The organism is Pantoea sp. C1E2, assembly GCF_056491465.1.
Genome location: NZ_JBSZHT010000002.1, coordinates 2,175,437 through 2,290,779, shown reverse-complemented (window position 1 = coordinate 2,290,779; position 115,343 = coordinate 2,175,437). Strand labels below are relative to the sequence as shown.

Below are 115,343 nucleotides of genomic sequence, written 5' to 3'. Positions count from 1 at the left end.
GCTGCCAGCGGCAGCGATCCCTGGATTCAAACTGCGGTTCATCTGGTTCTCCATTCTTTATTAACATCATGAGCTTACAAATCCTGTGGTGAATGCGCGGGCAAGCGATAAACCGGAAATATCGTTGGCTGCCGCCCAGGAATTGTTGCTTGTTGTTGAGGAGCGACTTCAGTGAGTCATCTCTAACCATCCGCCAGGAGTGAACCACAGATGCTTAAGCTGGTCGCCCGTCAGATGCCGCAATTGTGATCTGGTTAACCAAAATGGCTTGTGAGGTTGACATGAGCCGTCAAAGAGCCGAATTTTAGGCCCTGATAGCGCAATCTTAACCATGAGCGATGCGCTAACCGATAAATAGGTCAACCAATATAAGAATAGTCTTGAGTTGCATCTTCAGGACCCAAATGAGGTAACAACATGAAGCAGACCTGGCGCTGGTATGGCCCGAATGACCCCGTTTCCCTTGCTGATGCACGACAGGCTGGCGCGACCGGCATCGTCACTGCCCTGCACCACATTCCGAATGGTGAAGTGTGGTCGGTAGACGAAATTATGCAGCGCAAAGCCATCGTGGAAGCGGCGGGTCTGGTGTGGTCAGTGGTTGAAAGCGTGCCGATTCACGAAGAGATCAAAACCGGCAGCGGTGAGTGTGAGAAGTGGATCCGTCATTACCAGCAGTCGCTGCGAAATCTGGCGCAATGCGGTATTAAAACCGTCTGCTACAACTTTATGCCGATCCTCGACTGGACCCGCACTGACCTCGAATATCTGTTACCTGATGGCGCAAAAGCGCTGCGTTTCGATCAGATTGAATTTGCCGTATTTGAACTGCACCTCCTGCAGCGTCCGGGGGCAGAAAACGATTACACCGCCACGGAAATTGCTCAGGCGGCTGACCGTTTCGCCACCATGAGTGAAGAGCACAAAACCCGCCTGACGCGCAATATCATCGCTGGCTTACCGGGTGCCGAAGAGGGTTACACGCTGGATCAGTTCCGTGCGCAATTGGCCCGTTATGACGGTATCGGCAAAGCTGAGTTACGTGAAAACTTCGCCACCTTCTTGCGCGCGATTATTCCGGTGGCAGAAGAGGCCGGCATTCGTATGGCGGTGCATCCGGATGATCCACCGCGTCCAATTCTGGGTCTGCCGCGCATCGTTTCCAACGCGGAAGACTTGCAGTGGATGATCGATACCGTACCGAGCACGGCAAATGGCTTCACCATGTGTACAGGGTCTTATGGCGTATTAGCTGAAAACGACCTCGCCGGCATGGTGAAACGTTTCGGTCCACGTATTTACTTTGCCCACCTGCGGTCAACCAAACGCGAAGAGAATCCAAATACTTTCCACGAAGCGGCGCATTTGGGTGGCGATGTCGACATGTTCGCGGTGATTAAGGCGATTGCTGAAGAAGAACATCGCCGTAAAACGGCCGGTCAGGAAGATTTGATTCCGATGCGCCCGGATCATGGTCACCAGATGCTCGATGATTTAAGAAAGAAAACCAACCCCGGCTATTCGGCGATTGGTCGCCTAAAAGGGTTGGCAGAGATTCGCGGCGTGGAGTTAGCAATTCACCGCGCTTATTTCTAAAAATTTAGCGCCGTTGTGGTCGCCATCAATGGCGACCCTACAATCCATCGGCACGCTGTGTGGGGCATCCACCCCAAAATCCATCGGTGGGTGTATGGGGCCTCTCCCCAAAATGCAACGGTCCGATGTAGGGTGCGCATTTATGCGCATCGGGTCGAATGGAGTTTACATGGAACATAACCTTGCCAGTGGCGAACTAAAAGTGAACCGCCCCGCCTGGAATCACCAACGTCTGGTACCGCGTATCGTACATATTGGCTGTGGCGCATTTCATCGCGCGCATCAGGCGCTCTATCTGCATCATCTGCTTGAAATCAGCGACAGTGACTGGGGTATCTGTGAGGTCAACCTGATGTCGGCAAGCGGTAAACTGTTGGTGGAGCAACTGCGCCAGCAAGATCTGCTCTACAGCGTGACGGAAAAAGGCGCCCTACAGAACCAAGTTCATATCGTGGCCGCCATCAAAGAGGCGTTACATCCGGCACTGGATGGGCATGATAGCATCATCGACGCGCTGGCTCGCCCGGAAACCGCTATCGTCTCATTAACGGTGACTGAGAAAGGTTACTGCACCCAAGGTGCCAACGGAGAGTTGGATGCTGACAACCCGCTGATTCAGCATGATCTTGCGCATCCCGCCACACCAAAGTCCGCGATTGGTTTTATCGTAGAAGCGTTGCGTGTGCGTCGTGAACGCGGCGTAGGACCGTTTACCGTGCTGTCCTGTGACAACCTGCGCGATAACGGCCATGTTGCCCGCGCTGCTGTGGTGGGCTTTGCTAAGTTGCGCGATGCGGAGCTGGCGAAGTGGATTGGTGAGAACGTTACCTTTCCCAGCAGTATGGTTGACCGCATCGTGCCGGCGGTGACCGACGAAACGCAGCAGGAAATTCGCGCGCTACTGGGCGTTGACGATCCCTGCGGCGTAGCGTGCGAGCCGTTTCGTCAGTGGGTGATCGAAGATGATTTCGTCAACGGTCGTCCTGACTGGGATCGCGTTGGCGCACAGTTTGTGGCGGACGTTGCGCCCTTCGAAATGATGAAACTGCGCATGCTCAACGGCAGCCACTCGTTTCTCGCCTACCTCGGTTATCTGGGCAACTGCGAGACCATTGCCGACACCATGCAACTTCCGGCCTATCGTCAGGCGGCATTAGCATTAATGCTGCAGGAGCAGGTGCCCACGCTATCGATGCCAGACGGAATTGATCTGCAAGCCTATGCCCATCAGCTGATCGAACGCTTTAGCAACCCTTCACTGCGCCACCGGACGCAACAGATTGCGATGGATGGCAGTCAGAAGCTGCCGCAGCGCTGGCTGGATTCTGTGCGCTATCACCTGCAGCATGGCAGTGACTATCGCCACCTGGCCCTGGGAATTGCCGGATGGATGCGTTACGTGCTTGGGCAGGATGAGCGTGGTGAGCCATTTGATGTGGTTGACCCATTACATGCCACCTTGCATGACATTAACCAGCACACGCCAGAAGGCGATGCGCGCGTTAGCGCCCTGCTCGCCTTGAAAACCATTTTTGGTGACGACCTGCCCGCCAATGCAGGATTCGTCAGTACCCTACAACAGGTGTACGCACAACTTTGCCAGTATGGTGCCCGCGCCACCGTTACATCCCTGAATCAGGAGCCGAAATGAAGCACTTTATGGATGACGATTTCCTGCTGCAAAGCGATGTTGCTCGTCGTTTGTACCATGACTTTGCCGCAGATATGCCGATCTACGATTATCACTGCCATCTTAATCCGCAGGAGATCGCCGAAGATCGTCAATTCGCCAACCTCGGACAGATTTGGCTGGAAGGCGATCACTACAAATGGCGTGCGCTGCGTGCGGCGGGCGTGGATGAATCGCTGATCACCGGTAAAACCATCAGCGACTACGACAAATATCTCGCCTGGGCACACACCGTGCCAAAGACTCTCGGTAACCCGCTGTATCATTGGACCCATCTGGAACTGCGCCGCCCGTTTGGCATCACCGATACGCTGTTTGGACCCGACACCGCGCAACGCGTGTGGGATGAGTGTGCCGAGAAGCTGGCAACGCCTGCGTTTTCCGCGCGCGGCATTATGCGCCAGATGAAGGTGCGCATGGTGGGTACCACAGATGATCCGATTGACTCCCTGCTGTATCACCGTCAGATTGCTGAAGATAGCAGCATTGACATCGATGTTGCGCCGAGCTGGCGTCCGGACAAGGTATTTAAGATTGAGCTGGATGGCTTTGTTGACTATTTGAGTTGCCTGGAATCGGCTGCGGATGTCGCAATCAATAGCTTTGATGCACTACGCACCGCCCTGCTGCGCCGCTTAGATCACTTCTCCGCCCACGGCTGCCGGGCATCAGATCACGGTATTGAAGTGCTGCGCTTCGCCCCGGTTCCGGATGACAACGTGCTGGACGCCATTCTGTCTAAGCGCCGCAACGGCGACACGCTCAGCGAGCTGGAGATCGCCCAGTTTAGCAGCGCAGTGCTGGTGTGGCTCGGCGCTGAATATGCGAAACGTGATTGGGTGATGCAGCTACATATCGGCGCCATCCGCAACAACAGCACTCGGCTGTTCCGCTTGCTGGGTGCTGACAGCGGTTTTGATTCGATTGGTGATAACAATATTGCTTTGCCGCTCTCGCGCCTGCTTGATGCGATGGATATCAACGATCAACTGCCTAAAACCATTCTCTATTGTCTCAATCCACGCGACAACGAAGTGCTGGCCACGATGGCAGGTAACTTCCAGGGCACAGGGATTGCGGGCAAAGTGCAATTTGGGTCTGGCTGGTGGTTCAACGATCAACGCGATGGCATGTTGCGTCAGCTGGAGCAACTCTCACAGATCGGCCTGCTCAGCCAGTTCGTCGGCATGTTGACGGATTCACGCAGCTTCCTCTCCTATACGCGCCATGAATACTTCCGTCGTATTCTGTGCAATCTGCTTGCCCAATGGGTGCAGGAAGGGATTGTGCCGCACGATGAAGCGGTGCTCGGCAGCATGCTGCAAGATATTTGCTTCAATAACGCACAGCGCTACTTCACCCTCAATCCGAAGTGAAAATCACGCCCTGTGCTATAGTGCAGGGCGCAAATGATGGCAGCGTCGGTGGTCGTAAACTTCTTAATCAGCAGAAAAGAGCTCATGAAAACACAAGCATCAGCACAGCGCCCTTATCAGGAAGTAGGGGAAATGTTGCGTAACATGATTACGCAAAAGCAGTACGCCGTGGGTGAACGGTTGCCACCTGAGCGTGAACTGGCTGCCTTGCTGGATGTGACCCGCACGCTGGTGCGTGAAGCACTGATCATGTTGGAGCTGGAGGGTTTGATCGAGGTACGTCGTGGCGCCGGGATCTACGTGGTAAACGACAGCCCCGCACCGCGCGCGACGGCTCAAGCCGCCTGTAATGATGCCGGCCCGTTTGAGATGCTGCAGGCGCGTCAGCTTCTGGAGAGTAACATCGCGGAGTTTGCCGCCCTTCAGGCCACGCGTGAAGACATCATCAAGATGCGTCAGGCGCTGGAACTGGAAGAGAAAGAGCTGGCTTCTGGTGCGGTCAACGAAAGCGAGAATGGCGACCGTAATTTCCATTTAGCGATTGCGGAAGCGACCCATAACAGCATGTTGGTCGAGCTGTTTAAACAATCCTGGCAGTGGCGTGAAGATAACGTGATGTGGAGTCAGCTACATCGACATCTGGTGAATAACGATTACCGCAAACAATGGCTCGACGATCACAAGAAGATCCTCGCCACGCTGATCAAGAAAGACGCGCGCGCCGCCAAGCAAGCCATGTGGCAGCATCTGGAGAATGTGAAGCAGCGACTGCTGGAGTTTTCAGATGTCGATGACATCGATTTTGATGGTTATCTGTTTGAATCCTGGCCGCTGGACAGTGCCAACGGCTAGGATGAGCCCTTTCAGCAAAGGGCTCTTTCAGAACGCTTACTGCGGTAATGAGGCTTTCAAACGCTGTGCTGCTACGGCCAGATTGGTTTCTGATACCGAGGCATACGAAATACGCAGCGTTGAAGTATTCGGATTATCACAGTAGAAGAACTCACCCGGCACATAGACCACGCCGTTGCTCAGGGTGGTTTTCAGCCATTCTGTGGTGTTGAACGCTTCTTTGAAGGTTGCCCACAGGAACATCCCGCCCAGCGGACGATAGAAGTGCAGTCGGTCGCCCAGCTCTGTCTCCAGGGCCGTACACAGCGCATCACACTTCTGTTTGTAGGCCGCACGGATCAATTTAATCTGCTCCGGTAAACGCCCCGTTTCCAGATAATGACGCGTCATAGACTGCGACAATGAACTGGTGTGCAGATCCGTTGCCTGCTTCAGGTTCACCACCGATGACTTCAACCAGCCCGGCATGGTGATCCAACCAACGCGTGCGCCCGGTGCCAGGATTTTAGAGAAGGTCGAGGTATAAATGACATTCTCGCTGGCACCCATGGCTTGCGCGTGGGATTTCAGCGGGCGGAAAGTCTGGTTGGTGAAGTTAATTTCGCTGTAGGGATCGTCTTCAAAAATCAGGAAGTCATACTGTTTCGACAGCGCGACTAACTGCTGACGACGCGCATCAGATAAGGTGACGCCGCTTGGGTTGCCAAAGGTCGGTACAATATAGACGGCTTTAATGGGCGTCTGTTTAACCAACTCTTCCAGCTCATCGACAATCATGCCTTCGCCGTCAGTACCTACAGATTTGAACTGCGCTTCAGCCAGCTGGAAAACCTGCAATGCGGCGAGATAAGTTGGACGCTCAACGACCACAATGTCGCCTGGGTTGATCAAGGCACGGGCGAGAATATCCAGTGATTGCTGTGAGCCAGAGGTGATTACAACGTCGTCCGGCGTGCAATCAATACCGCGGTCGGCTGAAATGCGGCAGATCGCTTCACGTAACAGCGGATCCCCTTCACTCAAGCCATACTGAAACGCGTTGTGGCCATCCTGCGATAACGCACGATCCATCGCAATCTGCAGGCCTTCGGTATCAAACAGATCCGGATTAGGGATGCCGCCACCGAGTGAGATCACCCCTTCCATTTTGCTGTGTTTCAATAAATCACGAATGGCAGATGAATGAATGCGTTGAACGCTGTTGGACAATTTTTGCGACGACATAAAACCTTTACCTGATTATATTTTTCTAAGACTAAATTCATAACATAAGTTAGCTAAGCTGATAATCACATTTTCACTGAATGGCAAAGAGAATTTAGTGCCGGAAGGTAACTACAGGCATTGAGAAAAAATCACCTGGTGAAACTAACGAAAAAAGGCGGAGGGGTAAGCTCCGCCTTGTTTCAAGTTCCGGTCAGTGCGCCTGACCGGTCAGTTGCAAAAGGGCAACGATGATTTGCAGGACGACCCGGACCAGGTCCAGGAGCAATCGAACAAGTTCCATCACTTTCCTTCTCCTCTGACAGGAGCGCGTCTTTCGGCTACCGGGGCTTTGACTCCACCCGCCGATGGCCTAAGCACAATTGTGAGGAGTGCTGAGCGCCACTCATTGTGGAAGCCACAGGCCAGCACCACCTGAAACCTGCCGGGATTTGACAATCCGCGCCCCTGGGAGTCATCAGAAAACAATGAGACTGCGCTCGCCACTCAACACCTGTATAACCATACAGTACTTTTGCGAAACTTGAAATATTCCCCCGCACATTTTATGATTTGCTTTGTGAGGAGTGCTGAGCACCCCGTTCGCAGCGCGGTTACCAGCCGGTTAGCGAACATAAAAAAAGGATTTGGCTATCAAGCCAAATCCTTTTTTATTGCCTGCAGAAATCAGTTGGCAGAGCTGATACGCCAAATAGCATTACCGGCATCATCCGCGATCAGCACACCGCCCTGCTGATCTGATGCCAGTCCCACCGGTAAGCCCCGTACCTTTTTCTGGTCATCGGTCAGGAATCCCGTGACCACCGGCTGTGGCTGCCCAACCGGTTTGCCGTTTTCGAATTTCACCCACACCACCTGATAGCCATTCAACGGCGTGCGGTTCCAGCTGCCGTGCTCACTAATAAACGCCCCACCACGATACTGCGGCATGTTGTCAGCGCCATAGAACAGCAGGCCGAGCGGTGCCACGTGTGAACTGAGCGCGTAATCTGGCTTGATGGCTTTTTCTACTAAGTCAGGCCGCTGTGGCTGCGCCCGCACATCGACATGTTGGCCATAATAGCTGTACGGCCAGCCGTAGAAGCCTTTGTCCTGCACCGAGGTCATATAATCCGGCACCAGATCCGAGCCAATCTCGTCACGTTCATTGACGATCGCCCACAGCTTGCCCGTTTGCGGCTCCCATTGCAGACCGGTGGGGTTGCGCAGCCCACTGGCATAGATACGGCTGGCACCGCTCGCCGCATCGACTTCGAGTACCGCCGCTCGACGATATTCGGCACCAATGCCATTTTCCGTAATGTTACTGTTCGATCCTACCCCGACATACAACTTGCTGCCGTCGGGGCTGGCCAACAGTGACTTAGTCCAGTGATGGTTAATCGGCCCGCCGGGCAGTTCAGTCACCACCACGGGCGGCGTACGAATCTCAGTTTGTCCGGTTTCATACGGGAATTTCACCAGGCTATCGGCGTTGGCAACATACAACGTATTACCCACCAGCTGCATGCCAAACGGCGCGGTCAGGTTATCGATAAATCGATGTTGCTCCCACTTGCCGTTCACATTACGCAACAGCGTGATGCGATTGCCACCGGCCCCGCCTTTGCCCGAAGCATTTTTCACGAGGCCGGTAATGAGATCTTTCGGCGCGGTAGTGGGTTTCGGTGTGCCGTTGGATTCGGCCACCAGCACATCATTGTTCGGCAGCACGAGCACCTGACGTGGATGCTGTAAGTTATCCGCGATCTTTTCAATCTTCAGCCCGTCCGCCACTTTTGGCATTTCACCGGCTTTCCATGGGATACCCTCCGGCACCTGCATCGGCGGTACGAAGAAGTTTTGCGCCTGGGGGAGTTCAGGATTGGGGCCAATCTGTTTTTGCGGATCGATCAGTGCGCCATCATCACAGGCGCTGAGAAGCATAGCGAGGGTCACTGCACTCAGAATCTGTTTCATGCGCGACCTCCTGCTGTGGTGCGTCCACGCAGCGCTAACTGCACGTTGGCGAGCAACAGCAGTGCCACCACCAGAGTCGATAGCGTTACCCCTAGCGGTACCACGGCATACGCATCACGACTGTGAATGAAGGCATTTGCGATAGCCACGACGATGGCCAGGAGTGACAGCCAGAAATGGGTCTTCTCACTGGGATAAGGGCCGCGAAATAAGTAAACAAGACTGATTAATCTTGGCAGGATGGCGAGCACCAGACCGATAGCAATCAACCAACTGGCTGATTTGGTCCACATGATGACGAAGGTTTGCAGATAGATGATATCGAACAGCCAGGCTGCAACAAAAAAGCCCAGCGGTAGCGGTTCCAGCAGAGCGTAAAGCCCCACCGCAAACGCTGAACGTCCCGAGGTATACAACATTTCACTCTCCCTATTACGTTTATTATTCAGGCGATGGCTGCGTTTCGCTTCCCCGAATTCGCAGCCAACCGCCTGTAAAATATTAGTAAAGATGAAGAGTAATGCGCGCTATTAGCGCAAAAAGCCTAAAGGTTATGACTTATCCGCAGGCAATGTCACCCAGTAACCCGGCTGATAAGGCAATGGCAGAAACTTCTCATGGAACTCGCGGAAAGTGGCGTCGGGATCGAGATCTTTGAACAGATCCGGATGCAGCCACTTGGCCAATGCCTGAATCGCGACGAACTGATACGGGCTATCGTAGAACTGGTGCCAGATGGCGTGTGCATTGCCGTTGTGGGCAACCGGCAGGGTTTTAAACGCATCGCGCATCATCAGCAACTTCAGACGTGCCGTGGCTTCTTTGGTGTCTGCGCCAGGGCCAACGCCCACCCATTTGCCCACGGTGTTGTAGTTCTTCCAGTTGGCACCGGTCACCACCACCACATCCGGGCGGCTGGCAATGATTTGCTCTGGGTTTAGCGTACCGAAGGTGCCAGGGATGAGATCTTTAGCGATATTGCTCCCGCCGGAGATTTCGACCATCTGACCAAAGTTTTCATCACCAAAGGACATGCAGCATTCGTCGGTGTAGCCGCCTGCACGGTCAATCATCACTTTTGGACGTGTGCCGGTGAAGTTTTTCAGGCGATCGGTCACCTTTTCAATCTCTGCACGACGGAAGGCCACAATCTCTTCAGCACGCTGCGGATTATTCACCAGTTCGCCCATGATGCGGATGCTTTTCTCGGCGTGCTCCATCGGCTTCTCGCGGAAGTCGATAAACACCACCGGCACGCCCACCGCCTGCAACTTCTCAATCAGCTTGCCTTCATCCGTGGCGGCTTTTGACTCGAGGTTCATCAGCACCAGATCGGGCTTTAACGTCAGCGCCTGCTCAACGTTGAAGGTGCCATCTTTCGCCCCACCAAAGGTCGGCAGCTTTTTGATCTCAGGATATTTTTTCTCGTACGCCATATAGCCGTCGTAGTCGGCTTTATGGAAATCATCACGCCAGCCCACTACGCGATGGAAAGGCGCGGCGGTATCGAATGCCGCCAGCAGATACATCTGACGCCCTTCACCCAGAATGATGCGTTTTGATTCTTCTTTGACTTCAACCTGACGCCCGGCGATGTCAGTGATGATTTTTGCCGAAGCAGAACCTGTTACAGCCAGTAACCCCAGTGCTAACAGCCATTGTTTCATTTTGTCTACCCATACAAATGATAATGATTATTATTAAAATTTCGCGGCGTCACTATTACCTGGCTGAAAAGAAATGAAAAGCCCCAGCGACACATTTTTTTACATCCCCTTGCCGTTTTTCTTACTGTGTAGCCGCTCACAAAACGACCTCCTTTCGTGAAAGTGCTCACAGCAGCCCATGCAACTGCCCAGGTAATTGCCCTCTCTTCCCGCACTTCAGCTAATGCGTAAACAAATTGTGAACGCTAAATTACGAATTGAAACGCTGTTTTATTTTTAATTTAACGCTCGCCCTGAGCATGGAAATCCTGTCTGGAGGTTTTACCGTGAAGATCAGCGCTATTGATGTCACTCTCTTTACCTACCCTACGCGCCGCGTATCAGATAGCGCGGGCCACTCGCACCCCGGTGCAGAAACCGATGCGCAAATGGCGCTGCTCACGCTGACCAGCGAAGACGGCGATTGTGGATACGCCTTTGCGCCAGCAGAAGTCATACGACCGCATGTGGTCAACGCCTTCTTCCGCAAGGTATTGATCGGGCAAAACGGTTTTGATCGTGAACGCCTGTGGCAGGATTTGGTGCACTGGCAGCGTGGCAGCGCGCACCAACTTACCGAGCGCGCCCTCTCCGCTGTCGAACAGGCGATGTGGGATCTGATTGGCCGCAAACTCAAGCAACCGGTGCACAAACTGCTGGGCGGCTATCGCGAAAAAATTCCCGCCTACGGCAGCACCATGTGTGGCGACGAACTGGAAGGCGGCCTCTCAACGCCGGATGAGTATGCGCAGTTTGCTGAAAAGCTGGTGGCGCGAGGTTATCAGGCGATCAAGTTACATACCTGGATGCCGCCGGTCTCCTTTGCACCCAGCACCACGATGGACATCAAGGCCTGCGCGGCGGTGCGTGAAGCGGTGGGCCCGGATATCGCCCTGATGCTTGATGGCTACCACTGGTACAGCCGCAGCGAGGCGCTCACCATCGGGAAGGCGCTGGAAAAGCTCAACTTCGCCTGGTTTGAAGAGCCGATGGAAGAAGAGAGTATGGCTTCTTACGCCTGGCTGGCGAGGAACCTCAGTATCGATGTACTCGGCCCGGAAAGCCTCGGCGGCAAACACCACAGTCGTGCCGACTGGGTACGTGCAGGTGCCTGTGACATCCTGCGTGCCGGAGCCAACGGCGTCGGCGGCATTTCTGCCACCATGAAAGTGGCCAGCCTGGCAGAAGCCTTCGGCATGGATTGTGAAGTGCACGGCAACGGCGCGGCCAGCATCGCGGTAGTGGGCGCGATTCGTAACTGCCGCTGGTACGAACGGGGGTTGTTGCACCCTTTCCTCGATTATGAACAGCCACCTGCCTATCTCAACAGTCTGGTCGATCCGATGGACGATCAGGGCTTTGTTCACCTGCCTACCCGGCCTGGACTTGGGGAGGACATTAATTTCAGCTGGATTGAAACGCATACGCTCAATCGCTGGTAAGCGTCGAACACAAGCAGTACGGCAAACAACTATAAACCTCTGACCTGCTGGACTTTGCTTATGAACATCTCTCGTTATTGCAGAGCGTGGTGCGCCGCGCTGCTGCTGCTCACGGGTAGCCCGTCGCTGCTGGCCGCCACGCCAGACGACCAGCTGATCGTGGGCATGAACATGAACAACCTGTTGACGCTGGACCCCGCCGCGATGACCGGCAATGAAGTGGTGGGCATTGTAGTCAATCTCTATGATGGGCTCGTCGAGTTGGATCCGCGCCAGCTCACCCACGTGCGCCCTGCACTGGCGGAACGCTGGGAGATCAGCGCCGATCATCGCCGACTCACTTTCCATCTGCGCGACGGCGTGCATTTCCATTCCGGTAACCCGCTCACCAGCGAAGACGTGATTTGGTCGATGCGCCGGGTGTTGCACCTTAATCTGGCGCAAGCCTCCGTGTGGAAATCCTACGGCTTCAGTAAAGACAACGTGGATCAGATGATCACTGCCCCCGATGCCCGAACGGTGGTGATCCAGCTGCCTAAGCCTAACGATCCGCAACTGGTGATCTATTCCCTGGCCGCACTTGGCAGCATGGTGGTGCTGGACAGCAAAACGGTGCAGGCCAACGCGGTGAACAATGACTGGGGCAACCGCTGGCTGACCACGCACGAAGCCGGTTCCGGCCCGTTCCGTCTTGATGTCTGGCAGGCCAAAGATGTATTGCGCATGAGCAGGGATGAAAATTACTGGCGTGGCGCTCCCAGATTAACCCGCGTGGTGTTCCGCCATTTGCAAGAGTCACAAACCCTGCGCTTGATGATGGAGAAAGGCGATATCGACATTGCCAGTAACATGGCGATCCCCGATGTGCAGGCGCTGCGCCACGATCCGGATCTCACCATTGATGCGGTGCAGAAAGGCACGATCTATTACCTGGCGATGAGCATGAAGGATGACCATTTCGCCAATCCGCAGGTGCGCGAAGCCGTGCGCTATTTAGTCGATTATCAGGGCATCAATAAAACGCTGATGGCCGGTTATGGCACCTTGCATCAGCGTCCGATTCAATCCGGTATGCCTGAGACACTGCCCGATCCCGGCTATCGACTCGATGTGCCACGCGCCAAAGCGTTGCTGGCCGCAGCGGGCTACCCTAATGGCTTCGACACCACCTTGCGCGTGCTGGCGGATCAGCCGTTCCTCAATATCGCCATTGCCATTCAATCCACGCTGATGCAGGCAGGGATTCGCGCCAAAATCATCACCGGCACCGGCAACCAGATTTACGGTGCGATGCGTGAACGTCAGTTCAATCTGCTGGTGGGCCGCGGCGGCAGCGGTGTGGAGCCACATCCGCACTCCAGCCTGCGCTCGCTGGTGTATAACCCCAACAATGCTGACAGCGCCCGACTCACCAACTTCCAGGGTTGGCGCACTGGCTTCTACGATGCTCAGCTTAATCAGATGATCGATCAGGCGCTGCTGGAGCGAGACACCACCAAACAGCAGCAGGATTACGTCGCGATTCAACAGCGTTACGACCAGTTGATCCCCGCACTGATGCCGATTTCGCAGATGACCGATTCGGTGGTGGTGAATAATCGCGTGCAAGATTATGTGCCGCATCCTTCTGCCACCACCTTCCTGCGTGATGTGTGGAAAACGCCAGACAGCCTGGCCGGAGGTGTCCAATGACCTTAACCAAACGTCACTGGCGGCGGGTGCGTAGCCGCGCATTGCAGGTCGCCATCACGCTGTTCGGCCTGTTGCTGCTGACCTTCTTTATTGGCCGCGTCATGCCGCTCGACCCGGTACTGGCGATTGTCGGGCCAGATGCCGACCACGCCACTTACCAGCAGGTTTATCACCAGTTAGGCTTTGATAAACCGCTTTGGATGCAGTTCTGGATCTACCTGCAAGGCTTGCTGCACGGCAATCTGGGCCTGGCGCTGCTCACCGGGCAGCCGGTGGTCAACGATATCCTGCGCGTATTCCCTGCCACCCTGGAACTCGCCACGCTGGCGATTGTGCTCGGCACCGGACTCGGTGTACCGCTGGGCGTCTGGGCTGCGGCACGCCGCAACAGCCTGGTGGATTATCTGGTGCGCATTATCAGTCTGGCCGGTTACTCCACGCCAATCTTCTGGGTCGGCATGATCGGTTTACTGCTGTTTTACGCGCATTTGGGTTGGGTCGGCGGTGCCGGTCGGGTTGATTTCAGTCTGGATGGCATTGTGCCGCGCCGCACTGGTCTGCTGCTGGTGGATGCGCTGCTGGCGGGCAATATCACGGTGTTTAACAACGCGCTCAATCATCTGATCCTGCCCGCTTCGCTGCTGGGTTTCCATTCACTCGCCTATATCAGCCGTATGACGCGCAGCTTTATGCTGGCGCAGTTGTCGCAGGAGTTCATTTTGACTGCGCGAGTGAAAGGCCTGACCGAGTGGCAGGTGATCTGGCAGCACGCCTTCCGCAACATTCTGGTGCAGCTGCTGACGGTGGTGGCGCTGGCATATGGATCGCTGCTTGAAGGCGCGGTGCTGATTGAAACCGTGTTCTCCTGGCCTGGCTTTGGCTCTTATCTCACGGGCAGTTTGATGCTCGGCGATATGAATGCGGTGATGGGCTGCGTATTGGTGGTCGGCCTGATTTTCGTGCTGCTTAACCTGCTCTCTGACCTGCTTTATCAGGTATTCGATCCGAGGACCAAAGTATGACTGCCTCTCTCGACCTGCTTCATGCCAGCACCACCCGCGAACGCGTGGCACGCTGTCGTCGTACCCTCTCGCGTATCGGCCATTTCCTGTGGCAAATGGCCTGCAATCCCCTCACGGCCATCGGCGGAGGCATCATTTTACTGCTGCTGATCGTGGCGCTGTTTGCGCCGTGGATCGCCCCTTACCATCCCTTGATTCAGGATTTGAATAACGCACTCACGCCACCAAACGCACAGCACTGGTTTGGCACCGATGAGTTTGGACGCGATATCTTCAGTCGTTTGGTGTGGGGGGCGCGCATTACCTTGTATATCGTCATGCTGGTGTCGATTACCGTCGGGCCATTAGGCCTGCTGTTGGGCGTCACCGCCGGCTACTTTGGCGGCAAAGTGGACAGCGTATTAATGCGTGTCACCGATATCTTCATCTCATTCCCGAGTCTGGTGCTGGCACTGGCGTTTGTTGCGGCTCTTGGCCCCGGCCTGGAACATGTGGTGATGGCGATTACCCTCACCGCCTGGCCGCCGATTGCTCGCCTGGCACGCGCAGAAGCGCTGTCACTGCGGCAGGCAGACTTTGTTTCTGCCGTGCGCTTACAGGGCGCGTCTCCCCTGCGCATTCTGTGGAAACACATTATGCCGCTGTGCCTGCCCTCGGTGATCATCCGTATCACCATGAACATGGCGGGCATCATTTTGACCGCGGCAGGTCTGGGTTTCCTCGGTTTAGGCGCACAGCCGCCCGATCCGGAATGGGGCGCGATGATCGCCAGTGGCCGCACTTATATGCTGGAGTGCTGGTGGGTGGTCACCGTGCCGGGGTTAGCGATTCTGATTAACAGCCTGGCGTTTAACTTCTTAGGAGATGGCTTACGTGACATCCTCGATCCCCGCAGCGAATAGCGCTGCCCCCCTGCTCGACGTGCAGGATCTTCAGGTTAATTTCGTCAATGGCCGCCAGATCACCCCAGCGGTGCGCGGCATCTCATTTCAGTTGGGTAAGGAGAAGCTGGCGATTGTTGGTGAATCGGGCTCGGGCAAATCCACGGTGGGCCGCGCGCTGTTGCAGCTGCATCCGCGCAGCGCGCAAGTGACCGCCCAGCGCATGCAGTTTGCTGATGTCGATCTGCTGCGGGCTTCCCCTGCACAGATGCGTGCCGTACGCGGCAAGCGTATTTCAATGATCATGCAGGACCCCAAGTACTCGCTGAACCCGGTGGTACGCGTAGGCGAACAAATTGCCGAAGCCTGGCGCAGCCACCATCCCGGACAACGTGAGGAGGCACGCCAGCGGGCGCTAGAGATGCTTGAGGTGGTGCAGATCCGCGACCCAAAGCGCGTGTATCAGTGCTACCCACATGAGATCTCCGGCGGACAAGGTCAGCGCGTGATGATCGCCATGATGCTGATTACCGACCCGGAACTGCTGATTGCCGATGAGCCGACCTCGGCGCTGGATGTTTCCGTTCGCTTGCAGGTGCTGACGCTGCTGGATGAACTGGTGCAGCAGCGCGGGCTGGGTCTGATCTTTATCAGTCACGACCTCAATCTGGTGCGACGTTTTTGCGATCGCGTGTTGGTGATGTATGCCGGCCGCGTGGTCGAATCGCTGGCCGCCGATCAACTCGATCACGCTCAGCATCCTTATACCCAGGGATTACTGGCCGCGCTGCCGGATATGGACGCACGCCGCTCGCGATTGCCGGTGCTACAACGTCAGGCCAGCTGGTTACAACCTTAAGGAGAGAGCATGAACGAGATGATCCGTGTGAGTCACCTTAACCTCAGCTTCGGCGAGGATGAGCAGCGCAATCAGGTGCTGTATGACGTCAATTTGTCGGTGCGTGAAGGGGAAATTTTTGGCCTGGTCGGCGAGTCCGGATCGGGGAAAACCACGGTGCTTAAGTGTCTTGCAGGGCTGTTTACCCATTGGGATGGTGAACTTGCGATTGCCGGGCAAAAACTGGAGCATCGTATTGCTCGCGCCCGCTGTCGCGAGGTGCAGATGGTATTTCAGGATCCCTACGGCTCGTTGCATCCACGCCACACCATTGGCGATATTCTGGAAGAGCCGCTGCATATTCACGGTATCGGACAACGTACGCAGCGCGTCATTGCGATGCTGGAAAAGGTTGGATTGAACCGGGCATGGCAGACCCGCTATCCGCATCAGCTGTCTGGCGGTCAGCGCCAGCGTGTGGCCATTGCGCGTGCGTTGATCCTCGAACCGCGCGTGTTATTACTGGATGAGCCAACCTCAGCGCTGGACGTGTCGGTACAGGCGGAGATCCTGAACCTGTTGAGTGATTTGCAGCAGCAGGAAAATCTCACCTATTTGATGGTGACGCACGATCTCGGCGTGGTGGCGCATTTGTGTCATCGGGTTGCGGTGATGCAGCACGGGAAAGTGCTGGAGACACTGGATATCGATGCATTGGTGGGGAATCGGGCGCAAGTGGGTTATACGCAGATGCTGGTGGAGTCGAGTCGAACCTAAACGTTTAAGGTGGCTTTAACGACAACGCAAAATGTTTAATCAGGTGCGCATCGATGCGCACCTGATTTGACGCTTAGCTGTGCTGCTTTACAACAATTCACGCACGTATCGCACAATATCCTGATTCTGTCCGTGCTCGAACAGGCACTCCTGCAGACGCGCCCCGCTCACGGCAGTTTTCACCAACTCAGGGTCCAGCGCGCGCAGTGAATCCAGGTAATTGTCTTTTAGCAACGCGGCTTTGACTTCATTGAGAATGCCCGCATTGCGCACCTGCGGCTCTTTGCGCTCTGGCGGGTAACCCAGACCTTTTTCGCCGGTGAAGGCTTTCTCAAAGATAAAGCGCAGATTCAGTTCTGCACCCCAGCCAAAACCTTTGGCGAACGGCAGCGAAAGCGCGTTGCCATTGTTGATCTGAGCAAACAGATAGGCATCAGCAGGATCGATACAGTAGCCACACACCACGCCAGGATGCAGGTTGAGCGACACCAATGCACCTTGTCCGGTACCGCAACCGGCGACCACAAAGTCCACCGCTTTGCTGTTCAGCAACACGCTGGCCATGATACCGAGGTGAATGTAGGTCAGATGATGATCTTGCTCGTCGCTCATGCCGACGTTAAACACCTCATGGCCGAGCGGTTGCGCGACAGTTTGCAGTTCTTTCCATACGGTTGCGTTCTTTGCGGCCTGGCTATTTTCCATCATCAAAGCAATTTTCATGATCCGTCCTCAGATTAATTTGAAACACCGTTTCATTTTAATCAAGGTGCGCTAAAATGCAGCCTGAAATGTCTCTTTCGATGTGAGGCATGTCACACATTGATGAAGTCACTGGAGAGGATAACCCATGTTTATTTATAAAAGTGCAACCACTCAGGAAGACCTCGGCAACGGCGTGACGCGACGAGTCATGGCCCACGGTGGGCGAATGATGGCGGTCGAAGTGACCTTTGAAGAGGATGCTATTGGACCGTTGCATCATCATCCACATGAACAACTGACCTATGTGCTGTCGGGACGTTTCGCTTTCACGATTGATGGGGTTACTCAGGAGGTCGGAGCCGGAGACACGTTATATAAAGCGCCCAATGTGGTGCACGGTTGCGTCTGTCTGCAAGCGGGTACGCTGCTGGATACCTTTACGCCGCAGCGCGAGGATTTTCTCGGAGCGCGGTAGATAACGGATACACATTCAGGTGCATCCCTGGATAGAGCATGAGTGCCTGCTGGATTGCCGCTTGTCTGTTAATCGATCAGCATTAACGCAGTCTGGGGCCGCTTTGGGGCTGGCGGTCCTCGCGCCGCTAACGCGGTGCCTGCTCATTAACTTCTGTGCGTGTTGTCAAAAGGATACAAAAACGGCGGGTAGCTCAGAGGTGACTGGATAGCATTCGCCTTAATGCGCAAAAAAAAAGCTGCCACTTCGGAAAGTAACAGCTTAACTAATAAATCGCCTAAACTGACAGCCAACGTATTGGTTTTGCCGATCTGGCGTGCACACTTGTGTTAGCTAAATTTTTCCGCCCACCAGAGCCGCAATTTCAATCCCCAACTGCTGCTCCAGCCGGTGGTGGTGCTGACCACTTTGCCCTGCTGCAATACGATAAAGGTCGGTGTCACGCTGATGTCCCAGCGTTGATTCACTGCACCGTTTTCATCGTTAACCGCCGGACCACGCAGACCTTTCTTCTCCAGCCAGGTGGCGACACGCGAGTCATCACCAGAACGCAAGGCCACACTCACCACCTGCGTACCGTTCTGGCTCAGCGCCGCGACCGTTGGCGTGGTCAGTTTGCACACTCCACACCAGGTGGCCCACACATACACCAGCACCGGCTTATCCTGGCTTAATGTGGCCAGATTGACTTCGCCTTGCAGCGTCGTTAGCGGCTGTTGCGCCAGATCGGCAGGCAACTGCGGAGATCGCAGCCAATCCATACCCCAAATGACAGCAGCGGCGATCAGCACCAGCCAGAACGCTTCACGCAGCCAGCGCTTAATGCGCGTCATGGCTTCGCCTGCAGCGCGCCCTTCACCGCCGCTTCCAGTTGCGCATAAGGCACCGCGCCGCTGATCAACTCAGTGCCCACCAGCGTGGCGGGTGTGCCCTGAACGCCTAACTGCTGCGCCAGCGTCAGATTTTCGTTGATGGTGTCGAGGCTGGCTTTGCTGGGTTCTTTCAGCTTAATACCGGTTTTATCCAGCGCCGCTGCAATGCTCGCTTCGTCGTGGTTACCCTTTTTCGCCATTAAGCGCTCATGCAATTTCAGGAAGTTTTTAGGTTGCTGCTCCCAGACAGTCAACGCCAGCCGCGCGGAGGTCAGCGATGTTTCGGCGCGATACGGCAGTGGTTTCAACACCACCCCCACCTGCGGATAGGTTTTCAGCAATTTCTCGATGTCCGCATCGAATTTCTTGCAGAACACGCAGTTGTAGTCGGTGAAGTACACCAGCGTCAGCGCCGGTTTTTCTGCACCGATGCGCGGCGAGCCAGCGTCGTTAAACAAGGCATCGTGGTTTTTCTTCACCATCTGCGCGACAACGCTCTGCTGCTGTTTCGCTGCTTCTTTATCAAAGGCATCCGCCGCTTCGGCCAGAATTGCCGGGTTCTGCACCAACGTTTCACGAATCAGCTCTTTAATACGCGCCTCCTGCTCTGGGGTAAAAGGTGCAGCCGCCAGTGCAGGCAGCGTCAGGAACATCAGTGGCAGTAACAGGGATTTTTTCATCATTTTTTGGCCTCAGAGAGAGTTGAAATCACCGCTTCACGACTCAGCAGCGGTGACAAAATGTGGCCATGCGGCAGTGCCGGGCCATAAATTTGGTTAAAAGGAATGGCGACACGATCGCGCTTGCGCAGGAATTCGCCAATGGCTGGATCGGGTTGGGTCCAGTCACCGCGTAGCAGCACCACATCGTCGGCTTTCAGTGCGGCGCGTACGTCAGGTTGATTCAGCACGCGGGATTTATTCACCTTGCAGGTGATACACCAGTCGGCGGTAACATCGACAAACACACGTTTATCTTGCTCCAGCGCCTGATTGATCGCCGCTTCGGTCAGTGGCTGCCAGTACAGCGTTTCTTCCTCTGGCGCGATACGCGTCATCAGGAACACGGCACCTGCCAGCGGCAGGGTGATAAACACCACGCCAGCCTGTTGCAAAGCGCGACGCTGCACCAGCCAGGCACACATCACCAATAGCAAGACTCCGCCAAGTGCCATGGCAAAAGTCTCCCCCCAATGCGGGATCAACAGTGAGACCAGCCAGAAGGTGGCGATCAGCATCAATAAGCCGAGCATTGTGCGCAGATGCACCATCCAGCGACCCGGACGCGGCAGACAACGCGCTAAACCTGGCAATGCCGCAACCAATAGCCATGGCAGGCTCATGCCAATACCCAATGCGGCAAACAGCAGCCACAGCTGCGGTAAAGGTGCAGTGAGCGCATAGGCCACGGCGGTACCCAGGAACGGCGCGCTGCACGGCGTCGCTAATAAGGTGGCAAACGCCCCCTGGCCAAAATGACCCAGCAGCCCGTTACTGCCCTGCGTTGCCAGTTTGGTGTTGAAGCTGGAGGGCAAACGGAAGTGCAGCAAATCGAACAAACTGGCGGTGAACAGGAACATCACCAGTACCATCAAAAGCAGGAACCCACTGCTCTGGAACTGGATGCCCCACCCCAGCGCCTGGCCGCTGAGCCGCAGACCGGTCATTAAGGCGGCCAGCAGCAGGAACGAGAACAGAATTCCAGCGCTGGACGCGAGGAACTGCTGGCGGGTCTGACGGCGTGATTGCCCCTGTTGCTGCACGAGGCTACTGAGTTTGATCGCCAGCACCGGCAGCACGCAAGGCATCAGATTGAGGATCAAGCCACCCAGCAGCGCCAGCAACATCACCGACCAGAGGGTTTGCGTTCCGCTGCCAGATACCAGCGGCTCAGAACCTATCATGACTGAACTCTGCTGAGCGATGCCCGCGTCTGCCACCACCAGCGACAAGGTTTTACCGCGCAAATCGGGCGCTGTTTCGCCCCACTCATCGGTGACCGCCACGCGCGCCGTTAAGGTATCGCCTTCGGCATTGATCTGCGGTGCAGCTAGCATGCTGCCTTGCGGATAATCGAAGAACAGTTCTGGCTTATCCCAACCCTCCTGCCGTTGCGCACGAATCTGCAATTCACCCTGGCCATAGCTTGCCTGCAGTTGATCGGTCAGCCCGCTTTCAGGCGGTATTTGGCCTAATGCCTGCGCATAGTCACGGACAAAATCGCCATCAGCGGCTTGCGAAAGATCGAGGCTGAACGGAAAGTCGGTCAGGATACAGACGTCACTGCAGGTGGAGAGCGTCAGCGTGCCTGATAAGGTTTGACTCGGCACGTTTTCCAGCGCAATCGGCAGCGTGATGTTGCCTTTATAACCTTGCGTCGTTAGCCCACTGACGTCGAAACGTGCGGGTGCGGGCCAATGCCACTGCGCGTTGACGTCGGGGGTTTGCCAACGGATTGCAGGGGCCACGCCACCTTCGCCCGGCGATCGCCAGTAGGTTTTCCAGCCTTTCTCCAGGCGGATATCCAGCAACAATTGTGCGTTATCGCCCTGGCTGGCGCTACGCAAACGCACTTCGGCGTGGCTATTTTGCGCATTGCGCAGCCAGCCACTGTCAGCGGCCTGCGCCACGCTGGCGTAGCACGTCAACAGGAGCAACAGGCCCCTGATAAGGATGTTCATATTTTTTCTCCGGTGAATAACAAGGTTTACGCGATGGAGTGCGTAATGTTATTCCCGGAAGACGCAGAAGGTCAGATGCCGCCGCTGTACGGGCGGAAAGAGAGGCTCACGACGATAGCCTGTTGTTGGCTTAGATGAGAACAGCGTGGTGAGTAATGCGATTACCATCAACAGAAATGGCATGGTGCTGTCGATAACTGGCGCAGCCGCGTGCAGTGATTTAGCGCTGATTGAGCAGAGTTTTTCACCACCGACAGAATCGACATCACTGATGGATGACGCGCTGATGGTGGTCTGCGATGCAGTGGGCAAGTTAAAGCTACGCTGGGCGAGACAAAACGCCAGCACCAGACAGAGCAGTGCCAGAATCCATTTTGCGCGTTGTGATGATTTGGTCATGCCATCGCCCCAGAGTAAAGTGCGGGCATTTTATGCACATGCAGCAGAAACACCAAGCATTGCAGTGTAAACTTTTGTCTTAGTGTTCTTGCCTGTGCTTAACGTAGCGGCACAATGCGTTGTCCTCTGGCAGCTTGATTGCTGTTAGAGGGCGAGATAAATCTCGCCGCTACGGTTTTGTCGGTGTTATTGATCGTTAAACAATATCGTCCACCACACCGCCATCGACACGCAATGCCGCGCCGGAGGTGGCTGAAGCTTGTTGCGAACAGACATACACCACCATATTCGCCACCTCTTCCACTGTGGCAGCGCGCTGGATTACCGAACTCGGACGCTGGGCCATCACGAACTCTTTTGCCAAAACCTCCAGTGATTTTCCGGTGCGTTTCACTTCCTCTTCCATCATTGCAGCAAAGCCATCGGAGAGCGTTGGTCCTGGCAACACGCTGTTCACCGTCACGCCGCTGCCCGCCGCCACTTTCGCCAAACCGCGCGCCAGGGACAGTTGCGCAGTTTTGGTCACGCCGTAATGCACCATATCGGCGGGGATATTGCGCGCCGATTCAGAAGAGATAAACACCACGCGACCCCAACCGCGTTTCACCATCTCCGGCAGCAAGGCGCGAGACAGTCGCACACCCGACATCACGTTGGTTTGCCAGTAGGCCTCCCAGGTTTCATCATCGGTGGCGTAAAAATCCTGTGGTCCGTAAATACCCGCGTTGTTGACCAGAATATCGATGGGCGGTAATCCGTTTAGCAACTGCTTCACACCCTCTGCGCTGCCGAGATCGGCAATAAAAGTATGAATTTTGGCTCCCGCCACCAATCCATTCAGCTTCTCACGCGCCCGGCTCACTGAGGCTTCACTGCGCCCGTTAAGCACCACTTCGGCACCACTCTCAGCCAATCCCTGAGCAATCGCAAAACCAATGCCGCCTGTTGATGCAGTGACTAATGCGGTTTTACCGTGCAAATCGATTTTCATAAAGGTCTCCTTGATGGATGCGGAACATCCATCAAGCCTGGTTGAGACTGCAAAATATGCCTTATCAAATCATGCGGTTATTATTACGCCCCGGGATTAGCATACGCGCGAACGGCACGCTTTCTACCTCGCCAAATCGCCCACAGCGCCATTGCCATCAGCAATAAAAGCGCAGGGGCAAAACTACTGACGCCGACGCTTTTCAATAACGCACCACCGATGATTCCGCCACCGGCAATCGCCAGATTCCATATCGTGACCAGCATCGACTGTGCAACATCCACCGCTTTACCGGCATGCTCCACCATCGCGGTTTGAAACAGTGTGGCCACTCCGCCAAACGCCAATCCCCACAGCATCACGGCTAACCAGATCGCCATTGTCGTGGCGGGAAACAGTTGCAGCAACAGTGCGGCAACCATAAACAACAGAGTGCTGATCAACAGCATCGGCTGTAAGTAGCGATCCACCCACCAGCCAGTGATAAAAATGCTGATCAGCGAACTGACGCCAAACAGCAGCAATACCGCGTCGGCGCGGGCTGCCAGTCCGGCAGGTTGTAAAAACGGCACGATATAGGTGTAGAGAATGTTGTGCGCCAGTACGACACAGAGCACCAGCATGAGCACTCTTGCCACACCGGGAAGCATTAACACCTGGCGCAAAGGCAAACGCTGCTGCGCCAGCTGCCCTGGCCGCTCAGGCGCAGTCAGCCGCAATATCAGCATCAGCAGAAGCGATAAACCACTCAGTGCGGCAAAACTCAGGCGCCAACCGATGACATTGCCCACCAGGGTTCCCAGCGGCACGCCGAACGCCAGCGCCAGTGGCGTACCGGCCATTGCTATCGCGATAGCTTTGCCCTTCTGCTCAGGCGGCACCATGGCGGCGGCATAACCCGCCAATAGCGCCCACAGCAGACCCGCTGCAATCCCGGCCAGTACCCGAGACACCAGCATTAACGGATAACTGCTCGCCAGCGCGGTTGCCGCGTTGGCAAGGGTAAATCCCACTAGCGCCAATAGCAGCAGGCGACGTCGCGGCACGCCCTGCAACATAGCCATCAACGGTATGGCCGCCAGGAAAGAACCTATCGCATAGGTCGATACACTCTGGCCCGCAGCAGCCACTGAAACCCGTAAGTCTTGCGCCATGGGCGCCAGTAGTCCGGCGGGCAAGGCTTCGGTAACGATGGTGACAAACGCCGCCAGACTGAGTGTTAATAGAGGCACTAGGGGTAGACGTGCGCTCATTGGGCCCCCTGTATCGCCAGGTAAACGGCATCGCGCAGGTCATTAACAAATTGTCCGGACATGCCTTCGTAAAGCGTGTTGGTAAAGGCCACCACACTCAGTGCCTGTTGCGGATCGACAAACCACGCATGACCGTAAGCGCCACCCCATCGCCAGGTGCCAACGGATTCAGGTGAGCCCGCCAGCAGCGGATCGCGCAATACCGAGAAGCCCAGCCCAAAACCGACCCCGGGCATATCCGGCAATACGTGCTGGCTGACTTGATCACGCGCCATCTCTGCTACCCATTCAGCTGGCAATAAAGTGCTGCCTCCGTGGCGCAGCATTTCCAACAGCGTCATGAGATCGCTGACCGTTCCGACCATGCCTGCACCGCCGGATGGAAGCGCCTGAGGATCGTATACGCGTGCAGGGCTGTACGGGATACCTACCGTCCCTTCAAACGGTGCCACCACTTCTCCCTCACGCAAGATATGTGGACGCGGCTGGTCGCTGACGTAAGCGGTTGCCACAGATTGATCGGCTGGCAGTGAGAAGCCCGTCTTTTTCATCCCGAGTGGCCCGGTGACCAGATGATGTATGGCTTCAGGCAATGGCTGTTGCTGGACTTGTTCAATAATCGCCCCCACAACATCAGTCGCCAGTGAATAGCACCACGCAGTTCCTGGTGCGAATAGCAAGGGGACAGTGCCAAGCCGCTGAAGATTCTCCTGCAGGGATAATGGGGTTGCATCCATTCCATCTGAGACACCCGCCCGCGCATAGGGTCCATTTGGTGTGGCTTCAAGGAAACGATAGCTGAGACCGGCGCTGTGGCTCAGCAGTTGACGCAACGTGATCAGCGCCCTGCTGCCATCAGGCTGCAGCGGTTTAAACGTTGGCAGCCAGCGCGTGATATCGCTATCCAGTGACAGCCTTCCTGCTGCGACCAGCACCATCGCCGCAGTACTGACTATCGGCTTGCTGACGGAGGCGAGGCGAAAACGCTCGCCCACAGTCATCGGTCGTTGGTTTTCGCGATCGGCATAGCCTGCTGCCTGATGGAACAGGGTTACGCCATCGCGCTTCACCATCACCTCCATCCCTACCAGACGCTGTTCATCCAGCGCCGTTTGCATCACCTGCTGAAGTATCTTTTGCATTATTTTCGCTCCTGATTCATGAGTTCGATTAAGGTAGCCACTTCCCGATTGCGGAAAAAGTAGGGTACATTTCATGACTCACCGGACATTTTTGTCCTGAATAAGGGGTCGAGATGGACAGCCTCAATGGATTTATGGTGTTCGTTCAGGTGGCGGAAACACGCAGCTTTGTAGCCGCGGGACGACATCTGGGGATTACGGCGTCGGCGGTTGGGAAAAGTATCGCCCGTCTGGAGGACCGGTTAGGAGTGAGGCTGTTTCATCGCAGTACGCGTAGCATCACCCTCACCGCTGAAGGCACGCTGTTTCTGGAGCGCAGCAGGCGCATTCTTGCTGAGATTGAAGCAGCTGAAAGCGAGTTGTCTCAGGCTGCACAACGTCCGACCGGGAGATTAAAACTTAGCCTGCCTATCGTCAGCTCACTGATTCTGCCCGCGCTGGGTGATTTTATGGCGGCTTATCCTGATATTCAGCTGGATCTCGATTTTAGCGATCGTCTGGTGGATGTGATTGCCGAAGGCTATGACGCGGTGATGCGGGGTGGACCGCCAACGGATTCGCGCCTTTCGGCGCGCAAGTTAGGTTACGCCTATTCTGTTGCCGTTGCGTCACCCGAGTATCTGGCGCGTCACGGTACGCCACAGACGCCCGAAGCGTTACAGCAACATGCCTGTCTGCATTATCGCTTCAACACCACCGGCAAGCTGGAACGCTGGGTGCTGCGCGGTTATGAAGATGAACATGAGCTGGCCTTACCCCAGAGCATGGTGTGTAACAACATTGAGACGCGCGTCTGCTTTGCGATGCGAGGTTTAGGGATCGCCATGCTGCCGGATTTCTCAGTGCGGGAAGCCCTCGCGCAAGGCACGTTAGTTGAAGTCCTCAGCGATTATGCCTGTCACCGCAATGTGTTTCATCTGCTGTGGCCGGCCAGTAAGCACCCTTCACCTAAGGTTCGCGCGTTAATCGATTTTCTCAGTACGCGAATCTTTTCGCCGGGTTAACGGTTGTATTTGCTTGCACTTCCCTGCGCACGATCCTTTTCGCACGTTCCATACTGAGAACATGAAGCCTAAAGGAGTTATCGTGATGACAACCATTGCTATCGCCGCACCCGGCGCGATGGGCGCGGCCATCGGGGGTGTACTTGCCCAACACGGGGCGCGGGTGATTGCCCCGTTGAGCCAACGCTCCGCCCAATCTCAACAGCGTGCACATCAGGCCAATATTGCCAACTGCAGCGCAGAGGCGATTTGCGAGGCCGATATTATCCTTTCAATCCTGCCGCCCGAATCGGCACTCAGCTGGGCACAGCAGATGGCCCCGCTTCTGCAAGCTGCCGCACATAAGCCGCTGTATGTAGATTGCAACGCCATCAGTCCGGAAACGCTAAAGCAGGTGGCGCAGGTGATCGAAAGCACCGGCACACCCTTTGCTGACGCGGCGATTATTGGCTTGCCCCCGGGCGAGCAGAATCCTTCCGGGCCACGTTTTTGGTTTGCAGGGCCCCATGCCGACAAACTGTCGCAGTTAAGTGATTATGGATTGCGCGTACGGGTGATGAACGCTGAAAACGGTGCCGCTTCGGCATTGAAGATGGCTTACGCCGGTATCAACAAAGGTATCACTCTGCTGACCTCGGCAATGTTGATTAACGCCAGCCGCGTGGGTGCTGCGGATGCGTTACGTGAAGAGATGCAGGAGAGCCAGCAGGCTCTGCTGCAAAGAATGGCGAAAGCCACGCCGGATATGTTGCCGAAGGCCTGGCGCTGGGCGGCGGAGATGGATGAGATTGCCACGCTGAATCAGGGCGAACTGGCCACCGATCAACTCTATCGAGCACTTGGTGAAATCTGCCGCCAGCTGGCTGATGATCAACAACACGATCAACAGTTCAGCGCCCTGCTGGCGGCCTTCTTTCAGCCTGAAGCGGATAAAGCGGGTTGAGCATTCACTGGTAAACGCAGTTGCCGTTGCAGCCAGGCCGTCGCAGCGCCCTCGTCAGGATCGCAGGCATCGAGTTGCAACACCGGCCCGAGCGCCATCGGCTGCGCCGTTTCCGCCAGCTTACGCAGTTCAGGCAGGTACTCGGCACCCGGATGCCCCGGCATACGATCGGTGAGTCGTAACTGATAACGCGCCACCGCTTCATCTGGTGTGATTGAAAGCCACAGCTCCAGTACCCGGGTAACACCCGCCTGCTGCAACCCTTGCTGCAACACGTCTTTGGGCTGGAAGCCAAACCAGGCGTCAATCAGGTAAACGCAGCAGCTGGGCGCTTGTCCAACGACCTTCCAAATCGCCTGATACGCGGCACAGCCCAATTGACGGTTGCGCAGACGATCCACTGGCGCAAAGCTTGCCATAAACGGTTCTTTAAGGCTGTCCAGCGTCAGCACTGGAAAACCAAACTGTTGCGCCATGGCCCGTGTTAGCGTGCTTTTACCCGATGCAGGAATGCCGTTGACCAGCACCACGACCTTTTCTTCAGTGTGAGAAGTCATAGGATTTCTATCACCTCCGCGACGCTGCTGGCCCGGCGTAACCGCACCAGCGTTTCTTCATCCTCCAGCAGTGAAACAATCGCGCGAATGCCTTCTTCAATGTGAGCATTGCTGTCACGCGCACCGAACATAATCACGATGTCGGCTTTGTCACTGCCCTCGAACGATATCGGCTCATCCAGCAGAATCATGCTGAAGCAATCCTTGAGCACGCCGGTCTCTGGGCGCGCATGCGGAATCGCGATCCCTTCCTCAAATACATAATAAGCACCGTGCGTTAGCGTATTGGCAATCACCGCCTCTGGATACGAATCTTTCACATATCCACCGCTAACCAACGGTTGCGCGGCCAGCGCGATCACTTCACGCCAGTCCGTGGCGCTGATCCCCACCTGAATCGCATTCGCTTCTTGCAGCAGTCGTTTAATACTCATACTGCCTCCTTAAATTGACTTGCGGATGGTGTTGCGCAGTTCATCAATTTTAACGAACAGCGGATCAATTTCCTGACGAAAACGGCGGCTTTTCGCAAAGATATTTAATGCGCGATTATATTCCAGCATTAATTGTTTCTGCGTATCGACCGCCTGCGGATTAACAGCGAGCTGTTGTTCCAGCTCGCTAATTTTTCCACTGATGGTTTCTGCCTGAAGATCTATTTCTTGTGAATCCTGGCTCTTATTCTCCGAGCCCTTTTTCAAGAATCCAAACATAGCGTCTCCTGCCCCGAATGGCGCCAGGGCACCTCAGGTTTATTACATCATGAGTGAGTCGAGATTAACGGAACAGTGAAATCTTTTCTACCAGCACATTGGTTACGGCATCATTAGCGGGCACCAGGAAATTACGCACGCTGTCGTTCACCCGGCCTTTTTCAAACGTCTGCTTGCAGTTTGCCACCCACTGCACGTTCATTTCCGTGCCGACGTTCACCTTTTCGATACCGCTGCGCACGGCCAGACGCATATCTTCATCGCTCACGCCGGTGCCGCCATGCAGTACCAGAGGCGTTTTGGTGGCATCCGTGATATCCGCCAGACGCTGATGCTGAATGTGTGCCTTACCGGTATACAACCCGTGTACGGTGCCGATGGAGATGGCCAGCATATCCACGCCGGTTTCTTCGACGAAGCGTTTGGCATCATCTACGGTGGTGAAGGAAGCATCGTTCATTTCCACTTCTTTACCGTCTTCTGAGCCGCCAATCGCACCCAGTTCCGCTTCTACTGAGACGTGCAGTGGACGCGCCATATCAATTACGCGACGGGTATTGGCAATATTCTCTTCAATCGATAAATGCGAGCCGTCATACATAATTGAACTGAATCCGGCGTCCAGTGCCGTTTGAATGGCATCGAGATCTGAACAGTGATCCAAATGCAGGCACGTTGGCACATTACGACTTTCTGATAACGAGCAAATCGCATCGACTAATAATTTATGTCCGAGATATTTCGCCGTACCGGTTGAGATCTGAATCATTAATGGACTGTTGGTTTTCTCTGCTGCTTTAAAAAAGGCCGGTAACATTTCCAGGCAGTGCAAATTAAAGGAACCGAGCGCTTTAAATTCACGTTCTTTAGCCACCTGTAACAGATCGGTAAAGTTATAAAGTTTCATGAAGCTTTTCCTCGTGGGATTTAGGGGATTTTCCGTTAACAAACCAGGCGATCAGAGTGATGAAGAGAACAAACAGCGCGACGAACAACCAGTTGCCCTGGAACGCATGTCCCAATACCAGGCCGGTACTGATGACGTCAGAGTCACTGAAGGTCACACCGGTGAAACCGTAGCTTTCGAGCATCGGCACCAGAATGGCCGGCAGGAAAGTGATGAACAGGCCGTGCACAAAACCGCCGATCATTGCGCCGCGACGTCCGCCCAGCGCGTTACCAAACACGCCTGCAGTGCCACCGGCAAAGAAGTTGGTCAGCAGCCCTGGCAAAATCATCGCCAGACCAAACATTGGGAACACCAGCATGCCGACCACAGAACCCAGCGTTGTCGCCAGGAAGCCGACGATCACGGCATTCGGCGCGTAAGGGAACATCACCGGGCAGTCGAGTGCGGGCTTAGCATCCGGGACCAGGCGCATGGCGATACCGCGGAAGGCTGGCACCAGTTCGTTCAGCAGTAAACGCACGCCGCTGTACAACACGAACACGCCGGCAACAAACTGAATCGATTGCATGAAGGCATACATCAGGTAGTTCATGCCGTTGCTGTACTGACCAATAAATTCCGGACCTGCTGCCACGGCTGGGATCAGGTACATCGGCACCATTACCACTGCCATCGACAGATAGGTGTCCTGCAGGAACTTAAAGTTGTCCGGCAGTTTAAGGTCTTCCGTCGAGCGAGAACCTTTGCCCACCACTTTCGCCACTGCCGCCGTCAGCAGATAGCCGATGGTGCAGAAGTGTCCAAGTGCCACGTCGTCAGAATCCGTGATACGACGTACCACAGGTTGTGCCAGCGCAGGCATCACTACCGCCATAATGCCGCCGAAAATGCCACCGGTAAGGATCAAAGGTAAACCTGTCAGCCCCGCTTTATAGCCAATCACCGCACCGATGGTCGCCATCCACAGCAGCGCTTGCCCGGTGAGGAAGATGTATTTGAACGGCGTCAGACGCGCGATGATGATGTTGACGATAAAGATCACCAACAATGTCAGCGCCACTTCTGAGCCCAGCTCGCGGCTCGCTAACCCGGCAATGGCGGCAACGTCGGTGATATAACCCTTCATGCCAAAACCGTGGGTGAAGATGGTGTTCAGGAAGGTCAGCGTACCCACAATAATGTTGATACCCGCCATCATGATTAAGAAGCCCAACAGAGTTTTAAAGGTGCCTTCCACCACCTTACCTGCGGATTTTTTCTGCAGTAGCAGACCAATCAGGGCAATAAAGGCGATCAGAATCGATGCCTGCCCTAATAAGTCTTTTACCAGGAAGTCGATCACACTATTCATGGTTAGAAACCTTCAGATTACGTTCTTTCATAAACGCCACGATTTTTTCTTCAATTTCTGCCTTGTCGGTCAGCTTATTTAGAATAATCACCCGTTTGATTTGCTCGGGGCTGGCATCGGCATTCAGGACATCCGCAAAGGCTTTTTGGGTTAGAATCATGTCGGACTTAAAAGCATTGGCTTCTGAAATCGTGGTGTGATCAATATCCGCTTCAATTTCGAGTTTCTTTAATACGGATTTGGCGCTCATTTCAATAGCGAAACTTGAACCCAGACCACATCCACAGACACATAATATTTTCAGCATGGTGTTTTCCTCACAGAATATGCAGTTGTTTAGCGAGTTTGTAATGATGCCCTTCGGTATCAACCAGGCGTTTTTTCATGCTTATAAGATCAATCGGTATCGGTCGATTACTGCCATTAATAATCACCGCTTTGTTGCGCATCCCCGATTGAATGCAGCGCGCAACTTCACTGGCCATAATGGTGCCTTGATAAATCTCTTCACAGGTCGGGTCACCACTACGCAAGCCGTAACCGATGATAGTTTTACGAATACGTACACCAATCAGCGGTTCAATCTGTTTAATTAAGGTATCTATTGCTCCCTGAAAGCCCGGTGAATATTCACGCGTGTAACCTTCAGAGCAGAGAATCACTACGCTGTTCTGCGCGGCAAGGCGCTGTTTGATGCGGTCTGCCAGCTCCTGCGGCGGAATCTGACACTCTGGAATCAGTGCGAAGTCAGCATTCGATTTAATCGCCGATTGCAGCGTCAACTCGCCACAATAGCCACCGAGTAGTTCCACCATAAATACGCGACCGGTTAACGCGCGGCCGGTATTTCTTAATTTCGAGACTTCTTTTAATACCTGCTCACAGGCGGTGGAAAAACCAATGGTGTAGTCACTGCCGAAAACGTCATTATCAATGGTCATGCCCACGCCAAAGCAATTCACGCCAAATTCACTCAACGTATGCAGGAATTGTAATGAGCCATCACCCCCGGCCATGATTAATACATCGATACGCAGCACTTTGAGGTGTTTAGTGATAATTTCATATTCCGGACGAATTAATTTCCTTGTAGTTCTCCCTGACTGCATAACCGGAATAGAAGTGATGGCGTAATCCACCAAATCACGCTGCGATATTTCCTGATGACGATTTTCCAGTAATCCCGGAATGCCGCCATTAAATAACACCATATTCGCCTGCGTCATGCGTGATAATTGAAACACGAAGTTATTGATTCCGGTTACATCGCCACCGCTGATCACTATGCCAATTCTCATTGTCATCCATCCGTATGCTGTGCGTCTGACATCCATTCTTCCGGTGAACGACTTTTCTATTTGCAATGAAGATCACATTTTCACTATGAATTTATCTGCCCGGATCATTGACACCGTCCCTGAAACTTAATTTTATGTGATATATATCACATTGGATATTTAGAGCACTAATCTATAAAGTCATTAAAATCATTTAGTTAAATTTATTTTGCACTGTAAAATGCACAGGCCGTTTAATCGCTTCGCCAGCTTCATTTCTTTCGATCCGAATTGTGATTGCCCACGCATTTTTATAGGAACGCAGACGTTTCCCCACGAAAGATAAAGGGATAATGATTCAGTGCGTTATTTCTTGATCAGTGCCGATGAATGATTGACGTCACGTTTATCTGGCTGTCCAATATCGCAGCAAATAAATGACGAAGAAGAGAAATTATGACCAACTCGCAGGAGATGTTGCGTCAGCTCGCTGGCATAGTGGGCGACAAACAGGTATTGACCCACGCCGATGACAAAGCCAGGTACACCAAAGGATTTCGTGTGGGCCGAGGCGAAGCGTTGGCGGTGGTGCTGCCGCTAAGCGTGCAGCATCTGTGGCAAACACTAGAAGTCTGCGTGGCACAGGGTGCCATTATTTTGATGCAAGCCTCGAATACCGGCGTGACCGGCGGGTCAACCCCGGATGGCAATGATTACGATCGCGACGTGGTCATCATCAGCACTCGCCTGCTTAAGGGTGTACAGGTGATCGATCAGGCGCGCCAGGTGATCGCCTTCCCCGGCACTACACTGACCGAACTGGAACAGACGCTGCAACCGTTGGGACGCGAACCGCACTCGGTGATTGGTTCCAGCTGCATTGGCGCGTCAGTGGTTGGCGGTATCTGCAATAACTCTGGCGGTTCACTGATTCGCCGGGGCCCTGCATTTACCGAGAAATCACTGTTTGCCCGCATTCATGACGATGGTCGCCTGGAAATGGTGAATCATCTGGGTATCGATTTGGGTGAAACACCCGAAGCGATGCTTAAGAATTTGGTTGAGCAACAGTATCAGACCGGCGATCAACCCGACTGGCAGGGCAAAATCTGGGCCGAAGATTACGCCGATCGCCTGCGGGATGTCACCGCCGACTCCCCTTCACGCTTCAACGGCGATCTGCGTTACCTGCACGACAGTTCCGGCAGCGCAGGCAAGGTGGTGGTATTTGCGGTGCGTTTGCCCACTTTTGAAGCCAGCGCGGGCAGCGATACCTTCTATATTGGCACTCACGATGAAAGAGAGTTGGTAGCACTGCGCCGATTTCTCCTCACCGAAATGTCCGAACTGCCGTTGCAGGCCGAATACATTCATCGCAACGCGTTCGATTTAACCGTGCGCTACGCCAAACATATGTATCTGGCGATTCGTAAACTCGGCCCGCAGGCTATTCCTAAGATGATGGGAAATAAAGCGAAATGGGATGTGCGTGTCAGTCATCTCCCTTTCCTGCCGCGTAATTTTGTTGATCGGGCACTGCAATGTTTTAACCAGTTGACGCCGAGCTTTATCGCCCCGCGCATCATGGCCTACCGCGATGAGTATCAACACCATCTGATGATCAAGGTCGATGCGCAGCAGACCCGCGAGTTGCAGACGTTGTTGCAACGATTCTTTGCTGAGAAGAACGGCGGCTTTTTCCATTGCAACGCACGCGAAGCCGCGGATGCCTTCCTGGTGCGTTTTGGCGTGGGCGGGTGCACCATCTCTTATTGTGATGCGCTAGGTTACAACCCGAATGAGCGTCTGGTGGCGTTTGACGTGGCGTTGCGTCGCAATGACGATGACTGGCGAATCACCCTTCCGGAGCATCTGGCGGCACAGGTACAAGTCGACTCCTGCTGCGGACACTTTTTCTGTTATGTGAATCATCAGGATTATGTGCTGAAGGAAGGGGTGGATGCGAAGGCGTTTAAAGAGGCGGTGAAAGTCTATCTTGAACAGCGCGGTGCGAAATATCCGGCTGAGCATAATGTCGGACATCTCTATCAGGCGTCGTGTGAGCACGTGGCCCACTGGAAGCAGTTGGATCCGACCAATAGCTGCAATCCCGGCGTAGGAAAGACCAGCAAGAAGAAGTATTGGGCGTAAAGGCATAACCTAAAACCGTCTCATCTTCTCAGTGGTTACGCATCCTGCCCCCTTTCCAGAAACAGGATGCGCAACCTTACTTGTCTGGCATGCAGAACGAATTACTTTGCGTACGCCTCGGTGGAAAGGGTCAGCGTCACATCATCGCTTACGGCTGGTACATACTTATCCAGTTTGAAGTCCGAACGTTTGATCACGCCTGTAGCATCAAAACCAATCGCCTGCTTCTTCACCATCGGGTGCATGCCCTGCTGATTCAGTGTGGCGTGCAGCGTGATCGGTTTAGTAATGCCTTTCAGTGTCAGATTGCCTTCCACATCAAACTTGTTATCGCCCTTCGCCACCACTTTGGTGCTGTGGAAAACGGCTGAGGGATATTTGGCGGTATTAAAATATTCCGCGCCGAGAAACTCTTTGGTCAGCGCGGGCACATGTGAATCAATCTGTGAAACCGGCAATGTAACATCCACGCGCGACTGCTCTGGATGATCCTTATCAAATACCAGCGTACCTTTGCTGTTGGGGATGTCAGCCGTTGGATGGGAGAAACCGAAGTGCGTCCAGGTCACAATAACCGAGGTGTGCGCGGGATCGAGGTCATAATGCATAGCCGCAGCCTGTGAAACGGGTGCATACAAAGCAGCGGTTGCCAGCAACGGCAGGACCAGGCGTGTAACGTTTTTCACTCAGAGTTCCTTTTAGATCGGGAGAATCTATTGAGTGTCTCGGAATCCCGGGCCGAGGAATAGTGAAGAGATTTGCCCGTGACCTTCAAATATATTCAAAAATATCAGTGGGTAATAATTTACAGTGGTGAAAGTTTTACGGCTTTTCTACCGCGATGAGAATTCGCCAGCGGCGGCGTTCGCGCATTAATCGGGTATGAAGCTGCTGGATTAGGGGCAACGTCAGGGATGCAACCGCATCACGCGTGAGGTTCGGCAATCCTTGCTGTTGCCGCAGCCCCTGCAGTGCGGCTTCCGCATTATCGCTGGCATCGCACTGCTCGCGCAGCGTGGCTTGCCAGGCCGCTAGAGTTTGCGGCGAGATGGCGCCTAACTCTGCCAAGGTCTCATGTAAGAAGCGTTTGCAGTGTCCCAGCAGCGTTTGCCATGGAATCTGTGGCGACTGGAGTGCCAGCATCAGCCCATCGACATCCGCCACGCGCTGGTAGCGCGCCGACACCACATAGCCAATCTGCTGATCGACCCGCAGTCGCTGGAAAAAGCGTGGTTCCAGCAGCAACGACAGCGCGCGCAATGCGGCTAAATGCCTGTCATCAGCCAGCGGCAGCGGAATAAACAGCAGCAGTGCCTGATCGCCTCCGGTACAAGGAATCGGCTTAATACCTCGTTGCAAGCGCGGCGGCTGAACACAGTTTGCCAAATCGAGTGCGAAGTCGCTGAGTAAATGCGACACACGCTGATGTAAATGCGTGTGTTTGCCACACCATGCTGCCAGCCATTGAGCGTCAATGGTCGGGGCAATCAATTGATTCGGTAAGGCAGCGAGAAGCTGACGAATCACGATCGTTTGGGCAGGCGGCAGCGGTTTTGGCTGGGGTGTCAGGTTCAATGCCTCAAGTGCGTGATGCACGGCCAGCAAAGCTTGTGACTCACATGCAGGCAGATTCAGCACCAACTGCCAGATGCCCTGTCTTTGCTGCCAACTGCCACTGCCTCCTGCATGACGCAACTCCGCCAGCACTGGACGCAGTCGGGTTTGCCGTGCCTGCGCTTCGGCATCACTCAGCGTGTGGTAAAAGGCGGGTCGCAACAGCAAGGTTTCAACCTGCTGTCGGGGCGCGAAACGCGGCAGCGGCATCGCTATCGGCGATAACGGGGGCCATACGGCCGGTTGCGCAGTGGGATAGAAAAAGAGTGCAGGCGTTGGGAATGTGCTCGGGCTTTGCGGCAGCCCTTTTTTGCGCAGCAGCGTGAAACCTTGCGTCTGGACGCTTTCTGGCGAGTCCAGCTGCTGCTGTGTGAGCAAGCGTGAGCAAGGCACCTGCGCCAATGCGGCTATGAAAGCACTGAAACCCTGCGGCACATAATCGGCAGGCGCAAAGCCCAGCGCCCGGCCTCGCAACTGCTCCAGTGGCGATAAACAGGCAAAATCGTGCCGCGCCAGCTGCGCATAATGCTGCTGTTGCTCAGAGGAGCAAAGTTTGATGGCCTCTAAATGCTGCCAGAAGCAGTGTTCAATGTGATGAGCCTGCTCCGCACTGATTTTAGGCCCGCTGAAGCGCAGCGCTAACCAACCGTGCTGCGCATCCTGCCACAGCCATTGCCCCTGTAGCGTATCGCACAATCCAGCTTCTCTAAGCGCGTTCAGCAGGCTGCCCGGCGCTTCATCTTGCCAGAATACGCTGAGCAAGGTGACGTTGTCACGTAGCGTGTGTTCATCACCCGATAACATCAGCGTTAGCCAGAAGCTTTCATCACCTGATAGCTGCAACATCGCGTCGTCTGGAGGCAGTGTGGGTGTTGGGTTTGCGTGTTTGCTTTTAGCTGAACTGAGCGAAGAAAAACGCTGCGCGAGTTGCGCCAGCTCATCCAACGATTGCGGGCCCTGTAACCACAACTCCATGGCACTCGCGTGATAAAAGCGCTGATGGAAGTCGCGCAACGCAACCTGCAATAACGTGACGTTGTCACCAAAAGCCTGCTGATTACCAACGCGAAAACGTTGAAATGCCCCACCCAACACATCCACCAGGGCCGTTTCACAAAGCGTGTCGGCATGATGTTGCAGAAGTTGACATTCCGCATCGATCACCGCCACTTCCTGCTCAATAGACTGCTGGCTTAACAGCGGCGCGGCGATAACATCGCTCAACCGCTGCACACCTTCAGACAGGTTCGCCGCAGGGAGCTGGAAAAAAAAGGCGCTGTGGCTAAGTTGCGTGGTGGCGTTGACCTGCCCACCGCGCTGTTGCACCCACGGCATCAGGCGCTCGCTCTCTTTAAAACGCTCGCTACCGCAGAACAACAGATGTTCCAGCAAGTGCGCTAAACCCGGCCAGCGGTCGGGTTCGTCCAGACTGCCTGCCTGCACGCGGATCAACGCGGCAGCGTCGCGCGCCCCAGCTTGATGATGCAGGTGGCAACGCAGGCCATTGGCTAACACCAGCTGGCGCGAGGTCATCAGGTCACGCGCTGCTTGAAGATCAGCTCGGAGTTGGAGCGATTGCGGAACTGAAGCTGGGCGATTTTGATGTCGCTGCAGGTGGCTTCGCGCCGCGCTTCCAGGATTTTGCCGTGATGCGGTGACTTACTGCACACCGGGTCGGTATTATCCGCATTGCCGGTCAGCATATAGGCCTGGCAACGGCAGCCACCGAAGTCCTTCTCTTTCTCATCACAGGAGCGGCATGGCTCCGGCATCCAGTCATAACCACGATAGCGATTGAAACCAAACGAGTTATACCAGATGTCTTCCAGGCTGTGCTCAAGCACCGACGGGAATTCCACCGGCAACTGACGCGCACTGTGGCACGGTAACGCTGTGCCTTCCGGTGTCACACTCAGGAAGATCGAACCCCAACCGCCCATACAAGGCTTTGGCCGCTCTTCGTAATAATCCGGCGTGACGAACAGCAGATTAGTGAGATTGCCGGTTTCGCTCATGCGCTCACGGTACTCCGCCACCACCGCTTCCGCATGGGCAATCTGCTCACGCGTTGGCAATAAGCCCTGACGGTTAAGATGCGCCCAGCCATAGAACTGACAGGTCGCCAGCTCCACGTCGTCGGCTTCCAGCTCAATGCACAGGTCAATGATCTTGTCGATTTGATCGATATTGTGGCGATGCAACACGAAGTTCAGCACCATCGGATAACCGTGCGCTTTAACCGCTTTTGCCATCTCCAGTTTCTGCTGGAAGGCTTTTTTCGAACCGGCCAGCGCAGCGTTGAGCGTTTCATCGCTCGCCTGGAAGCTAATCTGGATGTGATCCAGTCCCGCATCGGCGAAGGCGTCGAGTTTTTTCGCCGTCAGGCCAATACCAGAGGTGATCAGGTTGGTGTAGAAGCCAAGATCACGCGCTGCCTTGATCAACTCAGGCAGATCTTTACGCGTCAGCGGTTCGCCGCCCAAGAAGCCCATCTGCACGCTGCCCATGGCGCGTGCCTGACGGAACACGTCGATCCACTGCTCAGTGGTCAGCTCTTTCTCCTGTTGCGAGAAGTCGAGCGGGTTTGAACAGTAAGGGCACTGCAGCGGACAGCGATAAGTCAGCTCAGCCAGCAGCCACAGCGGCGGCGTGGCGGTTTTATTCAGGTTCACGACACTGGATCCATTTCTGTTCAACGGCGGATTGCAGGAATTCCTTCACGTCATCATCTACGCCGCCTGCTTCCGGAAAGCGGCTGTTCAAAATAGCGATAATCGCCGCAACATCCTGCTTGCCGGTGACCAGTTCAAGAATAGCCGTGGCGGTTTCATTCAGTTTGGCCATGCCTTCTGGGTACAGCACCACATGACTATCTTGTGCCGCTTCCCACTGCATGCGATAACCACGACGAAAAGCCGGAATCAAATTATCGTTCATCATCTTATACCAGTCTTGTACTGTGCCATGACACCTGATCGGTGACGGTGTGGTAAGGCGGACGTTGAAGCGCATACGCCATGGTCATCGCATCCAGCAGCGTCCAGAGAATGTCGAGCTTGAACTGCAGGATTTCCAGCATACGGTTCTGCTGCTCGGCTGTGGTAAACACCTCCAGCGCCAGTGCCAGGCCGTGTTCCACATCGCGATTCGCCTGGCTCAGACGGCTGCGGAAGTAGAAGTACCCTTCTTCTTTGATCCACGGATAGTGCTGCGGCCAGCTGTCGAGACGCGACTGGTGGATTTGCGGCGCGAACAGCTCGGTTAGCGAGCTACAGGCCGCTTCCTGCCAGTTGGCACGACGGGCAAAGTTAACGTAGGCATCCACGGCAAAACGCACACCTGGCAGCACCAGTTTTTCTGACAGCAGGACTTCACGATCCAATCCCACCGCTTCACCCAATTGTAGCCAGGCTTCGATACCGCCTTCCTGTCCGTTGCTGCCATCATGGTCGAGAATGCGTTGCACCCATTTGCGACGCGTCGCCGGATCCGGGCAGTTAGACATGATCGCCGCATCTTTCAGCGGGATATTGGTCTGATAGTAAAAACGGTTCGCGACCCAGCCCTGAATCTGTTCACGGGTCGCGTCGCCATTGTGCATCGCGATATGGTACGGATGATGAATATGGTAAAACGCGCCTTTGGCACGCAGCGCCTGCTCGAACTCTTGCGGCGATAAGGCTTCGGTAATGATCACGATGCACTCTCCTGCAGATGAATCGCCATGCCGTCCCAGCTCACTTCAATGCCCTGCTGCGCCAGATACTGACGCTGCGGCGACTGCTCGTTGAGAATCGGATTGGTGTTGTTAATGTGAATCAAAATTTTTCGTTGCGCGGATAGCGCAGCCAGCAGCGCCATCAGGCCGTGCTCTTCTGCCAGCGCCAGATGGCCCATGGCTTTGCCGGTGTTTTTACCGACGCCGGTGGCGAGCAGCTCATCGTCTTGCCAGACGGTGCCGTCAATCAACAGGCAATCGGCTTTTTCCAGCCACGGCATGATCACGGCATCGGGTTCACCCAGACCTGGCGCATACAGCAGCGTCTGGCCATTGGCGGTATTTTCAATAAACAGCGCCACGTTATGACCCGGCAACGGGCGATCGCGATACGGCGAATACGGTGGCGCATTGCTGAGAATCGGGATCGCGGTGAACTGCAGGTTACGGCACACATCGACGCGGAACGGTTCGAGTGGCGTAAGACCATGATGCTGTAGCCCGCCATTCCAGTGCTGTAACATGGTGAAAATCGGGAAACCGCTGGTGAGATCGGCATGGACCTCGGGCGTACACCACACCTGATGTGGGCAGCCTTCACGCAGACTGAGCAAACCGGTGGTGTGATCGATCTGACTGTCGGTGAGAATGATGCTGCCAATCGCCGTGCCGCGCAGCACCCCTTTTTTATTCAATTCGGGCGTGTGGGCGATCTGCTGGCTGATATCCGGCGATGCGTTACACAGCACCCAATCTTCGCCGTTGTCACTGACAATGATCGAGGATTGCGTCCGCGCCTGAGCCTGAATCGTACCGTTGCGCAGGCCGCTGCAATTGGCGCAGTTACAGTTCCACTGCGGAAAGCCGCCGCCTGCCGCTGAACCGAGCACTTTAATAAACATGAGAGATGACCAGAAAGAAAAATAAAATGCCCGCACGAACGGCGGGCAGAAAGTCTTAGCGGTTGGAGATGTACAGAGTCACTTCCAGGCCCAGACGCAGGTCAACAAATTCAGGTTTTTTCCACATAACTTTCATCCTCAAATCAAATAACGCAGAGCAGGCTCTGCTGGAAATGCTTGCACCAGTAAACGAATTTTCTGGTAACAAGGCACGACGCGGGCTGATGTTGCGCCAATGTAACGGTCAGATCAACCCCGATTAGGTAAGGGAATTGTGCTAATCCTGCCAAATCTGTTGCAGGACACGCTGCCAGTTACCCCAGGCAAACTGCTCAATCACGGTATGATCATAGTCGAGCGAGTTGAGCAGTGCATACAGACGCGGCAGCCCAGACACATCTTTCAATTCATCTGGCACACTGATGCCGTCAAAATCCGAACCAAATGCTACGTTTTCTGGCCCCATTATTTCAACTAAATGATCCAGATGTTTAACAATTTCGATCAATGGCGTATCAGTATCGCGTTTGCCATCTGGCCGTAAGAAAGCGTTACCAAAATTAATACCCACCACACCGCCGCTATCGCGAATGGCACGCAGTTGATCGTCAGTGAGGTTACGCGGCTGGGCGCAGAGCGCGTGCGCGTTAGAGTGGCTGGCCACTAGTGGTGCGTTTGAGAGCCGAGCGGTATCCCAAAACGCTTTCTCATTCATGTGTGACACGTCGATCATCATGCGATGCCGATTGGCAGCAGCGATAAGCTGCTCTCCTGCAGCAGTCAGGCCTGACCCGGTATCGGGTGAATGCGGGAAAGCACCGTTCACCCCCTCACCGAAGCGGTTAGGCAGGTTCCAGAAGGGACCGATGCTGCGCACGCCGGCCTGATAAAAGGCATGCAGGTCTTCGCCATCAGCATCGAATCCATCGGCCCCTTCGATATGCGCCACCATCGCAAGCACACCTTCCTGGCGGCAGGCAGCGATATCCGCGGCGGTCAGACACAAACGCGCGCGCCCGGCGGACTGTGCCACCAGCGTTTTCAGGATATCGAGTTGCTGCCTGAGAATTTCCAGCGGCTGCCACGGCTCATTTGCACGTTGAGGTGCCACTTCGTTGATGTAACGCTGCGGCGGGACAAAGAGCGCAAATAGCCCGCCAGCAAATCCGCCTTGCTGCATACGCGGAAAATCCAGATGCCCTTTCTCAATACCGGAAAAAAAGACGTCAGCGGGATCGTCACGATGATGCAGCCACAGGTTGAGCAGCAGGTCGTTATGGCCATCGAAGGTTTTAAATAACATAGGGAGTCACACAGCGAGACAACATGGGCGCTATGCTACGCGCGCCCTGCTGATTCGCCAAACAAAGGGGCACAAAGCGTTAGTTCTGTGCAACCTTTAAGCCATGATAGAAAGTGGGTTTAACGTCGAGATGCTGCTTGATCAACCCATATTTTTGATAAAAATCGGCGGTGTCCTGCTGTTGTGCGATGGTGGCGTCATCAATGGCTTGCCAGTGCGACTGGCGTCGTGCAAAGGACTTTGCCGCCGCTTCTTTGGGAAAACCGATGATTTTCGCCAGCGTGGTGGAGTATTCATCAACGTGGCTATTGGCCCAGCGATCCGCTGCCGCAAGACGGTTGACGTAATCCTGCAGCGCCGCGCGTTTGGCCTCGTCGTTGAGGGCCGCATCGGTCGCCGCCAGGAAACTGTTACCGCTAGAAAGACCCACGCCGTTGATTAATACGCGGCCTGTATGGGTGACTTCCGCCAGCGCGGTATAAGGATCCCAGGTTGACCAGGCATCTACCGATCCGTTGGCTAATGCGATGCGTGCATCGGCGGGCGTCAGGAAACGGAAGTTGACGTCTTTATCGGTTAAACTGGCCTTTTCCAGTGCTTTCAGCGCTTCAAAATGACCGATGGAGCCGCGCCCGGTGGCAATATTTTTGCCTTTCAGCTCGGCCACGGTTTTGATCGCTGAATCCGGGCTCACCAATACCGCTAAGCCTGCGGGTACGGATTTACTCACCGCCACCGCTTTCACCTGCGAACCGGCCGCCAGCGAAAATAGCAGCGGCGCATCACCGATGATACCCGCATCGACGGCGCCCGCATTCAGCGCTTCCGCCAGCGGTGCCGCTGCCGGGAACTCCGCCCATTCGATTTTGTAATTGAGATGATTAAGTTGCTGCGCCGCTTCCATCTCGGCGTGCATATTGCCCTTCTGGTCGGCAATACGTAGCGTGACGGTTTCCGCCGCGGCGGTTCCGCTGGCAAGCATCACAAACAGGGCTAAAGCTGTTCTTTTCATTCTGTTTTCTCTTCTGGCGTAAAACCCCAGACTACCCTGCTGTGCTAAAAGCCCAGATGCCGATTTCGTCTGAGGAATATCATCCTGCGCATAAGCAGTACAACGCTTTTGGTGGTCGATTCTCATCACCCTCCACACTTCGTCGCGTGGATTCTGAACGGTCGGGATAGAGAGGGTTCACACAATTGGGGGCCCGGCTGTTGCGGCAACTTCACAACGATATGTCAGTTATGCAACGCGAGTTGTCAGTTATGCGTGAGCAGCACGCGGCGATGTGGTCCAGACTGAGTACAGACCCATAAGGAGAACCTCATGCTGAAGCACCCTGCAGAAAAATACCGTCCCTACCCGGTGATTGATTTACCCGATCGTCAGTGGCCTTCGCGCCAGCTCACCCAGGCTCCACGGTGGCTATCCACCGATCTGCGTGACGGTAACCAGGCGCTGGCTACGCCCATGGACAGCGCACGCAAGCTGGAATTCTGGCAGCTGTTACTGCGCTGCGGTTTCAAAGAGATTGAAGTGGCGTTTCCTGCCGCCTCGCAAACCGATTTCGACTTTGTACGCCTGCTGATTGAGCAGCATCATATTCCGCAGGGTGTGGCGATTCAGGTGCTGACGCAGGCGCGCAGCGATCTGATTGAGCGCACCTTTGAAGCGTTGCGTGGTGCACCGCAGGCGATTATTCACATGTACAACGCCACTGCACCGTTGTTCCGCGAGCGCGTATTCCGCCAGAGCAAAGCGGAGATCATTGAGCTGGCCTGCGCCGGGGCACGGCAAATCCGCGCACAGTGTGAAGCACAAAGCGATACCGCCTGGACCTTCCAGTATTCGCCAGAAACGTTCTGCTTTACTGAACCAGAATTTGCGCTGGAGATCTGTGAAGCGGTGGCGGCGATCTGGCAACCGGGTCCAGAGCGCCCGATGATCATCAACTTGCCCGCCACGGTGGAAGTGAATACCCCGAACGTCTATGCAGACCAAATCGAGTATTTCTGCCGCCACTTTAGCCAGCGTGCCCAGGTGGCGATTTGCGTACATCCGCATAACGATCGCGGTACTGGCGTGGCCTGCGCCGAGTTGGCGATACTGGCCGGAGCCGATCGCGTTGAAGGCTGCTTGTTTGGTAATGGGGAGCGCACCGGCAATGTCGATATCGTGACGCTGGCGCTGAATTTGTATACCCAGGGCGTGGCCCCGGAACTCGATTTCAGCGATATCCAGCAGGTGCTGGAAGTGGTAACCCGCTGTAACCAGTTGCCGGTTCATCCGCGCCATCCGTATGCCGGAGAACTGGTGTTTACCGCGTTTTCAGGTTCGCATCAGGATGCGATCCGCAAAGGCTTTGCCGAACGTAATGAACGTCAGGAAGCCGTCTGGCAAATGCCGTATCTGCCGCTCGACCCTATCGACATCGGTTGCAGCTATGAAGCGGTGATTCGCGTCAACAGTCAGTCGGGTAAAGGCGGTGCCGCCTGGCTGCTGGAACAGAACCATGGCCTGCAGTTGCCGCGCGGATTGCAGCAGGATTTCAGCCGCATTGTGCAGCAGCAAACGGATGGTCACGGTCAGGAGATGACACATCACGCGTTGTGGCAGCTGTTCTGCCAGCATTACGGTTTAACGCAACCTGCACGTCGCTTACTTGAAGCGGAAAGCCACAGCGATGAGAAAGGTGAAACGCGTTTTAAAGCGCGAGTGCAGGATGGTGAGAAACCGTTGACGCTGGAGGGCAAAGGGAATGGATTGCTGTCGGCGGCAGTCGCGGCACTGCGACAGCGCTATGATCTGGCCATTAGCATTGAGGATTACCACGAGCACACGCTGGGTAAACGCAGTGACAGCCGCTCCGTCACTTATATCAGCTGCATCAATGCGCGCGGCGAACGTGCGTGGGGCGTGGGCATCGATAATGATGTAGCACGTGCCTCGTTACAGGCATTGCTCAACGCTGCCCACGCTTTTCTGCCGCAGGAAAGTAATTCGCCGGCGTAACACCGAGCACACGGCGAAACATTGCACTGAAGGCGCTCGGGCTGTCATAGCCCAGTTCGAGCGCCACTGTTAACACCGTTTCACCCTGTGCCAGCCGCGCCAACGCCACGCTGAGGCGCGCGCGGCGCACCCAGTCGCTGAACTGCAAGCCGGTTTCGCGGTTGAAATGACGCGCCAGCGTGCGTTCGGCGACACAGAGTTCGCTGGCCGCTCTCGCGAGTGTCCAGCTTTCTCCCGGCTGCTGGTGGATTTGCTGGCACAGTGCGCGCAGCCGTTCACTCTCCGGCCACGGCAGGCCAAACGGCAGTACATCCATCACACGGATTTCATCGAGGATCAATTCGTAGATGCGTTCCGCACGACTGCCAGAGGCGTATTGATCCGGCAATGCCAGCGCACTGACGATCAGCTCCCGCAGCAGCGGGGAAATCTGCACTACCTGACAGCTGGCAGGCAGATCGGCTCGCGCCAGCGGATCGACAAACAGTGTGCGTGCCGCCACCGATCCCACAATATGCAGCGCGTGCCCGGTACCCGCCGGTAACCAGACGCCACGACTTGGCGGCACAATCCAGCTTCCCTGCCGGGTCTCGACTTTCACCACGCCGCTTAAGGTATGGATCAACTGCGCGCAATCGTGGTGATGCCACGACTCCGCCTCGCCATGCGCATAATCGTGGGCATATGGCACCAGCGGGCGATGGGTAAAATCGAAGTTGAGCCGTGAACTCATTTAACGTTTCAGGTACTGATAGACCGCCGCCAGGTCTTGCTCGCCGTAACCGGCATCCACCGCCTTCTGCCAGACATCGACGATATTCTCCAGTGCGGGCAGTTTGGTGTCTCCAGCTGCATCCAGCGCCAGCCTGGCGTCTTTGAGCGCCCAAATCAGATGCATCTGCGGGGTGTAATCGCCACTGGCCATCATGCCGAGCTTCATTTTGGCATAAGGTGCCGCCAGCGGTCCGCCCTCCAGCACTTTCCACAGATCGTCGGTACTGAATCCAAACTGCTCCGCCAGGCGTGTACTCTCCGCCAGACTTTGCATCAAGCCAATCAGCCAGCTGTTTACCACCAGCTTCATGCGCGAACTGGCGCCCGCTTCACCCAGCCACTGTGTGCCTTTACCAATCGCAGCAAACACCTGCTCTGCTGCCTGCGCTTTGCTTTGATCGCCGCTGGCCATCACCAGGATTTGAGCGTTTTCGGCAGGCGCTTTGGTGCCGGATACCGGGGCATCAATAAAGAGCACATCCGGACGTGAGTGCTGTAATTCGGCAATCAGTGCATCAGTCGCCTCCACGCCAATGGTGCCCATCTGGCAGACGGTCGCGCCCTGCTTTAATACATCGCTCGCGTCAGCCAATGTCTGGCGCGTAGTGTCGCCGTCAGAGAGCATGGCGATCACCACGTCTGCGCCTTCAACGGCCTGCGCTGCGCTGTCAGCCAGTTGCAAACCGGCATCCAGCAGATCTTCACCCTTCGCACGTGTGCGGTTCCAGCCACGCACCACGAATCCTTTTTTCAGTAAGTTGGCGGCAAATGCATGCCCCATTGCGCCTAAACCTAATACCGTGACAACCGGTTGCTGACTCATCTTCACTCCCTTATGTGCTTGCAGACAAAACCGCCAGACTGACAGAAATTCCTGCTGACAGCCAGGCGAGAGGTGCGGGGAAAAATATGTTTCACGTCTCCAGGACGCTCACAAACGCCATTCGATTATTTTTAGGCGTTCACTTATAATCAATTGGAAATATTCACACTATAAATCATTACTTATGGCATCAGATATTCAAACCACAAAAGTGACACGCGAGCGTGGCAGGCCAAGAGTCTTTGTTATGGATGAAGTCCTGGATAAGGCAATGATTGTCTTCCGGAAAAAAGGATATCACGCATCATCCATCGCTGACCTTGGCGAAGCCATGGGCCTGACAGCGGGAAGCATATACAAGGCTTTTATCGATAAACGTACGCTGTTTCTGCGCGTTTTTGAACGCTACATTGCCATACGCAATGCGGACTTGCGTCAACGCCTGCAGCATTTTCCGAATGGCAGAGCGCGCATCGAAGAGTTGCTCCAGTTCTATCTGGATTCCGCTGTTGAGATTGAAGGCCGCAGAGGATGCCTGGTGGTCGGAAGCACCGTTGAACTTCAGACGCTCGATGAAGAGTTGTCCGAGCTTGTTCGGCAGGCCGTGATGCGCAACCAAAATTTTCTGATTTCGCTTGTCGCGGATGGCCAAAAAGATGGCTCTATTTCATCTCATGTTGATGCTGAAACAGCAGCAGGTCTACTATTGTGCGTGGCATTTGGCATGCGCGTGGTGGGTAAAGTACAAGATGTGACTAACGGAAAAAAAACCATTAGTATGGTCATGAAGGTTTTGGATTAATTCATTTGCCCTATTAGGAAATATGCATTTCCTAATTAAGCCGGGTTATTCACCCTGATGGATTGTTGTCGAACAGGCTTAAGCGAGCCGTAAATGGCAAGACATGCGCAGCCCGATGTTTTTAACTTTTGCGATTAGCCTTAGGGAAATTAATATGTGCACCAATGATGCAGCAGATCCACAAAAGCCTTTTACCGAGGATGAAGCAGAAAATCGTTCAGAAATTTCTGAAGAGGAAGCGCTGGGAAAACTCGTGGCCGAAATTTTAAGCTCAGGTAAAACGTTGAGCAGAAAAACGCTTTGCTTTGAGTTATTGAAGCAACTTGACGTCTGCGAAGAGGCATCTGCAAAACAACACTATGCAAATATATTCAAGAAATTACTCTCCTGTTAAGGACAGCACGAATAAGCCAACCGCTGGATGACTGTTTTTCATTTGCCCAGAAAATAGACATTTTCTGCACGCTGGTTTCCGGTGTTTTCACAGGGAACATAACAATGCGATTTTACGCTTCGGTTATATTGCCGCGTAGATGCCAGGTTATTAGCAAACTGAATGATTTCACCTAAACACCCAGACATTGAAGTCACACTGACTCTCATCGGCGTTGAGGGTAATCCACTGTTATGCCACTACCCTCTCTATTTAAAATGCGATGCTCGCTTTGATATTCAACCTGTCACCTGATACGGCCCCCGACCAGAGAGCCAGAATGCTGGCAAACGCATAGGGCAATAAACCCGCTACGCTTTGGGATTAAATCGCCCTCTTCCATGAATCAAAGTACTACGCCTGCTTTTTATACGGAACCGGGCATGATTAATAACGGTTCTCCAAAGCGGATCTGCGGTACTGCTTTGGAAACTTTCGAGTTTATTGAGAAGCTCCGTCCACTTAACCACCTGATAATCCTTATCTTTACCTAATGAATCTTTCATGTCTTGTATGATCTTATCGACACCTTCTTTTGCGTGCTTCAGGCTAACGCCTGACTGGTGCTCAGCTGCGTGCTTTTTTATCAGGCGTGCAAAAACATCAACATCAATTTCATATGCGTCCAAGCGCACCTCTACATTGTAAGAAACTGCATATATCAATAGTGGGTTCCAGTGATTAAGAAAGCGAAGCGGAATAACCAAACTTAAGATGCATATTAAATATATTTATTAGCCTTACTGCAATTTACTCTCAGTCAGATGAAAACGCATGGGTGACTTTGAATAAAATTGTACGGAATTTGACTAATTTTTGCTTTGTTTTATTAATCTTAGATTCATACACTATTTTTGAACGACTTCACAGGAAAAACTTACGATCAGCACTCCAGGTATTCATAACTGTGAGTTTTATTTCATTTATTTTGAATGAATGAAAAGATATAAATAATATACATGTCAGACCACACGAATTGATCATTCGTTTATTGTACAACTTTTTAATATTTGTATAACTTTGATTGTCTGAGCAAGCCTTGTTGTGGATACCGAGTCGTGATGGCTAGAAAGATCGCTTCTCCTTTCAATATTGTGGTTTTAAAAGATAACCCAATCTTGCTGGATCCTGCAATAACGCTAACGGATACACATAACGTCTACCCATACTTTAAATGAGGCTTTTATGCAAGAATCGACTACCGCTGAGTCTCGACTACTCGACTATTTCCAGACGACTGGCGAGCAATATTTAAGCGAACGCGTGATTATTTCTGAAATCCGCCTGGAACTGCTGGCTAAAAAACACCGCATTACCAATAAGGATATCATTCTTGCACTGATATTAAGGCTTGAGTGCGAAAGTGACATTATTAAGCAGGATATTTACCGAAACGCACTGGAAATAGTTGTCCAGCGCACCCCGGATGACATTTCATAAACAAACATTTGAGTGGAACCCGCGTTGTGATGAGCAAGGATGCCTAATCAATGTATACAATGCACACCCCGCGGTTTAACTGCTTACATTCACCCTGCATATTTTCAGCCCAAAGATGCCCCAGATTCGTCCCCTCTCTCTGTCGATGCCATCAAATACGTTGTCTTATCCCCATTAAAAACAGGCCCAATGGCCGCATTTATTGAATAAATTCGCTGAAAATGTAATACCCTGTATCGCCAAAAAAGAATTATTCTATGCGCGATTAATGTTCCGCTTGGTTCATTCCACGTCTTTTATACGGTCTTTCATAATGAAAATTGCTTTACTGCGACAGGCACCGTTGCTGATGCTGCCTGCGTTATTCCCCCTGCAGCTGATGGCAGCGGATAATGCCAGCAATACCATGGTGGTCAGTGCCGCGCCTGCAGGCTCCGGTTTGTCTGAGCTGGATACCCCTGCGGCGGTGAGTGTGGTGTCCGGTGACGATATGCGTCATGCAGCACCACGCGTTAACCTCTCGGAAAACCTCGCCAGCGTGCCAGGCATGCAGATTCAGAATCGTCAGAACTATGCGCAGGATTTGCAAATTTCCGTGCGTGGATTTGGTTCGCGATCAACTTTCGGCCTGCGCGGTATCCGCATGTATGTTGACGGTATTCCCGCCACGATGCCGGATGGCCAGGGACAAACCTCAAATATCGACATTGGTTCGATTGACCACGTTGAAGTGCTGCGCGGCCCGTTTTCCGCGCTGTACGGTAACTCTTCAGGCGGCGTGATTAACGTTGAAACCCAAACCGGCCAGCAGCCTACCACGCTGGAAGCCAGCACCTGGTACGGCAGTTACGGCAGTTGGCGCAACAGCGTCAAAGCCAGCGGCGCCACCGGTGATGGCACCCAGGCGGGCGATGTGAATTACACCGTTTCGGCCTCGCGCTTTACCACGCATGGCTACCGCGACCACAGCTCGGCACAGAAAAATCTCGGGAACGCCAAACTCGGCGTGCGTATTGACGATGTCAGCACCCTGACGCTGCTGTTTAACAGTGTTCACGTGGATGCACAGGATCCCGGTGGTTTAACCGAAGCGCAGTGGAAAGAGAACCCGCGTCAGGTCGCCAGCAACGTGACGCTGTATAACGCGCGTAAAACCGTCGACCAAACCCAGGCTGGCCTGCATTATCAGCGCCAGATGAGTGAAAACGACGATCTTAGCGTGATGATGTACGCCGGTGAGCGTGAAACCACGCAGTATCAATCGATTCCGATGGCTACTCAGCAGAAAGCGGGCTATCCCGGCGGTGTGATCTCGCTGGCGCGTCACTATCAGGGAATTGATACCCGCTGGACGCATCGCGATACCATGTTCACCCTTCCCGTGACGCTGACCGCCGGTCTCGACTATGAAACCATGACCGAAAAGCGTAAAGGCTATCAGAACTTCACCACCAGCAACGGCGCGACGGACTACGGCGTACAGGGCGATATGCGTCGCAATGAGCGCAACCTGATGTGGAACCTCGATCCTTACCTGCAAACGGCGTGGCAGTTCACGGATAAGTGGTCACTGGATGCCGGTGTGCGTTTAAGCACGGTGAATTTCGACTCCAACGATTTTTACGTCACCTCAAGCGACCCGGACGACAGCGGCAATCGCCGTTATCACCGCTGGCTGCCTGCCGCATCGTTGAAGTATGCGATTGATAATAGCTGGAACGCTTATGTGTCAGCCGGCCGCGGCTTTGAAACGCCAACGCTGAATGAACTCTCATACCGTTCAGCCGATCAAGCTGGCCTTAACCTCAATCTCAAGCCGGCGACCAGCGATACGGTTGAACTGGGCACCAAAAAGCGTATCGGTAACGGTTTAATTACCGCCGCCGTGTTCCAGACCGATACTAAAAACGAGATCGTCTCTGACAGCAGCTATGAAGGCCGCACCAGCTATAAAAATGCCGGTGAAACGCGTCGTCGCGGGCTGGAACTGGGGCTGGATCAAGAGTTTGGCTATAACTGGCGTCTGAAAGCCGCGTGGACCCTGCTGGATGCGCGCTATCGCTCCAACACCTGCGGTACTGACAGCTGTGACGGCAACCGTATTCCGGGTATTGCACGCAATATGGCCTATGCCGGATTAACCTATGCACCGGATCAGGGCTGGTATGCGGGCGGAGATGTGCGCTACATGAGCGACATTGCCGCTGACGATGAAAATGATGTCAAAGCACCGTCCTATACCGTTTTCGGCCTGAATTCTGGCTATAAGTGGCTGGTGCAGAACTGGACGCTGGATCTGTTTGGTCGCGTGGATAACCTGTTCGACCGTACCTATGTGGGATCGGTGATCGTCAATGAAAGCAACGGTCGTTATTACGAACCGGCGCCAGGACGGAACTACAGCGTAGGTCTGACGGTAAGCTATGCGTTTCAGTAACTGACATCGCGCCTCATAAAAAGCCCTGCAACCTTATTCGGATTGCAGGGCTTTTTTTTCGATGCCATTTTGCCACTGCGAGCACGACTAGTGCGCGCGCGTGGCAGTGAAGATTATTTCAGCAGTGCCAGCACATCAGCGGTTGAGCCGGTTTCGCCCAGACGCGGGAAGATGCGCTCGACGCTGTTTTGGTGAGTATCAGCATTCAGGCAGGTCATTGCATCCGTCGCCAGCGTGACGTTGTAACCTAACTCATAGGCCTGACGTGCAGTAGATTCCACGCCAATGCTGGTGGCGATACCACAGACAACCACCTGAGTAATGCCACGCTGCTGCAGCTGCTCATGCAAATCCGTGTTGTGGAAACCACCCCAGGTTTTTTTGGTCACGGCAATTTCACCGGCCTTCAACGCCATTTCTGGCACCAGTACGGCCCAGTCGGCTGGCAGTTCGCCACTGTGGCGCGCCTGCTCGTTACGACCTGGTGCACCACCCGCCACATTCACTTTCACTACCGGCAGGTTTTTGCCATGAAACGCCTCAACCAGCTGTGCACAACGCTCAATCACAACATTAGCTGACAGGGGCGCAACAGGGAGACGGACAATGCCGTGCTGCAGATCAATCACAATCAGGGCGGTTTTTGCGTCTAAGGTTGTTAAAGCCATGGGAATTCCTCTCAGGATTATTGGTCGGCAATACGTTGCAGTAAGGGAATAGCGGCCAGTAACGTTTTCTGTTCATCACGATTAAGTGTGGTTGCTATGCTCTGTAGCAGCCAGTCATCACGCTGTGCACGATTGGCGGCGATCAGCGTCAGGCAACTTTCGGTCGGCAGATAACGGGTTTTACGACCGTCCAGCGGATCGGCTTCACCTTTAACTAACCCCTGCGCCTGTAAGCTGGCAACGGTGGCGCCCATTGACTGGCTGCGCACGCCTTCCAACCCGGCCAGTTCCGTCACTGTCATCGCGCCATCCCGCACCAGATAACCCAACACGGAAACCTGAGGCCAGGTAAGATCGCCCGGTGGGGCCGATTCGCGTAGCCGCCGCGCCAGTTTGCCATTCACGCTGCGTAAGGTCGCAGCCGCGCTATTCAGGTCACTCATGGCACCTTCTCCTTACTGATGAAGCGCGAGTATATAAATACGAAGGCAAACTGTGTAGTTTACCTTCGTATCAATTTGTAATTGGCGCTCACGGTCGCTTGATGTAATGAATCAGACTGTGAAAACGCAGAGGCGTGCTGAGAGGATTGCGGTAACTGTGCGCGACGTCCGCCGCAAATTGATGTGCTTCGCCGTTTAGCAGGCGACGCCAGGTTCCTTCCACGCACAGCAGCAGTTCACCTTCCAGCACCACCACTTGCTCAATCACCCCATTTTCGTGTGCAGAAGAGTCGCTTTGTGCGCCCCCGGCCAGAGTGACCTCCAGCAGATCAAAGCGCAGTGCGGCGTCATAAGGCAGCAGCGGCTTCACCTGCATTTGCGCATTGGGTTGGCTAAAGGTTGCGGCGATACCCGGCGGTTGATCGCTACCCTGAACAAAGAACGAAAAAGGCACATTGAAACCGGTGGCGATTTTCCACAATGTCGCCACCGTCGGGCTCGATTCACCGCGTTCGATTTGGCCCAACATCGCTTTACTGACGCCGGTGCGATCCGCTGCCAGTGTCAGGCTCCAGCCGTTCGCCTGGCGCAATTGTTTTAACGCCTGACTCAAATGTTGATGCAGATTTTCCATGATATCTCCAGGCAAATTCGCGCGCAGTGTAGCACTTGTGCGTTATAACACACTCGTGCAATAGTGTGCGTTATAACGCACAGCAGGATGCATTCCGATGATCACCGCCACTTCGCGCAGCGCTTTCTCTTTCCCTATGCTGGTTTCCGGCTTTATCGCAGTGCTGGTGGGATACAGCAGCACTGCCGCATTGATTTTCCAGGCCGCTCAGGCCGCAGGCGCCTCGCCAGAACAGATCGGCGGCTGGCTGTCGATGCTCGGCATCGGCATGGGGCTCGCCTCTTTCGGCCTTTCGGTGTGGACGCGCATGCCCATTCTGGCCGCCTGGTCGACGCCGGGCGCGGCACTGTTGGCCACCAGCGTGCAGGGTCTGACCTTAAATGAAGTGGTCGGCGTTTTTGTGGCGACCAATGCGCTGATCGTATTGAGTGGCGTGACCGGACTGTTTGCCCGGTTGATGAACCACATTCCGCAATCTCTGGCAGCGGCGATGCTGGCGGGGATTTTACTGCGCTTCGGAATCGGCACCTTCACCGGTTTGCAGGGCAACTTCGCGCTGTGCGGCAGTATGTGTCTGGTGTGGTTGTTAAGCCGACGCTGGCTGCCACGTTATGCCATCATTCTGGCCCTGATCGCTGGCGTGCTGGTGGCGGTGGGTCAGCAGGCGATTCATTTCCCGCCGCATGCCCTGACGCTGAGCGTGCCGGAATTTATCATGCCGCAGTTCACGCTGGCATCGTTGATTGGCGTGGGATTGCCCTATTTCCTGGTCACCATGGCATCACAAAATGCGCCTGGCATTGCGACCTTACAGGCGCATGGTTACCAGCCTCCTGTCTCCGCCCTCACCGGCTGGACCGGTTTTATTGCGCTGATATTGTCTCCTTTCGGCGGCTTTTCGGTGTGCATAGCGGCCATTACCGCTGCCATTTGCATGGGAGATGACGTGGATGCCGATCCGAAACGACGCTGGATGGCCTCTGCGATTGCCGGCATTTTCTACCTGCTAACCGGCTTTACCGGCGCGCTGATTGCCATTCTGTTAAGTGCTTTGCCGCAGATACTGATCGCCACGCTGGCCGGGCTGGCGCTGCTGGCCACCCTTTCCGGCAGCCTGCAACGCGCACTCGTTGAACCCGAACACCGTGACAGCGCCATCATCGCTTTTCTGATCACCGCCAGTGGCATATCCCTGCTCGGCATTGGTTCTGCCTTCTGGGGATTGATCGGCGGCATGATCACCCATCTGGTGCTTAGCCGCCGCTCACGCGCTTAAAATTTCAGCAACCTACCCTTGCACGCGGGAAAAACACCCTGTTTTTCCCCCTTTATCAGCCGTTTGATTCCCCTGCATTTGGCTTAAGATCACCAGCATCGCCAAATACACACACTGTTTAGCTTCAGGCAACCACCGATAAGGGCCCTACGAGTGGCAAAAACTTTTCTGCGCAGCGGCAATCTGGATTCGGTACTGGCACTGGGTGAAAACGGCCAGCCGGTCTGGGCCTCCGCCCTGCAAATCCGTGAAACACTGCGTTTGCGCCGTCAGACGGCGCTGGCAAACTGCCTCGCCATTCCCCAGGCCAACGAGCGTGGTGACCGCCTCGACTGGTATGCGCCCTTTAACGGCAAAGTGAAATCCTGGCGCGGCGCCAGCGACCACGAACGGCAAAAAGCGCTGGAATTACTGACGCTCAATCAGCAGGATTTACTGGCTGCAAGTTTACGCGCGCGCGACGCTGAGAACCCGGCGATGCGCCTTTTTGGCGCCTTACTGAGCAAGACGCTGCAGTTCCCGGATCAGCAATATGTTTATCTGGTTGATGGCAAACCTGTCATCACCTTCTGGGGCTTTGTCGATCCACAGGCGCGCTCACGCGATGACGCGCTGGCCTGCCTGCGCGACAGCCTGGAAGAAGATTTACCGCCGTTGCTGCCAGAACCACCGGCTGCGGTTGTCGTAGCACCGATTATCGCGCCATTGATTGAAGTGCCTGCCGCTGCGGCTGCACCCGTGGTGGAAGAGCCCGTCGAGATCGTCCAGCCTGAACCCGAAGCGCCACAACCCGCGCCTGAACCTGAACCTCAAGTCGAGCAACCGCCTGTTCGCCGCCCTTCCGCATTGCGTCCATTGGCATTGCTGCTGCCGGTCGCCGCCGTAGCTGCGGCTGGCGTGGCGTTCTGGCTGCACAGTTCAGCGCCTGAAGCCACACCGGCAGCCCAGGTTGCCGATGCACCGGCTCCCGTTTTCACGCCACCGGCTGTGGTTGCGAAAGCTGAAAAACTGGCCGCGACGCTGCCGCAGAAAACCGCCACGGTCACCGCTGCGCCTGTGCCTGCCGCACCACCTGCGCCGCCAGAGGTGATTGCTGAACATACCGAACCGGCCAAAGCCGATGATCTGGTGATGACCACCGAAGATGCGCGTATTGGTTCCGTGAAGTTCATCAACGGCACCTGGCGCGTGGTATTGCGTCAGACTAATCTGCCAACCGGTAAGCCGCCGAGCCTCCGTTATCAGCTGCGCAACGGCAAAGGCATCGCCACCATTACCCAGGGCGATAACATTCGCTGTAAAGCCGATGTCACTGCCGCGATGACGGTGGATGGCACCATGGTGGTACGCAGCCGCTATACTGCGACCTGCAGCGACAAATCGCGCTACCGCATGCCGGAACTAGTGTGTAAAGCCGGTGATGGCATTGCCAGTTGCACTGCGCAGTACGGCGCAGATCAGGTCTTCCCGTTGACGATTAAGCGTGAGAGTAAGTAAACATGTTGGCTCCCCTCATCGATGACAAACAAAAAATCACGCTGATTGAAGATAGCGGTGTGCAGTTTCTCGATTTTGGCTTACGCCTGCCTGCCTTGCAGGCGCGCCGCCAGTTCGTTCGTCAAACCGCTAACGGCCCGCTGTTGCGGCTGAACGTTGACGGCAACAGCGGCAAATTCTTGCTCTATCCCGAAGACGGTGGCGCAGCGGAAGTGGTGCGTCCCGAGTCGGATATTGCGCTGGCAGATTCGTTGACGCTGCTGGCACATCAGTGGCTGCCACTGCCGGTGTTGCGCTGCACAAGCGGTCGCCGTTTTATCGGCGGGCCGGATAACTGGGCACGTCTGCATCTGGCACCGCTGGATCAGCCGGATGCCGCAGGTAATACCCATCGCATTACGCTGGCGTTTGATACCCGCATCGTGCCGGAACAGGACGGCGGCGAGCAGCACGGTCTGAGCAAAGCCGATGCGCAAAACGGCGTGAGCTTTGCTCTCGCGTGGCACAATTATGAACTGGGTGAGTTTCTTGACCACACCTGGGTGGATGGCTGGCTGCGCGAAACCTTCGCTCAGCAGGTTAATGCGCTGGAGTCACGCCGTGAGCAGGAGCTGAATCAGGCGCTGCGCGAATTTGAATACCAGGCGCATTATCTCAACCTGCTGGAGCTGTTGGGCGAGCAGTTGGATCTGGCTGAAATCTACATTCAGGCCACCTCGCTGCAAACCCCGGCGGTGAATGTCGATATCATCCTCGACGTTGGCAACTCGCACACCTGCGGCATTCTGGTAGAAGACCACGCTGAAGAGAGCAACGGTCTGCGCCAGACTTACGAACTGCAACTGCGCGACCTCTCCGAACCGCATCAGGTGTATAACGAGCTGTTTGACAGCCGTCTCGAATTCGCAGAAACCCGTTTTGGTAAAGCTAACTTCTCACTGGAGAGCGGCCGCGAAAACGCCTTTATGTGGCCTTCGCTGACGCGCGTCGGTCGTGAAGCCAGCCGCCTGGCGCTGCTGCGCGCGGGCACCGAAGGCAGCACCGGGCTCTCCAGTCCGCGCCGCTATCTGTGGGATGAAGCGCGTTATCAGCCAGGCTGGCGCTTCAATGCCAACGGCAGCAGTGATGAACCGCAGGCGACCGCGCTGCCCTTCACTTTACTGCTGAATGATGAAGGCCAGCCGCTGCATGCGCTGGCAGAAGACGATCGCCTGCCGGTGTTTTCGGCCAGCTACAGCCGCAGTTCGCTAATGACCTTTATGCTGTGTGAGCTGCTGGCTCAGGCGATGATGCAGATGAACAGCGTGGCACAGCGTCAGCGCATGCCGCAAAGCCAGGCACCGCGTCAGCTGCGCCACGTGATCCTGACGTTACCTTCCGCCATGCCGAAGCCGGAGCGCGAGATTTTCCGTCGTCGCATGCAGGAAGCCATCGCGCTGGTGTGGAAAGCTGAGGGCTGGCATCCCGCCGAAGACGATTTCAGCACCCAGAGCCAGGCAAAAAGCCTGCGGCCGGTGCCGGATGTACAGATGGAGTGGGATGAAGCCACCTGCGGCCAGATGGTGTGGCTGTTTAATGAAACTCAGGTGAACTTTGCCGGGCGTGCGGAAGATTTCTTCAGCAGCATGGCGCGCCCGGATCGTCCGCGCGAAGCTGACGAAGTGCCGGGCAAGAGCCTGCGCATCGCTTCTATTGATATCGGCGGCGGCACCACCGATCTGGCCATCACCCAATATCGCCTGGACGATGGCCAGGGCAACAACGTTAAAATCACCCCGCGCCTGCTGTTCCGTGAAGGCTTCAAAGTGGCGGGCGACGATATTCTGCTGGATGTGATTCAGCTGTGGATTCTGCCTGCGCTGCAACAGAGCCTGCAGAAGGCTGGTCTGACGCTGGCCGAACCGCTGATGAACAAACTGTTCGGTCACGACAGCCGCATGGATGGGCAAGCCACGCTGCGTCAGCAAGTCACCTTGCAGCTGTTTATCCCGCTGGCGCAGGCGGTGCTGGAACGTTATGAAAACTGGGATCCGCTCGACAGCCACAGCGAAATCAATGCGCTGTTCGGTGAGCTGGTGCCACAAAAACCGGCCAGCAGCGTGCTGGCGTTTGTCAACGGCGAGATTCAGCGCACGCTGGGCGGCGACAACCGCTTCGATCTGCTTGATGTGCCTTTGGTGGTCAGCATGGCGCAGCTGCACGGTGAATTCCTGCAGCATCGGATGGCCATCATCCCGGCCCTGCGCGCCATGTGCGAAGTGGTGTCACTCTATCAGTGTGATGTGTTGTTGCTGACGGGCCGTCCTTCGCGCTTCCCTGGCATTCAGGCATTGGTACGCCATCTGCAGCCGCTGCCGGGCAGTCGTATTCTGTCGCTGGAAGGCTATCACACCAGCGACTGGTATCCGTTTAACAAACAGGGTCGCATTGATAACCCGAAATCCACGGCCGCCGTGGGCGCGATGCTGTGTCTGCTGGCGCTCGATCTGCGTCTCAGCAGCTTCTGGTTCCGCGCCGGTGATTTCGAGCCTTACTCCACCATTCGCTATCTCGGCGTGCTGGATGAAACGGCCACACTGAGCGATGACAACCTGTGCTATAGCGAGATCGATCTCGATAAAGGGGATTTCGCGCTGGATCGTAAAAGCAGCTTCCGGATTCGCGGCAATGTCTGCCTCGGTTTCCGTCAGCTGGATAATGACCGCTGGCCAGCTTCACCGCTGTACAGTCTGAGCATCACCGATCCGAATCTGGCGCGTAAAGTCGCCGGCGAAAGCATCCTGCGTATTAAGCTGGCGGTGCAGCCGGGGCCGGACAACTTTGGTCCGGAGCGTCTGGTGCTGAGCGATGCCCGTATGGATGACGGCACCCGCGTGCCACTGGAGCAACTGAGTCTGAAACTGAATACGCTGTCTGCGACCGGCAATGCCAACGCGCAGTATTGGATTGACAGCGGGAGCGTCTGCAAACGATGAGAACTGCCAAAAGAGCCACCTCTGTTACGCCCGCCAAACGTCTGAGCCTGATGCAGGAGACGCTGGACGGCGCACTGAACTGGATTGAAACCCATCAGGCGCAGGCACCGCGTCTGGCACTGGAAGCCGACACCCTGCGGCTGCAACTGCGCCGCGCGCGCGTGGAAAGTCATGCGCTGGCGCGTCAACTGGCACGTCCGGTGACGCTGGCGATGTTTGGCCAGTCACAAGCGGGCAAAGCCTGGCTGTTGAGTGAAATGGTGGGTGATGCGCAGGGCCAGCTCATGGCGCGTCTGGGCGATAGAATCGTGAACCATTTCCAGAATATCAATCCCGGCAATCTCGATTTTGCCATTGCCACCCGCTTCAGCCATCAGCGTGAAACGCAGTCCAGCGCCTGGCCACTGGAGATGACGCTGCTCAATGACGTGGAGTTGATTCGCCTGGTGCTGGCCTGTGCCAAAACCGAATTGCAGCCAGACAGTGCTGTGATCGATGCCGCGCTACAGCGTTTACAGCGCCATCGTCAGGACGAGCCACAGCCGGGCCTCGACAGCGATGCGCTGATCACGTTATGGGCGTGGAGCCGCCGCCAGCATCGTCACGCAGAGGTGCTCGATCGCCACTTCTGGCCGCAGGCGGTGGAACTAGCCCCGTGGTTAAACGTCGATGACCGCATCCAGCTGTTTTCGCTGCTGTGGCCTAATCAGGTGGCGCTTAACGAACAGCTGCGTAATCTGATGCACCTACGCCATCAACTGCGTCAGGCGCCGCGCCTGCTTGCGCCGCTGAGCCTGTTAACCGATGACGCCTCGCTGCCTGCGGAAAAACTGATTAGCAACGATGCTGACTGGCAGGAAATGATTGAAGTCTGCCCGATTGTCGCCAATCGTGTCGGCAAACCGCAGCCTGTGCCGCTGGGCCTGCTGGCGTTGCTAACGCTGGAAATCACCGTTCCGCTGAATTCAACACCGCGTCAGGCGCTGTATGACGAAGCCGATATGCTGGAGCTGCCAGCGCCCGGCCAGCCTGCCGACGTGGGTCAGCAAGAAGATTTAGCCCAGCTGCGCAAACGTGATCCTCTGCGGGCAGCGCTGCTGGAGCAAAAACGTGCGCTGTTGCCGGGACTGTATGCCGCGCGTCAGGGCATCGATCTCATGCTGATCTGTACCGCCGCCAGCCAGCGTCAGGATACCGACATTGCGGTCAATGCACTGCGCGAATGGCACATCCATCAAACCGTAGCGGCCAGCGGCGAGAAGCCACGCCTGATTTGGGCAATCACGCCGCACGATGCGCGCTATCAGCAGCAGCAGATCAATGTTGATGAAGCCGTGCAGCGTCAGATTGGGCAGCCAGGACAAAGCTGGGGCTCGATGCTGGCGCTGGATCGCGCTGGCGTCGATCGCATGGGCAGCTGGTTGCAGGATGAAATGCAGCCGGAAGCACGTCGTGATCGTCTGGCCCAGCAGTTGAGCACCTTGCAGCAGAAGCTGGTCGAACGTTTGCAGCCGTGGACCGAATCCACTGCCACGCCAGAACAGGCGGCACGCAAGCAGGCGATTTCCGACACCTTGCTGAAGTGCTTGCAGCATCGCACCGGCCTGCACGGCGAACTGCTGGAGCGTTTACAGCCTTCGCGCGAAGCGGTGCGCCAGCTGTGGCTGAGCCAGAGCAGCGGCACTGTCGCGCAGCACAGTGCGAAGACCGCAGCCGCGGAGCAGAGCTATTTTGGCATTGGCTTTGAATTTGACCTGTTCAAAGATGAGCCGGTTGCGCCAGCTGAACCGCGTAACAGTGGTCAGCGCGATCAGCAGTTCCCGCAGCAGGTGTTTGCGCTGTGGCTTGAGCACCTGCGCCAGTTGCCGGAAAGCCGCAGTTTGCTGGCACTGCTGAACGTCGATAAACCCACCATGGAAATGCTGGTGGAAGAGCTGATTACCGCCAGCTTCCGTCTGAAGGTATTAAATAAGCTGCAAAGCGCACTTAACGAACCGGATGCTCAGGCCAGCGCACATGAAGCGCGGACCGATCGTCAGGTCTCGCGCGCGATGACGGTGTTGGGTGATTTTGTCGCCTGGCTCGGCTTCCTGCAGCGCCCGGAGAGCGAGCGCCCGGAGAGTCGTGTTAATCGCGGACAAACCATCTTTGCGCGTCCGCCTGCGCCCAGCGTCAGTTTCTCGCCGGGACAACGCTTAACCCGCTTGTCAGCCGCACCCGCCAATCATACTGCGTATTACATCTATGACTGGCTGGTGGGATTAAATTCGGTGATCGTGGAGAACAACGGTTATACCGGTGGCGGCGACCTGCCCGCCAATGCACGCCAGATGCTGGCTATTTTGCTGCTGCCGTTGCACGCGTAATCAGTCCTGAATCAGGCGCAGCTCGCCTCGAAGCTGCTGCGCCGCTTCTTCCATCAGCGCCAGCACCGGGGCAAATTCCGCCTCACTCGCCAGTGCGACATGATGTAAATGCAGCTCTGCGGGCAGTTGAATCCCGCCTGTCAGCCAATCCCACAGCGCATCCAGATTGCAGCCAAACGCCCCGCTGCAGCCGCTTTGTGCTACAAACTCACGGTAGAACGCCTGGCGATCGGCTAACTGCTGGAAATCAAAAGAGAGCGTCAACATGGTTAGTTCACCTGTTTGAAGCTGCGATAGTGATCGGTGGTCAGAAAGATCAACCCATCTGAAGAGTAAAGCAGACGATCGGCATCGCGGTGACCGCAGTCGTAATTCACATCGGCTTCATACCACTGCCGCCCTTGTTGCATCGGCAGGCGCTGTTCACGATTGCTAAAACGATCGCCACCAATCGCCCGGCCAGGCAATACGTTGCACAAGTCGCCTTTGCTCGGGTTCCAGCCCTGACGACGCGCTTCACCTTTGGTGAGATATAAATCGGGCAGTTTATGGTGCTGCTGCAACCAGCGAGCGACGGTATTGGCCTCGGTGAGTTGTGCAATATCAGCGCTGTGGGCAGCCGTTTTACCGCCTAAATGCGGTTTCAGTCCGGCCCATGTAGCGGCCAGCGCGAGGAGTAATCCAATCCAGAGTTTCTTTGACATAGTGACATCCTGAGGGGCAGGACGCCGATAATAGCAGTTTTAACGCGGAGAAAAACGCGGGCCAGCATGGCTGGCCCTGGCGGAGGTGTTACTGCATCGCGCTGGCGGCAGGAACGGCATGTCGACGCCATGCACCTGGCGCAACACCGAACTGGCGTTTAAAGCTGCGATTGAACGACTGCTGCGAATCAAATCCCAGTGAGATCGCCACATTGAGGATCGGTTCGTTGGTGGTCGTCAGACGATCCGCCGATTTTTTCAGTTTCTTATTACGGATGTACTCACCCAGCGGGTAGCCGGTGTGCTCTTTGAACATACGCTGCAGGTGCCATTTCGAGTAACCGGCGCGCCCTGCTACGGTGTCCAGATCCAGACGTGCTTCAATGTTGTTATCAATCCAGTCGATCAGATCGTGAATAAATGCGTCGCTCATCATCCCATTTTCTCCCGTCGCCTTAACGAACAGTATCAGTATCAGTTGCAATTACACTTTAAGGGTGACTGACTATGACACTTAATGCAAGTTTTATTATTGCATTAAATGCCGCACTCGCCGTAGGGGCTTTCCCCCTCTGAAACGAATTGATCAAAACAGCACATAAAGTGTATCAGATATTCTTGCAGATGCGGTTTGCAGAAGCCTACACTCATCGCGTTTTAATGCAATCTTAAAAGTTGCAGATTTTTCGTACATGTCCTTTTTTATTACACCAACGCGGAATAACAACAATGCATCTGCAAACATATGGGGTTCGTCGGGCGGTAAGCCTGTCAGGAGTGATGTTGCTGGGAAGCCTGCTGGCCGGTTGCGATCGTGGTGTGGCGCAAAACGCCCCGCCACCCCCGCCCGAAGTGAGTGTCGCGCAGGTGGTAGAGCAAAACGTTAGCCAATGGGATAGCTTCAATGGTCGCTTTGAAGCGGTGCAGAGCGTGCAGCTGCGTCCCCGCGTTTCTGGCTATATCGATCAGGTTAACTATCGCGAAGGCGACGACGTGAAAAAAGGTCAGGTGTTGTTCACCATCGATGACCGCACCTACCGCGCCACGTTAGAACAAGCACAGGCTGAACTGGCCACGGCGCGCAGTCAGGCATCGCTGGCACGCAGTGAATCGGCGCGTACCGATAAACTGATTGGCACCAATGTGGTATCCCGTGAAGAGTGGGAACAGCGTCGTTCTGCAGCCAGCCAGGCGCAGGCCAATGTGCTTTCTGCGCAGGCAGCGGTCGACATGGCGCAGTTGAACCTCGACTTTACCCGCGTGACAGCCCCGATTGATGGCCGCGCCAGCCGCGCGATGATCACCACCGGCAACCTGGTGACCGCCGGTGACAGTGCCAGCGTGCTCACCACGCTGGTGTCGCAGGATCGCATGTATGTCTATTTCGATGTGGATGAAGCCACCTACCTGCAATATCAGGCGATGGCGCGTAAGGGACAAAACCGCGGCTCGCTGCCGGTGGAAATCGCGCTGACCGGTGAACAAGGTTATCCACATCACGGCACCGTCGATTTCCTCGATAACCAGCTGACTGCCAGCACCGGCACCATTCGCATGCGCGCCTCGCTGGATAATCACGAACGTCAATTTACGCCCGGTCTGTTTGCCCGCGTGCGTCTGCCCGGCAGTGCCGCGTTTAACGCGCTGTTGATCGACGATAAAGCGGTGCTGACCGATCAGGATCGTAAATACGTTTATGTGGTCGATGCGCAGGGTAAAGCCGAGCGTCGCGATATTCAGGCTGGCGAGTTGGCTGATGGCCTGCGCATTGTGCAATCCGGTCTGAAACCGGGTGACAAGGTGATCGTCAATGGCCTGCAGAAAGTCTTCATGCCTGGCATGCCGGTGAAAGCTCAACCGGTGGCAATGCGCTCCGCTCAATAATAATCGAGACTGCCTGTTATGGATTTCTCCCGCTTTTTTATCGACCGACCGATTTTCGCGGCGGTGCTGTCGATCTTGATATTTACCACCGGTCTGATCGCCATACCGCTGCTGCCGATCAGTGAATATCCCAACGTGGTGCCACCCAGCGTGCAGGTGCGCGCAGAGTACCCAGGTGCCAACCCCAAAGTAATTGCTGATTCGGTGGCGACGCCGCTGGAAGAGGCGATCAACGGGGTCGAAAACATGATGTACATGAAGTCAGTCGCCGGTTCTGATGGCGTGCTGGTCACCACCGTGACCTTCCGTCCGGGTACCGATCCCGATCAGGCGCAGGTTCAGGTGCAAAACCGTGTGGCCCAGGCGGAAGCGCGTCTGCCGGAAGAGGTGCGTCAACTCGGTCTGACCACGCAGAAGATGTCGCCGACGCTGACGCTGGTGGTGCACATGTTCTCGCCGAAGGGCAAGTATGACTCACTCTATCTGCGTAACTACGCCACCCTGAAGGTCAAAGATGAGCTGGCACGCCTGCCGGGTGTCGGTCAGATTCAGATCTTCGGAGCGGGCGAATATGCGATGCGCGTATGGCTCGATCCAAACAAGGTGGCCGCACGTGGCATGACCGCTTCCGATGTGGTCAGCGCCATGCAGGAGCAAAACGTGCAGGTCTCTGCCGGTCAGTTGGGCGCAGAGCCGACCAAAAAGGCCAGTGACTTCCTGCTGTCGATTAACACTCAGGGCCGTCTGGAAAGCGAAGAACAGTTCGGCAATATCATCCTGAAAACTGCCGATGACGGCTCGCTGGTGCGCCTGCGTGACGTGGCGCGCATTGAGATGGGTTCCGGTAGCTACGCCCTGCGCTCTCAGCTGAACAACAAGGACGCGGTGGGTATCGGTATCTTCCAGGCGCCGGGTGCCAATGCCATCGATCTGTCCAATGCCGTGCGTGACAAGATGGCCGAACTGGCCACCCGCTTCCCGGATGATGTGCAGTGGGCCGCGCCGTACGATCCAACGGTATTCGTGCGTGACTCGATCCGCGCCGTGGTGCAAACGCTGTTTGAAGCGATTGTGCTGGTGGTGTTGGTGGTGATCCTGTTCCTGCAGACCTGGCGCGCGTCCATCATCCCGTTACTGGCGGTGCCGGTGTCGGTGGTGGGAACCTTTAGCGTGCTCTACCTGCTGGGCTTCTCGCTTAACACCCTCAGTTTGTTTGGCCTGGTGTTGGCGATAGGCATCGTGGTGGATGACGCTATTGTGGTGGTGGAGAACGTCGAACGTAATATCGCGATGGGACTCTCACCGACGGCGGCCGCGCATCAGGCGATGCGTGAAGTGTCGGGACCAATTATCGCTATCGCGCTGGTACTGTGTGCGGTGTTCGTGCCAATGGCGTTCCTGTCGGGCGTAACCGGCCAGTTCTATAAACAGTTTGCGGTGACGATTGCCATCTCCACGGTGATCTCTGCCATCAACTCACTGACCCTCTCTCCGGCGCTGGCGGCCAAACTACTGAAGGCGCATGACGCACCGAAAGATATGCCGACGCGTCTGATTGATCGTTTGCTCGGCTGGATTTTCCGTCCGTTCAACCGCTTCTTCCAGCGCAGCTCCGATGGCTACGAGTCAATGGTCGGCAAAACCCTGCGTCGTCGTGGTGCGGTGTTTGGCGTGTATGTGCTGTTACTGGTGGGTGCGGGCTTTATGTTCCACACCGTACCGGGCGGCTTTATTCCGACGCAGGATAAGCTGTATCTGATTGGCGGCGTGAAAATGCCGGAAGGCTCGTCACTGGCGCGTACCGATGAAGTGATTCGTAAGATGAGCGAGATCGGCATGAACACCGAAGGCGTGGCCTATTCGGTTGCTTTCCCTGGCCTGAATGCGTTGCAGTTCACCAATACGCCCAATACTGGCACCGTCTTCTTCGGTCTGAAGCCGTTTAGTGAGCGCACGCGCAGCGCGGCGGAAATTAACGCCGAGATCAACGCGAAAATCTCCAAAATCCAGCAGGGCTTCGGCTTCTCGATTATGCCACCGCCGATTCTGGGTCTGGGGCAAGGATCGGGTTACTCGCTGTATGTGCAGGATCGTGCGGGATTAGGTTACGGGGCGTTGCAAACCGCCATCAATACTTTATCCGGTGCGGTAATGCAGACGCCAGGCATGATGTTCCCGATCTCCTCTTATCAAGCCAACGTGCCACAGTTGGATGTACAGGTGGATCGTGACAAAGCCAAAGCGCAAGGCGTTTCGCTCACCGATCTGTTCAGCACCCTGCAGGTGTATCTGGGTTCCTCTTACGTCAACGACTTCAATAAGTTTGGTCGTACATGGCGTGTGATGGCGCAGGCGGACGGGGATTTCCGTAACAGCGTGCAGGATATTGCCAATCTGCGTACCCGTAATAATCAAGGCGAGATGGTGCCGATTGGTAGCATGGTGAACATCACTACCACCTACGGCCCCGATCCGGTGATTCGCTATAACGGCTATCCGGCGGCGGACTTGATTGGTGATGCCGATCCACGCGTACTCTCTTCGGCGCAGGCAATGGAGAAGCTGGAAGCGATGTCGGGCCAGGTGCTGCCGAACGGCATGAACATTGAATGGACCGATCTGAGCTATCAGCAGGCAACGCAAGGGAATACCGCGTTTATCGTCTTCCCGGTCGCCGTGCTGTTGGCGTTCCTTGTGCTGGCGGCGCTGTATGAGAGCTGGACGCTGCCGCTGGCGGTGATCCTTATTGTGCCGGTCACCATGCTGTCCGCGCTGGTTGGCGTGTGGCTCACCGGCGGCGATAACAACGTGTTTGTGCAGGTGGGTCTTGTGGTGCTGATGGGGCTGGCGTGTAAGAACGCCATTCTGATCGTTGAGTTCGCTCGTGAACTGGAGATGCAAGGCAAAGGGATTGTCGAGTCGGCGCTGGAAGCCTGTCGCCTGCGTCTGCGCCCTATCGTGATGACCTCGATTGCCTTTATCGCCGGGACCATTCCGCTGATTCTGGGTGAGGGTGCGGGTGCCGAAGTGCGTGGTGTCACCGGGATTACCGTGTTCTCGGGCATGTTGGGCGTGACGCTGTTTGGCCTGTTCCTGACGCCGGTGTTCTATGTGACGCTGCGTAAACTGGTCACGCGTAAGCAGCCGGATGCGGAAGTGCAAACGGTGTAAGGTTTTACCGTGTTAAACAGGGGCGGTCTTGACGGACCGCCCTTTTTTTATTGGGGAACGAAGAGCTGGAAGCAGGCACCCGGCGCTTTTTTCAGTACGATATCGCCACGATGCAGTTGCAACATGCGTCTGACAATCACCAGGCCTAAACCGCCATTATCGCGACGGTTGGTATCGATGATCGAGGGCCGTTCAAACAGCGTCTGACTTAACTCGTAAGAGATGCCAGGACCGCTGTCTTCCAGCTCCAGCATCACTTTTTGATCCTGACTCCAGATACGCAGGGTAATGTTGCCGCCGAGTGGCGTATGACGGATGGCGTTGTCGATCAGATTGGTCAGCACCCGTTCAATCATCGACATATCAGCATCAATCATCGGTAAACTGGGTTGAATGTCTACATGAAACTGAAGCTGTGCGTTATCGAAAGGCAACTCGAATTTCTGTAATACATCCTGCACCAAATCGGGCAGAGAGAACCGCTCACACTGCGGTGTCACCACGCCGTGCTCCAGACGCGCAAGCTCGAACAGCTGTTGCGCCAGCATGCCCACCTTCTCACTTTGCGTCAGCGCGATCTGCAGATAGCGACTGCGCTCTGCGTCAGTCAGACTGTTGGCTTTCACCGACAAAGTTTCAAGATAACCCTGAATCGACATCAACGGGGTACGCAGATCGTGAGAGATGTTGGCGACAAACTCACGGCGCTGCTGGTCTTTCAACTCTAACGCCTGAACCTGCATCGCAATACGCTTCGCCATATCAATAAAGGCATTGTGCAACTGCGCGACTTCATCCTGTGATGTTGAATAAGGCAGCGCTGCAAAGTGCTCCAGCGCGTCCTCGCGTGAGACCACTTGTTGCGTCAGTTTTCTGACCGGTCGCGTGACCCAGTAATAGGCGCATCCGCCCGCAATCAGCCCGCATAAGATGATCACCACCACTGACCACAACATCGAACTGCGCAATACCGAGGTCAGCACACCCTGCTGTAACTGTTGATAATTCTCACCCTGCAAAATCACATACAAATAACCAAGGGTGCGATTTCCTTCCTGTATGGGCGCGGCACTGAACACTTTTTTGTCGGCCAGAGAACGAGGATCGTCGCCGTAAACAGGCAAAGCAGCACCCTGCAGTAACTTTTGTACCGAACGGACATCAATTTGTTGTCGATGCAGGTGCCCAACCGGCGCGTCGTTGGCCAAAATGCGGCCTTGCGTATCCAGCAGATAGACTTCCACGCTCGGGTTATACGACATCATCTGACCAAACAGCTGTTTCAACGCCGGACGCGCGGTACCTTCGGCATTCATCAGTACGCTGCTTTTGGCGATAGAACTGGCTAAATTGCGCGACAGGTTCTGCATCATCGCATCGCTGTACTGCTTACGGTTTTGATCCTGAATAACCAAAATAAGTGCACTGCTGACAACCAGCATCAAAGCAAACACCAGCGTCAGTCGTTGGGTAAGAGAGAGGCGCTTCATCTGGCATGCTCTCCCTCTTCGGGCACCACGAACTTATATCCCTGCCCCCATACGGTGAGGATCCAGCGCGGCTCGGCCGGTGTCGCTTCGATCTTCAAACGAAGGCGATTGATGTGGGTATTCACCGTGTGCTCATACCCTTCGTGCTGGTAGCCCCAGACCAAATTGAGCAGGCTCAACCGCGAGAAGACTTTGCCGGGATGACGGGCGAAGTGGTACAGCAGCTCGAATTCGCGCGGCGTCAGCTCAATCGGTAGCTGATTGAGGTGAACTTCACGGGCGACGGGATCGATACTCAGCGTGCCGAGACGCAGGTTTCCCGCGTCCTGACGCATATTCTGGCTCATCGCTTCTTGTCGACGAAATAACGCCTTCACGCGAGCGACCAGTTCCAGCATGGAAAAGGGTTTGGTCAGGTAATCATCCGCGCCCAGTTCAAGCCCCAGTACACGATGCACTTCACTGGCGCGGGCGCTGATCATCACAATCGGCGTGTAATGCGGCATATTGCGCGCGCGGCGACATAACTCCAGTCCATCGACGCCGGGCAGCATAATGTCGAAGATCAGCGCATCCCAGCGTTGGCTCTCAAGCAATTGACTGCCCGTATCGCCATCCGCGGCATGCGTAATGTCAAAGCCTTCATCGCGCAGGTGAATGTTTAACAGCTCCGCAATATTGCCATCGTCTTCAACGATTAAGATCTTCTTCGCCATGTTTACCGCCTCAATGAACCTCTTTTTAATCTTATACAGAATCGCCCGTTGGAGTTATCACATTTTGTTTAACTCTGCGTGAGGATTCCGTGATCAATAAACGGGCACTCTGTCATCATTCCGAACAGCATAGCGATATGCAGAGGTAAAGAATGAAAACAGCACCGGGTCGACCTGTTCATCCTCTGTGGTTAAGAGTGTGTCACTGGATAAATGCCGCCGCCATTATCATGATGATTCTAAGTGGATGGCGCATTTATAACGCGTCACCCTTATTCCCCTTCTCTTTTCCTAATCCTTATACGTTAGGAGGATGGCTGGGTGGCGCGTTGCAGTGGCATTTTGCCGTAATGTGGATATTCGGCCTGAATGGTGTGTTTTATCTGGTCATGAATATCGTCAGTGGCCGCTTCAGGCAACGTTTCTTGCCGCTGAGTATCACGCAACTTTTTAAAGACGCTTTCGCTGCATTAAGGGGCCGACTCGATCACCACGACCTGCGTCATTATAATATGGTGCAAAAATTTGCGTATTTATTGGTGACTGTTGACGGCATTTTATTAGTAGTCTCTGGACTCGTGCTGTGGAAATCAGTTCAGTTTTCGCTGCTGCGTGAATTATTAGGCGGATATGACACTGCTCGCTTAATACATTTCGGCGCAATGTCCTTTTTATGCATGTTCTTTGTCATTCATTTGGTGATGGTAGCACTGGTTCCCAAAACGCTATTACTGATCACTCGTGGGCGCTGAGGATGAAAATGGAAAAGAAACCCATTGCGCTCTCTGCCAGCGATGCTTCACACCTGGTTAAAGACGCGCAAACCTTACTGGCAAAAAAGTTGTCGGGGCACTCCCGCCGTCATTTCCTTCGACTGGGGTTAACCCTTGGTGGCGTGGCGATGCTTAGCGGTTGCGATCTGGATGACAATCCGGATGTTGAAAACGTATTGAATCGCATGTCCCGTTTTAACGATCGCGTTCAGGGATGGTTATTCAGCGGACATCAGATGGCGCCGGAATATACTTTGCAAGATATTACCCGTCCGTTTCCGTTTAATGCCTTTTACGGCGAAGAAGATATTCCGCAGGTAAATGGGGATGATTACCAGTTGCAGATTATCGGGCTGGTACGTGATAAACGCAGCTGGCGACTTCCTGAGTTATATAAGTTATCGCAGCATGAACAAATCACCCGTCATATATGTGTTGAAGGATGGAGTGCAATTGGCCGCTGGGGCGGTGTGCGATTCAGTGATTTCCTGCAACTTATTGGGGCTGATACCAAAGCGAAATATGTCAGCTTCCGCTGTGCGGATGATTATTACACCAGTATTGATATGGCGACCGCATTGCATCCGCAAACGTTATTGGCACTGAGTTGGGATGGGCGCATATTACCGCCGAAATACGGTTATCCAATGAAACTGCGCATTCCGACAAAACTTGGCTATAAAAACCCGAAGCATATTGTTTCGATTGAAATCACCAACCGCTTTACCGGTGGCTACTGGGAAGATCAGGGCTACAACTGGTTCGGCGGCAGTTAATACCCTCAACCTGAAAGGAAGTTAAGATGAAAAACGTTATTGCAACTGTATTGGCTGGCGCAATGTTAATGGCTTTCTCTGGCGCTTATGCAGCCGATAACATGGCAAAAGATGGCATGCAAAATGAAAGCGGTATGTCGCACGATGGCATGAAGAAAGAGCACATGAAAAAACCGATGAAGAAACATAACAGCATGAAGAAAGACGGCATGTCTAAAGATGGTATGTCTAAAGATGGCATGGCGAAAGATGAGATGTCTAAAGACGGAATGTCTAAGTAAAAATGCGGGTTACCGGGCTGATGTCCGGTAACCGTTTTACTGATTTCAGCGGGATTTTTTGCAGAGGTCTTCAATTTCGAGATCGGGCAGTTCATCGCAGCTGCTGGTATCGTGTTTCTTCAACTCAGCCAGCGCGTCGGCCACGTTGCGCGTCTCAAGCACTTTCAGCGAGGCTTCTTCCGCCTCTTCAGCAATCGATTTGAAGTACCAGCACAGGTTGGCACTCACCAGACAGCGCGGTGCCACATCCGGACGCGAAGCCCAGAGTTTTTTATCTTCGATCACAGAAGTATAAATATCGCGCAGCGTAATCTCCGCGGCTGTACGACCGAGATGAATCGAACCGGTACGGCCAAGCGTAGAGACAATGATGCCATCGCGCGTTAACGGAACCATCAGTTTTCGAATGAAACTGGGGTTCGCTTCAAGACCATACGCCAAAATAGCACTGGTCGAGCGTTTGCCCAGTTGCTCCGCCATCGCTACGCTCAAAACCATCTGCAAAGCTGTCGGGAAGCGGTAATCAAGCATTTCTGTATCCTGAGTTGCGGTTTATCTTATTGTTTTTATGCCGCGGCAGTGAGTAATCAATGAGCAATAAATATAACAAACACTGTTGCTTTTTAGAAGCCAGCGACTGTGATCAAGGCACGTATTCATCATTTGATCAGACAGAAGCGCACAGGCTGCTTAGTTTACTGCTCCCTTTTACGTTTGCGGCTTGAGCGCAGGCAATTTTTGCTTCAGCACCCCCACCAGCAACACGTTCACTAACGCCAACAAGCACAGCAGCCATAATGTGGCATTCGCCCCGAGCTGCTGAAAAACATATCCCCCTACCAGCGGCGTTAATGCCTGGCCAATCAGTGCAGGACGCGCCATGCGCCCTACCACAATGGCGTAGGCCTCTGGTTTGACCATCACCAGCGGTAAAGTTCCCCGTACAATCGCACGCAGTCCATTTCCTGCACCATAGAGCACCATGCTGACCAGTGCGAACTGCGGATAGAGGGTCAGCAGCAGCAGCCCTAACGCCACTAATCCTACCGAGAAAAATGTCGTCCAAATCGGATGTCCCCGTTTAAACGCGATATCCACGATCCGCGAGCCAACCTGACAAGGGCCCAGAATCGCGCTGATGGCTAAGGCGGCAGTCAATGAGTGACCGCTGGCTTGTAACAAACTGATTAACTGCACCGAAATAGCGGTCATAATCACCGAAGCGAGGGTAAAAATGCTGCATAACAACCAAAACAGCGACGGTGCCAAATCACCACTCGCGTTACGCTGTTTTGTCGCAGCATTAACAATGGGCTTAACCGGCGCAGGCAACGCATACCAATACGCAGGCAGCACGGTCAGGCATAACAGTGCGGCAATGGCGAAACAGGCGCCGCGCCAGTCAAGCCAATGGATGAGCAGCGCGGTGCCCGGCCATACCAGCGTGGTGCAAAAGCCGGAGATGAGGGTAATACCGGTAATTGCCCCGCGAGCCTGCCCACCGTAAAGCGTTCCGAGGGTGGCAAACAGGGAGTCGTATAAACCCATCGCCATTCCAATGCCGATAATCAGCCAGGCAAAGAGGAACAGCAGCAGATGGTGGCTTAATCCCATGATGACCAGGCCCAGCGCCATCACCGCCCCGCTCGACGCCAGCAGCACGCGGCCATAACTGCCCGCAATCAGGCGGCCACTTAAGGGTGCTAACAGGCCAGAAACCAAAATGCCCAAAGACAATGCGCCATATACCCACTGCTGCGACCAGCCGGTTTCCGCCACAATTGGATTCGCCATCACGGCCATGAGATAAAACGAGCCGCCCCACGACAGGATTTGAACCCATCCGAGTGTCACGATGGCAGGAACCGCAGGTTTAGGGTGATGCTCCACGACAAGTTTCCGTTAGCAGGCAAAGCATTGTTATAACATGTTCATCCTGCTGGAAAAATGCTTGTGTGCCCTGCTTCGCGAATTCACGCTATCAGGGTGGAAGATTGACTCCGAATGGGATAAGTTAAATGGTATGTTGTAACTATGGAGCGTAACATGTCCCGCTATGATTTGGTGGCCGATTTGCACGAGTGCGTTAACGCGCTGGAGCTGGGTCTTAGCACCCTGCGTCAACAGGTGGAACAGCAGCCGTTGCTGATTGCGCGCGCCTTTAGTTTGCCCGAAATTGAAAAAGGTCATGAGAATGATGAGATTGAGCGCATCGCCGTCACTCAACATCTCGGCCAAAAAGCGCGCGATATGGCGCTGACCCATTACTGTCGTCTGTTTATGCAGCACCAGTCAGAAAAACTGAGCACCAAGGCTGCGGTGCGCTTGCCTGGCGCTATCTGTATTGAAGCGGATGATGCCGTCAGCGAGCACATCAGCCAGCAAGTGTCCGATATCAATGCGCTCAAGCTGCGCCTTGAACACCTGATTACCGTCGAGTCGGGCTTGCCGAGTGAAGCGCGTTTTGAGTTTGTCCACCAGCATCTGCGCGGTTTGATCACCCTGAATGCTTATCGCAGTGTGACCTTACTGCATGCGCCGGACAGCCTGCGCTTTGGCTGGGCCAACAAGAACATTATTAAAAACCTCACGCGTGAAGCCGTGGTCGAGCAGTTGGAACGCAGCCTGAAGGCAAACCGTGCGCAAGCACCCTGGACGCGCGAACAGTGGGCGGAAAAAGTCCAGCAGGAGCTGGATATGATTTTGTCACTGCCCGCCGATGCCAAACTGAAAATCAAACGTCCGGTTAAGGTGCAGCCGATTGCCCGCGTCTGGCGCGCCAGTAACAAAAAACAGGTGCAACTCGCCTGCCCTTCACCGCTTCTGGTGCTGTGTCGGGATAAGACTCAGGTGCCGATTTTAGGGGAATTGCTGGATTACGACGCCGATAACGTCACGCATCGTCATAAGCCGTTGGCGCAGCCGCTGCATTTGGTGATCCCACGGCTGCACTTGTGGAGTGACAAGCTTTAATGAAGAAGCGGCCATCAGGCCGCCTCTGTCATTGCACATCATCGCTGAACCGAGCGGCATTACCCCTCAGTTTGCCGCGATAATTATTGCTTCATGCTGCCAACCATCTCCTCAGGACGCACCCACTCGTCAAACTGCTCTTCAGTCAGATAGCCGAGTTTCAGCGCTGAGCCTTTTAGCGTCAGCCCTTCTTTATGGGCTTTCTTGGCGATTTCCGCCGCTTTGTCATAACCGATATGGGTATTCAGCGCCGTCACCAGCATCAGCGATTCATTCAACAACTGATCGATACGCTCGCGCACCGGTTCAATCCCTACCGCACAGTGATGGTTGAAGCTGTCCATCCCGTCTGCCAGCAGGCGAATTGACTGCAGGAAGTTGTGGATCACCATTGGACGGAACACGTTCAACTCAAAGTTGCCCGAAGCACCACCAATATTCACCGCGACATCGTTACCCATCACCTGGCAGCACAGCATGGTTAGCGCTTCGCACTGAGTTGGGTTCACTTTACCTGGCATGATTGAGCTGCCCGGTTCGTTTTCTGGAATGGCGAGCTCGCCAATACCACAACGCGGACCCGATGCCAGCCAGCGCACGTCGTTGGCGATTTTCATCAGTGACGCTGCCAGACCTTTCAGCGCGCCATGCGCATGCACCAGCGCATCGCAGGTTGCCAGTGCTTCAAATTTATTCGGCGCCGTCACAAAGGGTTGTTGCGTCAGATCGGCCAGCGCTTTCGCCACGCGAACCGCATACTCGGGATGGGTATTTAAACCGGTGCCGACAGCGGTGCCACCCAGCGCCAGCTCGGCCACGTGAGGAATGCTGTGTTCGATGTGCTTCAGGTTATGCTCCAGCATTGCCACCCAGCCGGAAATTTCCTGGCCCAGTGTCAATGGCGTCGCATCTTGCAGGTGCGTACGACCAATCTTCACGATGTCTTTAAAGGCTTCAGACTTCTCGCTCAGGGTCTTTTTCAGAACATGAATCTGCGGAATCAGCTGCTCCCGCACGGCGATGACCGCGGCCACGTGCATGGCGGTGGGGAACACGTCGTTGGAGCTCTGGCTCTTGTTGACGTCATCGTTTGGGTGCACCAAACGCGACATGCCACGCTCGCCGCCGAGAATTTCACTGGCGCGGTTGGCCAGCACTTCGTTCATGTTCATGTTGGTCTGGGTACCGGAACCGGTCTGCCAGATCGCCAGCGGAAACTCTTCACTGTGTTTATCAGCCAGCACTTCGTCAGCCGCTTTCAGAATCGCTTCTGCTCGTTCAGCCGGAAGCAGGCCGAGATCGCGGTTCACCTGTGCTGCTGCGCGTTTAGTCAACGCCAAAGCATGCACTAATGCGACGGGCATCTTCTCGGTTGAGATACGGAAATGCTCCAGCGAACGCTGGGTTTGTGCCCCCCACAACTTATCTGCCGGTACTTCGATCGGTCCCATTGAATCTTTTTCAATGCGATTCGCTGCCATGACTACGTCTCCTTAGCTCAGATTAGAGGTTTCCGCTCAGGTCGTCTTCCCGCGACGCCGTTGAGCGAGCAAGATTGTCACATACAAGAAATTAACATTATGCGAGCCCATCGCGTTTATTGCACTTGTTGATGTATTTTGTATGGCACTTTCTGCTTTAATAAGCCTATTTACTTACGGTTATTAAGGGTAAACGATGCAAAAAATGAACAATTCGCTGCAAAATTACGCTTGGGGCAGCAAAACTGCACTGACCGAACTTTACGGCATTGATAACCCACAGGGATTACCGATGGCGGAGCTGTGGATGGGCGCCCATCCGAAGAGTCCGTCAACTGTTGAGATCAAGGGTGAAACGCGTTCCCTGCGCGATGTCATCAATGATGACCAAACCGCAGCATTAGGCGCGGCCGTCGCACAGCGTTTTGGCGAGTTGCCTTTCTTGTTTAAGGTGTTGTGTGCCGATCAGGCCTTATCGATTCAGGTGCACCCAAGCAAAGCCGCAGCCGAAGAGGGATTTGCGCGCGAGAATGCTGCCGGGATTCCGATTGGCGCTGCTGAGCGCAACTACAAAGACGCGAATCACAAGCCGGAACTGGTTTATGCCCTGACTCCATTTCAGGCGATGAACGGCTTCCGCGAGATGCACGAAATTGTATCGCTGCTTGAGCCAGTGGCCGGCGCCCATCCGCAGATCGCCCACTTCCTCGAAAAACCCGATGAGGCCAGCCTTGCCAAACTGTTCTCTACCCTGCTGTCGTTAAAAGACGAGCCTAAATCACTGGCGTTGGCGGTGCTGAAATCTGCACTCAACTCACGCGGTGGCGAACCCTGGCAGACCATCAAAAGCATTGCGGCAGATTATCCGGACGATACCGGCTTGTTCTCGCCGTTGTTGCTGAATGTCATCACCCTGCAGCCTGGCGACGCCATGTTCCTGTTTGCCGAGACGCCGCACGCCTATTTAAAAGGGGTGGCACTCGAAGTCATGGCGAATTCCGATAACGTTCTGCGCGCGGGACTGACCCCAAAATTCATCGATATCCCAGAGTTGATGGCGAATCTGAAGTTTGAGGCCAAACCGGCTGCCACGCTGTTGACTCAGCCTGTGCAAGCAGGCGATACGCTGAACTTCCCGATTCCGGTGGAGGATTTTGCCTTTGCCATCCACGCCCTCTCCGCCACGCCACAGCCGTTAGCGCAACAGAGTGCGGCGCTGCTGTTTTGCATTGAAGGTCAGGCGGTGATTGAGAAGTCAGGTGAGCAACAGGTGTTGAAGCCCGGTGAGTCGTGCTTCGTTGCCGCCAGTGAATCCCCGGTTAACGCTGCGGGCACAGGACGCCTGGCGCGGGTCTACAACGCGCTCAGTTGATCCGGCTGACGATGCCAGCATTAACTGCTATTCTTTCAGACTATTACTTTAAAACGCCTGCGGGCGTTTTTCTTCACCGTCGCACCCCATGTAGCGGCGTGCGGACCCAAGGATAAGGACGACTCAGCGATGAAAAAGACCAAGGTTGCCGTAGGTGTAATTGTAGCGCTCGGCGTGATTTGGACAGGCGCATCCTGGTTTACCGGCAAGCAGCTGGAAAGCCATATGGATCAGATGTTGCAGAACGCCAACACTCAGCTTAATGCCTATGCGCCGAATGCTCGCCTGACGCTCAGCTATCAGGATTACCAGCGCGGCATCTTCAGCAGCAAAACTAAATTGGTGATTCAGGCCAGTTCACAGACTGAAGACAATCCGCTGCTGAAGCCAGGTCAAAGCATCGTGCTGAACGAAACCATCGACCATGGTCCCTTCCCATTTGCGCAGTTGAAACGCGGCAGCCTGATCCCAAGCATGGCATCGGTGCATACCGAGCTGGAAAATACCGATGCGGTGAAGAAACTGTTTGAGCTCACCAACGGTAAATCGCTGGTGACCGCTGACACTCGCGTCGGCTACAGCGGGGCCACCGACACCGTGCTGGATCTGCTGGCAGTGGATTATAACAACGCACAGACCGGCGATCGTCTTGCCACCAACGGCGGCACCCTCGAAATCAGCGCGGACAGCAAAGGCGATAAAGTCAGCCTGAATGGCGACTTTTCCAGCATTGCCGTTACCAGCAAAAACCAGGTTGAGCAGCCGGTGCTGTTCACGATTAATGGCCTGAAGCTGAAGGGTGATACTCATCTCAGCCCGGAAGGTGTGCGCGTGGGCGATCAGTCCATCAGCCTGGATAAACTCGACGCCAGCATTAACGGTCAGGAAGGTTTGTCATTGCAGAAGTTGGACACCAAATCCTCCTTCGATAATAAAGACGGCAAAATTGGCGGCGATCTGAACATGAACGTCGGCAATATCACCCTGCAGAAGCAACCGTTCGGCGAAGCTAAGCTGGCGTTGAAGTTTGCACAGTTTGATGCGCAGGCGGTGAAAACCTTCTCAGACAGCTACAACGCGCAAATGCAGGCACTATTGAACCAGCCTGGTCTGGTTGAAGATCCAGTGCGTTATCAGGCCAGTGTGCAAACCATCCTGAAAAATAACCTGCCGACTCTGTTAAAAGGGTCTCCAACCGTCAGCATCGCGCCGCTGAGCTGGAAAAACGATAAAGGTGAAAGCACCTTCAACCTCAGCGTTGGCTTTAACGATCCTGCTACCGTAACGGGCGAAGCGCAGAATCTTGGTGCCGCAGTGGATCGCGTGCTGAAAACGCTCGATGGCAAGCTGAACATCAATATGCCGATGGCCACCGAAGCCATGCGTCATGTGGGTCTGGCTGAAGGGTATCAGAGCGACGATGCGCAGAAGCTGGCGGATCAGCAGGTGAAAGGTCTGGCCGCCATGGGTCAGATGTTCCGTCTGACACAGCAGCAGGATGACAACATCACCACCAGCCTGCAGTACGGCAACGGTCAGGTGACGATGAATGGCGACAAGATGTCACTGGAGCAGTTCCTGTCACGCTATATGCTGGGCGCGCAGACCAGCGAAGGGATGCCGGAGTAATCAGCTTGCGGGTGCACCTCGGTGTGCCCGCCAATTTTATCCTCCCCGCACCAACTGCGGCGGCACAATCAAGGTTTGCACTTCCGCATCCGGCTTCGCCAGTCGTTGCAACATCCTTTCCCCCGCTCGCCTTCCGACATCACGCGCTTCACTGCTGACAAACGTCAGTGAGGAATCATACGACTCACGCTGCGGATCATCATTAAAACCGACCAGCGCCAGCTTTTGCGTAAAGTAGCTGTCCACTGCATCTTCGCCCAGCGAGCGTCCACTGTGAATGGCACCAAAATAACAGCCCAGCGCAGTACTGGCGTTATGGGCAATGATGGCGGTGATGCGCGGATGATGATGCAGCAAGTCCTGAGTTAACGCTGCAACACTCTGCTGGCGATCGTCGCACTCAATGATCCAGTCGGGTCGAAACGGTAGTCCGTATTGCAGCAGCGTCGCACAATAGCCGCCAATACGTTCCGCACGCGTCAGTGAAGAACCCAATCCGCCGACCCACGCGATACGCTGATGCCCCTGACGGATCAGGTACTCTGTCGCGATACGCGCGGCCTGGCTGTTGTCCGGACGCAAGGAGTCGACCTTGTCGAGGCTACTGGCACGCGCGGCGCAAATGAGCGCAATATGTTGTTCATGCGCCTGCGCGACCAGCGTTTCCGCCTGCGCAACGGCACCCCCCAACACAATGCCATCGGCGCCCTGAGCGGCCAGAGAATCGAAGCAGCGTTGCAGGTGCTGCCCGTGTTGTCCGCTTTGCGTCAGAACCAGCACTTTTCCCTGCTGCTCCAGCACTTCACTCAGCCCCGCCGTCATCGCCGCATAAAACGGCTGGCTGAGATCGCGCACGATCAAGCCAATAACGCCGCTCTCACCGCCACGCAGAATCGATGCCGAACGGTTGCGTACGTAACCCAACTGCTCAATTGCCTGATTAACTCTCTCGGCGGTGGCAGTAGAGATACGTCCTTTACCAGACAGCACCAAAGAGACCGTCGAGACAGAAACGCCAGCCGCTTGTGCGACATCATGAATAGTGGTTTTAGGCTGAGACATCCGGTTCCGTTTCCAACAACTGATGAAGAAACAAAGAGGTAAAACGTTACACTGATTAGCGCAAAAATAAAGCCTGGGATTAGTCACGCTTTGTGACTATAGCCACAAAATTGCTTGGTAAAACGTTTTATCATTCTTTACCATTTTGATAAATTGCCGCTTTTTAACCAGGAGAGACTATGTCCGCCAGCCGACCCAAAATGTCACTTTGGGAATTTTTCCAGAGTCTGGGTAAAACCTTTATGTTGCCCGTTGCTTTGCTGTCGTTTTGCGGCATTTTGCTCGGCATCGGGAGTTCACTGAGCAGTCACGATGTGTTGACGCTGATTCCGATGCTCGATCAGCCCTTCCTGCAATACCTGTTTATCTGGATGGCTAAGCTTGGCTCTTTTGCCTTCAGCTATCTGCCGGTGATGTTCGCCATTGCGATTCCCCTGGGCATGGCGCGGGAGAACAAAGGCGTCGCTGCCTTTGCCGGTTTTGTCGGCTACGCAGTGCTGAACCTGAGCGTGAACTTCTGGCTCAATATCAACGGCATTCTGCCAACCACTGATGCGGCGGTGCTGAAAGCCAACAACGTACAAAACATCCTGGGCATTCAGTCCATCGACACCGGTATCCTGGGAGCGGTGATCGTTGGCGTGGTGGTGTTCTGGCTGCATGAGCGCTTCCACAACATTCGCCTGCCGGACGCACTCGCCTTCTTTGGTGGTACGCGCTTTGTGCCGATTGTCACCACCGTGGTGATGGGTTTGCTCGGCTTAGTGGTACCGCTGATTTGGCCATTCTTTGCCCGTGCGATTACCGGCTTAGGCTGGATGATCAACAGTGCCGGTGAATTTGGCCCGATGATCTTCGGCACCGGCGAACGCCTGCTGCTGCCGTTTGGTCTGCAGCATATTCTGGTGGCGATTATTCGCTTCACCGATGCGGGCGGTACGCTCGACGTCTGCGGCAAAAGCGTCAGCGGCGCCCTTACCATCTTCCAGGCGCAGCTGGCTTGCCCGGAGACTCACGGCTTTGCGGAGAGCGCCACGCGTTTCCTGTCGCAAGGCAAGATGCCGGCGTTCCTCGGTGGTTTGCCAGGTGCCGCACTGGCGATTTACCACTGTGCGCGTCCTGAAAATCGTCACAAAATTAAAGGGCTGCTGATTTCGGGTGTGGTGGCTTGCGTGGTCGGCGGTACTACTGAACCGATCGAATTCCTGTTCCTGTTCGTGGCACCGGTGCTGTATCTGATCCACGCCCTGTTGACGGGGCTGGGCTTTACCGTGATGGCGATTCTCGGCGTGACCATTGGTAATACTGACGGTAACGTCATCGACTTCTTCGTGTTCGGCGTGCTGCACGGCCTCTCCACCAAATGGTATTGGGTGCCGGTGATTGCGGCGGTGTGGTTCGTGGGTTACTACGCCATCTTCCGTTTTGCTATCACGCGCTTCAATATCAAAACACCGGGTCGCGAAGCAGAAACCAGCAGCGTGGAACAGCAGGTTAGCCGCGCGGGCGTGGGTAAATCAGGCTACAACACCCCGGCGATTCTGGCGGCTCTGGGCGGCGTGGAAAACATCACCTCGCTGGACAACTGCCTGACGCGTTTACGCCTCACCATTGCGGACATGAGCAAGGTGAACGATGCCGCGCTGAAAGCCAATGGCGCAATTGGTGTGGTGCATCTCAACCAAACCAGCCTGCAAGTGGTGATCGGTCCGCAGGTGCAGTCGGTGAAAGATGAAATGGCACACCTGATGAGCGCGACGGTGTAATGATGCATAAGTTTGATTTCGACCAGAGCGTGGATCGTCACGGCAGCTGGTGCACGCAGTGGGATTTTGTGGCGGACCGCTTTGGTGTGGAGGGCTTATTGCCCTTCACCATCTCCGATATGGATTTCGCGACGGCGCCCTGCATCATTGAAGCGCTGCAACAGCGGTTAAACCATGGCGTATTTGGCTACAGCCGCTGGCAGCACAAGGACTTTACCTCCGCAATTCAACACTGGATGAAGCGCCGTTTTGCCACAGAGGTTGAGGCGCAATCGCTGGTTTACGGCCCGTCGGTGATCTACATGGTGGCGCAATTGCTGCGCCACTGGACAAAACCCGGCGATGAAGTGCTGATTCATACGCCTGCCTACGATGCGTTTTATAACACTATCAACGGTAATCAGCGCCGCGTGCTGGAACTGCCGCTACAGCGCCAGGGTAATGACTGGCAGTGTGATATGGCGCAACTGGAGCAGCTACTGGCGCGACCCGATTGCAAAGTGATGCTGCTGTGCAGCCCGCACAATCCTACCGGTAAAGTGTGGCAGCGTGAGGAGTTGCAGCAAATGGCCGCGCTCTGTGCGCGCCACGATGTGAAGGTGATCAGCGATGAGATCCACATGGATATGGTGTTGGGCGATGCACACCACATCCCGTGGAGCCAGGTGGCGCAATCTCCCTGGGCATTATTTACCTCGGCTTCGAAGAGTTTCAACATTCCGGCACTGACGGGCGCGTGGGGCATCATTCCGCATCAAGCCGATCGCCAGGCCTGGTACCACGCACTCAAACAGCAGGATGGCTTATCGTCACCGGCGGTGATGGCCGTCGCGGCGACCATCGCCGCGTATCGCGAGGGTGAAGCCTGGCTGGATGCACTGCGCGACTATCTGCAGGCGAATATGCAGCATATCGCGCAGCGGCTTAATACCGCTTTTCCTGCGCTCAGCTGGCAGCCCCCTGCCGCCACCTATCTGGCATGGATTGATCTCACCCCGCTGGGTATTGATGAGCAGGCACTGCAACAGCAGCTGATTCATCAGTACAAAGTGGCGATCATGCCGGGTTCGACTTACGGTGATGCCAGCCGGGGTTATTTGCGCCTCAACGCGGGTTGCCCACGCAGTAAGCTGGATGACGGGCTGGATCGCCTGATTGCTGCTTTAAAATCGTATTAAATGCGCTCGGATGCTGATTAATTCAGCATCCATTTCACGTCTTGCGCAAATCGCTGGCGCTGTTGCGCAAGATGTTTTTATAATGCTCTGCACTTTATGAAACTTTAGCGAGTGCGACATGATTGACCTGAAACTCCCCCTGACCGACATCCACCGCCACCTTGATGGCAACATCCGCGCACAAACCATTCTTGATTTAGGTCGCCAGTTTAATCTCGCGCTGCCTGCCAACTCGCTCGACGATCTGCGTCCGCATGTGCAAGTCACGGCCAATGAACCCGATCTGGTGAGCTTCCTGCAGAAGCTGGACTGGGGCGTAAAAGTGCTGGGCGATTTAGACGCCTGCCGCCGTATTGCGCTGGAAAACGTCGAAGATGCTGCGCGTGCAGGGATCCACTACGCGGAACTGCGCTTTTCGCCGGGCTATATGGCGATGACCCATAACCTGCCGATTGCCGGTGTGGTAGAAGCCGTGATTGATGGCGTGCGCGCGGGCGTGAAACAGTACGGCGTGGATGTGAATCTGATCGGCATTATGAGCCGTACCTTCGGTGATGAAGCCTGCCTGCGCGAACTGGAAGGCTTGCTGGCACACCGCGATGGCATTACTGCCGTTGATCTGGCCGGTGATGAGCTTGGCTTCCCGGGCAGTGAGTTCCTCAGCCACTTCAATCGCGCGCGTGATGCCGGTTTCCGCATTACCGTGCACGCCGGTGAAGCCGCGGGTCCGGAAAGCATCTGGCAGGCGATTCGTGAACTCGGCGCGGAGCGTATTGGCCATGGCGTGAAAGCGATTGAAGACCGTGCGCTGATGGACTTCCTGGCTGAGCAGCGTATTGGTATCGAATCCTGCATGACCTCGAATATTCAGACCAGCACCGTGGCTTCGCTGGCCACTCATCCGCTGAAAGCCTTCCTGCAGCACGGCATCCTCGCCACCATCAACACCGATGATCCGGCAGTTCAGGGTATTGAGCTGGCGCATGAGTATGAGCACGCTGCGCCGCAGGCCGGACTCACCGCCGAAGAGATGCGCCAGGCGCAGGAAAATGGTGTGACGATTGCCTTCCTCAGCGATGCAGAGAAAGCTGCGCTGCGTCAGCGCGTGGCGGGATAACGCGCTTTAAAAGCAAAAAAGGTGCGCATCGCTGCGTACCTTTTTAATGAAGCCGCCCTGCAGAGTAACCTTGCCTGTTTGCTGGCACGGATTCTCTCAAAGCGCACTTTCATTGTGTCACTTCAGCGACATCGTCTGGCGTTTTTCAGCGGACTGTAAACCAAGTTCAATCAGCTCCATCACCTGAATCGCCTCTTCAGCCTGGACGGGATTCTCACCGGTGCCGGCAATCGCATCGCGAATCGCCGCGTAGTAGGCCGGATAGTTACCCGGCAGCGTCAGCAGCTCTTTTTCCACCATCACGTCGCCTTCTGCCAGCGTCAAAGTGCCGTTGCGCATGTCATAACCCCAATCCTCCTGCGGTGGACGTTCACCCGCTTTCAGACGATCTTCCTGCGGATCGAGGCCATATTTGACGTAGCTGCCACGCGTACCGTGCACCACGAAGCGTGCCGACTCCGCTGCCGCCAGCATGCTGGCGTGCAAAACCACACGACGGGTTGGATAGGTCAGCACCGCATGGAAATAATCGGTGGTTTGCGCACCTGGGCGCAGTTCTGCCATATCCACATTGATGGCGACCGGCGGACCAAACAGTTGCAATGCCTGATCCAGCACATGCGGCCCCAGATCAAACCAGATACCGCTGCCAGGGCCTTTCATTTCACGCCAGCGCTGACGAACCTCGGGACGGAAACGATCAAAATGCGATTCGAGATAGCGCACATCACCCAAGGCGCCATCAGCCAGCAACGTTTTCAGCGTCAGAAAATCACTGTCCCAGCGGCGGTTGTGGAATACCGAGAGCAGCAAACCTTTGGCCTTGGCCAACGCATCCAGCTCACGCGCTTGTGACAGTGTCACGGTGAAAGGTTTATCCACGACGACATGCTTACCAGCATTCAACGCCGCTTTGGCTAATGGGAAGTGAGTGTCATTCGGGGTGGGTATGACAATCAGTTGCAGTGTCGGATCATCCAACAGCGCCTGTGGATCCGAAACTACCTGCACTGAGGGCCAGTCGGCATGCACCTTACTGGCATCACTGCTGGAGACGGCTGCCAATTCAACGCCAGGCGCGCCGACGATCAAAGGAGCATGAAAGGTTTTGCTGGCAAAACCATAGCCAATCAGGCCGACACGTAATTTATCGCTCATTCTCATTCCTCTTGTTCGTTACCAGACTGATTTAAGACGAATCAGCCAGTAACAACAAGGCGGAATCACCTGAAAACTCAGGAGATAGCACTCCGTGCCGGTTGCCAGCTTTCCTGAGCGACTAAGGCATCGTGCGCATCCTGACTACGACGCCGGAAATCACTGGGACTGACGCCGACCCGTTTGCGGAAAACGCGAGAGAAATAGAGCTGATCGTCATAACCCACTTCTCGCCCAACCGAGGCAATCGGCTCCTGCGTGGTCTGCAGCAGCAATTTGGCGCGGATCACCCGCTGATCTTCACGCCAGCGCAGCAAATTAATCCCCATCTGTTCGCGAAACAGATGCGCCAGTCGCGACGGGGAAAGACACACATGGCGCGCCACTTCCTCGATTTTCACCTCGCTTGCCAGATGGTTGGTGACGTATTGACAGGCTTCAATCACGCGCGGATCGCGAATTTGCTGATGGCTGCGCGGATCTTCCTCTACCGCACGCAACAGCAGGCGCTCCAGCAGGTTCATAGCCAGTTCTTCGGCAAAGCGACGACCCGAATTGTGCGTTTGTTCAATGCTGGCGAACAGACGATCAAACTCGGCACGCTGCGCTTCTGGCAACCGCAACCGCCCCACGCCCTGACTCTCATCCTGCCACTGCAACCAGTCTGTCCAGTAAGCACGCGGACGGAAATAGACCCAGCGGTGGAACCAGCATGGGCTGTCAGGTGAACGGCCATAGTAGTGCGGGGTTTTAGGCTGGAACAACAGCAGGTCACCGGGTTCGCAGTCAAACGCCGATTCGCCATCAAAAATGCGACCCTGACCTTTGATTGTCAGATTAAGGATGTAACCCTTCATACCGAGCGGTCGGTCGATAAAAAAATCCAGCTGATCGTTAGCATTGATCGGCGTTAAGCCCGCCACCAGCCAGGCATTAAAGGGATAGCCGGGTAACAGGGGGTTCTGCTGCTCACTGGGGGGTTCACGATGGTACATAGTGCCCTCACGGTAACCTGTAAATGCGCAGTGCCGCGCGCCAGAAGGGCGACCCTTTGGCCGCCCTGCCTCATCTTTTACGGCTGGAATCAGGCCGCTTTGTTTTTCTGTTTATAGCGGTCAAAAATCACCGCCGCTAACAGTATCAAACCGCGCACCACATACTGTGAGAACGGCGAGATATTCAATAAATTCATCGCATTCTCAACCGTACCCAATATCAGCACGCCCGCCACTACATACGAAATCTTACCGATGCCGCCTTTCAATGAAACGCCGCCCAGCACACAGGCTGAAATCACGATCAATTCATAACCGAGTGAGGTCATCGGCTGACCACTGGTCATGCGCGAGGCCAGAATAATGCCCGCCGCCGCCGAGACCAGCCCCGACAAAATGAAGATGATAATGCGGGTGCGCACCACCGGCGCCCCAGCCAGACGTGCCGCTTCTTCATTACCGCCAATCGCCAGCGTGTTGCGGCCAAAGGTGGTTTTATTTAGCACGAAACCAAACACAATCATGGTGGCGATGGTCAGCCAGATCGGCGCTGGCAAACCCAGCCAGTTGGCATAACCGAGGGTGAAGAAGCGCTCATCCTCGATGCCGACCGCTTTACCGTCAGAGAAGATATACGCCAGACCACGCACAATCTGCATGGTCGCCAGCGTGGTGATCAGCGCATTGATTTTTAACCGGGCAATCACAAAACCGTTGATGAATCCGGTGGCCATACCGAGCACTAAACCGGCAGCGACGCCCAGCCACAGGCTTTCCGTCATGTTAATTACCACGGCGGTTACCACACCGGCACAGGCAATCACCGAGGCGACGGAAAGATCAAAATCGCCAGACGCGAGGCAAAACAGCATGCCGCACGCCACCATGCCGGACATCGACATCGCCAGTCCCAGCCCTTTCATATTGATGAAAGTGCCGAAGTTGGGCACGAAGATGGTGCAAACGATAAATAGCAGCGCAAAGACCACCAGCATGCCGAAATTATCCCAGATACGCCCTAACTGCAGTCCGCTGCGCTGTGCCGGTGGCGTGTTGGAAGTGGTAGATGAAGCCATTGTTGCTCTCCTTTACATCAGGCCACGGCGGCCGCTTGAGGTGTTTTCGGCATCGCCAGGCTCAGCGTCAGCTGCTCCGTGGCCGCGTCGTGTGGCAGTTCTCCGGCAATTTCACCTTCGCGCATCACCACGATGCGGTCAGCCAGCCCCATGACTTCGGGCAGATCGCTGGAAGCAAACAGCACCGCGATCCCTTTATTTGCCAGTTGGTAAATCAGGTTATAAATCTCATGTTTGGCACCGACATCAATACCGCGCGTCGGCTCATCCAGTAGAATCACGTTCATCTCTTCGGACAGCCAGCGGCCCAGAATTGCCTTCTGCTGATTGCCCCCTGACAGGTTCATGATCAGCTGCTGCGGCCCTGGTGTTTTGATATTCAGTGAGCGGATGTGGAGATCGGCGTTTTTCGCCTCCCAGCCGGGTTTAATCAGACAACCCGCCGTGAGGTTATGGCGACGTGCGCTGATATTGATGTTGTCGCGCACCGAGTGCACCGGAATAATGCCTTCAGATTTACGATCCTCCGGGCACAGCATGATCCCCGCGCGAATCGCATCGATCGGCTGGCGGATGTTGAGTTTTTTGCCATCCAGCGACACGCTGCCGCCGCGCAGTTTGGTGGCACCGAATAGCCCTTTCATCAACTCGCTGCGCCCTGCGCCCACCAGACCAAACAGGCCAACGATTTCACCGGCTCGTACCGTCAGCGAAATTGGCATGCGCACGCCTTTGGCCTCGACCTGATCAAGCTGCAAACGCACTTCACCCAAGGCGCGCGGCGCATAGCCGTAGATATCGCCAAGGTTGCGGCCGACCATCGCCTGCACCAGATCGTCATGATGGGTGTTGGCCATGTCAGTGAAGGTGCGCACATAGCGACCATCTTTGAACACGGTGATCGCATCACTCAGGGCAAAAATTTCCTCCATGCGATGCGACACATACAGCACGGTACGGCCCTGATCGCGCAGCTGACGGATGACGCGGAACAGATGCTCGATTTCACGCGCCGAAAGTGAACTGGTCGGCTCATCAAAGGCGATAATGCGCGCATTGCGCGCCAGCGCTTTGGCAATCTCCACCATTTGCCACTGGCCGAGCGACAGATATTTCAGCGGCATATCAGGATCGATATCCATGCCGAGATTTTTAAGCTGCAAATCCGCTTCGTAGCGCAGCAGTTTGCGATTCACCAACCCGCGTTTGTGGGGCAGCTGGCCAAGATAGATGTTCTCCGCCACGCTCATCTCAGGCACCAGATGCAGTTCCTGATAGATGATCGCCACACCCGCATCCAGCGCGTCCACGGTGTTGTTGAAGCTTTTGGTATCGCCTTTGATGCGAATTTCACCTTCAGTCGGCTGATAACTGCCGCTGAGAATCTTTAACAGCGTGGATTTCCCTGCGCCGTTTTCGCCCATCAGCGCGTGCACTTCCCCGGCGCGGCACTGGAACGAGATATCCTGCAGCGCTTTTACGCCCGGAAAGGTTTTACTGATGCCATGAAAGGACAGAAAGGCTTGATCAGTTTCCATGGAAACTCCTGGATAGTGCCTGTTAGATCTCAGGCGCGCATAAATGCGCGCCCTACAAATACCGTGCTCATCATTTGTAGAGGTCACCGTTGACTGCACACCCTACAAATGTCGTGCTCATCATTTGTAGGGTCACCATTAATGGTGACCGTTGACCGTTACATCAGCCCTTTCTTCGCCAGCTCGGTTTTGAAGTTGTCGCGGGTAATCAGCACCACATCGGTAACTTCGGTGAATTTCGCTGGCTCTTCGCCTTTGGTCACCCAGTTGTAGAGCATCTGGCTGCTCTTATAACCGTGCACATCCGGGCTTGGCAGCAGCGAACCGTAGAAGCCGGTTGCTGCACCTTTTGACAGCTCGCTCACCGCGTCCACACCGTTGATGCCAATGCCAATCACGTCGGGCGCTTTGAAGCCCTGGCCTTCGGTCGCGCGCACGCCACCCAGCACGGTGTTGTCATTCATGCCGACGATCAGCCAGTGTTTCACTTCTGGATGCTGCACCAGCAGCGAGTTACCAGCGTCAAACGCGCCGGGAATATCGTTGGATTTGGTCGGCACCTGATAGATCTGTTTTTCCGGGAATCCGGCTGCTTTCAGCGCGTCCATCGAACCGCCGGTGCGACGACGTGCGGTATCCAGCTCATTAGCGGTAATCGCCATTACGCCGGTCTCTTTCGCATCCCAGCCGCGCTTCTGCATCTCTTTGTAGAGTTCCTGGCCCTGACGCTCACCAATTTTGGTTGCGGCCATCATCACCAGCGGCACCGTGTCCATTGGCTTGCCTTTGGCGGTGACGAACTGGTCGTCAACTGCAATCACTTTCAGGCCATAGCTGCGCGCCTTCGCCACGATGGCTGAACCCAGTTTCGGATCCGGGGTGCAAATCACAAAACCTTTGGCTCCGCTCGCCGCCAGGCTATCGATGGCATTCAGCGTTTTCTCGCCGTCGGGCACGGCAATTTTGATCACTTCAAAGCCAAGATCTTTACCGGCCTTATCAGCGAACTTCCATTCGGTCTGGAACCAGGGTTCCTCCGGTTGTTTGACGAGGAAACCGAGTTTCATGGTCTCGGCGATAGCGGATTGTGACATAACCGCGGCGAGACCTACCGCCGCCAGCGCTTTAGTGAATTTATGCATGATGCTCTCCGGCACAATGGCGTTTTTCGCTGTTAATAACGAATCGGTGTAAACGCTACCAATTGGATTTCACGTTTGGGTACAGCGCAAAATCAGCGCGTTAGCTCAAAGGTTGTACAAAGGCTGTGCAAACGCTGGGCTAGTTGTAGCGGTAATGGAGAAGAAAAATGTAGAGCGGTATCACATCCCAAAACGATGACCAATTCCTCCATATATTCAGCGAAATTAACCAGTCATTAACTTTTGCTATCGATCACATAACGGTTTCGATGACAGAAAAGTGCATATTCTCAGCCAGCGATGACTAACCGCTTACGCACCCGCATTCCAGGATAGAGCCAGATAACTCACACAGGAGAATCCCAATGGGTGCTGGCGCCATAACAATTGGGCTGGATTTTGGCAGTGACTCGGTGCGTGCCCTCGCCGTGGACTGCCACAGTGGTAAAGAGCTGGAAAAGGCAGTGGTGAACTATCCGCGCTGGGCGAAGGGGGAATTCTGTGACGCGCACGCCAACCGTTTCCGCCATCATCCACAAGACTATATTGACGCGCTGGAGCAGGCGGTGGTCGCGGTGGTGCAAGCGTTAACCCCCGAACAGCGCGCCGCCGTAGTGGGGATAGGTGTGGATTCAACGGGTTCAACCCCTGCGCCGATTGACCGTGACGGCAACGTTTTAGCGTTGCGCCCGGAGTTCGCCACCAACCCCAACGCCATGTTTGTGTTGTGGAAAGATCACACCGCAATTGAAGAAGCGGAAAAGATTAATCAGCTGTGCCGCAACGGTCATTTCACCGATTACACCCGCTATATCGGCGGCGTGTATTCGTCGGAGTGGTTCTGGGCCAAGATTCTGCACGTGTCACGCGAGGATGCAGCGGTGCGTGATGCGGCAGTGTCTTGGGTGGAACTCTGTGATTGGGTGCCAGCCCTGTTGAGCGGGCGCACCGCCCCGGCGCAGCTGCGGCGTGGACGCTGCGCCGCTGGACACAAATCGCTGTGGCATCCTGAATGGCAGGGTTTACCGCCCGCAGATTTTTTCCGTGCACTCGATCCGCTGTTGGTAGAGCAGCTGGATTCTCCATTGTTTACCGACACCTTCACTGCTGATGTACCGGTGGGCACCCTCTCCACCGAATGGGCGCAGCGTTTGGGGTTGTCGGAACAGGTCATTCTCTCCGGTGGCGCCTTCGACTGTCATATGGGCGCAGTCGGTGCGGGCGCGCAGCCTTATACGCTGGTGAAAGTGATTGGCACCTCAACCTGCGACATTCTGATTGCCGACAGTGAGAAAGTCGGTGACCGCGCCATCAAAGGCATTTGCGGCCAGGTCGATGGCAGCGTCGTGCCGGGCGCCATTGGCTGCGAAGCGGGTCAATCTGCGTTTGGTGATATCTACGCCTGGTTCAGTCGCTTGCTGGGCTGGCCGCTGCAGCAGGCCGTGGCGCGTCATCCTGAGCTGCAGCCACAACTCGCCGAAATGCAGCAGGATTTGATCCGCTCCCTCACCGAAGCCTGGGCCGCCAATCCCCAGCTTGATCATCTGCCCGTGGTGCTGGATTGGTTCAACGGGCGTCGCACGCCGGATGCCAATCAGCGTCTGAAAGGCGTGATCACCGATTTGAATCTTGGCACCGACGCGCCCGCCTTGTTTGGTGGTCTGGTCGCTGCCACGGCATTTGGTGCGCGCGCCATTATGGAGTGTTTCGAGAAGCAGCAGATTCCGGTGGAGAGCATTCTGACGCTCGGCGGCATTGCGCGGAAGTCTCCCGCCATTATGCAAGCCTGTTGCGACGTGATGAATCGTCCGCTGGATATCGTGGCTTCTGACGAGTGTTGCGCGCTGGGTGCTGCCATTTTTGCCGCCGTCGCCGCGAACGTGTATGCCGATGTGCCTGCCGCACAGCAGGTGATGGCAAGTCCGATTGCCGTGACCTTGCAGCCCAACAGTCTGCGCGTGGCGGGCTATCAACAGCTTTATCAACGCTATCAAAACTGGTGCCAGGCCGCTGAACCTCAGTATGCCGCCCGCGCCACATCCGCTAAGTAAAGGAGCGAGAAATGGAACAGAACGTTTGGTTTGTGATTGGAACTCAGCATCTCTACGGAGCGGAAACCTTGCGCCAGGTCGAACATCACGCACGCCAGGTGATGGACGGATTGAATCAGGCGGGCACGCTGCCGGTGCCGCTGGTGTTGAAGCCGCTGGTGAAATCACCGGATGAAGCGCTGGCGCTGTGCCGCGAAGCCAATCACGACAATAATTGTGTCGGTATCATTACCTGGTTACACACCTTTTCACCGGCCAAGATGTGGATTGGTGGGCTGAGTATCCTGAATAAGCCCCTGTTGCAATTCCATACCCAGTTCAACGCCGAGATTCCGTGGGACAGTATGGATATGGACTTTATGAACCTGAATCAGACCGCGCACGGCGGCCGCGAGTTCGGTTTTATCGGCGCGCGCATGGGCTTACAGCACAGCGTGGTGACCGGCCACTGGCAGGATAAGACCAGCCAGCAACGCATCGGACGCTGGATCAATGCGGCACTAGCGAAGCAGGCCAGCCAGCAGCTGAAAGTGGCGCGCTTTGGCGACAATATGCGCGAAGTGGCGGTGACTGAAGGCGATAAAGTGGCCGCGCAGATTCAGTTTGGTTATTCGGTTAACGGTTGGGGCGTCGGCGATCTGGTTGAGGTGGTAAATAGCGTCAGCGATGGCGATGTGCATGCGCTGGTCGATGAATATGAGAGCCAGTATTTGTTCAGCGAGGCTGCCGCCGTCAATGGCGAGAAGCGTCAGAACGTGCTGGATGCAGCGCGCATTGAACTTGGTTTGAAGCGTTTCCTTGATGATGAAGGCTGTAAAGCCTTTACCACTAATTTCCAGACCCTGCATGGCATGACGCAGTTGCCGGGGTTAGCGGTGCAGCGTCTGATGGGCCAGGGTTATGGTTTCGCCGGTGAAGGTGACTGGAAGACCGCCGCGCTGCTGCATATTTTGAAAGTGCAAGCCGGGAACCGTGCGGGTGGCACCTCATTTATGGAGGATTACACCTATCACTTCTCACCGGGCAACGATTTGGTGCTCGGCTCACATATGCTGGAAGTGTGTCCATCGATAGCCAAAGAGGCGAAGCCGTTAATTGATGTGCAGTTCCTTGGCATAGGTGGCAAAGCCGATCCGGCGCGTATGATTTTCTCCACGCCAGCCGGTCGCGCGGTGAATGCCAGCGTGATTGATATGGGCGATCGTTTCCGTTTGCTGGTGAATGTGGTGGATGCGATTGAGCAGCCAAAACCGCTGCCGAAGTTGCCGGTTGCGCGTGCCTTGTGGCGTGCCCAGCCCTCACTGGCTACCGCCTCTGAAGCCTGGATCCTGGCCGGCGGTGCGCACCATACGGTGTTTAGTCAGGCACTGGATTTGGATGATATGTATCTGTACGGCGAGCTGAACGGCATTGAGGTGCTGGTGATTGATGAGGATACGCGTTTGCCGGCGTTCAAAGACGCGTTGCGCTGGAATGAGGCGTATTACCGGTTAGCACGTTGATCGTTTGATTACCGGTTAAAGCCGCGTTAACTCGCGGCTTTTTTGTGGCTAAAACCCGCGTTCCAGTGGGCAAAAGTGGATTGTGGGTAAAACCGTGCGGTTCAGTCGACAAAAGTGGACGCTGTGACTAAAAACGTGCGGTTCAGTCGACAAAGGTGGGCGTTACGTAAAGTCGGCGTGAATACATCCCTGTAGCCTCGGACGCCGCATCCATGCGGCGTACGCTTTACTCCACTGCCCACCTTTGTCTCCTTTATGCAGGTTCGTTGCGGTTTTTTTGGCGCTGAATTTGAATCGAATATTCAAGTTCGCACTGACTACAGCAATAAAAGTCCTAACCACCGTTCTCTCTTTACGGAGGAGTCCGGGACTGAGCAGAACTTTCAAGTTTGCACAGACCACAGCGATGAACCTCCTAACTGCCCCGTAGAGGCCAGCCCGAAGAGCAAAGCGTTCGCGCCAGGGATGGCGCGGTCGATCTGCATGGATGCGGGGTTCCTTTGCGATCGGGCTGGCCTTTGTGGGGCTTCGCACCGAACCATCAGCAACTCCACCTAACTTACAAAGATGGGTGCTGTGGCTAAAAACGCGCGGTCCAGTCAACAAAGGTGGACGTTACGTAAAGTCGGCGTGAATACATCCCTGTAGCCTTGGACGCCGCATCCATGCGGCGTACGCTTTACTCCACTGCCCACCTTTGTCTCCTTTATGCAGGTTCGTTGCATTCAAAATATGAGCGCCAACCCTTGTAATCCCCACCCAACATCCACAATTCTGAGCACCAAGCCTCCAACACCCTCGAATCGGAGCCTCAAAACAAAAAAGGTGCGCAAATTGCGCACCTCCTAAAACAAGCCACTGACAACTACGAAGTTAAACGCTTAACCGGCGCATTCTTTTGACGATCCCACATCACGGTCAGCAGGCGTTGCAGGGCAATGAATGCGAATAACAGAATACCGATGGCGATCTTCGTCCACCACGAACTCAGCGTGCCGTCAAAGTTAATCCATGTTTGAATTAGGCCTTGAATCAATACACCAAACAACGTGCCGAGTACCGTGCCGACACCACCGGACAACAAGGTGCCGCCAATCACCACCGAGGCAATCGCGTCCAGTTCCACGCCCAAGCCTGCCAGGGCATAGCCTGCCGAGGTATAAATCGAGAACACAATCCCCGCAAGTGTCGCCAGGGTAGTGGACAGCATATAAATCTTGATGGTGGTGGCGCGAGTTGAAACGCCCATCAACTGCGCCGACGTCAGGCTGCCGCCGATGGCGTACACCTGATTACCAAAACGCGTGCGATGCGCGAGTATAATGCCGCCAATCACTACAACAAGCATAATCACCGCCAGCAGGCTGAGACGACCGCCACCGGGAATCTTCCACGCGAGGCTCGACAGCGTGGAATACAGCGGGTGGTCGATGGGAATCGAGTTTTCCGACACCAGATAACTACAACCGCGCAGGAAGAACATCCCCGCCAGGGTAATGATAAAGGCCGGGATCTTCAGCGCATCGATTAGCCAGCCCATCATGGCGCCAAACAGTGCCCCCATCGCCAGTACAATCGCGAAGGCAAGGATTGGATCGACGTGATAATCGCCGATGATCTTCGCCAGAAACACACCGCTAAAGGCGATAACGGCTCCCACCGACAGATCGATACCGCCTGACAAAATCACAAACGTCATGCCGACGGCGATGATGCCGAGAAACGCGTTATCGGTCAGGATATTGCAGATCACGCGTGTCGAGGCAAAGCCAGGGAACTGACTCAGGCAGAACAGATAACCGGCGACAAACACCAGCAGCGTAATCATCAATGGCAGATGGCGCTTAATCATTTTGGTCGTCTCCCTTTCAGCATGGCGATAAAGCGCGGCGATTGCAGTAACAGCACACACATCACCACTACCGCTTTCACGACCTGATTCAACTCCGGCGGGAAGCCAGAGAGCAAAATACCGGTATTCATCGACTGGATAATCAGCGCGCCGATTAACGACAGCACCAGATTAAAACGCCCGCCCATCAGCGATGCGCCGCCAATCACCACGGCGAGAATGGCATCCAACTCCAGCCATAAGCCCGCGTTGTTGGCATCGGCGCCACGAATATCCGCGGCCACGATCAGGCCCGCAACAGCCGCGCACACACCGCTGATGGCATAGGTGGACATCACCACTAACCAACCGTTGACACCGGCATTACGGGCAGCTCGCAGGTTAATGCCCACCGCTTCGATAAACAGTCCTAGCGCGGTTTTACGCGTCAGCAGCCACACCAACAGCGCCACCAGCAAGGTTATCCACACCGGGACCGGCAGCATCCACAACGAGCCACTGCCGAACCAGCCGAGGCTGTCGCTGTTGAAGGTCACAATCTGACCCTGGGTAATCAGCTGCGCGATACCGCGCCCGGCCACCATCAAAATCAACGTGGCCACAAACGGCTGAATCTTCAGGAGGGCAACCAGCACGCCGTTCCACAAGCCACAGGCCAGTCCGGTACCCAATGTGGCAAGGATGATAAAGGTCAGACTGTGGCCAGCAACCGTCAGCGTGGCTGCTGTTGCGCCCGCAATTGCCATTACCGCGCCTACCGACAAATCAATCCCGCCGGTGGCAATCACCAGCGTCATACCGATGGCCAGCAGCGCAACCGGCGCAGCGCGGTTGAGGATATCAATCGGGCTGCCGAACAGGCGGCCATCCTGGATATGCACGGCAAAAAAATTGTTCGCGACCAGGCTATCCACCAGCAGCACCAAGATGAGCGCGACGATTTGTGGCATGCCAGGCGGCAACTTCGGCTTACGCCGTTCAGGTTTTGGATGTGTCATAGGGGATTCAAGCATGTTGTGCTCCTCCATCGGCGATGGCATTCACGATTGATGCCACCGACAGCTGCTCCAGCGGGATTTCAGCCACCTGCTTCAGATCGCGCATGATCAACACGCGATCGGCATAGCCCACCAGCTCTTCGAGTTCAGAGGAGATAACCAGTAACGCCAGTCCATCGGCGCACAGTGTTTCAATCAAACGAATAATCTCGGCATGTGCACCAACGTCAATGCCACGCGTCGGTTCGTCGAGGATTAAGAATTGCGGTTTAGTCACCAGCCAGCGTGACAGCAGCACCTTTTGCTGATTACCGCCGGAGAGTAGCTCAACCGGCTGATCGGCATGAGGCGTGCGAATCCCCAGGCTTTTGATAAAGCGCTCGGCGATGGCCTGCTGCTCACGACGTTTGATCGGCCTTAGCCAGCCGCGTTGGGCCTGCAGTGCCAGAATAATATTCTCGCGCACCGATGCCGCGCCGATAATACCGTCGGTTTTACGATCTTCCGGGCAGAACCCCATGCCCAAATGGGAAGCTTTGGCCGGTGTCCGAATGTGCTGCACTTTGCCTTTAATGGTGGCGGTACCGCGATCCGCACGACGGATGCCAAACAGGACTTCGGCGGTTTCGGTGCGGCCCGATCCCAGTAATCCGGCTAAGCCCACCACTTCTCCCGGGCGCACCTCCAGGTCGAACGGTTCGATGGTGCCCTTCTTGCCGTAATCTTTGAATGACACCACTGGTTGATTGCTCTTCAACGTACTGCCCTGACGCTGCAGGGCGGTCTCCAACAGCTCGCGCCCCAGCATCAGTTTGATCAATTCGATTTGCGGCAGCGATGCCGTATCACGTGTGGCAATAAACTGCCCATTGCGCAATACGGTGATGCGATCGGTAATGCGATACACCTGGTCTAAAAAATGTGTGACAAAAATCAGGCTCATCCCTTTGGCTTTCAGTTGCGCCATCAGGGTAAACAGCATTTCGACTTCACTGGCATCGAGGCTGGCTGTGGGTTCGTCGAGGATTAACACCTGAGCCGAGAGATCCACGGCGCGGCAAATCGCAATGATCTGCTGCATTGCCACCGAGTAATGGCCCAGAGGACGCGTCACGTCGAGGGCGAAACCGTAGTTGCGCATCAGCGCATCGGCGTCACGCACCATACGCTTACGATCGATCATGCCAAAGCGGCGTGGCTCGCGGCCAATATAGAGATTGTCTGCCACCGACATATTCGGCAGGAGATTCACTTCCTGATAAACCGTACCGATGCCCATTTGCTGCGCATCGGCAGTATTGTGCGGTGAAATAGCGGTGCCATTCAGGGTGATGGTGCCTGCATCACGGGTGTAAACGCCGGTCAGCACTTTAATTAACGTGGATTTCCCCGCGCCATTTTCGCCCAGCAGCGCCATGATCTCGCCTTTGCGAATGCTGAATGACACATTATTCAGCGCTTTCACGCCGGGAAAACCTTTGCTGATACCGTTGAGAGTCAGGAGTGCGGATGCATCTGCGGTGCTCATCAGGTTCTACCTCGCCTTACGTCATGAAAAACCGCCCCGAAGGGCGGTTGCGGGGATCAGTAACCCATGCCTTTTTTGGTGTCGAGCTGGGCCTGCGCGGAGTCCGGCAGATACAATTTCGATTCGGTTTTGATGATTTTTGGTGGCATCGTGCCGTCTTTTTTGAATTTCTCCAGCGCATCGAAGGCCGGACCCGCCATGTTTGGCGTCAGCTCTACGTTGGCATTGGCCTCACCCGCCAGCATCGCTTTGTAGATATCCGGAACGCCATCGATAGAACCGGTAAGGATATCTTTGCCCGGCTTCAGACCCGCTTCTTTGATAGCCTGGATGGCACCGATCGCCATATCATCGTTATGCGCATACACCATGCAGATGTTCTTGCCGTTGTTTTCCGCCTTGATAAAGCTCTCCATTACCTCTTTCCCTTTACTACGGGTAAAGTCGCCGGACTGCGAACGGATCACTTTGATGTTGTTGTGGCCCGCGATGGCTTCGGCAAATCCTTTCTTACGATCGATCGCTACGCTGGCACCCACGGTGCCTTGTAACTCAACCACGTTACACTTCTTGTCGCCGACTGTTTTCACCAGCCAGTCACCGATCAACTTGCCTTCCAGCACGTTGTCTGCGGTCACCACCGCCATATACAGCGATTTGTCTTTTACCACGATGGCGCGGTCTAACAGGAACACCGGGATTTTGGCGTCTTTGGCTTCTTCAAGCACCGGTTCCCAACCGGTTTGCACCACCGGAGCGATGAAGATGGCGTCAACGCCCTGTGCGATGAACGAACGCACCGCTTTGATTTGGTTTTCCTGCTTCTGCTGACCATCGGCGATTTTCAACGTGATACCGCGCTTTTGCGCTTCGCTTTTCGCCACGTTGGTTTCCGCTGAACGCCAGCCAGATTCCGAGCCAACCTGTGAGAAGCCCACCGTCATATCAGCGGCAAGTACAGACGTACTCAATGCTGAACTCACCATGGCGGTTAAGAGTAAACGTTTCCACATAATTTCATTCCTCTGAAGGGAGTGTGCTGTAGGGGTACAAAACGCAGATTAAGCCTGGCGCAAAAGCGAGAAAACAAGCGCGACATGCCTCACAAAATAGAATGAATTAAAGGGGTTACGTAATTAACCCCTTAAGAAGTCGTACCAGCCATATGGACGATTTGCCTGAAAATTATTTCAGTAGCCGTTAAATAAATGTAATAAACAGAATCGGTTATGAACGTTAACACTGGAAGCGATTACAGACGTTGCGTAAAGAATGGTTATTGACCGCGGACACGAGCAATGATCAGTTTTGTGATTATTCGCACACTATGTGATGGGTGTTTTTAAAGCCTGTACATGAATTTGCCAAACTGATCGACATAATTTGCCCCATAAAGCCTTTATAAGCGTAAAAATCAGGGCGCTAAGCTGAAAAAAGAATGACGTCGTTTATTTGCTTCAAGGGTGTGAGCTTTTTTTACATCCTATCGTGCGTCGGGGCTGAAATTGCCCTATTCGCGGTCAGAAATGCGCGTTTAAAACAGTAAAATGAAGAAAAAATGTCTTTTTATGAGCGAATTAGCTCACGTTGTCTGATTTTTGAATTTTTTTAACGCGTGCGTATGGACTCTGACGGCGTGCTCCCTATACTTGGGCACTTCCCAGTTTTCTATTTTTTAATGGCAATCATGACTGCGCTAGATTACCTGTTGAAATTCCGCAAAGTGAATAATCTTGAGAGTCTGGAAAAACTCTACGACCATCTTAATTATTCGCTGACCGATGATAATGACATCATCAATATGTATCGCGCTGCCGATCACCGTCGTGCTGAACTTGTTTCCGGCGGCCGCCTTTTCGATATGGGACGCGTGCCAAAATCTGTCTGGCGCTACGTAATGTAATTGGTTTTCCCCGCCTTTTTCTGCACTATTGCGTTGTCCATGTCGGGCGTGCCCCGTTTGGACATACAACGCCTTCTAAATTTCGTTACAGGATCCGCAAGATGACCGAATCGGTAAACCCGCCGCGTATTGCTGGCTGGCTGTTGTTGCCGCTGGCCTGGTTGATTATGACAATGCTGACCAGTGCGCTCGTCGTGGCCATGTATCTGAGCCCGTTATTTAATACCGAACTGCGCACCACGCTTTTTACTCACGGCGAGTTGTTGATGCAATGGGCGATTTCTTTGCTCACCGCCGCTGTGGTCTGGGTATACAGTATCTGGGTCTGCTGGATTTTCTGTAAACGTTCTCGCCGCTTACCGCGTCATTACATCCTGTGGCTGCTGATGACCGTGCTACTGGCATTAAAAACGTTCGCGTTCAGCCCGGTGGCGGATAGTAAGGCGATTCAAACGCTGCTGTTATCGCTGCTGGCTGCGGCGGTATTTGTGCCCTACTTCAAACGCTCTCAGCGTGTGAAAGAGACGTTTATCCAACCATAACGGCGCGAGTTTCGTCAGGAATTTAATTCTGAGTGCTCTCAACACCCACACATTTTGTGTAGAGGTTGAGATGCACCTCTCAATTCCGGATAATAGACGCCTTTCGGCTTCCCAGGTTAAAAAATGACCGACTACTTACTTCTCTTTATTGGCACCGTGCTGGTGAATAACTTCGTATTAGTGAAGTTTCTCGGCCTATGCCCCTTCATGGGCGTGTCAAAAAAATTGGAAACGGCCATTGGCATGGGACTTGCCACCACTTTCGTAATCACCCTTGCGTCAATCTGCGCCTGGCTGGTGAACCATCTGATTCTGGTGCCGCTCGACCTGGTCTACCTGCGCACGCTGGCGTACATCCTGGTGATCGCCGTAGTGGTGCAATTCACCGAAATGGTGGTGCGCAAAACCAGTCCGTCACTCTATCGCTTGCTTGGTATCTTCCTGCCGCTGATTACCACGAACTGTGCAGTGCTGGGTGTGCCGTTACTGAGCGTCAATCTTAACCATACCTTTTTGCAGGCCGCGGTCTATGGCTTCAGTGCCTCGCTCGGCTTCTCTTTGGTAATGGTGCTGTTCGCCGGTATGCGTGAGCGCCTGGTGTTAGCCAACGTTCCTGCGCCGTTCAAGGGCAACTCAATTGCATTAGTAACTGCGGGCTTGATGGCGCTGGCCTTTATGGGCTTTACCGGGCTGGTGAAATTCTAATGACCGCGATTTGGATTGCTATTGTGGCGATTGCTGCGCTGGGCCTGGTCTTTGGCGCCCTGCTCGGCTACGCCTCGCGCCGATTCGAGGTGGAAGAAGATCCGATCGTCGAACAGATCGACAGCATTCTGCCGCAGAGTCAATGCGGCCAGTGTGGTTATCCCGGCTGTCGTCCGTATGCGGATGCCGTGGGTAATAACGGTGAGGCCATTAATAAATGCGCCCCCGGTGGCGAGCAAACCATGCTCAAGCTGGCCGCACTGCTGAACGTTGAACCGCAACCGCTGGATGGTGGTGAGGAAGTGCAGGAACCGATCCGCACCGTGGCATGGATTGATGAAGCCAACTGCATCGGCTGCACCAAATGCATCCAGGCTTGCCCGGTGGATGCGATTGTGGGCGCCACACGCGCCATGCATACCGTGCTGAGCGATGTCTGTACTGGCTGCGATTTGTGTGTTGCTCCCTGTCCGACCGACTGTATTGAAATGCGTCCGGTTGCCACCACCACGGCCAACTGGAAATGGGATCTCGAAACCATTCCTGTACGGGTGATCCCGGTAGAAACTCATGCTTAATCTGCTAAAACTGTTCCGCAAAGAAAAACTGTGGGATTTTCAGGGCGGTATTCATCCGCCGGAAATGAAAACCCAGTCAAACGGCACGCCGTTAAGCCAGTTGCCGCTGCCTGAACAATTCATCATTCCGTTAAAACAGCATATCGGCCATGAAGGCGAGATTTGCGTGTCGCCTGGCGATCACGTTCTGCGTGGTCAGCCGCTGACTTTTGGTAGCGGACGCATGCTGCCGGTTCACGCGCCGACTTCCGGTACCATCGAAGCGATTGCGCCACATATGACAGCGCACCCTTCGGGTCTTTCCGAACTGTGTATTTTCCTGCGCGCCGATGGTGAAGATCGCTGGACCACGCTCGATCCGCAACCTGACTTCCGTGCGTTGCCACGTGAAGATGTCGTGAAACGTATTCATGAAGCAGGCGTCGCCGGTTTAGGTGGTGCGGGCTTCCCCACCGCCACCAAGCTGCGTGGCGGATTGCGCGGGGTCAAAACCCTGATTATCAACGCCGCCGAATGCGAGCCTTACATCACTGCCGATGATCGTCTGATGCAGGACTGCGCGGCGGAAGTGCTGGAAGGATGTCGCATCCTTGCCTGGGTATTGCAGGCAGAACGAGTGATGATTGGCATCGAAGATAATAAACCCGAGGCGATTGCAGCGCTGAAGCAGGCTTTGGGCGGTGACCGCGAGTTGCAACTGCGCGTTATCCCAACCAAATACCCATCGGGTGGCGCCAAACAACTGACTCAGATTCTTACCGGCGTTGAAGTGCCGCACGGCGGTCGTTCCACCGATATTGGCGTACTGATGCAAAACGTCGGTACGGCCTGGGCGGTAAAGCGCGCCATTATCGATGGCGAGCCGATTACCGAACGTGTCGTCACGCTGACAGGCGAAGCCATTGCGCAGCCGCGTAACGTTTGGGGACGCCTGGGCACGCCGGTGAGCCATCTGTTGCACCATGTTGATTTCACACCTGGCTCGCGTCAGATGGTGATCATGGGTGGTCCGCTTATGGGCTTTACGCTGCCATCACTGAACGTGCCGCTGGTTAAAATCTCCAACTGCATTCTGGCGCCGTCAGCCAGTGAGATGGGCAATAACGAAGAAGAGCAGTCTTGTATTCGTTGCAGTGCCTGTGCAGATGCCTGCCCGGCGAAGCTGCTGCCTCAGCAGCTATTCTGGTACAGCCAGGGCGGCGACCATGAGAAAGCGCGTGCGCATAATATTGATGACTGCATTGAGTGCGGTGCCTGTGCGTACGTCTGCCCGAGTAATATTCCGCTGGTGCAATATTATCGCCAGGAGAAGGCTGAGCTGCGCGCTATCGATCTCGAAGCGAAACGCACCGCCGAAGCGAAGGCGCGCTTTGAAGCGCGTCAGGCGCGTTTAGAACGTGAAAAGCTGGAGCGTGAAGCACGTCATGAAGAAGCCAAACAGCGTGTGGCGCGTAGCGATCAGGGTGAACGTGACGCGGCGATTGCTCGCGTGAAGTCGCGTGCCGCCAAAACACCAGAGCAGGAAACCGCCGAACGCGAAGCCCGTCATGCGCAGGCGTTAGCTCAGCAGGCGGAAAAACAATCTGAAACGCAGGCGCTAAGCCGCCAGTCTGGCGATCCGCGTAAAGCCGCGGTTGAAGCCGCTATTGCGCGTGCTAAAGCGAAGAAAGCTGCGGCTGCGGCTGGTGAACAAGCATCTGAACCCGCGAATGCAGCTCCGGCCGCTGAAGTCGATCCGCGTAAAGCGGCGGTTGAAGCCGCTATTGCCCGCGCTAAAGCGAAGAAGGCAGCGGCGGCTGAACAGGCATCGGCACCCACTGAAACCGCACCTGAATCATCTTCTGAAGTAGAGGCTGCTACCTCTCCTGACTCCGCCGACCCACGTAAAGCGGCAATTGCTGCCGCGGTCGCCCGTGCCAAAGCGCGTAAAGCGCAGCAGCAGCCTTCGACGACTGAGGAATAAATGGCTTTTCGTATCGCAAGTTCTCCTTATACCCACAACCGCCGCAGCACCGGCAACATCATGCTGCTGGTGGTGCTGGCTGCCCTGCCGGGCATGGTCGCGCAGTGGTATTTCTTTGGCGTGGGTTTTCTGATTCAGGTATTGCTGGCTACCGCCACCGCGTGGATCACTGAAGGCGCCATTTTGCGTCTGCGCAAGGCACCGGTGGTTCCGACACTGTCGGATAACTCTGCCCTGCTCACCGCACTGCTGCTCGGTATCAGTCTGCCGCCGCTGGCACCCTGGTGGCTGGTGGTCATTGGCACCGTGTTTGCCATTGTTATCGCGAAACAACTCTATGGCGGCCTGGGGCAAAACCCTTTCAATCCGGCCATGGTTGGCTATGTGGTCTTGCTGATCTCTTTCCCGGTGCAGATGACCAGCTGGTTACCACCAGACTCCTTACAGGCAATCAAACCCGGTTTGCTCGATTCTCTGAGCATGGTTTTCACTAATCACACCTTGGCCGGTGAGACCATGCAGCAACTCCAGCTCGGAGTGGATGGCGTGAGTCAGGCCACCCCACTTGATACCTTTAAAACCGGCTTACGTGCCGGGCACAGTGCAGAGCAGTTGCTGGCTGAGCCGATTTATACCGGCGTGCTGGCCGGGTTAGGCTGGCAGTGGATCAACCTTGGCTATCTGCTGGGTGGGATGCTGCTGCTGGCGAAGAATGCCATTCGCTGGCACATCCCCGTCAGTTTCCTGGTGTCGCTGGCCTTCTGCGCAACCCTTGGCTGGTTGTTCTCACCGGAATCACTGAACTCGCCGCTGATTCATTTGTTCTCTGGCGCAACCATGCTCGGTGCGTTCTTTATCGCCACCGATCCGGTCACCGCCTCGACGACTAATCGTGGTCGCCTGGTTTATGGTGCATTGATTGGCTTGCTGGTGTGGCTGATTCGCAGTTTTGGGGGTTATCCGGACGGTGTGGCCTTCGCGGTTCTGTTGGCGAACATTTGCGTGCCGCTGATTGATTACTACACCCAGCCGCGCGTTTACGGCCATCGCAAGGATTAATGATGTTCGATGCTATTCGTAAAAATGCCGTGACGCTGGCGGCGTTTGCAGTGATCACCACCGGCGTCACTGCCGTGGTGAACTATGTCACCAAGCCCACGGTGGAACATCAGACGGCGCTGCAGCAAAAGAACCTGCTCGATCAGGTGGTGCCCACCGAGATGTATGACAATCACATTCAGCAAGAGTGTTTCCTGGTGACGGATGCAGCAGCATTAGGCAATAACCAGCCGCATCATCTCTATCTGGCACGTAAAGGTGACAAGCCTGTCGCCGCAGCGCTTGAGACCACCGCGCCAGACGGCTATTCAGGTGCGATTCAGATGTTGGTTGGTGCCGATTTCCAGGGCAAAGTACTGGGCGTGCGCGTAGTGGAACACCACGAAACACCAGGGCTGGGCGATAAGATCGAACTGCGTATTTCCAACTGGATCAACAGTTTTAACGGCAAAGTGGTACACGGTGCCGACGACAAGAACTTTGCGGTGAAAAAAGACGGCGGTGAATTTGATCAATTTACCGGTGCGACCATTACCCCGCGCGCGGTGGTCAATGCCACTAAACGTACCGCACTACTGATTGAAACGTTGCCAGCGAAGCTCTCTTCGCTGCCCGAATGTGGAGATGCACCATGAGTGAAGCGAAAAACCTGCTGGTTGGCGGCCTGTGGAAAAACAACTCCGCCTTAGTGCAGCTGCTCGGCTTGTGCCCGCTGCTGGCCGTGACCTCAACCGCCACTAACGCCCTCGGTCTTGGCCTGGCCACCACGCTGGTGTTGACCATCACTAACAGCGCCATTTCGGCGTCGCGTCGTTGGGTGCCGGCGGAAATCCGTATCCCAATTTATGTGATGATCATCGCCTCGGTGGTGAGCTGTGTGCAGATGCTGATTAATGCTTACGCTTACGGCCTGTATCAATCACTGGGTATCTTCATCCCCCTGATCGTGACCAACTGTATCGTTGTGGGCCGTGCGGAAGCGGTAGCGTCGAAAAGCAGCATTCCGCTCTCCGCGCTGGATGGATTTGCCATTGGTATGGGCGCGACCTGCGCGATGGTGACCTTAGGTTCAATTCGTGAATTGATTGGTAGCGGCACGCTGTTTAACGGTGCTGACCAACTGCTGGGCCCCTGGGCTAAAGCGCTGCGTATTGAAGTGTTCCATTTCGATTCACCGATGTTGCTGGCCATGCTGCCGCCAGGTGCGTTTATCGGTTTGGGTATGTTGCTGGCGGGTAAATATCTGATCGATCAGAAAATGAAGCAGCGTGCCGCCTTACGTGCCTCTGAACCTGAAGCTGCCCCGCAGGGTGAAACCGGGAAAGCGGTGTGAACAAGGATAAGCGACTGGAAATTCTCACGCGTCTGCGTGACGACAACCCGCATCCCACTACGGAACTGAACTTCAGTTCACCGTTTGAACTGCTGATTGCGGTTTTGCTGTCCGCGCAGGCCACGGATGTCAGCGTGAATAAAGCCACGGCGAAGATGTATCCGGTGGCAAATACCCCTGCCACGATTCTGGCGTTAGGCGTGGATGGCGTGAAGGAGTACATCAAGACCATCGGCCTGTTTAACAGTAAGGCAGAGAATGTGATCAAAACCTGCCGCATGCTTATCGAGCAGCATGGCGGTGAAGTCCCCGAAGATCGGGCAGCACTAGAAGCCCTGCCCGGTGTCGGACGCAAGACCGCCAACGTGGTGCTGAATACCGCCTTTGGCTGGCCGACCATTGCGGTGGATACGCATATCTTCCGCGTCAGCAATCGCACCCGCTTCGCGCCCGGCAAAAATGTCGAAGAAGTGGAAGACAAGCTGATTAAAGTGGTGCCTTCCGCCTTTAAAGTCGACTGTCACCACTGGCTGATCTTGCACGGCCGCTACACCTGCGTAGCACGTAAGCCGCGCTGTGGCTCCTGCCTGATCGAAGATCTGTGTGAGTTCGACGCTAAGGAGTCTTAGTGTTCGCCAGGGGCTTCAGCCACGGCTCCCACAGAGAAACAGACTCCGTGGCCAGCGCGCGAAGATGGTTCGCATCCAAACCGCAGGCATTAATCAGGGATTGCAGTGGCATTAGTCTTCCTCGCTGACAAAAGTTTCATTCGGCACGTCCGGTGTATCACTGATAATGAAAATGTCTGCCGGAAGCGTAAAATTGCGCAGCTTCAGCAGCGCCAGCGGTCCCTCTCCGGCTTCGGTTCGCAGAATGTAGTTCAGCGGGCTGCCGTCAGGAGCCTGCCAGATGAGCTGCCAGCTGCTGCTGATGCCCGGATTAGCGCTGACCTGAGCCTTATCCAGCAGGCGAATCAGGCCCCAGCTCCCCGGCATGTCACCATACTGGCGGGTGCCGGCCTTCGTGCTTATCCAGCTCAGAGATGCGCCCGGCGCTTCGGTGTCAGCCGGCCAGGTGAAGCGTTTCCACACTGGCTGCTGATTCATATAGGTGAGCTTCTGGCTGTCGATAATCAGGTCAGTCTGCATAACGCCTGCAGCCGTGCCGGGGCGCAGCTCAAAATGCAGCCCGGCCTCCCCGCTGGTGAACACCACGTCAGAAATGCGGCTCAGCTGATTAAGCGCCTGCAGAAAGGCCGGATTAAAGGTCAGTCCCTGGGCGTTGATGCTGTCCGGTACCCAGCGGGTGCCTTCGCGATGCAGTACGCCGCTCAGACGCGACTGCAGGAAGCGGGTGATGCGCCCATTGTCCGCGTTCAGGTATTTTGCCAGCAGTGGCAGTGACACTTCACTGCTGACATTTTTGAACGGATAACGGCCGCCAAACGCGCTGTTCCACTCGTTCACCACCGCCTGCTGCCACTGGGCGTTAAGGCTGCCCGCAGCGGGCATCAGCACCTGCTGCCAGGCCTGCTCCATCGGGCGCACAAACACCGTCAGCCCGAAGCCGCTCCACTCCTGTCCCAGCCCGGCGGCGACCAGGCTGCCGTAATCACGCGTGTCAGTCAGGTCAACCGTTTTCCCCTGAAACACCGTCTGCGCCAGCGTCTGCGTCATGGCCTGCGGGTCTGCCGCGTTGGTGACCTGCTGCAGGCGCAGACGCACCTGAGTTACGCGCGTCAGGAAGGTGCGCAGGTTCATGTTGCTGCTGCCCTGACTGTCAGTCAGCGCCAGCAGCGGGCCGAAAGTGGCATCCAGCGGGCCGCTCGGGCCGCTGTTCTGGTCAATAGCTGGAAGCTTTTCACGGTTAAACAGGTTTTGCGCGGATTTCACCAGCGAGTCGCCAATCGCACCACCGCTCTGTGCGGTGCGGCCCTGCACGTTGAGCGTGTTCATCAGCGCCACCAGCGGCGACTGCCTGACGTCTGCCATCAGCGTGAGCTGGTCGATAGCGTCTGAAAGCGTCGCTGCCGGCTGCAGGCGCAGGCTGTTCAGGAAGTTCAGCCAGGCGGCGCTGTAGTCGGCAAAGTAACGGCTGGTCAGCCGCGTCTCCAGCGCTTCGGGTGAGGAAGCATCACCGGCGGGCGGCGGCGCATCACTGAGTACCCAGTCCATCTCCTCACGCCGCTCCCGCGCCACCTTTTCAATCGCGGGTTTAACGCCATCTTCCCAGGCCTGACGGGTGAACATGCCGGGCACCACTTCATCGGTGGTAAACAGCCGACCGGCATCCGTATCGCCGGTCATATCGGCCAGTCGCATATCGGCGTACTGGTGCGTCACCTCTGACAGCACCCGCTGATACTGCCGGGACTCGCTGTTGGTCACTCCCATCTGGCGAACCAGCAGGGCGCGCACCTGCCCGACCAGCTCCGGGTCTGCTTTCAGCGCCCACTCAGGGTGAGCACTGAGATTCTTGGCATAGAAAGCAAACAGCGGACTCCCGGCACCCTGCCAGTAAGCCTTGTCCAGACCCTGCCGTTGCGTCCAGTTCTGCATCAGCGCCTGGCTGAACCAGCGGGGGTCCATACGTTCAGGGCGCGTCAGCATCAGATACAATCTGAGCTGCGTGTAGGCCTGCTTTGACTGCGTTTCCCGCAATGGGCTGTCAGGTGGGAGTGCGGCATAGGCTTTCAGCGCGTCAGTAAGCTGCAAGGCTGCGGCGTCGCGCAGCAGGGGCAGCGCCGCCTCACGGTAGCGTGGCCACAGGGCGGACAGCAGTTCTTCGTTCTGACTCAGTCCAAGACGACTGTACCAGGGCGTACCATGCTCCTGGCGATACTGTAATTGTCCGATGGTGTCCTGAAGCATGCCCAGCGCAGCAAGCCGTTGTTTTAAAGATTGGTTGTTGTCAGAAGCGTTTTCAGCCACCTGTACGGCTTCACTGATAATGCTGCGATTGGCGGCAAAAGAGACCAGCATCCCCGCTCCCCACAGAATGACTAACGCACAGGTGGCTGCAGTGAGTATACGACTCCACTGCAGGCCAGAGCGAGATGGGCGAAGATGTGCAGGTAGTTCATTTGAAGACGCAGGCAGCGCGTCCCAGCGGTTATCGCGTCTCCAATGGTGCGGCACCGTATGTGCCATACCTTCCGACTGTGGGCTGAACACCATCCCCGCCAGCGGCAGAGACCGATGAACACTCTGCAGCGGAGAAAGCAGCGTAGTTATCGATTCAGGCACACACGCTAGCTGTTCCGCGAGACTCAGCAAAAAATGATGCTGCGGCGAACCCGCCGCCTGCTGAGTCCCCTGCTCGATGAGGTCCGCTGCCAGTGCCGCGAGCAATGCATCGTGTTTGCTGGTTGTAGAGGTCTGGAACCCCACGGCCTGAGTTATCCGGCCAGACTGCTCCCCAGCGCGTGGATGCATTGACCAGACGAACAGCGGCAGTCGCCAGCCGAGCGTATTGCAACGGGTCGATAACGCATGTGCGGTGGCGTCCATTATGACGGCAGAAGTCTTCTTTACAGAGGGCTGACCGGAGATGCCTACAAGCTGGTCGGCGGCTGAAGTCACCCAAATCATCGCGTCAGCGGGACGGCGGCGCAGACGCTTTAAAGCAATCAACCAATTTGCATCAGTTGCTGTTGTGGAATCCCCTCCCCACAACAGCAGCGTGCCGCCTTCTTCCTGCCAGAGCTGGTTGGTAAGTCCCGGTGCCAAACGCTCGACGTCTGACACGCTGCCCGTGATAAGAAAGATGCGAACTTTGTTTTTCCAAAAATGGCCGTATTGGTGGCGGAGAGCATGAGGGATATGCTTGAGAATAGCGCTGTAATTTTCAGTAGAAGTAATCTTATCCTGAGCTATTTCTTTGTCGTGTCCAACTACTTGTTGAGGCTTATATTTCTCTTGACCTTCACTAATTGACTTCCTCTGATAAAAATGAACAGCAAAGACAGCCATTATTAAAATGGCCACACATCCCCCCCAAACAAGCCAAATATATTTAATACTTATTCTCGATGTATTTATGTCACTTCTGAAAGTATAGATCAGGAATGCACTCACGCACGCAAGCGCTACGATTAATATTGAATATCCTGTCATACTTAAACGCCGAATGATCGGCGGAGATGTTGTTGTCATAAAAACAACTTCCTTGTAATCAGACACAATGAATAGGTTTTATCCTTGCTACCTGAGATTAGTAATTGGACTTCTCCAGTTTTAATTGCAGCATCAACTAACAATGAAATAGAAACAGGAAAGGATAGTGGTCCTGGCGGACCAAATGAATGATTAACAACCAAAAATGGATGTCGAGGAGGAAGCGCCCATTTTTTTTCTTCAGCATAGCGTACGATTGTAATCTTATCAGCCTCCTCAACTCCCGAAAGCCATACATGCTTCATTTCTGACGCCTCCAACCTGTTATACTCAGTCAGCATATCAAGTGATTTCGTCAGAGAGTTAGAATGCAAAAATCTTCCTACACCTGCTTTGACAAGCAATGAATCACTCTTGATCATCTCTGATGAACAGATAAGATTTGCGTTAATAAATTCACTATATCCGCATTTAACAGAGTTAGGCCAATCCTGTAAGGTTATAATCAGCGTAATTCCTTTAATGGTACAGGATTCAGAGCCTGAAAAGCATTGATCAGTTGCAGATACAATATTAGGCATTATGTCCCATTGTTTAAATACAGCTTGAGATATGGAAGATACTTCATGTTTTTCTGTTTTAAGTACAATGATATCATAAAGACTATTTCGATAACCTGGGCATTGTTTTTCCAGATCTTCGTCTAAGAAAATAAACTTGGAGCTTAAGTTCAAAAAATCATGGTGTAGACATCTACATTTAACCGGATATGCTGGAATGTCAGAAGGCTCTCCAATTAAAGTTTCACTTCCATTTCCTTCAGGACTCAGGATTATATTTGCTATTATCGGTGTTTGCCACATAGCCCAACGCTGCCAGTGAGACTTAGTAATTTCGGTCTGAATCTCCCATAATATAGCTGCGTTAGACGCTTGATCATAGCGAAACCAAATAAATCCTAAGATACATATCCATATTAAAACTGAAGGTAGCAAACCATTAATCATTACATCTCTGTAGCTATGATCCCTCAAAAACAAAATAGAGACCAATACCCCCAAGGAAATTAAAGCAAGAAAAATAATTGTCAGGAATTTAATGGATGGTTTCTTCAAATTTTTTTTGGGTGGGATATCTGGAATTGGCCAGTTCATTTTATTTATTCAACCATCTCATTTCGAAAGCTTATAACTTTGCAACCACATTCACATACGCAGTCGTGAACAACCACCTGAACGCCGTTATCAAACACTGTAGGATCGCCTTGTTGAATGTGGTTAAAACCATGCAGTGGGCATGAAACGCTATCTCCTACTAATGCAACCTGTACACCTTCGACATACATGGTTGATGTGGCTGATATAACCTTACCGCCGTGTGTTGTTGCATCGCCCAAGCAAGTCAGTGCTGGCATATACTTTACCTTTTAATTTAAACGGTGAGACGCATCATAAAAAGATGCTAATAAAAAACAAAATTCCAAAAATTATTTACATTGAATAACAAATAAAAACATGACCATAAAAACCCTCTCAATCATTAATGCGCACACTATTATATAAGCGCACTCTCAACCAAAGGTGTACTGAGACAAAAATAAAAAAATCTTTAACTGGATAATTCTAATCGGGCGCGTCACCGCCCAATAGTTATTAGCCTTGAGCGTTCTCAACGTCCCTCTTAGCTGGTGTAACCTGTTCGGTGAACTGGTTATCACGGGTATTCTTCTGAACGGCTACCGCACCAAATAATGCCATAAAGAATGAAACACCGTAAAAGCCTTTTTCGCTTGGCATCAACGTCGCATTTAACAATCCGATAACCAACAGCGCAACTGAAATCCCAAAGGCCACCAAGCAAACACCATGATACAGACGCGTAGTAGGTATATTTTCCTGACGATCGCGAACCGTTTTTTGCAATGAAACCGCAGCAAACAGCGCTAGAATCAAAACAGAGAAGTAGTAGCCTTTTTCATTAAGCTCCATCCCTGCGCGCCACAAACCGGCGAGATAAACCAAACTGCCGCCAATCATGGCTATCCAGGAAATAGCAATAAATGCGGGTGAAACTGGGATATTCTGCGTTTTCATAGGTATTCCTTTATTTTATTGAAATTAAGTTAAAATATTAAATATATTTCGCCACCTGAATTAAACCCAGACCAAAACACTAAGGCATTTCGCGCTATGCACACTTTTTAAATAGCCTCGGATTGATAACAATAAAAAATCAGCTGATCGAACAGACAATTTACATTGCATGGGATAATTTTTGGCAATAGGGAGGCGATATTCGGCACAAAAAAACTTTATACATGGTGTGCTTGAACTAATAATTAGGTAAAGCGGTCTATTTTGCTATCGCATTTGGGCGGATACGGACAGTGTCGGTAATCTGCTGCCAGATAGTTACAGCTTCTGCCTCTGTAAGACGTCCCTCGCCCTCAAGTCCCTGTTGAAGGAAAGTGAGAGACAACATAGGATTTAAGGGCGATGCTGTTTTCTCATTAATATTAATTGCAAAACGCAGAGCTTTTTCACCATAGGTGTCACTGAGCAATCCCTTTGCCAGCCACTGTTCTGCATACAATCCATTGATGCTACGGCGTCCACTGGAGATGGTATTACCTTCGGCTTGCTTGATGTTGCGCTCCATCATAGCGCCTCTCTCCAGCAGGGAATCGTCAGAGTCACTGTAGTTATCGCTATCAAAATAAAATGTAACTTCAGGGTATTTTAGAGAGATGTAGTTAGCACTAATCTCCTCATTTGGCTTAGTTATTCCATCCTTTATAAACAATTCTGGCAGACAGAATCCAGGTTCATTTGGTATTTCGTTCTCTTGCTTACCGGAAATACGCCTTAGCAAATCAGTTAGCTCAACCATTTTTTTGGGAACACTGTTACCATAGATCTCAGGGGTATCCTTACGATCTTTATCATAGCGAGGCGATAACCCATTTCTGGCTTCAATAGTTATTTCAACTGCTACACCGTTAGTGTAAAGGTGAGCTTCAAGCACTCGTGATGAATCGGGTACTTGGAAATATTCATTACGCTCAAATATCACCCCCTGCATGTCGTCAGATAAGAAATAAACTCCCTTTAGATACGGCATATCCAGTGGATTTAAAGTTTTCGTGGCTGATAGCTCAGCCTCTCTTAACCGAATTTTCTGTTCAAAAGCCGGTCGATAAATTCTTTGATACTTCACCGATGATGTATCAACAAACGCCATGACATCGTCAGACGTAATAGTAAATGTTTCCGGCAGGTCAACCAAATAGCGACCGACACAACGGGTAGTTCTTTCCTTTAAAAAATGTGTCACGTGTTCACGTTCCTCTGAAGTCAAATTTACTCTGAGTGGCAACCTGCTGTATCCATACCATCCAGCAATACCAGCACAAAACAAAAGCAAAGCAATGGCCGTTTTAACTTTCACTCAAACCTCAGTGTGTTTTTTTATCTGCTGAACAATTTTCACTAAGGCCCTTAAAGTAAACTGCTGTGCCTTCAAGTCCTGGAAAGCAGGTTCATGTTCGACAGAAACCTGAAATCGTGCCTTTAAAGAGTTCTCCGCGATACGCCCAGATCGCACAGGAACCGTGCCATCCCCTGCTTCCTCTGCAGGCAATAATTCGTAAGTCTGATAAATCCCTGTTGCCCATCCGCGACCGGACAGTGGAGAGGAAACACTTCGCTTGACTGACATTTCTGTTTTGTCCAATGCCCGACCTGCCTGCCCGTCACGCTGACGGTTTCGATTCAGCCACGCTTCTGCACGAGGGGTATTTGCACGCCAGCAGACGTCACCGTAGGCCCGATATGCCTCGTCTCCGCTGTAGAAGGCCCAACTTTGAGGGTGGTATTTTCCGGAGAGGCCTTCAATAAAGGGCTGAACTTTATCTTTTAATATTATGGCGAATTTTTGCCAGTCCTTGTCCCAATCGACTGAGTTCAGGCTTGTTCCAGGATCAATAAACTGCTCCTCACATAGTCCCCACCACTGGTCCTGTTTAAGATAAATTTCACTATAGGGACATTCGTTTGGAAGCGCATAGGTGTTTTTGTTGTCTATTATCTTTAACCAGCCTAAGCCATATTCTTTCCCCGGCAACAATTGCAGAGGTCCGGGAGCCTGAGAGAGTACAGCGGTCATGGTCTCAGCATCTGAGCCCAATACTTTCGCAGCTCCCCAGCCTTTAACGTTACCTGCACCGTTCTCTGTCCCAGCTTTCATTCTGCGATAAGTGGCTGCGGCTCCCAATGCTGGCATCACGCCATGTATCACACCAAGTACCTTATTTTCTCCACCGAGGATTTGGGTATAGTGCCGGGCAACAAGGCCCCCCATAGAGTGCGTAATCAAAATAACCTTCTCGCACTGCCGTCCTTTTAGCCGATAGAACTGGATTTTTTCATCAATGTATTTGTTCAACGTATCAGCTGAAACGGCGTTAGACTGAAGCCAGTTATACCCCATAGCAAAGACAGGAAAGAGGTAACAGAAAGTCAAATCTACCTCTTCCTTACTAACTGATATATCACCCACCTCTAGTTCAAGCGTGGTTTTCAGCAGATTAGTGCGCTCATTAGAATGACCATTTTCAAAGTCATTGAGAGTGTTTTGCAGCCAGTCAAGAAAAGTACCATAACTTTCATAACCTACTGTTCCCCACCCACGTTCCCGGCGAGTTTTAAGTAAAAAGGGTTCTTTTTTATCATTTATTTTTCCACCGTCATCCACAGTTGTCGTTTTTGGATCCAACTTTTTTCTTCGCGTTTTCCCATTTTCACCAAACCAGTACAAAACAAGCTCATCTTTACTATCTAGCCGCCAGATTTTTTTTCCTTTCTTATCGTTAACTCTTAAATTACTACCCATTACTCCCGGTATAAAAATGACTGGAATAACTCGATCTGGATACACGATACATTGCTGAACAATGTTTTTTTCTTTAGGCGTGCTATATAACTGATAACATGCATTGCCATTACCATCAAATGTTGGCTCAATATTTGATATACTATGTTTCTCAGCCATGGTTAACGTTCCTTGTTCAAGTTTAAATTAATTATGGCAATGTCAGCGAAATTCTGAGAGGCTATTTTCCCTGCACCATCTGAAGTAATCAATGTCTTCCCGAGATCACTACTCACATTCCCCCGATGACCTTTTACCGCTTCTTGGGTACCTGCCCAGATGAATTGCGTGTTGAGTTCATAATTACACTGCTGCCAGGTATTAAACATTTCGCTTGCACTCTGGCCTCCAAATTTTTGCCATACCGCTGCACGCTGAATAATTTTATCCGGGGCACCGCTCTCTACTTC

The 115,343-nt window shown here is 54.5% G+C and carries 105 protein-coding genes (2 of these 105 running past the window's edge); 45 read left to right on the top strand and 60 right to left on the bottom strand.

All coding sequences use genetic code 11. The annotated features are described in order from the left end of the window. Positions 1-42, bottom strand: the 5' portion of a protein-coding gene (locus ACXI0A_RS11155) for an MFS transporter (protein ID WP_224928521.1). 1,260 nt of this gene lie to the left of the window's left edge; the window shows 42 of its 1,302 coding nt (coding positions 1-42); the start codon lies at positions 40-42; the stop codon falls past the left edge of the window. A gap of 375 nt (positions 43-417) precedes the next feature. On the opposite strand from ACXI0A_RS11155, the gene uxuA reads away from it, so the two are divergent. The 4 genes from uxuA (at position 418) to uxuR (ending at position 5,514) form a co-directional block, all read left to right on the top strand. Then, complete coding sequence (uxuA, locus tag ACXI0A_RS11150; protein WP_476148853.1) at positions 418-1,596, top strand: mannonate dehydratase; 1,179 nt, start codon at positions 418-420, stop codon at positions 1,594-1,596. Positions 1,597-1,765: 169 nt separating this feature from the next. Next, positions 1,766-3,247, top strand: a complete 1,482-nt coding sequence (locus ACXI0A_RS11145; RefSeq protein WP_476148855.1) for a fructuronate reductase — start codon at positions 1,766-1,768, stop codon at positions 3,245-3,247. Beyond that, positions 3,244-4,662 carry a glucuronate isomerase gene (gene uxaC / locus ACXI0A_RS11140; protein WP_476148857.1) on the top strand — a complete coding sequence of 473 codons (1,419 nt, stop codon included), beginning with the start codon at positions 3,244-3,246 and terminating at the stop codon, positions 4,660-4,662. Before ACXI0A_RS11145 ends, uxaC begins: the two co-directional genes overlap by 4 nt. 84 nt (positions 4,663-4,746) lie before the next feature. After that, positions 4,747-5,514, top strand: coding sequence for a Uxu operon transcriptional regulator (uxuR, locus tag ACXI0A_RS11135; RefSeq protein ID WP_224928533.1), 768 nt, complete (start codon positions 4,747-4,749; stop codon positions 5,512-5,514). 36 nt (positions 5,515-5,550) lie between these two features. Here uxuR and ACXI0A_RS11130 read toward each other — a convergent pair whose 3' ends face one another. The 4 genes from ACXI0A_RS11130 to ACXI0A_RS11115 all read right to left on the bottom strand — a co-directional run bounded on the left by ACXI0A_RS11130 (position 5,551) and on the right by ACXI0A_RS11115 (position 10,364). Beyond that, positions 5,551-6,738, bottom strand: coding sequence for an aminotransferase class I/II-fold pyridoxal phosphate-dependent enzyme (locus ACXI0A_RS11130; RefSeq protein ID WP_476148859.1), 1,188 nt, complete (start codon positions 6,736-6,738; stop codon positions 5,551-5,553). Positions 6,739-7,404: 666 nt separating this feature from the next. Further along, complete coding sequence (locus tag ACXI0A_RS11125; protein WP_476148861.1) at positions 7,405-8,697, bottom strand: PQQ-dependent sugar dehydrogenase; 1,293 nt, start codon at positions 8,695-8,697, stop codon at positions 7,405-7,407. Then, positions 8,694-9,116: a DUF2231 domain-containing protein gene (locus ACXI0A_RS11120; protein WP_182057278.1), complete on the bottom strand. Its 423-nt coding sequence runs from the start codon at positions 9,114-9,116 to the stop codon at positions 8,694-8,696. Before ACXI0A_RS11120 ends, ACXI0A_RS11125 begins: the two co-directional genes overlap by 4 nt. Before the next feature lie 132 nt (positions 9,117-9,248). After that, positions 9,249-10,364, bottom strand: a complete 1,116-nt coding sequence (locus ACXI0A_RS11115) for an ABC transporter substrate-binding protein (protein ID WP_224928542.1) — start codon at positions 10,362-10,364, stop codon at positions 9,249-9,251. Positions 10,365-10,663: 299 nt separating this feature from the next. Between ACXI0A_RS11115 and ACXI0A_RS11110 the strand changes: the two genes are divergently transcribed. The 6 genes from ACXI0A_RS11110 to ACXI0A_RS11085 all read left to right on the top strand — a co-directional run bounded on the left by ACXI0A_RS11110 (position 10,664) and on the right by ACXI0A_RS11085 (position 17,055). Beyond that, positions 10,664-11,845 (top strand): enolase C-terminal domain-like protein, encoded by a 1,182-nt coding sequence (locus tag ACXI0A_RS11110; protein WP_476148863.1) that lies wholly within the window; start codon positions 10,664-10,666, stop codon positions 11,843-11,845. A gap of 165 nt (positions 11,846-12,010) precedes the next feature. Next, entirely contained in the window at positions 12,011-13,537 is a 1,527-nt protein-coding gene (locus ACXI0A_RS11105) for an ABC transporter substrate-binding protein (protein ID WP_476151071.1), read from the top strand. Then, positions 13,534-14,559, top strand: a complete 1,026-nt coding sequence (locus ACXI0A_RS11100) for an ABC transporter permease subunit (protein WP_476148865.1) — start codon at positions 13,534-13,536, stop codon at positions 14,557-14,559. Before ACXI0A_RS11105 ends, ACXI0A_RS11100 begins: the two co-directional genes overlap by 4 nt. Positions 14,560-14,654: 95 nt before the next feature. Further along, positions 14,655-15,461 carry an ABC transporter permease gene (locus ACXI0A_RS11095; protein WP_414004072.1) on the top strand — a complete coding sequence of 269 codons (807 nt, stop codon included), beginning with the start codon at positions 14,655-14,657 and terminating at the stop codon, positions 15,459-15,461. Then, entirely contained in the window at positions 15,433-16,299 is an 867-nt protein-coding gene (locus ACXI0A_RS11090; protein WP_476148867.1) for an ATP-binding cassette domain-containing protein, read from the top strand. The genes ACXI0A_RS11095 and ACXI0A_RS11090 overlap by 29 nt, the downstream gene beginning before the upstream one ends. Before the next feature lie 18 nt (positions 16,300-16,317). After that, positions 16,318-17,055 carry an ATP-binding cassette domain-containing protein gene (locus ACXI0A_RS11085; protein WP_476151073.1) on the top strand — a complete coding sequence of 246 codons (738 nt, stop codon included), beginning with the start codon at positions 16,318-16,320 and terminating at the stop codon, positions 17,053-17,055. An 87-nt stretch (positions 17,056-17,142) separates the two neighbouring features. Here the strand turns inward: ACXI0A_RS11085 and ACXI0A_RS11080 are convergent, their stop codons facing one another. Then, the gene (locus ACXI0A_RS11080; protein WP_224928557.1) at positions 17,143-17,778 is read right to left on the bottom strand and encodes an RpiB/LacA/LacB family sugar-phosphate isomerase; all 636 of its coding nucleotides are present in this window, start codon (positions 17,776-17,778) and stop codon (positions 17,143-17,145) included. 127 nt (positions 17,779-17,905) lie between these two features. On the opposite strand from ACXI0A_RS11080, the gene ACXI0A_RS11075 reads away from it, so the two are divergent. After that, entirely contained in the window at positions 17,906-18,235 is a 330-nt protein-coding gene (locus ACXI0A_RS11075) for a cupin domain-containing protein (protein WP_476148869.1), read from the top strand. Between the two features lie 329 nt (positions 18,236-18,564). Here ACXI0A_RS11075 and ACXI0A_RS11070 read toward each other — a convergent pair whose 3' ends face one another. The 7 genes from ACXI0A_RS11070 to ACXI0A_RS11040 all read right to left on the bottom strand — a co-directional run bounded on the left by ACXI0A_RS11070 (position 18,565) and on the right by ACXI0A_RS11040 (position 25,572). Beyond that, a complete protein-coding gene (locus tag ACXI0A_RS11070) occupies positions 18,565-19,068 on the bottom strand; it encodes a thioredoxin domain-containing protein (RefSeq protein ID WP_476148870.1) in 504 nt (167 codons plus the stop codon). Further along, entirely contained in the window at positions 19,065-19,787 is a 723-nt protein-coding gene (locus tag ACXI0A_RS11065; protein WP_476151075.1) for a DsbA family protein, read from the bottom strand. The genes ACXI0A_RS11070 and ACXI0A_RS11065 overlap by 4 nt, the downstream gene beginning before the upstream one ends. Beyond that, positions 19,787-21,787, bottom strand: a complete 2,001-nt coding sequence (locus tag ACXI0A_RS11060) for a cytochrome c biogenesis protein CcdA (protein WP_476148872.1) — start codon at positions 21,785-21,787, stop codon at positions 19,787-19,789. The genes ACXI0A_RS11065 and ACXI0A_RS11060 overlap by 1 nt, the downstream gene beginning before the upstream one ends. 48 nt (positions 21,788-21,835) lie before the next feature. Then, positions 21,836-22,186, bottom strand: a complete 351-nt coding sequence (locus ACXI0A_RS11055) for a hypothetical protein (RefSeq protein ID WP_224928568.1) — start codon at positions 22,184-22,186, stop codon at positions 21,836-21,838. Between the two features lie 196 nt (positions 22,187-22,382). Continuing rightward, positions 22,383-23,177: an SDR family NAD(P)-dependent oxidoreductase gene (locus ACXI0A_RS11050; protein ID WP_224928571.1), complete on the bottom strand. Its 795-nt coding sequence runs from the start codon at positions 23,175-23,177 to the stop codon at positions 22,383-22,385. Between the two features lie 83 nt (positions 23,178-23,260). Beyond that, positions 23,261-24,430 carry an MFS transporter gene (locus tag ACXI0A_RS11045; RefSeq protein WP_476148875.1) on the bottom strand — a complete coding sequence of 390 codons (1,170 nt, stop codon included), beginning with the start codon at positions 24,428-24,430 and terminating at the stop codon, positions 23,261-23,263. Continuing rightward, positions 24,427-25,572, bottom strand: coding sequence for a serine hydrolase (locus ACXI0A_RS11040; RefSeq protein WP_476148877.1), 1,146 nt, complete (start codon positions 25,570-25,572; stop codon positions 24,427-24,429). Before ACXI0A_RS11040 ends, ACXI0A_RS11045 begins: the two co-directional genes overlap by 4 nt. Positions 25,573-25,685: 113 nt before the next feature. On the opposite strand from ACXI0A_RS11040, the gene ACXI0A_RS11035 reads away from it, so the two are divergent. Together ACXI0A_RS11035 and ACXI0A_RS11030 are read left to right on the top strand one after the other, a co-directional pair. Continuing rightward, complete coding sequence (locus ACXI0A_RS11035) at positions 25,686-26,576, top strand: LysR substrate-binding domain-containing protein (protein WP_476148879.1); 891 nt, start codon at positions 25,686-25,688, stop codon at positions 26,574-26,576. An 85-nt stretch (positions 26,577-26,661) separates the two neighbouring features. Then, positions 26,662-27,519 carry a DUF1932 domain-containing protein gene (locus ACXI0A_RS11030; RefSeq protein WP_476151077.1) on the top strand — a complete coding sequence of 286 codons (858 nt, stop codon included), beginning with the start codon at positions 26,662-26,664 and terminating at the stop codon, positions 27,517-27,519. Here the strand turns inward: ACXI0A_RS11030 and ACXI0A_RS11025 are convergent. The 7 genes from ACXI0A_RS11025 to ACXI0A_RS10995 form a co-directional block, all read right to left on the bottom strand. Next, entirely contained in the window at positions 27,492-28,076 is a 585-nt protein-coding gene (locus ACXI0A_RS11025) for a P-loop nucleotide/nucleoside kinase family protein (protein ID WP_476148881.1), read from the bottom strand. The genes ACXI0A_RS11030 and ACXI0A_RS11025 overlap by 28 nt on opposite strands. After that, positions 28,073-28,510: a PTS sugar transporter subunit IIA gene (locus tag ACXI0A_RS11020; protein WP_224928588.1), complete on the bottom strand. Its 438-nt coding sequence runs from the start codon at positions 28,508-28,510 to the stop codon at positions 28,073-28,075. Before ACXI0A_RS11020 ends, ACXI0A_RS11025 begins: the two co-directional genes overlap by 4 nt. A 9-nt stretch (positions 28,511-28,519) precedes the next feature. Next, the gene (locus ACXI0A_RS11015) at positions 28,520-28,789 is read right to left on the bottom strand and encodes a hypothetical protein (protein WP_034827286.1); all 270 of its coding nucleotides are present in this window, start codon (positions 28,787-28,789) and stop codon (positions 28,520-28,522) included. A 64-nt stretch (positions 28,790-28,853) separates the two neighbouring features. Continuing rightward, positions 28,854-29,696, bottom strand: coding sequence for a class II fructose-bisphosphate aldolase (locus ACXI0A_RS11010; protein ID WP_224928591.1), 843 nt, complete (start codon positions 29,694-29,696; stop codon positions 28,854-28,856). Continuing rightward, entirely contained in the window at positions 29,683-31,050 is a 1,368-nt protein-coding gene (locus tag ACXI0A_RS11005; protein ID WP_224928594.1) for a PTS sugar transporter subunit IIC, read from the bottom strand. Before ACXI0A_RS11005 ends, ACXI0A_RS11010 begins: the two co-directional genes overlap by 14 nt. Further along, the gene (locus tag ACXI0A_RS11000; RefSeq protein ID WP_476148883.1) at positions 31,043-31,357 is read right to left on the bottom strand and encodes a PTS sugar transporter subunit IIB; all 315 of its coding nucleotides are present in this window, start codon (positions 31,355-31,357) and stop codon (positions 31,043-31,045) included. The genes ACXI0A_RS11005 and ACXI0A_RS11000 overlap by 8 nt, the downstream gene beginning before the upstream one ends. Positions 31,358-31,367: 10 nt before the next feature. Next, a complete protein-coding gene (locus tag ACXI0A_RS10995) occupies positions 31,368-32,348 on the bottom strand; it encodes a 6-phosphofructokinase (protein WP_476148885.1) in 981 nt (326 codons plus the stop codon). A 435-nt stretch (positions 32,349-32,783) separates the two neighbouring features. Here ACXI0A_RS10995 and dld point away from each other — a divergent pair, with 435 nt between their 5' ends. Next, a complete protein-coding gene (gene dld, locus ACXI0A_RS10990) occupies positions 32,784-34,478 on the top strand; it encodes a D-lactate dehydrogenase (protein ID WP_476148886.1) in 1,695 nt (564 codons plus the stop codon). A gap of 101 nt (positions 34,479-34,579) precedes the next feature. On the opposite strand, the gene ACXI0A_RS10985 is transcribed toward dld, so the two are convergent. The 9 genes from ACXI0A_RS10985 to ACXI0A_RS10945 all read right to left on the bottom strand — a co-directional run bounded on the left by ACXI0A_RS10985 (position 34,580) and on the right by ACXI0A_RS10945 (position 43,027). After that, entirely contained in the window at positions 34,580-35,164 is a 585-nt protein-coding gene (locus tag ACXI0A_RS10985; RefSeq protein ID WP_476148888.1) for a YceI family protein, read from the bottom strand. Between the two features lie 136 nt (positions 35,165-35,300). Beyond that, positions 35,301-37,625 carry a pyrroloquinoline quinone biosynthesis protein PqqF gene (gene pqqF, locus ACXI0A_RS10980; protein ID WP_476148889.1) on the bottom strand — a complete coding sequence of 775 codons (2,325 nt, stop codon included), beginning with the start codon at positions 37,623-37,625 and terminating at the stop codon, positions 35,301-35,303. After that, positions 37,625-38,764 (bottom strand): pyrroloquinoline quinone biosynthesis protein PqqE, encoded by a 1,140-nt coding sequence (gene pqqE, locus ACXI0A_RS10975; protein ID WP_479485254.1) that lies wholly within the window; start codon positions 38,762-38,764, stop codon positions 37,625-37,627. The genes pqqF and pqqE overlap by 1 nt, the downstream gene beginning before the upstream one ends. After that, complete coding sequence (gene pqqD / locus ACXI0A_RS10970; RefSeq protein ID WP_224928612.1) at positions 38,751-39,029, bottom strand: pyrroloquinoline quinone biosynthesis peptide chaperone PqqD; 279 nt, start codon at positions 39,027-39,029, stop codon at positions 38,751-38,753. The genes pqqE and pqqD overlap by 14 nt, the downstream gene beginning before the upstream one ends. A 4-nt stretch (positions 39,030-39,033) precedes the next feature. Beyond that, complete coding sequence (gene pqqC / locus ACXI0A_RS10965; RefSeq protein ID WP_224928615.1) at positions 39,034-39,789, bottom strand: pyrroloquinoline-quinone synthase PqqC; 756 nt, start codon at positions 39,787-39,789, stop codon at positions 39,034-39,036. Beyond that, positions 39,786-40,712, bottom strand: a complete 927-nt coding sequence (gene pqqB / locus ACXI0A_RS10960) for a pyrroloquinoline quinone biosynthesis protein PqqB (protein WP_476148892.1) — start codon at positions 40,710-40,712, stop codon at positions 39,786-39,788. The genes pqqC and pqqB overlap by 4 nt, the downstream gene beginning before the upstream one ends. Before the next feature lie 55 nt (positions 40,713-40,767). Next, positions 40,768-40,839 (bottom strand): pyrroloquinoline quinone precursor peptide PqqA, encoded by a 72-nt coding sequence (gene pqqA, locus ACXI0A_RS10955; protein ID WP_010617686.1) that lies wholly within the window; start codon positions 40,837-40,839, stop codon positions 40,768-40,770. Positions 40,840-40,989: 150 nt separating this feature from the next. Next, complete coding sequence (locus ACXI0A_RS10950) at positions 40,990-42,015, bottom strand: membrane dipeptidase (protein WP_476148894.1); 1,026 nt, start codon at positions 42,013-42,015, stop codon at positions 40,990-40,992. 79 nt (positions 42,016-42,094) lie between these two features. After that, positions 42,095-43,027, bottom strand: coding sequence for an aliphatic sulfonate ABC transporter substrate-binding protein (locus tag ACXI0A_RS10945; protein WP_476148896.1), 933 nt, complete (start codon positions 43,025-43,027; stop codon positions 42,095-42,097). Positions 43,028-43,339: 312 nt separating this feature from the next. Between ACXI0A_RS10945 and leuA the strand changes: the two genes are divergently transcribed. Continuing rightward, positions 43,340-45,025 (top strand): 2-isopropylmalate synthase, encoded by a 1,686-nt coding sequence (gene leuA / locus ACXI0A_RS10940; RefSeq protein ID WP_476148898.1) that lies wholly within the window; start codon positions 43,340-43,342, stop codon positions 45,023-45,025. Here the strand turns inward: leuA and ACXI0A_RS10935 are convergent. Both ACXI0A_RS10935 and ACXI0A_RS10930 read right to left on the bottom strand, forming a co-directional pair. Further along, on the bottom strand, positions 44,976-45,758 hold the full coding sequence (locus tag ACXI0A_RS10935) for a helix-turn-helix domain-containing protein (protein ID WP_476148900.1): 783 nt from the start codon (positions 45,756-45,758) through the stop codon (positions 44,976-44,978). The genes leuA and ACXI0A_RS10935 overlap by 50 nt on opposite strands. After that, the gene (locus tag ACXI0A_RS10930; RefSeq protein WP_476148902.1) at positions 45,759-46,622 is read right to left on the bottom strand and encodes an NAD(P)-binding domain-containing protein; all 864 of its coding nucleotides are present in this window, start codon (positions 46,620-46,622) and stop codon (positions 45,759-45,761) included. Between the two features lie 184 nt (positions 46,623-46,806). On the opposite strand from ACXI0A_RS10930, the gene ACXI0A_RS10925 reads away from it, so the two are divergent. Together ACXI0A_RS10925 and ACXI0A_RS10920 are read left to right on the top strand one after the other, a co-directional pair. Then, the gene (locus ACXI0A_RS10925; protein WP_320442520.1) at positions 46,807-47,424 is read left to right on the top strand and encodes a TetR/AcrR family transcriptional regulator; all 618 of its coding nucleotides are present in this window, start codon (positions 46,807-46,809) and stop codon (positions 47,422-47,424) included. A 154-nt stretch (positions 47,425-47,578) separates the two neighbouring features. Then, positions 47,579-47,818 carry a biofilm development regulator YmgB/AriR family protein gene (locus ACXI0A_RS10920; protein WP_224928640.1) on the top strand — a complete coding sequence of 80 codons (240 nt, stop codon included), beginning with the start codon at positions 47,579-47,581 and terminating at the stop codon, positions 47,816-47,818. 350 nt (positions 47,819-48,168) lie between these two features. On the opposite strand, the gene ACXI0A_RS10915 is transcribed toward ACXI0A_RS10920, so the two are convergent. Beyond that, a complete protein-coding gene (locus tag ACXI0A_RS10915; protein WP_476148905.1) occupies positions 48,169-48,486 on the bottom strand; it encodes a hypothetical protein in 318 nt (105 codons plus the stop codon). 556 nt (positions 48,487-49,042) lie between these two features. Between ACXI0A_RS10915 and ACXI0A_RS10910 the strand changes: the two genes are divergently transcribed. Together ACXI0A_RS10910 and pqqU are read left to right on the top strand one after the other, a co-directional pair. Beyond that, a complete protein-coding gene (locus ACXI0A_RS10910; RefSeq protein ID WP_224928645.1) occupies positions 49,043-49,297 on the top strand; it encodes a biofilm development regulator YmgB/AriR family protein in 255 nt (84 codons plus the stop codon). Between the two features lie 313 nt (positions 49,298-49,610). Further along, entirely contained in the window at positions 49,611-51,734 is a 2,124-nt protein-coding gene (gene pqqU, locus ACXI0A_RS10905; protein ID WP_476148907.1) for a TonB-dependent receptor PqqU, read from the top strand. A 113-nt stretch (positions 51,735-51,847) separates the two neighbouring features. On the opposite strand, the gene ACXI0A_RS10900 is transcribed toward pqqU, so the two are convergent. The 3 genes from ACXI0A_RS10900 to ACXI0A_RS10890 all read right to left on the bottom strand — a co-directional run bounded on the left by ACXI0A_RS10900 (position 51,848) and on the right by ACXI0A_RS10890 (position 53,479). Further along, a complete protein-coding gene (locus ACXI0A_RS10900; RefSeq protein ID WP_476148909.1) occupies positions 51,848-52,402 on the bottom strand; it encodes an isochorismatase family protein in 555 nt (184 codons plus the stop codon). A 17-nt stretch (positions 52,403-52,419) separates the two neighbouring features. Continuing rightward, complete coding sequence (locus ACXI0A_RS10895; protein WP_224928654.1) at positions 52,420-52,845, bottom strand: MarR family winged helix-turn-helix transcriptional regulator; 426 nt, start codon at positions 52,843-52,845, stop codon at positions 52,420-52,422. 88 nt (positions 52,846-52,933) lie between these two features. Beyond that, on the bottom strand, positions 52,934-53,479 hold the full coding sequence (locus ACXI0A_RS10890) for a helix-turn-helix domain-containing protein (RefSeq protein ID WP_224928656.1): 546 nt from the start codon (positions 53,477-53,479) through the stop codon (positions 52,934-52,936). 97 nt (positions 53,480-53,576) lie between these two features. Here ACXI0A_RS10890 and ACXI0A_RS10885 point away from each other — a divergent pair, with 97 nt between their 5' ends. The 4 genes from ACXI0A_RS10885 (at position 53,577) to ACXI0A_RS10870 (ending at position 61,593) form a co-directional block, all read left to right on the top strand. Beyond that, positions 53,577-54,755, top strand: coding sequence for a benzoate/H(+) symporter BenE family transporter (locus tag ACXI0A_RS10885; RefSeq protein ID WP_476148912.1), 1,179 nt, complete (start codon positions 53,577-53,579; stop codon positions 54,753-54,755). 153 nt (positions 54,756-54,908) lie between these two features. Then, positions 54,909-56,252 (top strand): SrfA family protein, encoded by a 1,344-nt coding sequence (locus tag ACXI0A_RS10880; protein ID WP_476148913.1) that lies wholly within the window; start codon positions 54,909-54,911, stop codon positions 56,250-56,252. Between the two features lie 2 nt (positions 56,253-56,254). Beyond that, entirely contained in the window at positions 56,255-59,227 is a 2,973-nt protein-coding gene (locus ACXI0A_RS10875; protein WP_476148915.1) for a virulence factor SrfB, read from the top strand. Next, positions 59,224-61,593 carry a virulence factor SrfC family protein gene (locus tag ACXI0A_RS10870; RefSeq protein WP_476148917.1) on the top strand — a complete coding sequence of 790 codons (2,370 nt, stop codon included), beginning with the start codon at positions 59,224-59,226 and terminating at the stop codon, positions 61,591-61,593. Before ACXI0A_RS10875 ends, ACXI0A_RS10870 begins: the two co-directional genes overlap by 4 nt. Here ACXI0A_RS10870 and ACXI0A_RS10865 read toward each other — a convergent pair whose 3' ends face one another. The 3 genes from ACXI0A_RS10865 to ACXI0A_RS10855 form a co-directional block, all read right to left on the bottom strand. Continuing rightward, positions 61,594-61,860, bottom strand: a complete 267-nt coding sequence (locus ACXI0A_RS10865) for a barstar family protein (RefSeq protein ID WP_224928671.1) — start codon at positions 61,858-61,860, stop codon at positions 61,594-61,596. 2 nt (positions 61,861-61,862) lie between these two features. Further along, positions 61,863-62,297: a ribonuclease domain-containing protein gene (locus ACXI0A_RS10860; RefSeq protein WP_476148919.1), complete on the bottom strand. Its 435-nt coding sequence runs from the start codon at positions 62,295-62,297 to the stop codon at positions 61,863-61,865. An 88-nt stretch (positions 62,298-62,385) separates the two neighbouring features. Continuing rightward, on the bottom strand, positions 62,386-62,733 hold the full coding sequence (locus ACXI0A_RS10855) for a helix-turn-helix domain-containing protein (RefSeq protein WP_100700021.1): 348 nt from the start codon (positions 62,731-62,733) through the stop codon (positions 62,386-62,388). A gap of 293 nt (positions 62,734-63,026) precedes the next feature. Between ACXI0A_RS10855 and ACXI0A_RS10850 the strand changes: the two genes are divergently transcribed. Both ACXI0A_RS10850 and oqxB read left to right on the top strand, forming a co-directional pair. Continuing rightward, the gene (locus ACXI0A_RS10850; protein ID WP_224928677.1) at positions 63,027-64,181 is read left to right on the top strand and encodes an efflux RND transporter periplasmic adaptor subunit; all 1,155 of its coding nucleotides are present in this window, start codon (positions 63,027-63,029) and stop codon (positions 64,179-64,181) included. Positions 64,182-64,199: 18 nt separating this feature from the next. Next, complete coding sequence (gene oqxB, locus ACXI0A_RS10845) at positions 64,200-67,352, top strand: multidrug efflux RND transporter permease subunit OqxB (RefSeq protein WP_224928680.1); 3,153 nt, start codon at positions 64,200-64,202, stop codon at positions 67,350-67,352. 47 nt (positions 67,353-67,399) lie between these two features. On the opposite strand, the gene ACXI0A_RS10840 is transcribed toward oqxB, so the two are convergent. Together ACXI0A_RS10840 and ACXI0A_RS10835 are read right to left on the bottom strand one after the other, a co-directional pair. Continuing rightward, on the bottom strand, positions 67,400-68,842 hold the full coding sequence (locus ACXI0A_RS10840; RefSeq protein WP_476148922.1) for an ATP-binding protein: 1,443 nt from the start codon (positions 68,840-68,842) through the stop codon (positions 67,400-67,402). Further along, positions 68,839-69,558 (bottom strand): winged helix-turn-helix domain-containing protein, encoded by a 720-nt coding sequence (locus ACXI0A_RS10835; protein ID WP_476148923.1) that lies wholly within the window; start codon positions 69,556-69,558, stop codon positions 68,839-68,841. The genes ACXI0A_RS10840 and ACXI0A_RS10835 overlap by 4 nt, the downstream gene beginning before the upstream one ends. Before the next feature lie 152 nt (positions 69,559-69,710). On the opposite strand from ACXI0A_RS10835, the gene ACXI0A_RS10830 reads away from it, so the two are divergent. From ACXI0A_RS10830 to ACXI0A_RS10820, 3 genes are read left to right on the top strand one after another with little or no spacing between them, the layout of a single operon-like run. Further along, positions 69,711-70,310 carry a cytochrome b/b6 domain-containing protein gene (locus tag ACXI0A_RS10830; protein ID WP_476148925.1) on the top strand — a complete coding sequence of 200 codons (600 nt, stop codon included), beginning with the start codon at positions 69,711-69,713 and terminating at the stop codon, positions 70,308-70,310. 8 nt (positions 70,311-70,318) lie between these two features. Beyond that, a complete protein-coding gene (locus ACXI0A_RS10825; RefSeq protein ID WP_476148927.1) occupies positions 70,319-71,107 on the top strand; it encodes a molybdopterin-dependent oxidoreductase in 789 nt (262 codons plus the stop codon). A gap of 26 nt (positions 71,108-71,133) precedes the next feature. Continuing rightward, the gene (locus ACXI0A_RS10820) at positions 71,134-71,388 is read left to right on the top strand and encodes a pentapeptide MXKDX repeat protein (RefSeq protein ID WP_476148929.1); all 255 of its coding nucleotides are present in this window, start codon (positions 71,134-71,136) and stop codon (positions 71,386-71,388) included. A 45-nt stretch (positions 71,389-71,433) separates the two neighbouring features. On the opposite strand, the gene ACXI0A_RS10815 is transcribed toward ACXI0A_RS10820, so the two are convergent. Next, on the bottom strand, positions 71,434-71,919 hold the full coding sequence (locus ACXI0A_RS10815) for an Rrf2 family transcriptional regulator (protein WP_476148930.1): 486 nt from the start codon (positions 71,917-71,919) through the stop codon (positions 71,434-71,436). 177 nt (positions 71,920-72,096) lie between these two features. Continuing rightward, complete coding sequence (locus ACXI0A_RS10810; protein ID WP_476148932.1) at positions 72,097-73,278, bottom strand: MFS transporter; 1,182 nt, start codon at positions 73,276-73,278, stop codon at positions 72,097-72,099. Between the two features lie 156 nt (positions 73,279-73,434). Between ACXI0A_RS10810 and tus the strand changes: the two genes are divergently transcribed. Then, positions 73,435-74,361: a DNA replication terminus site-binding protein gene (gene tus / locus ACXI0A_RS10805; RefSeq protein WP_224928703.1), complete on the top strand. Its 927-nt coding sequence runs from the start codon at positions 73,435-73,437 to the stop codon at positions 74,359-74,361. A gap of 83 nt (positions 74,362-74,444) precedes the next feature. Here tus and fumC read toward each other — a convergent pair whose 3' ends face one another. Beyond that, positions 74,445-75,842: a class II fumarate hydratase gene (fumC, locus tag ACXI0A_RS10800; protein ID WP_034827360.1), complete on the bottom strand. Its 1,398-nt coding sequence runs from the start codon at positions 75,840-75,842 to the stop codon at positions 74,445-74,447. 196 nt (positions 75,843-76,038) lie between these two features. Between fumC and manA the strand changes: the two genes are divergently transcribed. Next, positions 76,039-77,214: a mannose-6-phosphate isomerase gene (gene manA, locus ACXI0A_RS10795; RefSeq protein WP_476148935.1), complete on the top strand. Its 1,176-nt coding sequence runs from the start codon at positions 76,039-76,041 to the stop codon at positions 77,212-77,214. A gap of 129 nt (positions 77,215-77,343) precedes the next feature. After that, positions 77,344-78,843, top strand: a complete 1,500-nt coding sequence (locus tag ACXI0A_RS10790; RefSeq protein WP_476148937.1) for a DUF945 family protein — start codon at positions 77,344-77,346, stop codon at positions 78,841-78,843. Between the two features lie 36 nt (positions 78,844-78,879). On the opposite strand, the gene malI is transcribed toward ACXI0A_RS10790, so the two are convergent. After that, positions 78,880-79,905, bottom strand: a complete 1,026-nt coding sequence (gene malI, locus ACXI0A_RS10785; protein WP_476148939.1) for a Mal regulon transcriptional regulator MalI — start codon at positions 79,903-79,905, stop codon at positions 78,880-78,882. A 179-nt stretch (positions 79,906-80,084) separates the two neighbouring features. On the opposite strand from malI, the gene malX reads away from it, so the two are divergent. The 3 genes from malX to add all read left to right on the top strand — a co-directional run bounded on the left by malX (position 80,085) and on the right by add (position 83,966). Beyond that, positions 80,085-81,671: a maltose/glucose-specific PTS transporter subunit IIBC gene (gene malX / locus ACXI0A_RS10780; protein ID WP_224928716.1), complete on the top strand. Its 1,587-nt coding sequence runs from the start codon at positions 80,085-80,087 to the stop codon at positions 81,669-81,671. After that, on the top strand, positions 81,671-82,849 hold the full coding sequence (locus ACXI0A_RS10775; protein ID WP_476148941.1) for a PatB family C-S lyase: 1,179 nt from the start codon (positions 81,671-81,673) through the stop codon (positions 82,847-82,849). Before malX ends, ACXI0A_RS10775 begins: the two co-directional genes overlap by 1 nt. Positions 82,850-82,967: 118 nt before the next feature. Further along, the gene (add, locus tag ACXI0A_RS10770; RefSeq protein ID WP_034827380.1) at positions 82,968-83,966 is read left to right on the top strand and encodes an adenosine deaminase; all 999 of its coding nucleotides are present in this window, start codon (positions 82,968-82,970) and stop codon (positions 83,964-83,966) included. A gap of 117 nt (positions 83,967-84,083) precedes the next feature. Here the strand turns inward: add and ACXI0A_RS10765 are convergent, their stop codons facing one another. The 5 genes from ACXI0A_RS10765 to ACXI0A_RS10745 form a co-directional block, all read right to left on the bottom strand. Next, on the bottom strand, positions 84,084-85,124 hold the full coding sequence (locus ACXI0A_RS10765) for an oxidoreductase (protein ID WP_476148943.1): 1,041 nt from the start codon (positions 85,122-85,124) through the stop codon (positions 84,084-84,086). A gap of 77 nt (positions 85,125-85,201) precedes the next feature. Further along, positions 85,202-86,119 carry an arabinose operon transcriptional regulator AraC gene (araC, locus tag ACXI0A_RS10760; RefSeq protein ID WP_034827384.1) on the bottom strand — a complete coding sequence of 306 codons (918 nt, stop codon included), beginning with the start codon at positions 86,117-86,119 and terminating at the stop codon, positions 85,202-85,204. A gap of 89 nt (positions 86,120-86,208) precedes the next feature. Next, the gene (gene araH / locus ACXI0A_RS10755; protein ID WP_476148945.1) at positions 86,209-87,195 is read right to left on the bottom strand and encodes an L-arabinose ABC transporter permease AraH; all 987 of its coding nucleotides are present in this window, start codon (positions 87,193-87,195) and stop codon (positions 86,209-86,211) included. A 17-nt stretch (positions 87,196-87,212) separates the two neighbouring features. Further along, positions 87,213-88,733, bottom strand: a complete 1,521-nt coding sequence (gene araG, locus ACXI0A_RS10750; RefSeq protein ID WP_476148946.1) for an L-arabinose ABC transporter ATP-binding protein AraG — start codon at positions 88,731-88,733, stop codon at positions 87,213-87,215. 158 nt (positions 88,734-88,891) lie between these two features. Next, complete coding sequence (locus tag ACXI0A_RS10745) at positions 88,892-89,875, bottom strand: substrate-binding domain-containing protein (protein WP_476148948.1); 984 nt, start codon at positions 89,873-89,875, stop codon at positions 88,892-88,894. Positions 89,876-90,240: 365 nt separating this feature from the next. Between ACXI0A_RS10745 and ACXI0A_RS10740 the strand changes: the two genes are divergently transcribed. Both ACXI0A_RS10740 and araA read left to right on the top strand, forming a co-directional pair. Then, positions 90,241-91,926 carry a ribulokinase gene (locus tag ACXI0A_RS10740; protein ID WP_476148950.1) on the top strand — a complete coding sequence of 562 codons (1,686 nt, stop codon included), beginning with the start codon at positions 90,241-90,243 and terminating at the stop codon, positions 91,924-91,926. 11 nt (positions 91,927-91,937) lie between these two features. Further along, positions 91,938-93,428, top strand: coding sequence for an L-arabinose isomerase (gene araA / locus ACXI0A_RS10735; protein ID WP_476148952.1), 1,491 nt, complete (start codon positions 91,938-91,940; stop codon positions 93,426-93,428). Positions 93,429-94,293: 865 nt separating this feature from the next. Here araA and yjfF read toward each other — a convergent pair. From yjfF to ytfQ, 4 genes are read right to left on the bottom strand one after another with little or no spacing between them, the layout of a single operon-like run. Next, positions 94,294-95,280 (bottom strand): galactofuranose ABC transporter, permease protein YjfF, encoded by a 987-nt coding sequence (gene yjfF / locus ACXI0A_RS10730; protein ID WP_224928738.1) that lies wholly within the window; start codon positions 95,278-95,280, stop codon positions 94,294-94,296. Continuing rightward, positions 95,277-96,293 (bottom strand): galactofuranose ABC transporter, ATP-binding protein YtfT, encoded by a 1,017-nt coding sequence (gene ytfT, locus ACXI0A_RS10725; RefSeq protein WP_476148954.1) that lies wholly within the window; start codon positions 96,291-96,293, stop codon positions 95,277-95,279. The genes yjfF and ytfT overlap by 4 nt, the downstream gene beginning before the upstream one ends. Beyond that, on the bottom strand, positions 96,286-97,806 hold the full coding sequence (ytfR, locus tag ACXI0A_RS10720) for a galactofuranose ABC transporter, ATP-binding protein YtfR (RefSeq protein WP_476148955.1): 1,521 nt from the start codon (positions 97,804-97,806) through the stop codon (positions 96,286-96,288). The genes ytfT and ytfR overlap by 8 nt, the downstream gene beginning before the upstream one ends. Before the next feature lie 56 nt (positions 97,807-97,862). Then, positions 97,863-98,819 carry a galactofuranose ABC transporter, galactofuranose-binding protein YtfQ gene (ytfQ, locus tag ACXI0A_RS10715; RefSeq protein WP_097119804.1) on the bottom strand — a complete coding sequence of 319 codons (957 nt, stop codon included), beginning with the start codon at positions 98,817-98,819 and terminating at the stop codon, positions 97,863-97,865. A 674-nt stretch (positions 98,820-99,493) separates the two neighbouring features. On the opposite strand from ytfQ, the gene ydgT reads away from it, so the two are divergent. From ydgT to nth, 9 genes are all read left to right on the top strand, one after another. Next, positions 99,494-99,709 (top strand): transcription modulator YdgT, encoded by a 216-nt coding sequence (gene ydgT / locus ACXI0A_RS10710; protein WP_038647227.1) that lies wholly within the window; start codon positions 99,494-99,496, stop codon positions 99,707-99,709. A gap of 101 nt (positions 99,710-99,810) precedes the next feature. Further along, positions 99,811-100,251, top strand: a complete 441-nt coding sequence (locus ACXI0A_RS10705; protein ID WP_224928749.1) for a DUF2569 domain-containing protein — start codon at positions 99,811-99,813, stop codon at positions 100,249-100,251. 123 nt (positions 100,252-100,374) lie between these two features. Beyond that, on the top strand, positions 100,375-100,956 hold the full coding sequence (gene rsxA / locus ACXI0A_RS10700) for an electron transport complex subunit RsxA (protein ID WP_476148959.1): 582 nt from the start codon (positions 100,375-100,377) through the stop codon (positions 100,954-100,956). After that, the gene (gene rsxB / locus ACXI0A_RS10695) at positions 100,956-101,534 is read left to right on the top strand and encodes an electron transport complex subunit RsxB (protein WP_034827415.1); all 579 of its coding nucleotides are present in this window, start codon (positions 100,956-100,958) and stop codon (positions 101,532-101,534) included. The genes rsxA and rsxB overlap by 1 nt, the downstream gene beginning before the upstream one ends. Further along, positions 101,527-103,497 (top strand): electron transport complex subunit RsxC, encoded by a 1,971-nt coding sequence (rsxC, locus tag ACXI0A_RS10690; protein WP_476148961.1) that lies wholly within the window; start codon positions 101,527-101,529, stop codon positions 103,495-103,497. The genes rsxB and rsxC overlap by 8 nt, the downstream gene beginning before the upstream one ends. Next, positions 103,498-104,556: an electron transport complex subunit RsxD gene (gene rsxD / locus ACXI0A_RS10685; protein WP_476148963.1), complete on the top strand. Its 1,059-nt coding sequence runs from the start codon at positions 103,498-103,500 to the stop codon at positions 104,554-104,556. A gap of 2 nt (positions 104,557-104,558) precedes the next feature. After that, positions 104,559-105,191, top strand: coding sequence for an electron transport complex subunit RsxG (gene rsxG / locus ACXI0A_RS10680; protein ID WP_476151079.1), 633 nt, complete (start codon positions 104,559-104,561; stop codon positions 105,189-105,191). Further along, on the top strand, positions 105,188-105,889 hold the full coding sequence (locus ACXI0A_RS10675; protein WP_224928761.1) for an electron transport complex subunit E: 702 nt from the start codon (positions 105,188-105,190) through the stop codon (positions 105,887-105,889). Before rsxG ends, ACXI0A_RS10675 begins: the two co-directional genes overlap by 4 nt. After that, the gene (gene nth, locus ACXI0A_RS10670; RefSeq protein WP_476148965.1) at positions 105,886-106,518 is read left to right on the top strand and encodes an endonuclease III; all 633 of its coding nucleotides are present in this window, start codon (positions 105,886-105,888) and stop codon (positions 106,516-106,518) included. The genes ACXI0A_RS10675 and nth overlap by 4 nt, the downstream gene beginning before the upstream one ends. Before the next feature lie 111 nt (positions 106,519-106,629). On the opposite strand, the gene ACXI0A_RS10665 is transcribed toward nth, so the two are convergent. From ACXI0A_RS10665 to ACXI0A_RS10635, 7 genes are all read right to left on the bottom strand, one after another. Further along, the gene (locus tag ACXI0A_RS10665; RefSeq protein ID WP_476151081.1) at positions 106,630-110,004 is read right to left on the bottom strand and encodes an ImcF-related family protein; all 3,375 of its coding nucleotides are present in this window, start codon (positions 110,002-110,004) and stop codon (positions 106,630-106,632) included. A 35-nt stretch (positions 110,005-110,039) separates the two neighbouring features. Further along, on the bottom strand, positions 110,040-111,158 hold the full coding sequence (locus ACXI0A_RS10660; protein WP_479485253.1) for a hypothetical protein: 1,119 nt from the start codon (positions 111,156-111,158) through the stop codon (positions 110,040-110,042). Positions 111,159-111,163: 5 nt separating this feature from the next. Further along, positions 111,164-111,418, bottom strand: a complete 255-nt coding sequence (locus tag ACXI0A_RS10655; RefSeq protein WP_476148969.1) for a PAAR domain-containing protein — start codon at positions 111,416-111,418, stop codon at positions 111,164-111,166. 238 nt (positions 111,419-111,656) lie between these two features. Next, positions 111,657-112,097, bottom strand: coding sequence for an inner membrane protein YiaA (gene yiaA / locus ACXI0A_RS10650; protein WP_476148971.1), 441 nt, complete (start codon positions 112,095-112,097; stop codon positions 111,657-111,659). Positions 112,098-112,356: 259 nt separating this feature from the next. Further along, positions 112,357-113,451, bottom strand: coding sequence for a T6SS immunity protein Tli4 family protein (locus ACXI0A_RS10645; protein ID WP_476148972.1), 1,095 nt, complete (start codon positions 113,449-113,451; stop codon positions 112,357-112,359). After that, positions 113,452-115,053: a PGAP1-like alpha/beta domain-containing protein gene (locus ACXI0A_RS10640; protein WP_476148974.1), complete on the bottom strand. Its 1,602-nt coding sequence runs from the start codon at positions 115,051-115,053 to the stop codon at positions 113,452-113,454. A gap of 2 nt (positions 115,054-115,055) precedes the next feature. Then, on the bottom strand, positions 115,056-115,343 hold the 3' end of the coding sequence (locus tag ACXI0A_RS10635) for a type VI secretion system tip protein VgrG (protein ID WP_476148975.1). Its footprint extends 2,229 nt past the window's final position; the window shows 288 of its 2,517 coding nt (coding positions 2,230-2,517); its start codon lies off the right edge, out of view; its stop codon occupies positions 115,056-115,058.

Excerpts from the sequence above, each read along its gene's own strand:
- uxuA (WP_476148853.1), top strand. The coding sequence starts at position 418 with ATGAAGCAGACCTGGCGCTGGTATGGCCCGAATGACCCCGTTTCCCTT.
- ACXI0A_RS11145 (WP_476148855.1), top strand. The coding sequence starts at position 1,766 with ATGGAACATAACCTTGCCAGTGGCGAACTAAAAGTGAACCGCCCCGCC.
- uxaC (WP_476148857.1), top strand. The coding sequence starts at position 3,244 with ATGAAGCACTTTATGGATGACGATTTCCTGCTGCAAAGCGATGTTGCT.
- uxuR (WP_224928533.1), top strand. The coding sequence starts at position 4,747 with ATGAAAACACAAGCATCAGCACAGCGCCCTTATCAGGAAGTAGGGGAA.
- ACXI0A_RS11130 (WP_476148859.1), bottom strand. The coding sequence starts at position 6,738 with ATGTCGTCGCAAAAATTGTCCAACAGCGTTCAACGCATTCATTCATCT.
- ACXI0A_RS11125 (WP_476148861.1), bottom strand. The coding sequence starts at position 8,697 with ATGAAACAGATTCTGAGTGCAGTGACCCTCGCTATGCTTCTCAGCGCC.
- ACXI0A_RS11120 (WP_182057278.1), bottom strand. The coding sequence starts at position 9,116 with ATGTTGTATACCTCGGGACGTTCAGCGTTTGCGGTGGGGCTTTACGCT.
- ACXI0A_RS11115 (WP_224928542.1), bottom strand. The coding sequence starts at position 10,364 with ATGAAACAATGGCTGTTAGCACTGGGGTTACTGGCTGTAACAGGTTCT.
- ACXI0A_RS11110 (WP_476148863.1), top strand. The coding sequence starts at position 10,664 with ATGGAAATCCTGTCTGGAGGTTTTACCGTGAAGATCAGCGCTATTGAT.
- ACXI0A_RS11105 (WP_476151071.1), top strand. The coding sequence starts at position 12,011 with ATGAACATGAACAACCTGTTGACGCTGGACCCCGCCGCGATGACCGGC.
- ACXI0A_RS11100 (WP_476148865.1), top strand. The coding sequence starts at position 13,534 with ATGACCTTAACCAAACGTCACTGGCGGCGGGTGCGTAGCCGCGCATTG.
- ACXI0A_RS11095 (WP_414004072.1), top strand. The coding sequence starts at position 14,655 with ATGGCCTGCAATCCCCTCACGGCCATCGGCGGAGGCATCATTTTACTG.
- ACXI0A_RS11085 (WP_476151073.1), top strand. The coding sequence starts at position 16,318 with ATGATCCGTGTGAGTCACCTTAACCTCAGCTTCGGCGAGGATGAGCAG.
- ACXI0A_RS11080 (WP_224928557.1), bottom strand. The coding sequence starts at position 17,778 with ATGAAAATTGCTTTGATGATGGAAAATAGCCAGGCCGCAAAGAACGCA.
- ACXI0A_RS11075 (WP_476148869.1), top strand. The coding sequence starts at position 17,906 with ATGTTTATTTATAAAAGTGCAACCACTCAGGAAGACCTCGGCAACGGC.
- ACXI0A_RS11070 (WP_476148870.1), bottom strand. The coding sequence starts at position 19,068 with ATGACGCGCATTAAGCGCTGGCTGCGTGAAGCGTTCTGGCTGGTGCTG.
- ACXI0A_RS11065 (WP_476151075.1), bottom strand. The coding sequence starts at position 19,787 with ATGAAAAAATCCCTGTTACTGCCACTGATGTTCCTGACGCTGCCTGCA.
- ACXI0A_RS11060 (WP_476148872.1), bottom strand. The coding sequence starts at position 21,787 with ATGAACATCCTTATCAGGGGCCTGTTGCTCCTGTTGACGTGCTACGCC.
- ACXI0A_RS11055 (WP_224928568.1), bottom strand. The coding sequence starts at position 22,186 with ATGACCAAATCATCACAACGCGCAAAATGGATTCTGGCACTGCTCTGT.
- ACXI0A_RS11050 (WP_224928571.1), bottom strand. The coding sequence starts at position 23,177 with ATGAAAATCGATTTGCACGGTAAAACCGCATTAGTCACTGCATCAACA.
- ACXI0A_RS11045 (WP_476148875.1), bottom strand. The coding sequence starts at position 24,430 with ATGAGCGCACGTCTACCCCTAGTGCCTCTATTAACACTCAGTCTGGCG.
- ACXI0A_RS11040 (WP_476148877.1), bottom strand. The coding sequence starts at position 25,572 with ATGCAAAAGATACTTCAGCAGGTGATGCAAACGGCGCTGGATGAACAG.
- ACXI0A_RS11035 (WP_476148879.1), top strand. The coding sequence starts at position 25,686 with ATGGACAGCCTCAATGGATTTATGGTGTTCGTTCAGGTGGCGGAAACA.
- ACXI0A_RS11030 (WP_476151077.1), top strand. The coding sequence starts at position 26,662 with ATGACAACCATTGCTATCGCCGCACCCGGCGCGATGGGCGCGGCCATC.
- ACXI0A_RS11025 (WP_476148881.1), bottom strand. The coding sequence starts at position 28,076 with ATGACTTCTCACACTGAAGAAAAGGTCGTGGTGCTGGTCAACGGCATT.
- ACXI0A_RS11020 (WP_224928588.1), bottom strand. The coding sequence starts at position 28,510 with ATGAGTATTAAACGACTGCTGCAAGAAGCGAATGCGATTCAGGTGGGG.
- ACXI0A_RS11015 (WP_034827286.1), bottom strand. The coding sequence starts at position 28,789 with ATGTTTGGATTCTTGAAAAAGGGCTCGGAGAATAAGAGCCAGGATTCA.
- ACXI0A_RS11010 (WP_224928591.1), bottom strand. The coding sequence starts at position 29,696 with ATGAAACTTTATAACTTTACCGATCTGTTACAGGTGGCTAAAGAACGT.
- ACXI0A_RS11005 (WP_224928594.1), bottom strand. The coding sequence starts at position 31,050 with ATGAATAGTGTGATCGACTTCCTGGTAAAAGACTTATTAGGGCAGGCA.
- ACXI0A_RS11000 (WP_476148883.1), bottom strand. The coding sequence starts at position 31,357 with ATGCTGAAAATATTATGTGTCTGTGGATGTGGTCTGGGTTCAAGTTTC.
- ACXI0A_RS10995 (WP_476148885.1), bottom strand. The coding sequence starts at position 32,348 with ATGAGAATTGGCATAGTGATCAGCGGTGGCGATGTAACCGGAATCAAT.
- dld (WP_476148886.1), top strand. The coding sequence starts at position 32,784 with ATGACCAACTCGCAGGAGATGTTGCGTCAGCTCGCTGGCATAGTGGGC.
- pqqF (WP_476148889.1), bottom strand. The coding sequence starts at position 37,625 with ATGACCTCGCGCCAGCTGGTGTTAGCCAATGGCCTGCGTTGCCACCTG.
- pqqD (WP_224928612.1), bottom strand. The coding sequence starts at position 39,029 with ATGAACGATAATTTGATTCCGGCTTTTCGTCGTGGTTATCGCATGCAG.
- pqqB (WP_476148892.1), bottom strand. The coding sequence starts at position 40,712 with ATGTTTATTAAAGTGCTCGGTTCAGCGGCAGGCGGCGGCTTTCCGCAG.
- ACXI0A_RS10950 (WP_476148894.1), bottom strand. The coding sequence starts at position 42,015 with ATGTTATTTAAAACCTTCGATGGCCATAACGACCTGCTGCTCAACCTG.
- ACXI0A_RS10945 (WP_476148896.1), bottom strand. The coding sequence starts at position 43,027 with ATGAAAAGAACAGCTTTAGCCCTGTTTGTGATGCTTGCCAGCGGAACC.
- leuA (WP_476148898.1), top strand. The coding sequence starts at position 43,340 with ATGCTGAAGCACCCTGCAGAAAAATACCGTCCCTACCCGGTGATTGAT.
- ACXI0A_RS10935 (WP_476148900.1), bottom strand. The coding sequence starts at position 45,758 with ATGAGTTCACGGCTCAACTTCGATTTTACCCATCGCCCGCTGGTGCCA.
- ACXI0A_RS10930 (WP_476148902.1), bottom strand. The coding sequence starts at position 46,622 with ATGAGTCAGCAACCGGTTGTCACGGTATTAGGTTTAGGCGCAATGGGG.
- ACXI0A_RS10925 (WP_320442520.1), top strand. The coding sequence starts at position 46,807 with ATGGCATCAGATATTCAAACCACAAAAGTGACACGCGAGCGTGGCAGG.
- ACXI0A_RS10920 (WP_224928640.1), top strand. The coding sequence starts at position 47,579 with ATGTGCACCAATGATGCAGCAGATCCACAAAAGCCTTTTACCGAGGAT.
- ACXI0A_RS10910 (WP_224928645.1), top strand. The coding sequence starts at position 49,043 with ATGCAAGAATCGACTACCGCTGAGTCTCGACTACTCGACTATTTCCAG.
- pqqU (WP_476148907.1), top strand. The coding sequence starts at position 49,611 with ATGAAAATTGCTTTACTGCGACAGGCACCGTTGCTGATGCTGCCTGCG.
- ACXI0A_RS10900 (WP_476148909.1), bottom strand. The coding sequence starts at position 52,402 with ATGGCTTTAACAACCTTAGACGCAAAAACCGCCCTGATTGTGATTGAT.
- ACXI0A_RS10895 (WP_224928654.1), bottom strand. The coding sequence starts at position 52,845 with ATGAGTGACCTGAATAGCGCGGCTGCGACCTTACGCAGCGTGAATGGC.
- ACXI0A_RS10890 (WP_224928656.1), bottom strand. The coding sequence starts at position 53,479 with ATGGAAAATCTGCATCAACATTTGAGTCAGGCGTTAAAACAATTGCGC.
- ACXI0A_RS10885 (WP_476148912.1), top strand. The coding sequence starts at position 53,577 with ATGATCACCGCCACTTCGCGCAGCGCTTTCTCTTTCCCTATGCTGGTT.
- ACXI0A_RS10875 (WP_476148915.1), top strand. The coding sequence starts at position 56,255 with ATGTTGGCTCCCCTCATCGATGACAAACAAAAAATCACGCTGATTGAA.
- ACXI0A_RS10870 (WP_476148917.1), top strand. The coding sequence starts at position 59,224 with ATGAGAACTGCCAAAAGAGCCACCTCTGTTACGCCCGCCAAACGTCTG.
- ACXI0A_RS10865 (WP_224928671.1), bottom strand. The coding sequence starts at position 61,860 with ATGTTGACGCTCTCTTTTGATTTCCAGCAGTTAGCCGATCGCCAGGCG.
- ACXI0A_RS10860 (WP_476148919.1), bottom strand. The coding sequence starts at position 62,297 with ATGTCAAAGAAACTCTGGATTGGATTACTCCTCGCGCTGGCCGCTACA.
- ACXI0A_RS10855 (WP_100700021.1), bottom strand. The coding sequence starts at position 62,733 with ATGATGAGCGACGCATTTATTCACGATCTGATCGACTGGATTGATAAC.
- ACXI0A_RS10850 (WP_224928677.1), top strand. The coding sequence starts at position 63,027 with ATGCATCTGCAAACATATGGGGTTCGTCGGGCGGTAAGCCTGTCAGGA.
- oqxB (WP_224928680.1), top strand. The coding sequence starts at position 64,200 with ATGGATTTCTCCCGCTTTTTTATCGACCGACCGATTTTCGCGGCGGTG.
- ACXI0A_RS10840 (WP_476148922.1), bottom strand. The coding sequence starts at position 68,842 with ATGAAGCGCCTCTCTCTTACCCAACGACTGACGCTGGTGTTTGCTTTG.
- ACXI0A_RS10835 (WP_476148923.1), bottom strand. The coding sequence starts at position 69,558 with ATGGCGAAGAAGATCTTAATCGTTGAAGACGATGGCAATATTGCGGAG.
- ACXI0A_RS10830 (WP_476148925.1), top strand. The coding sequence starts at position 69,711 with ATGAAAACAGCACCGGGTCGACCTGTTCATCCTCTGTGGTTAAGAGTG.
- ACXI0A_RS10825 (WP_476148927.1), top strand. The coding sequence starts at position 70,319 with ATGGAAAAGAAACCCATTGCGCTCTCTGCCAGCGATGCTTCACACCTG.
- ACXI0A_RS10820 (WP_476148929.1), top strand. The coding sequence starts at position 71,134 with ATGAAAAACGTTATTGCAACTGTATTGGCTGGCGCAATGTTAATGGCT.
- ACXI0A_RS10815 (WP_476148930.1), bottom strand. The coding sequence starts at position 71,919 with ATGCTTGATTACCGCTTCCCGACAGCTTTGCAGATGGTTTTGAGCGTA.
- tus (WP_224928703.1), top strand. The coding sequence starts at position 73,435 with ATGTCCCGCTATGATTTGGTGGCCGATTTGCACGAGTGCGTTAACGCG.
- fumC (WP_034827360.1), bottom strand. The coding sequence starts at position 75,842 with ATGGCAGCGAATCGCATTGAAAAAGATTCAATGGGACCGATCGAAGTA.
- manA (WP_476148935.1), top strand. The coding sequence starts at position 76,039 with ATGCAAAAAATGAACAATTCGCTGCAAAATTACGCTTGGGGCAGCAAA.
- ACXI0A_RS10790 (WP_476148937.1), top strand. The coding sequence starts at position 77,344 with ATGAAAAAGACCAAGGTTGCCGTAGGTGTAATTGTAGCGCTCGGCGTG.
- malI (WP_476148939.1), bottom strand. The coding sequence starts at position 79,905 with ATGTCTCAGCCTAAAACCACTATTCATGATGTCGCACAAGCGGCTGGC.
- malX (WP_224928716.1), top strand. The coding sequence starts at position 80,085 with ATGTCCGCCAGCCGACCCAAAATGTCACTTTGGGAATTTTTCCAGAGT.
- ACXI0A_RS10775 (WP_476148941.1), top strand. The coding sequence starts at position 81,671 with ATGATGCATAAGTTTGATTTCGACCAGAGCGTGGATCGTCACGGCAGC.
- add (WP_034827380.1), top strand. The coding sequence starts at position 82,968 with ATGATTGACCTGAAACTCCCCCTGACCGACATCCACCGCCACCTTGAT.
- ACXI0A_RS10765 (WP_476148943.1), bottom strand. The coding sequence starts at position 85,124 with ATGAGCGATAAATTACGTGTCGGCCTGATTGGCTATGGTTTTGCCAGC.
- araC (WP_034827384.1), bottom strand. The coding sequence starts at position 86,119 with ATGTACCATCGTGAACCCCCCAGTGAGCAGCAGAACCCCCTGTTACCC.
- araH (WP_476148945.1), bottom strand. The coding sequence starts at position 87,195 with ATGGCTTCATCTACCACTTCCAACACGCCACCGGCACAGCGCAGCGGA.
- araG (WP_476148946.1), bottom strand. The coding sequence starts at position 88,733 with ATGGAAACTGATCAAGCCTTTCTGTCCTTTCATGGCATCAGTAAAACC.
- ACXI0A_RS10745 (WP_476148948.1), bottom strand. The coding sequence starts at position 89,875 with ATGCATAAATTCACTAAAGCGCTGGCGGCGGTAGGTCTCGCCGCGGTT.
- ACXI0A_RS10740 (WP_476148950.1), top strand. The coding sequence starts at position 90,241 with ATGGGTGCTGGCGCCATAACAATTGGGCTGGATTTTGGCAGTGACTCG.
- araA (WP_476148952.1), top strand. The coding sequence starts at position 91,938 with ATGGAACAGAACGTTTGGTTTGTGATTGGAACTCAGCATCTCTACGGA.
- yjfF (WP_224928738.1), bottom strand. The coding sequence starts at position 95,280 with ATGATTAAGCGCCATCTGCCATTGATGATTACGCTGCTGGTGTTTGTC.
- ytfT (WP_476148954.1), bottom strand. The coding sequence starts at position 96,293 with ATGCTTGAATCCCCTATGACACATCCAAAACCTGAACGGCGTAAGCCG.
- ytfR (WP_476148955.1), bottom strand. The coding sequence starts at position 97,806 with ATGAGCACCGCAGATGCATCCGCACTCCTGACTCTCAACGGTATCAGC.
- ytfQ (WP_097119804.1), bottom strand. The coding sequence starts at position 98,819 with ATGTGGAAACGTTTACTCTTAACCGCCATGGTGAGTTCAGCATTGAGT.
- ydgT (WP_038647227.1), top strand. The coding sequence starts at position 99,494 with ATGACTGCGCTAGATTACCTGTTGAAATTCCGCAAAGTGAATAATCTT.
- ACXI0A_RS10705 (WP_224928749.1), top strand. The coding sequence starts at position 99,811 with ATGACCGAATCGGTAAACCCGCCGCGTATTGCTGGCTGGCTGTTGTTG.
- rsxA (WP_476148959.1), top strand. The coding sequence starts at position 100,375 with ATGACCGACTACTTACTTCTCTTTATTGGCACCGTGCTGGTGAATAAC.
- rsxB (WP_034827415.1), top strand. The coding sequence starts at position 100,956 with ATGACCGCGATTTGGATTGCTATTGTGGCGATTGCTGCGCTGGGCCTG.
- rsxC (WP_476148961.1), top strand. The coding sequence starts at position 101,527 with ATGCTTAATCTGCTAAAACTGTTCCGCAAAGAAAAACTGTGGGATTTT.
- rsxD (WP_476148963.1), top strand. The coding sequence starts at position 103,498 with ATGGCTTTTCGTATCGCAAGTTCTCCTTATACCCACAACCGCCGCAGC.
- rsxG (WP_476151079.1), top strand. The coding sequence starts at position 104,559 with ATGTTCGATGCTATTCGTAAAAATGCCGTGACGCTGGCGGCGTTTGCA.
- ACXI0A_RS10675 (WP_224928761.1), top strand. The coding sequence starts at position 105,188 with ATGAGTGAAGCGAAAAACCTGCTGGTTGGCGGCCTGTGGAAAAACAAC.
- ACXI0A_RS10665 (WP_476151081.1), bottom strand. The coding sequence starts at position 110,004 with ATGACAGGATATTCAATATTAATCGTAGCGCTTGCGTGCGTGAGTGCA.
- ACXI0A_RS10660 (WP_479485253.1), bottom strand. The coding sequence starts at position 111,158 with ATGAACTGGCCAATTCCAGATATCCCACCCAAAAAAAATTTGAAGAAA.
- ACXI0A_RS10655 (WP_476148969.1), bottom strand. The coding sequence starts at position 111,418 with ATGCCAGCACTGACTTGCTTGGGCGATGCAACAACACACGGCGGTAAG.
- yiaA (WP_476148971.1), bottom strand. The coding sequence starts at position 112,097 with ATGAAAACGCAGAATATCCCAGTTTCACCCGCATTTATTGCTATTTCC.
- ACXI0A_RS10640 (WP_476148974.1), bottom strand. The coding sequence starts at position 115,053 with ATGGCTGAGAAACATAGTATATCAAATATTGAGCCAACATTTGATGGT.